Raw genomic sequence first — 112587 nt, 5'->3', positions numbered from 1 at the left:
CGTGGCAGCAATCATCTGGAGATAATTCCAGTTACCTGCTGGAGATGAATCCGGGATGGTTTGCTGTTGGGGTGCTGTCGAGGGAGGCGGAGGCGCCGAATGGGCGCGGTTTCAGTGGTGAATTCGCGGCGACGTTTCGGACCTTCGTCGCACTTTGCTGGGAGGCATTCCAGCACTTCAGCGAGGCTGCGGAGTAAAATTGAGCCGCTATCGGATAGAACCCAGTGCAGGTCGGCGGCGCATCAGGCCCGACCACGGTGAATTCTTTCAGGAAGGCACCATCATGCCAATCCAGCACACTGTTCGTTACCGCATGGTCACTGCGGCGACGATGGCAGCCCTCGCATTGACCGGCGGTTTTCTCCCCATGTGCAATTCTGTGGCAATCGCGTCGGCGCAGGTGTTGCACGCCTCGCCCGCCGCGACAGCGCAAACCGAGCTCTCCACCGAGATGCGGACGCTGTGGGGTCAGCACATGGACGGGACCTGGGCGGTCGTGGTCGCGTTCGCCGACGACCCGCTCGCACTGCCGCCTCGTCTCGACCGACTGCTGCGCAATCAGGTAGACATCGGTAACGCGTTCGCGCCGTACTACGGCCAGGAGGTCGCAAGGCAGCTCACCAGCCTGCTGACTATCCACATCTTGCAGGCTGTGCCAGTCCTGACCGCCGCCAGGCTCGGCTACCAGCCAGCACTCGACACGGTAGTCGCGCAGTGGCATGCCAACGCTCGAGATATCGCCGACTTCCTCGCAGCGATCAACCCCAACTGGTCGCAGCAGGACATGCGTGAGGCGATGAGCATTCACATCGACCAGACCGTCGCTTACGCGGCCGCCGTCATCGGCGGCAGGCACAGTGACGGGACCGCCAAGTTCGACGAGGCCAAGGCACACATGATGGATTTCGCCGACACCCTCAGCCAGGGCATCATCACCCAGTTCCCTGACAAGTTCTGAATTCCCGGACTGGCCCGCGCTGGTGCATTCGCCGATCGTGTTTGCCGAGTTCCGGCGTGATGTGGAGATCGAGATCTCTCCGTATCGGCGCTTGGTATTCGAGGGTAGGTTCGATCGTTCGGTCCTGGTTCGCCAGCGGTCGGCAAGCGCGCCGATCGGGGTTTCCGACGATACCGCCGCATTCGACGGCGCAACGCGGCTGCTGAGCTTATCCTCCAGCGGCGCTTTGGCTGTGGCCACTGCGGAGCGCTGTCTCAGTGCTGGATCAAGCCACCAACCGGAACGGGACCAACGTGGCCGGTCGCTGGAACCGTTCGAGCCAGGTTGAGGCCGATATCGACAAGTGAAGATCGGCGCAGGCGGGCTACATCGGGGATCGGAGTCCAGATCGACTCAGCCGTTTCACCGTTCGGCTCAGGCCGGAGCTGGCCGCCGGTGACGCGCACCTGGTAGAAAATGCCGACATTCTGGTGCTCGGCACCGGCACGCGCGGCGGCAGCGGGAATCATCCTCGAGTCCACGCCGAGCAGGCGTTCGACGATCCCGTCGCATCCGGTTTCTTCGGCGAGTTCCCGGGTCACCGCATCGTACGGATCCTCCGCGTGCTCGACCCCACCACCCGGAAGAGTCCAGCTGATTTCGCCACTCGGTGGAACGTGGCAGGCGAGCAGAACCTGTCCCTGCTCGATGCATACGGCGTATGCCGCCAGTCTGAAACTCATCCCGTAACCTCTACCGGCCCCTGTCCCGACCTCGTCCGCCCGGGGTGTGGGTGTGTACCGAGCGCATCTGTGTGCAGGCCCCGAATTCGTCGCCACAGCAGACAGTTCTAGGCTCGAGGTGGAATCCCGGCGCTGCTGGCATTCGGTGGCCGCGGACGTTCCGCCGATACCAAATGGTCCGAGATGACCTCGGGCCGTTGATCTTCGGGATGTGGCGTCTGGCCGCTTCGAGACGTGCGAGTCGCGGCATGCGTCGGCATCGAAGCGAACCGTTAACTCACTCTCGTAGCACCGCCTGGAACCGACGGAACGCGCTGACGCGTCGCGAGACCCACGACTGGCCTGGTGGCGCGTGAATGTGCTCGGCGTGGATCGTCGCTATGCCCTCGTACCACCTGCGAAGGCGCAGCAAGGCTGCCTGGAACGTGCCGTCGTCGAGTGCGTGCCCGATCGTTCCGTCGCTAAATCGCTCGGCCCGCGTTATCGCGGTCAGCATTCGGCAGGCGTCGGCGACCGAAGCATCGGCCAGACCCCGGCCGCCTCGATATCGCCGGATACCGTCCCAATTCGTCCAATCGAACCCCACGATCGCGTCAACTTCGTACAACGCGTGCTGGACGTGACCTACGGCGTCGCTGTAGACGGCGTAGGGCATGCACAGAGAACCGTCGGCATTCTGGGTGCGAATTTCCAGGGGCTGGGCTCCTCGGCAAGCAGCTCGTCCACCGCGGACCACAGCTGCTGCCAACGCTCGGGTCGTGAGATGAGCAGCTGTGCCTTGATATTGGAACCGAACATGTCATGGCCGACTTCCTGCACATGATCGAGGGCCTGTGATGCCCGCCTACCTCAACGTGTACGAAGTGCTCATCACGCTGCTGAGCCCGATCGCGCCGACGGTCAAGTGACGAAGCGGCAAGGACAACCATTGCCCTACAACCTCGTTCGCCGCATCGGTGGCGCCGAAGACGGCGTCACCGACCGACCTATCGTGCGCGTCGATAACTACGCTAGCACCGACGAACCGGCCGAACGCATGAAAGAAGCCTGTCGCCAACGCATCACCGAATCCGGATACCCCTCGCCGGTGGTGTTCTGATCGACACCGCTCGCGAGATCACCGGTGGCCAGGCCACTTCCATGGCCGATCCCAACAAACAGCTGTCTACCAGTTGTCATTTCGGTCGTTGTAGCCAGGCAGTTGGCGCGTTCTGGCGCACACACCGTGATCAACGCAGTGGCGGTTTGTGAACGCCGTCTGCGGTATTCGGCATCCCGTTGACGTCATCATGGTCGCGGCGGTGTCGAACGACTTTCAGCCCTGCTCAGCGCACGGTGGATGCGTGATCGCCGGGGCGCGCGAGCGTCGAGCAGCAGCCGCAAGACGGATATTGCTCGGCGGGCGCGAAGTTCACGCGTGAACAAGGCGACAACCGTCGCGAGAAGGATCGTGAATGCATCGGTCGACGTGCGTAGGACAACCGAGACGGCAAAGGCTACCGAGGTGATCGACAACAGAGCCATAGGTGCAGACATCAGCGTTGTTCTCCTGGCATGGGAAGAAACAACGCCAGCTGCGCGGAGCTCTACAACAGTGGCCGTGTAGCGGCCACCCCCACAGAGAAGAGACAGATGGCGAGGACAACGCCGATTATCGCATTCTGGCGTAGGTTCGGCTAGCCCAGATTCGCGCTACCCAGAGTGGCACAGGCCTGTTGCGCGGCATACTGCTGAGCCTGCTTCTTGCTACCGCCCTCTCCTTCACCTACGACTGCGCCGCCCACCAAGACCGTGGCGGTAAACCGCCGCTCATGCTGCGGCCCTCGATCCCGCACCGTGTACTCCGGCATGCCCAGTTGCTGGCTTGCCGTCAGCTCCTGCAGGTTCGTCTTCCAATCCGGACCACCGCCGGGGTCCTGTGTCGCCGCTGCTATCGCCTGCTCGAATAATCGTGCGACCAACCGCGATGTGGTATCCATGCCGTGCTGCAGGTAGACGGCACCGACGATCGCCTTCAACGCACCGGCGAGAATGCTGTCCTTGTCCCGCCCGCCGGTAGCGGCTTCACCACGACCCAGCCGTATGTATTGCCCCAAGCCACCAGGCACGCAACGGCGCGCGACATCGGCGACCGAATGCATGTTGATCACCGCCGTACGCAGCTTCTCCAGCTCCCCCTCGGAGAGGTGACCGCTTTTGCTATACAGCACATCGGAGACTCCCAGCGACACGGCGGCACTGCCGAGGAACTCCAGACGCTCACTGCGGACCTGCCCGGCGTGCTCGTACGCGAAGGAACGATGGGTTAGTGCGTGCAGCACCAGGGCTGCATCGATCGCCAACCCAGTCATATGGGCCACCGCGGCAACACCATCCGGCCGATCACCTCGTCGCACCGCGCCCCCTCCGGTCTGCGTGCCTATGCGATCATGTCACGTTCGATGATGGGCCAAAGGTATCCCGAGACCCAACGCCACAGCCTGCGGCGACCGAGTCACTCGCTTGTTCGCGCCAGAACCAAACAATGGCACCGCTCGTTCGCCGCTGCCCCTAGCAGCCGATACTGGCAGTAGTCATGGTGCTCGAGATGGACTATCGGATGGCTCCGCGTCTTGTCTAACAGCTCGTAGCAGGCGATGTCGTCGTTCGTTCGCCTCTTCATCGGTAATCGACTGAACGTGAATCCCTCTGGCGATATCGGGTGACACGTCCAAGATCGCCTCGAGCGAGCGTCGAGCGGCTGCGGCCTCTGTCGAGGTTCGGATTATCTCCAGCAGCGCCTCGTTCTGGTGGATGGACGCTTCCGCTTCCAAAGCTGCGATCCGGGCCGCTCGCTCCGCCTTGATTGTGGTTGCCCGCACGATGACATCGAGAATCGCCGGTACGTTGCGCAATGCAACCCACCCTGCGCGTGCCGCAGCAGCCATCAATCCACCCGTTGTGACGGCAGGAACGGTAACTTGAACGACCTCCTGCCACGGGTTGACCGTCACACTGCTGGAGATCGATAGCGACGCTTCGATCCGCGCGGGTAGTCGCCCCGCGAGTCCGGAGACGACCGTGGCCAGTACATCGGCGTCTTGAGTTTTCAGGATTCCCCGGACCAAGTCGCCGACTTCGGTGTGATCTTCGGCGGCCTCGTTGATGATCTGCATCAGCTTTTCCACGGTCTCCGAGTCCGGATCTGGGCGTCGCTCAGGGAGTTTCGATAGCTCATAGTCGACGAGAGCGAGCAGTAGCGCCCGCACGACCCTCTGTGTCTCTGATACTTCTCGCAGGTCGGGAAACCCGCCGAAGTCGACTTCTATCAGTTGGGCGCGCGATCGCGCCGGTCACACCTACGGATACGCCCATCTGCTGATTCCGCCGAACGATCTCGCGAAGCTCGGCCTGCTGGTGAGCAACAACGGACGCTGGGGCACACGGCAACTCGTCTCTGAGACCTATCTGCGCATGGCACGCCAGCCGTCACCAGCGAACAAGTGCTTCGGCTACCTGTTCTGGATCGGCCTCGGATGCTCCGAGAACTCCGGCTTCCAGCCCGCCGACATGTACTTCATGGTCGGACTCGGCATGCAGAATGTCTTCATCGTGCCGAGTCTGGATTTGACGGTGGTGTGGACCGGATTGTTCGGAAGTGTCAGCAACCAGGGCATTGCGGGGGCCCTGCAGGACACCACGGAGCTTCCGCACGAATTCTTCCGCCGATTGTTCGCGGCATTCCAGGACCATCCGGTGCCCGATCCCGGTCCGTATGTCGAACCGCCGCTGCGCGAGGATCCGGGCGAGTACGTGGATACGAATCTGCTGCTCGCGGTCTTCGGTGTCGGGCCTGCGGCATATCCGGGCTGCGATGTCTTCAGCTGCTTGAACTACCCGTTGGCGCCACCATTAGCGGATAACCCGCCGGGCTGCGTCGTCCAAGTCTGCCTCGGTCCGGATCCGCGCACGCCCGGCATCCGCTGAACCGGACGCCGAAGAAGGGGCGCCTATCAGCTCGGAAATCCGGCGTCAGCGCTTATGTCGCTACGAGATCCGGGTCGACGGTGTCTTGGCCGGCTTCACCGCGTTCGCGCGCTCTGAGCGTACGATCACTGGCGGCGGCGACCACGTGGCAGGCGAGCAGCACCTGGCCTTTCTCGATACACACGGCGTACGCCGCCAGTCTGAAACCCATCCCATAACCTCCACCGAACCCTATCCCGACCTCATTCGCAGACGTGTCCACCGATCGCATCCATGCGGAGGCCCCGATCTACGACGAATTCGTCAACCGGGTCGTATCGAATGTGGCTGCTGCTGGGTGCCGACGGCCCGGACATCGGTGCCGAACGCGGGGCGATGACCACCACAGCGCAATTCGACGTAGTGCAGATAACTCAAAATTAGCTACATGCCGGGTTATGCGGAGTATCCTACGCTCTATGAGCGCATGCGAGGTTTGCGGAAACGATTACGCTATGCCGATCGTCGTCGAGGCTCAGGGAATGCGGCATGTCTTCGACTGCTTCGAATGTGCGATCCACCGCATGGCACCTATCTGCGAGCACTGCGACTGCAAGATCATCGGCCACGGCGTGGAGTCAGATTGCCGATTCTTCTGCTGCGCGCACTGCGCCGTTTCCGAGGGTGCCAAAGGCCTGGTCGACCACGTGTGAGAGCGGTTTCGTCCCGGAACCGGTTGGTCGCATAGAGTTCGAGGTGTCGGGGCGATGAATTCGCCGCGGTACCGTCCCGCTGGGACGCTGTTGTGCTCGTCCGGGCGGCGGATCATGTCCGTCGGCTCCAAGCGCCTATGTCGGCTTGGTCATCTCTGGTATTCGGCTTGCAGTTGCCGTTTGTAGATCTTGCCCGAGTCGTCACGCGGCAGCATGCTGACGATGCGGATATCGGCCGGAATTTTGTAGTTGGCGATCTGTCCTGCCAGGCTCGCCCGGATGTGTTCTTCGGTGAGCTGGGTGCCGGGTCGTGGGACGATCTGGGCGGCAACGGATTCGCCGAGGTCTCCATGGTGGGGGATGGCGAAGACAGCGACATCCTCGACACCGTTGACCGCGGCGATGGCCGCTTCGATTTCGGCAGGGTAGATGTTGACGCCACCGGAGATGATGATCTCGCTCGAGCGGCCGGTGAGATACAGGTAGCCGTCGTGGTCGAGGTATCCGGTGTCGCCTACGGTGATGAATCCGGGGACCGAACCGCCGGGCGCGGCGTCCTGGTTGAGGTAGGTGAAACTCGGCCAGTAGTCGGCTCCTCGGACGAATACTTGCCCGATTTCTCCTGGGGGACAGGGGGTTCGGTCGTCATTGACCACCACGGCGGCTGAGCCGTCGGCGCTGCGGCCGACACTGCCGGGGTGTGCGAGCCATTCGGAAGCGGTGATCCAGGTGATGGTGCCCGCTTCGGTGCAGCCGTAGAACTCGATGAGGGCGTCGCCGAACCATTCGATCGCGGCGCGTTTGACCGTCGGCGGGCAGGGTGCGGCGGAGTGGATCAGATGGGTGAGGCTGGAAACGTCATAGCGGCTGCGGATTTCGGGAGGAAGCGACAGGAGCCTGGAGAGCATCGTTGGGACGACTTTGGCCTGAGTGATGCGGCGTTCGTCGACGAGTTGGAGGAATCGCTCGCCGTCCCAACGCGGCATGATCGTGATGTTGGTGCCCGTCCGCAGCGCGAGCACCGCGACCGCGTTCGGGCTGGTGTGGTACAGGGGACCGGCCACGAGCATCTGCCCGCCGGGTGTGAGTCCCATGCGGTTGGCGGTGCCGCCCGCGATGGATAGCAGTTGATGCGGTGTCATGCGTTCGCGGAGAACGCCTTTGGGTGTGCCGGTGGTGCCCGAGGTGTAGATCAGTCCCATCGAATCCGCGATGGCTCCCTCGAGGTAGCCCAGGGGTTCGAGGTGATCCCCGATCCGCTCCTCGAGGGTGCAGTGGCGGTGCGTCGGCTGCGCGAGCACGCGGTCGAGCCTGGCTTCATCGAGGAGTTCGACCGGCATGGCGACTTCGATGATGTGTGCGTCGACGGCGGATCGGGCGATGGCTCGTTCGATCGTGTCGATGAATTCGGTGTGGGCGACGATGACTCGCGCGCGGCTGTCGGTGAGGACGTGGGCGACCTCTGGTGCCTGCCATCGAGTGTTGATCGGGACGGGATTTGCTCCGCATGCGGCGATCGCGAGCGAGGTCTCCAGGAACTCGATGTCGTTGCGCAGCATGACCGCGACACGGTCGCCGCGGTTGATACCGTCGGCGACGAGGGCGGCGGCGAGGCGGCCGGCTCGATTGTGGGCGTCGTGCTGGTTGCGCGTCCGGGTTCCGCAGGCGATGGTGGGGTCGATGGGCGAGACGTCATCCATGAGACGCAGTGTTCCACTCCGGCGGCGGAGCGGTTTGCGCTGCTCGCTGGTGCGTGACCGGATTCTCGACAGTCGGTCCGACACACCTGATCCTCGTGCCGATTGCCTTCGCCGCGGGGTGCGGGGTTGCATTACTTGCGTGCAACGCCCGCGTAAGCGGATACCTGCGCGTCCATTTTCTTCGGGGGTTCGACACCGTCCGCGCGCCAGCGGTGCGGCACCTCTACACCGGGATCGACCAACTCCAGTCCCTGGAAGAACCGCATGAATTCGTCTCGGCTGCGGACTTGGCATGGCAAGCCGCTGCGGCGGTAGATGTCGACCACGGTTCCTATTGCCGTCGGATCGAAGTCTGGCGTGACGTGTGTCATCACCAGATACGAGCCAGGAACGAGCTCATTCATCAGAGTATCGACGATTCCGTAGGGATCCAGCTCGTCGGGGATGAAATGCATCAGCGCGTTGAGACTGAGCGCGACCGGTTGGCTCAGGTCCAGTGTCTCGCGAAATCCCGGTGCGTTGAGGATCTTTTCGGGTGTCGTGACGTCGGCGGAGACGTAGTTGGTACGCCCCTCCTGTGAGCTGACCATCAATGCCCTCGCATGCACGAGCACGATCGGATCGTTGTCGACATAGACGACTCGCGCGTCCGGCGCAACCTGTTGGGCCACCTGATGCAGATTCGGTTCAGTCGGGATACCGGTTCCGACATCGAGGAATTGACGAATACCCGCGCCTGCGAGGAACCGTGTCACGCGGTGTATGAAGGCCCTGTTCTGCTGCGCGGCCTCCCGCACTCCTGGCCAGATGGCCACGACCTGTTCAGCCGCTTTCTCATCCGCGCTGTAGTGGTCCTTGCCGCCGAGGTAGTAGTCATACATTCGGGCGGTGTGGGGCTGATTCTGCCGCAGGTCGACAGGAGAGCCGGGTTCCACGGTCGGAGTCCTTTCATAGTCGAGGCAACATCAAGGTAGCAAGCGGATGGTATGCGAGCGTGTCGTTTCAATCGTGTTGGGAGCGCTGCATCATGCCGCCAACTAGAAGCGTGTGAGCGCGCCGAGCCAGCGGCGACAGGGGTCGGGCGAACAGGGCTGATTCCATGCTTGCGCCGCTAATCTACTGGGCGCCTTGGCTCTGGCTACCGGTAGCTCTACTGCCCGTCCGAGATCGCCAGCGCTGGACCGATCTTCGAGCTCTAGTCACTTCGATGGCCGGCAAGAAGTGGCTCGCCCCACGACACCTGCATGTTGCTTGGCAGTGGCTGTGCGCGAATCCATATGCGCTGGACATGAAGAATGTCGCAGAGTGGATCTATCGACCGTACGAGTCGACAGTGCACAGCTACTCACCCGGCCCATAGTGAAGACACTTCTTTCCCAGTGTGACGGCGCCGATTTGGGGGGACCTGCCCACCTCCGAAGAGGGCTGTCCTGGGTAGGCAGGCGATCAGGGTCTCACGCTGTGGCGCTACGATCAGACCAACGTTCTGAGAGGAAATCATGACCAAGTCGACGGCCTTCGCCGCTGTGCTCTTTGCGGCCGCTGCCGCTCTACTCTTCGCACCCGCCGCACCCGCGCACGCGCAGTCCCCCCACTGCGCCAAGGCCATTGAGCTGATCAATATCGCGATCGACACGAGCGGCGGCACCCTGGATGAGGCGACGGCGACAGCACTGTCCGACAGGCTGAGCGGCCTGGCCGATCTGGCCCAGGGCGCGGAGAAGGATGTCATCACCGCCTACGCCTACGCGCTGGTAGATGAGAACGTCGCCAGCCTCGACCCCTACACCGACGAGCTCAATCGCGTCTGCGCCTGACCGCTACTTGGCCTGAGTTGGTGAGCTGATGGGTCTATAGCTATATGTAATTTCGAGGCTCGTCAAGATCGCTGGATGAGCGGCTCGACAGCGATGTATTTCGCTCGAATGCTCTGTCCTGACCAGCGTTTCGACTGGTCAGGCCAGCGATACCCCAAGACCCTAATCGTCCGCGTACAGGGATGCCATCCTTCGCCATGTCGCTATGCAGGAGGATGATTGATCAGCCGGGCTTGGACGGTCTCCTCGAGCTCGCCCATTGTCTTGGTGAAGACGGTTTCGAGATCTATCTCGTATCGGTGAGCCAGGATCAGCACTGACCAAAGGCAGTCGGCGAGTTCATGTTCCAGTGCAGCGCGGCCCCCGGGTATCGACTGGGTGCCTGCGGCCGCCATGACCAGCTTCGCGAGATCACCGACATCGCCGACGAACCCGAGCATGAAGTCCTGGCGAGTCCATGTGCGGCCTCGCTCGGCGAGATTCAGGACGTCGTAGAGTTCGTGAATCGCGCTCGCGCGGGTCTGAAGTTCCTGAATGTCCATATCCCTTGTCTGCCAACATCTTTCAAAACATCGGTGCACGCAGGCCGGATTTCGCGTTTGATCAGTCGTTGGTCTCGTCCGCGAGCATTCCGAGCACGTCGACCACTCGAAAGGCCCATGTCGCGTAGAGGGCCAGGCCGTACCAATCGGGCGCCACCCACTACCAGTTTCTCGCCGCTGCGTGGGGTGTCAACTGTCGCAAGGAGTCCCGATCTCCCGACGTCATGCGCGAGTTGATGGAGTAGCCGACGGCCCGGTGGGAGATGCGGCGGTCGAGGTGTCGGTACCGGTAGCGTCGGTGACGTGCGGGATCGGTTCGAGGTGGGGCTGTCGCGGCGTTGGAGGGTACTGCTGGTTGCCTGCACCATTGCCATGTTGTTGCCGGTGGTGCTGATCGTTCCGCAGGCGGTGCCCGCGACCGGCGGCCGCGTCGTCGTGGTCGGGCTGGTGGTGTGCCAGGCAGTCGTTGTCTGGTGGATGGACCGCAAGCCTGCTTTCGTCACGATTGTTTCCCTATTCGTGGGAGCAGCGTTGGAACTGCTGCATGTTCCGGTTGGCGCGGGTATCGCCTTGATCGTGCTGACGACCTTCGCCTGGCTGCGTCCCGCGCGGACGTCGTTGTGGGGTCTTGCTGCGGCGGTGCTGTTCTTCGCGAGCGCCCTGGGAACGACCGGGTGGGGCCTGCAAGCTCTGCTGTGGTCTGGTGCTGCGCTGTTGGCGTGGAGTTGGGGTGCGTTGGGACGCGCGAGATCCGCCCAGCGCGACTCCGAAGCCCGGCGTATGGTGCAGCAGGAACGTGCCCGTATCACGCGTGAGCTACACGATGTGCTCGCGCACACGGTGTCGCTGATGGTGCTGCAAGCCGCAGCGGCCAACGATGTTTTCGACACTCACCCGGACAAGGCCCGGGATGCCGTTGCCGCATTGGAGTCCGTTGGCCGACAAGCCCTCGGCGAAGTACGTCGACTGCTCGAGGTGATCGACCGCGACTCGAGCGTTTCGCCTGGACTGGGGGATCTGGACAGGCTGGTGGAGTCGATGTCACAGGCCGGAGTCGAGGTGGTCGTGAACCGGCACGGGACAGCTGGCATCGCTGTCGGGTCGAGGGTTGCCGAAGCTGCCTACCGGATCGTGCAGGAGTCGCTGACCAACGTCCTGCGGCACGCGGGAGCCGAACGCGCCGAGATCGACGTCCGGATCGCCGCGGGGCAACTCGTGGTGGCGATTACCGATAACGGCGGCGGTAGCCGACTCGGTCACGGTAGTGGTCGGGGCCTGGACGGGATGCGGCGACGCGCCACAGAGTTGGGCGGACGACTCGAGGCCGGCCCTTACGCTGCCGGTGGCTTCCGCGTCGCGGCATGGCTTCCGGTCCGGTCGCAACCACGATGAACAAGGTGGCGGATCACGCCGCTGACCGGCAGCCATCCGACGGCTCGTCTCCAACTTTCGACAGAGGCGAATACCAGCCTGCAAGGCGATGTTCCCGGCTCGGAAACACGAAACACTGGAGTCACACCGCAAGGAACCCGCGGCATGAATGCCCAGTGGAGGAAGGATTCGATCAGTGGTACAGCAGGAATGGCGGGGGACGGTTATCAAGAAGTCGCGTGGGTTGTTCGACGGGGCAAATCTGTACCGGCGCTTGGTTGTCCGGCTAGAGGACGGCAGTACCGTAAAGCTCCGGGTGAACCGGGCGCTGTGGCATACGGTGGAAGTCGGTGATGCGGTGACAAAGCAGGTGGGAGCGGATCCGGTGAAGGACTGAAATGTCCGGATCTGCACACTCGGATGCTCGCCAAGAACGGCCATCGCGACGCGCGCGCACTCGGGAGATCACACGGAGGCGGGGATGACTGTCAGTGTGCTGGTCGCCGATGATCAGGCCTTGGTCCGCACCGGGATTCGGATGATCCTGGAGGCACGTGCGGATATCCGGGTCGTCGGTGAGGCCGGGGACGGGGCGGAGGCGGTGCGGCTTGCCGCGCAGACGCTGCCGGATATCGTGCTGATGGATCTGCGGATGCCTCGCGTCGATGGTGTGCAGGCGACACAACAGCTTTCCGCATTCCAGCATGGGCCCTCGGTCATTATCCTGACCACCTTCGATGAGGACGAACTGCTGTACGCGGCCCTGCGCGCCGGTGCGGGCGGGTTTCTGCTGAAGGACACCCGTCCCGCCGAACTGGTCGAGGCGATACGGGTGGTGGCCAGCGGAGAGGCACTGCTCGCGCCGCGGGTGACGCGCCGGCTGTTGGATCGGTTCGTCGCGGAGATGCGCCCTGAAACGGCGGCGATGCCGGATCTCGCCGATCTCACGAATCGAGAGGTCGAGGTCCTGACGCTCATCGCGCAAGCGGCCTCCAACGCCGAGATAGCGGCGAAACTGGATGTCACCGAAGGCACTGTGAAAAGCCATGTTTCGGCGATTCTGCGCAAACTCGGGCTGCGGGATCGAGTGCAGGCGGTGGTGCTCGCCTATGACATCGGACTGGTCCGGCCTCGGCACTAACAGCCATGCCCGACCGCTCATCGGCCGTTGAACGCGGGTGGTCTGCGCTCCAGCATGGCTGTGACCGCCTCGCGGTGGTCTTCTGTATGGTGGGCGGCCGCCTGCATCGCGGCGGACAGTTCGAGGTGGCTCTCCAGGCTCTGGTGTCGGCCCTCGCGCAGTAGTCGTTTCGTCATCCGGAGTACGTGCGGTGGGTTGGTGGCTATCCGGGCGGCGAGGCGGTGGGCAGTGTTGAGGAGGGCGTCGGGTTCGACGACATCGCAGATCAGGCCCCAATCGAGCGCGGTGTGCGCGTCGATCGGTTCACCGGTGAAGGCCATCTCGCATGCGCGGGCCATACCGATTGCCCGCGGTAACAGCCATGAGCCACCGTCGCCGGGCACGAGTCCGACCCGGACGAAGCTCTCGGCGAATACCGCAGTGCGTGCGGCGATCCGCAGATCACACAGCAGCGCCAGATCACACCCCGCGCCGATGGCCGGACCATTGACGGCGGCGATCGTGGGGATCTCACAGTCGTACAACGCTTTTGGAATACGCTGAATGCCGTGCCGATACCCTTGGCGCAGCTCCGCCGGTGCGCCACCGAACATTCCGGCACGATCGCGCATCTGCTTCACGTCGCCGCCGGAGGAGAAGGCCGTCCCCGCACCGGTAAGAATCGCCGCCCGTACGCTGTGGTCTCGATTGGCCGCCGTCACCGCGTCCTCCAGGGCGGTAATCGTGTCGACCGCGGATATCGGGTTGCGCGCTGCCGGGCGGTTCAGTGTCCAGACGACCACATGGCCGACACGGTCGATGCGAATCGGCTCAGTCATTGTCGTCTCCGGAATTCTCGCGTAACACAATTCGAATATCGACCGGGACTATGTCGGAACCGGATGCGATCACCGGATTGAGGTCGAGTTCGGATATCTCCGGGTGCGCGGCTACGAAATCGCCGACGCGGACCAGAAATCGGGCAAGCTGGTGCCGGTCGACTGCGGGGAGATGGCGGTAGCCGTCGAGCATGCGGGCGGCGATCGTCTCGTCGACCATTTCGCTGGCCTCGAACTCGGTGAAGGGCGCGGCGCGAAATGTGATGTCGCGCAAAGCCTCGACCAGCACTCCACCGCTACCAAAGGCAACCACTGGCCCGAAAATCGGATCGCGAGTGGCGCCGACCAGCAGTTCGATTCCGGCATCGGCCATCGGAGCGACGATCATCCCGTCGATGCGGGCGTCGGGCACATGTCCACGGACAGAGTCGATGATCGCCTGTGCGTGCTGAGCTGCTCGGTCGGCCATCACGTCGACTCGGACTCCACCCACGTCGGATTTGTGGATGACTTGTGGCGAGACGACTTTCAGCGCACACGGTCGCTGGTAGTCGGCGACAGCCGCCGCCGTGTCCTCGGCGGTGCGTGCGAAAGTCCATGCGCCCAGGTCGATTCCGGCGGCGGCGACCACCCGCCGTGCGGTCGGTTCATCGAGAAGTCCCGATCCGGGGATAGCGGGGGCCGGCGGTGGAAGTGCGAGTGTAGAGCGTTGCGGCGTAGTCGCCAGCAGGCGACCACGCCGGTCCAGGGCCGCCACGACCCGCACGGCGTGATCGATGGAGCTGATCACTGGCACGCCACCGGCTCGCAGGCGGTCGTGGTTGGCGATGTCGAGACCGGCGTAGCAGCTCTGGATCACCAGGGGGACACCATGTTCGGCGATGAGTGTGAGCAACACTCCGGCGGCGGCATCCTCGATCGCGCGCAGCCTTGGGTCGAAGCGCAGGTGATACCCGCCATAGAGGCCGATGACCAGCACGAGACCGACTTCGGGATCGCACATGAGGATCTCGGCGGCCTCGGCGAACACCAATGGATCGGTGTCGGTGGCGCCGGCCACGTCGACCGGATCAGCTACAGCCGCATTGGCGCCGAGTAGGTGTCGCAGCCGCTTTTGGGTCCGCTCGCCGAGCCGCGCCAGTTCGATGCCGCGCGCGGCGAGGGCGTCGGCGGCCAGCGTGGCGTGACCGCCACCGTCGCTGAGGATCGCGACTTTTCGTCCCGGTGCGATCGGGGCGCAGTCGGCAAGGGCTCCGGCGACGACCGCGAGCTCATCGGAGCGGTCGACCAGCTCCACCCCGGCCTGCCGCAGCACGGCCGCCGCCACGGCATCCGATCCGGCGATTGAGCCGGTGTGCGACCGCGCGGCGCGGCGCCCCGTCTCCGAGCGCCCACCACGCAGCACGGCAACCGGTGTGTCCGGCACGGCACGAGCGGCCGCGATCAGAAACGACCGTCCGTCGGTAAACCCCTCGGAATGAATGGCCACGACGCCCGTACCCGGATCGCGGACGAATTCGGCGAGGCATTCGTCGTACCGGATATCGGCCTGGTTACCCAGCCCCACACAGATGTGGAAACCGGGACCTTTGAACGCCTGATTATCGTTGACCAGCGACAGCAGCATATTCCCGCTCTGCGTGATCACACTGATCGGGCCACACGGAACACCCTCGAGGCCAACGAGATTCGCGCCCGAGGCGACGTTGAGCAGGCCTGAGGTGTTGGGCCCGATGACCCGAATGCCGGTCTCGGCGATCACCGCTGCGAGCGCGGCGGCGAGTTCGGCGCCGGTTTCCCCGATCTCTCCGAAACCATTGGCGAGCACGACGGCTCCGGCGATACCGGCGGCGGCGCATCGACGCAGCATGTCGGGGACGGCAGCGGCGGGCAGGGCGATCAGCGCGACGTCGATGCCATGGGGGAGCCGATCGATCGAGGAGTACACGCCGAGGCCGAGGATCTGCTGTGCTGTTGGGTGGACCGGGTAGATGGGATAGGCGTAGCCGGACTGCTGCAGGGCGCGGATGGCCTGGAACCCGCGCTTGGCCGGGTTGGCGGACGCGCCGACGATGGCGACCGAATGCGGGTCGAACAACCGCTCGAGTGCGGTGCGGGTGGGAGCGCCGAGGCTGACCGTGCGGTCGTCGATGCTGGTCATCTCTACTCTCCTTGGAAGACGGGGGTGCGGCGTTCGGCGAATGCGGCGACGCCCTCGGCCCAATCCCGGGTGGCCATCAATGCCAGGAGCTCGCGCGGCTCAGTCGCGAACGCGACGTCGAGGGGATCATCGCGGTGCAGTGCCGCCTTCATCCGGGCCAGCGCGAGTGGCGCCTTCGCCGCGAGCGTTTCGGCGAGCGCTTTGGCCGACCCGAGCAGAAGATCGCTGGTTACCGCGGAATGGGCCAATCCCCAATCGAGTGCCTGTCGCCCGGTGAATCGTTCGCCGAGGATCAGCATGTCCGTGGCTCTGCGCAGGCCGACCAGACGTGGGAGCCGGTTGGTTACGCCACCCCCGACGAAAGTGCCAATGCTCACCTCGGGAAACCCCATCTGCGCGTCCTCGGCCATGACCAGGAAGTCCGCGCTGACGGCCAGCTCCGCACCGGCACCGAGGGCATATCCGTTGACCGCCGCCACCACTGGGGTGCCCATCGTCTGGATCTGTTCACAGGCGCGCTGGCCCAGCTCGACGTAGCGCGCCTGCTCCGCGGGAGTCCTGGTGCCGGACTTGTGCGCTTTCAGGTCGGCACCCACGCAGAACGCCCGTCCGGCACCGGTGAGGACAACACAGCGGATACCTGGATCGGAGTCGGCGGCAGTCAGCTCCTCGACCAGGGTCCGGTACAGCTCTGTACTGACGGCGTTGAGTCGTTCGGGCCTGTTGAGAACGAGCGTTGCGATGGAACCGGATCTGCTCACCAGCACAGTGGACATGGGCCTCACTTCTTCTTCGGCGGTTCGACCCCTGCACTATGCCATAGATCTTGCATCAAATACATCTTCTGCAATTGGTATTGCATGAATTCGGCTTGGCGTGTTTCATGTCACTACTACGGCCATCGGTTCATGGAAGAAGGCATCGTGCCCAGCTCGGGAAATCTGAAGCACAGCATCAACACTCGGCAGCTGACGATGATCGGCATCGGCGGAGTGATCGGCGCCGGGTTGTTCGTCGGCAGCGGCAAAGCGATCTCCGCAGCGGGCCCGGGCATCGTCATCGTCTACTTACTCACCGGCCTGGTGATCATCCTGGTAATGCGCATGCTTGCGGAGCTGGCCACGGCCAGCCCCGAAACGGGATCGTTCTCGAGCTACGCTTCCCGTGAACTCGGTACCTGGGCCGGACTCTCGGTGGGCTGGGTCTATGCCTATCACTGGTGTGTCACAGTCGCTTTCGAGGCCATTGCCGGCGCGGCGGTCGCCAATCAGCTCCTGCCGTCGGTGCCGACCTGGCTGTATTCGCTGATCTTCATGACCGCCTTGACGGGGGTAAACCTCGCGGCGGTAACGTCTTTCGCGCGTTTCGAGTTCTGGTTCGCCATGATCAAGGTCGTCGCGATCGTCGCCTTCATCGCAATCGGCGTCGCCGCTATCTGTGGCCTGCTTCCGCATTACCGGGCGCCCGGGACGGCCAATCTGCTCGGGCACGGCGGCCTGTTCCCGAATGGCTCGACGCCCCTGCTCGTGGCGTCGTTGACGGTGTTCTTCTCCTACTTCGGCACCGAGCTGGTAACGATCGCCGCGGGCGAGGCGCAAGATCCGGTCAGCGCGGTGCGCGCGAGCATGCGCAGCGTCGCGGGACGCATCCTGATCTTCTACGTCGGCTCGATACTTGTTGTCGTCACGCTATTGCCCTGGAACGCAACGCAAGTCACGCAGAGCCCGTACACAGCGGTGTTGAACCTGCTCGGCGTTCCCGGTGCGCAGACCACCATGAACCTCGTCGTACTCACGGCGGTGCTTTCGTGCCTGAACTCGGGTCTCTACTCGTCATCGCGGATGCTGTTCTCGCTCTCGCGGCGCGGCGAAGGCCCTCGCATGCTGGGTAGGACCGCCGGCTCCGGGGTGCCTGTCGCCGGTGTTCTCGCCGCCTCGAGCGCCGGATTCCTGGCGGTCGTCGCGAACTACTTCTTGCCCACCGGAGCGGTTTTCACCTTCCTGCTCAGCTCCTCGGGTGCGGTCGCCGTCGTGGTCTACCTGTGTATCTGCGCCACCCAGATCGTCGGACGTCGCCGCAAGACCGCAGCGCAGATCACCGCACTGCCGGTGAAGATGTGGGGCGCCCCGTACCTGTCCTACGCGGTCGGAATCGTCCTGCTGGCCATCGTCGGGGGAATGGCTCTGAACTCAGGTACCCGTACACCGCTCGCGCTGACCCTGCTGGTCACCGCGACCGCGGTCACTGCCGGCCTGGTTCATCAGCGCCGGGCTGCCGGTGCGGCACAACTGGCTACGGCGGAGTAGCCGACCGCGCGGGTCAATCGGGTGCGTAGACGCCGAATTCGCTCAGCAGCTTTTCCTCCTCGAGCAGCGTCGAGCGCACTTCATGCCCCAGGAGTTGTGCGACGGCACCCGTCATTGCCTGGGCGAGGGAGGTGAAGGCGGTCATCGAGCGCAGGATGCTGGCGCTGGACGCATCGACGTAAAACGTATCGTGCGCCGACACCGCCAGCGGCGATACAGCGGTATCGGTCAATGCGACGACGTGGGCGCCGCGCTGTCGAGCCCACTGCGCGGCACGCACGGTGTCGAGGCTATATCGGTGGATCGACATGGCCACGAAACAATCGCCCGCACGCACCCGACGCAGTTCATCGGTCAGCGTTCCCACACCGGCCTCGATCGCCGACACATCCTCGCGCAGCATCCGCAGCAGGTAGGTCAGCAGATACGCCGGGGCGTGGCATTTGCGCAGACCCATCACATGCACCCGTGGAGCGTGGGCCAGCCGATCGACGGCCGAATCCCACGTCGCATCGTCGATACGCGCGAACGTGCGGGCGATATTCGCTTGATCGAGCCCAACGGTCTGTTCGCGCACCCCGACACCCTCGGCCATCAGGTGCTCGAGATTGTCGAAGCGGCGCAACAGTTGCGCTTGTTCCTGCAACCGCTCGCGGCACAGTCGCGTCAGCCCCGGATACCCCTTCAGACCCAGACCATTGGCAAAGCGCACGACCGTGGCCTCATTGACATTGACTGCGCCGGCGAGCTCGGAGACAGTCATGAACGCCACCGCTTCGGGATCCGACAGCACTCGCTGAGCCAGCTTCTTATGCGCCGTGGACAGCGAATCCATCCTGCGACGTATCTCGACGGCCAGCTCGTCGAAACTCGCGGTACCCGTCGTCTCAGCGTTCGTATCCACCGAACCTCCTCCGCAACCTCGCACCGCGTGCCTTACCGTACGGTTCTCTGCCAAACTAGCCGATCCCGCTGATGGCCGATCACCAGTGCAATGGCGGTGGGGTAGCGACCACGGCGCGTTCATGTCTCGTGGCTGATCTACCCGCGAGACTGCTGGTCGTTCGGTAGCCACGTGCCCATCCTGCGGTTGGTGCTGGGATTACCGTCGCGTCACGGTTACCTGCACGCTGTCCTGTCCGGGGGTGGTGGTGAGTTGAAGTAGCCGGGCGTCGGGTGCCGACACGATGTCGGCGCCCTGTATTTGGACCTGGTAGCCGTTGGGGTAGTTGGTCTGCGGCAGATACACCTCGGTGCGGGCCTCGCGGGGGAACGGTTGACCGGAATCGACTCGGCGGGCGCTGTACTGGATGGTGAACGTCCCGGTCGCGCTGTCATAGTGCCACTGTTGGGGGGTTCCTGCGATTGCACGGGGATACGGGCGGACGAGCGTTGGGTCCATCAGGTTCGGGCCAGTCGGCGGCTCTTGGGCATGACCAGGTGTCTGGTCCTGCGCTAGTGACCAGAACAACCAGGGAGCCATGTGGTCGTCGAATCGATCAGCGAGACGAGTCAGCCTCGCCGAATCTTTGGTCGCGCCGAACTCGGTAATCAGCCCGACAACGCCATCGGCCTCGGCGCGATCCAGCCCGTTGCCCACACAGGTGTCGACCGGGCCGATGCAGTAGTCGTGAAAGCTCAGCCCCGCGTTCGGATCGCCGGTTGGATTCGGCATCCAGTCGGGCGTACCGAGGTCATTGGTTACCGACGGCTCGAAGAACAGCAGGTGTATCGGGTCGATTCGGCGAATGGCGTTCATTGCTTTTGCCTCGAACGGCGCGAGCACGCTGCTCTCGAATTGGGGGCAGCCCTGGGGAAAGCATGTCGGGTAGTCCCAACCGGGCCACGGCTCATTGATCAGGTCGTAGCCGAGCACGTACGGCTCGTCCGCGAAGCGTTGCGCGATATGCGCCCACATGGCCGCATAGTGTTCCTGCAGCCCGACGCCATCAGCGGCAGAGTGGTTGTGCCACAAGTTCGCCCACGTTTGGTTTTGTGCGGGGCTGAGAAAGTAGACCAGCGGAAAGCCCGGATCCGGCTGCAATGGGAACCCGTCGGTGAACGTCGCCCAGTCGGGGAACCCGCTCCAACTCGCGCCCACCGATTCGTTGAACCCGTCCTGATGGGAATCGATAAGGCTGTAGATGTTGTACCGGGCCAGCAGCTGCTGGGTCTGCTCGATTTGGGCGATGTAGTTGTCGTCGTAAACGCCGGGCTGTGGTTCGACCGCGTTCCATGCGAAACCCAGCCGCACCGCGTTGAAGCCGTTGTCCGCCAGGAACTGGGCGTCGTTCTCGCCGAAACCTCCCGCTGCCGGGAAGTACGGCGGATACTTGTAGACCAGATTTACCCCGTGCAAGGTGACCACCCGGCCCTGGTCGTCGGTGAGCCAGCGGCCAGCGTGCCCGAGCTCGGGAGCCGTCGGTACCGCAGCGGCCGGTGTGGTCAGTCCCAGCAGCAACACGACCAATCCGAGACACCGCGCTGTCGAGGCCATGATGGTCATCGCGCAAACCTTTCGATGAGTATGCGCCGACGGCATTGTTACGGCGCTGACGACTGCGGTGGATCGGTCCGCGCACGAGGTGGGCGAGACGAGGGCTCTGATGTGGAAATGCTATATATCGCTGACCGGATTCGATCACGACACTCCGTGGCACATGCGGGACGGCACGGGGGCTCCCCGCCCGGCGGGCTTCGGTTGTTGCAGGTGATCGCCCGCCTCATCGCCCGATTGGATGCGTTCCACTGGTGTATCGAGTCCTGGGCGGCCGGGAACCGGAACTGTTCGCCCGCCTTGTCGATGGTGAAGTGTCGCAATGTATCCGAGCGGCGTGTCGTTGCGCGTCGTAGAGCCGCCAGGTGTACCCCCACTCTTGGGGAACGCAGGTCGAGCCGGTTGATAGCATGAATCTGCTGGTCGGACAGACTGCTTCGGCGTACGCGACCAGGAGGTGGTAGCCGCCATTGACTTGGGTCTGGCCAGGCCTGAATTCTTCGGGAGCATGCGTTTAGATGTACGTATGCGAGAACCACCTCCTTCGCGCGCCATCGGGCAGGCACCCATAGGTTGATGTGATTCATGCATCGGCGGATCGGGAATCGTTGTGTTGCATGATCCCTGGTCATCGATTCTCCAGACGGCGAGCTGGGCGAATCCCTGCTGCCGAGGGTTGATCGACTCGTCGCGAGCGGTGAGCGACGCAGCGTGTCAGGTCGCCTGTTCGCCGAGGCTGTACTGACGGTGCAGGCGCTGGACCGCGTCGTCCATGTGCTCGACGAGTAACGTGCGCGCCCGGCGCACCGGTCCCGATCCGATCGCATCGCGCAGTTCGACATGCTCTCGGGCCTGCTCGCGCAAGTCGGGATACGTTGTTTGCAACGCCCCCAAACACATTCGGGTTTCGATCAACAAGGTGCGGGCCGCTCGGACCAAGCGGGGGCTGCTCGCGCTGTCGACCAGCGCCTCGTGGAAAGCTTGGTCGGCATCGGAAACGCCTGCGGCATCACCGTTTTCGGCGCACGCGCACATGGCGGTGACGCTGGGTTCCAAAGCCGCGTAGGCGATATCTCGGCGGCCGTCGAGGATGAGTGCGAGGGCGCCACCTTCGATGGCGGTTCTGGCGCGGTAGATGTCGACGACGTCGTCGATGGTCAGCTCGATGACGAAAATGCCACGGTTACGGATGCTGTACAGCAGGCCCTCGGTGAGCAGGCGTTGCAAAGCCTCGCGGACCGGGCCGCGCGATACGCCGAATCGGTTTGCGAGGTCGGCTTCGCCGAGTTGGGCGCCGGGGGCCATGTTGCCGTGCATGATCGCATCGCGCAGCCGGTCGGCGATCATTTCCGCGGTCGACTGCCGATTCACCGGCTCGAAGTCAACGACCGACATGGATATGCCTTTCCGAGAAGAGGGAACCGAGCACAGTGGATGCCACAGCGGTGCCGGTGAGCCGCAGGCCCTCCCAGATGGTGACCTGATTGGCCGTCAACACGATCTTGCCCAAGCGCGCCTCGAGTTCCGGCAACACCCCGAGGGTGTGCATGGCGGTATCCGGAATCAGCAGCGCCTGCGCGTCGGGATGGTCATTCGCCACAGCCAGTTCGCGCACCTGTGCGGCGGTCAAAGTGCCGACCTCCGCTGCGGTGTCTATACCGGCGCTGGAGAAGGCGACCACCTCGATTCCGGCATCGGCCAGGAATTCCACGAACAGCTGCGCGACATCGTCCGGGTAGCTTGCGGCGACCGCGACGCGGCGCACGTCGAGCGTCTGCGCGGCCGCGACGAAGGCCAGACTGGTGCTCGAGGCGGGTACCTCAGCGGCCGAAGCCAGCGCTTGCACCTGCTCGCGCGCACCCTGCGGTCCGTATACGAAACTCCCTGAGGTGCAGGCCCAGACGACGGCGTCGGGCTTGTCCGGTGCGAGTAAGGAGGCACCGTGGCGCAGCTTGTCCGGACTGCCCAGATCGAGCAGCTCAGGAATGGCGTGCAGATCGGTGCCATAGATGTGCGCCACCGGAAACCGCACGCCGAGCAGCGACGCGGCGAGTGGGTAGTCGTCCTCGGCCGCGTGGTCGGGGTAGATGAAACCTACGGTTGGTGCCTGCATGTTCTTCCCATCAGAAAACGTTGAGTAGCCACTTTCCCGGACCGGTCATCGGCAGCTTCATCCGGCCCAGGCAGGCCCACATGGTGAGCTGGTTCGCGGTGAGTACGGGTTTGCCGAGCGCCTGTTCGAGTGGCTCGATGACGTCGTAGGTGGGCAGGTTGGTACAGCTGACGAAAATGGCCTGCGCCTGCGGGTCGTCCGCGCCGATGATGCGTTCGGCGATGGTGCGGTAGTTGACCTTCCAGATGCCACCGCCCAAACCCAAGTGGTCCGAACGGATTACGGTGCAGCCCGCTTCGGCGAGGAAGTCGTGCAGTTTGTGGGTGAGGATTTCGTCGTAGGGGGTGAGCACCGAGACTCTGCTGATATCCAGATGCCGGATCGCCTCCACCAGTGCCCCGGAGGTGGTGACGGCGTCCAGCGCTCCGGCCTGACAAATGGTGTCTCGCAGTGACTTCTCGTAGGCGAGGCCCCTGATGAAACTGCCCGACGTGCACAGGTAGGCAACGACTTCCGGCTCGACGTGCATCACATCGCGCGTCGCCGCCGTCAGATGTACGGGATTGGAGACCAGCTCGGCCATCGCCATCGAAACCGGGACCGGTTCATACGGCGTGCGGGCCAGGTGCAGGCTGACATCCAGCGGCGCCCAGCGCCAGAGTTCGCGTTCGAGCGCGAGGTCGAACGGTGCGATGATCCCGATTCCCCGCTGTGCTACGGGTCCTTCGATATCAGGAAAGCCGAGTTCCAATGCGGCCCCTCTCGCGCTCAGCCGTTAGACCTCCGAGAACGATCGGATTGTTGACAATCATACGATGCGATTTTAGTGTGTCAATGTGGAACAGGGCCCGATTGTCACCGTCCTGCACAGTGACAGTGTGCCCGAGGCGGACCTCATGGCCCCGGTGGCCGATCGAGCAGAAGTGCGGTACACGCAAGCGCCCGGACTCGCCGACGCATTGCGCGGCGCCGACGCGTTATTCGTCTACGACTTCCTGACTCGTGCGCTCCCCGGCGCCTGGCATGCGGCCGATCGGTTGCGCTGGCTGCATATGGGTTCGACCGGGGTGGATCCGGCGATGTTTCGGGAACTGCGGGAAAGCGAGGTCGTGATCACCAATACACGTGGCGTATTCGATACGGCCATCGCGGAATACGTCTTGGGACAGATTCTCGGTTTCGCGAAGGATCTGTCCGGATCGCTGCGGTTGCAGCAGCGGCACGAATGGCGGCATCGCGAATCCGAACGCATTGCGGGCGCCTGCGTCCTGATAGTCGGAACGGGTTCGATCGGCCGCGCTATCGCGCGGTTATTGCGCGCTGCCGGGATGACCGTGCGCGCGGTGGGCCGTCGCGCGCGGGCCTCCGACCCGGATTTCGGCACCGTGAGCACCGACCTGCACGCTGAACTTCCCATTGCCGATTATGTCGTCGCGGTCGCACCGCTGACGCCGCAGACCCGGGAAATGTTCGATGCCAAGGCATTCGCCGCGATGAAACCTCATGCCAGGTTTGTCAATGTCGGTCGTGGGGAACTCGTTGTGACCGACGACCTTCTCGCCGCAGTCAGCACCGGATCGATAGCCGGGGCGGCACTCGATGTGGTGGATCCGGAACCGCTACCGGCGCGGCATCCGCTGTGGGATCTGCCGAATGTGCTTATTACTCCGCACAATTCGGGTGATTTCAGCGGCTGGCGAACCGAGGTCGTCACGGCGTTCACCCGCAATTTCGATAATTGGATCGCCGGCCGGACTTTGGACAACGTGGTCGATAAAGAGCTGGGGTACGTGCCCGGCTGAAGGAGCCTGCCATGAGCGAACGAAGTGAGCGAATCATGAGCCAGCGCGCCGTGCGTATGCCGGAGCCGAGCGTCAGCGAGGCGCAGGCATGAGCTACCCGGACATCAATACTCAACCGGCCGCGATGACCGCCGTCGAATTGGTCTCGGCCTACGCGGCGGGCACCCTCTCGCCGGTCGAGGCGACCGAGGCGATTCTGGAAGCCATTACGGCACGCGATGGGGCGGTGAACGCCTACTGTCTGGTCGATCCGGATCGTGCGCTGGTACAGGCCAAAGATTCGGAGGCGCGCTGGCATTCGGGTTATGCCCGCGGACTGCTCGACGGCGTGCCGATCTCGATCAAGGACATCTTCCTGACCGAGGGCTGGCCCACCCGGCGCGGCAGCACCTCGATCGACCCGAGTGGTCCCTGGCAGGTCGACAGCCCGGTCGCGGCCCGGCTGCGCGAGGACGGCATGGTGTTCCTCGGGAAGACGACAACACCCGAAATCGCTTGGAAGGCGGTCACCGATAGCCCACTGACCGGCATCACCCGCAATCCGGTCGATCCCACGACGACGTCGGGCGGCTCCTCAGGCGGCAGTGCGGCGGCGGTGGCGGCCGGGATGGGTCCGGTGTCGGTCGGCACGGACGGCGGCGGCAGCATTCGCATTCCGGCCGCGTTCTGCGGGATTGTCGGTTTCAAGCCGACGCACGGCCGCATTCCGCTGTATCCGGCGAGCCCGTTCGGTCCACTGGCGCACGCCGGGCCGATGACCAGGACCGTCGAGGACGCCGCGCTGCTCATGGACATCCTGTCCCTGCCCGATCCGCGCGATCCGACCGCGCTGCCGCCCACGGTGACGACCTTCCGCGGCCAGATGTCGCGCGAGGTGCGCGGACTCACCGTCGCCTACTCGCCGACGCTCGGTTATGCGCAAGTCGATCCGGAGGTCGCCGCGATCGTGGACGCGGCGGTGCGGCGGCTCGCCGATGCCGAACTGCGGGTCATCACGACCGATCCGGGCTTCGAAGATCCGCGCGACGCATTCGAAGTGCTGTGGGCCGCCGGTGCGGCCACCATGTTGGCGAAATTCCCCGATGGTGCGCGCGAAAATGTGGATCAAGGGCTGCGCGCGGTCTGGGAACGTGGCGAAACCGTCAGTGCCGTCGACTATCTCGACGCCCGCGCGGTGGCTGCCCAGCTCGGTATCATCATGGGTGCCTTCCACACCACCTATGACCTGTTGATCACCCCGACGATGCCGATTACCGCATTCGAGGCGGGTCACGATGTCCCGCCGGGCAGCGGGCTCGATAGCTGGCCGCAGTGGACGCCGTTCACCTATCCGTTCAACATGACCCAGCAACCCGCGATCAGCATCCCCGCAGGTACCACCGCGGCAGGACTGCCGGTCGGCCTGCAGATCATCGGACCGCGCCACTCCGATGATCTCGTCCTCGCGGTCGCCCGCTACGCCGAATACGTGCTGGGTTAGCCACTTCCCATTTCAAGCCTCTCCCAGCCCCGACAGAGCGGGTCTGACGAGCGACGTTCGTGGCCCGTCTCGCGTCCGCGCGAAGGCGCGGCCATCGACTCGGCCGAGCCGTCGAAGCGCATGCGACGAAGGCGCGAGTCGCGCCCTTGCGGCATGCGTGCGTCAGGTGCCGAACGCCCCGCTACCCCCAACCGCCACGGAGCGAGTCTTACGAGCGAGGAGTTCGCGGCCCGTCTCGCGTCCGAGCCGTCGAAGCGCATGCGACGAAGTCGCGAGTCTCGACGGCTCGGACGCGAGACACCAGGGGGCCGCGAACACGCAGCGCCGCAGGCGCTGCACATCAAACACTGCTGCGGGCAAACGCCAGGGTTTCGCCCTGGACACCGTGCAGCCAGAGTGCGTTGCAGGCCGTCGCGATATCGGTGAGGCCTTCTTCGATGGTGGCGAAGACGTTGCCGGGGACCCAACCCATGTCGCCGTTGATCAGTAAGTTGTTGCGGCCGTAAAACAAGGCCAGGTCGGTGGCGCCCTGTTCGTGGTGCGCCGCCGTACCGGGTTCGTAGCCGTAGGCCGGGTTGCCGATCTCCCACGCTTCGAAGTCGAACAGGCACACATCACCCGGAATGGGGGTGACGGTCGGATTCTCCCGATGCGGTGCCGCCGCGATCCGGGGCAGCAGCGTGTAGACCTCGTTGCGGGCGTACTTGGCGTGGAATGCGTCGCCTTCCTGGGGCAGCGCAGCCCACACCGCCGCGCAGGTTCGGGGTGCCTCCGCGTCGAGCAGTCGGGCTCGGCAGGTCACGCCCGCCTTGGTCAGTGTGATCGAGATGTAGCGGGCCATGGGTTCTGCCTCCTGGTCACGCGGGGAGTTCGGCGAGCACGGTCGACCAGATCGCGAGCGCGTCGTCGATCTGGGTATCGGTCACGATCAACGGCGGGATCATCCGCGCGACATTCATATACGCACCGCAGGTGAGTAGCAGCAGCCCCTTCTCGACCGCGAGCCGCTGGGCCGCGGCGGCTGTCGCGGTGTCGGGTTCGCCTGTGGCGGTGGTGAATTCGGTGCCACACAGCAGTCCGAGCCCGCGCACATCGCCGATGGCCTTGGTGGCGCTGTCGCGCAGTCCGCTCAGCAGTTGTGCGCCACGCGCGGCGGCGTTGTCCACCAACCCCTCCGATTCGATCACCTCGAGTGTGGCGATCGCGGCCGCGCAGGCCACCGCATTGCCACCGTAGGTGCCGCCCTGTGAGCCGGGCCAGGCCTTGGCCATCAGCTCGCGCGGGGCCGCGATTCCGGACAGCGGGAACCCACTGGCCAGGCCCTTCGCGATGGTGATGACATCGGGACGGACGTCGAAGTGCTGATGTCCGAAGAACTTTCCGGTCCGGCCGAAGCCGGTTTGGATCTCATCGAAGATGAGCAGAATGCCGTGCCGGTCCGCGCGTTCGCGCAGCCCGCGGAAGAACGTGGTGTTGCCGGGGATATAGCCGCCCTCGCCGAGCATCGGTTCGACCACGAATGCGGCGGTTTCGGCCGGGGAGGTGACGGTGGCGAAGATGTAGTCGAGTTCGCGCAGTGCGAAGTCGGTGGCCTCGGCCTCGGTCCAGCCGTAGCGGAAGGCGGTGGGGAACGGCGCCACGTGCACACCGGACATCAGCGGGCTGAACCCGGCCGAGAAGCGGGTGCCCGAGGTCGTCATGGTCGCCGCCGCGACCGTGCGACCGTGGAAACCACCCTGGAAGACAACGATATTCGGCCGTCCGGTGGCCTGGCGGGCCAGACGCAGCGCGGCCTCGACCGCCTCGCTGCCGGAGTTGGCGAAGAACAGTGTGTCCAGACCTTCGGGCAGCACGGTGCCGAGTCGCTCGACGAGTTCGAGCAGCGGCCGGTGCATGACGGTGGTGTATTGGCCGTGGATCAGGCTGGCGACCTGGGCTTGGGCCGCGGCGACGACGTGTGGGTGGCAGTGGCCGGTGCTGGTGACGCCGATGCCCGCGGTGAAGTCGAGATAGCGGCGGCCGTCGGTGCCGTAGAGGTAGCAGCCGGATCCGTGATCGACGGTTACCGGGGTGGCTTGTTTGAGAACGGGGGATAGCTCGGTCATGATCCGCCTCCCGGGCGCGTATCCGGTGATTGTCTATTGTCGGATTGTTGACAATATGCATAACATGGGCACGGGGTTCGCAGCAATGGCCGAAGGCCGCGTCGGGAAGAAAAGGAGCCCACATGCTCACCGAAACCGCCCTGACCACAGCCGAACGCGCCGCGATCGACACGGTTCCTACTGGACTGTTCATCGACGGCGGGTGGCGCGCGACAGCCGCGACGCTTCCGGTCACCGATCCGTCGACCGGCCAGTTGCTGTGCGAGGTGGCCGACGCCGATTCGACCGCCGGGCTGGACGCCCTTGCCGCGGCTGACCGGGCAAAGGCGCAGTGGGCGCGAACGCCGCCGAGACAGCGCAGTGACATCCTCATGGACGCGCACCGGGCGCTGCTCGCCGATACCGAACGACTCGCGCTGATCATGACGTTGGAAATGGGTAAGCCGCTGGCCGAGGCGCGCGGTGAAATCGCTTATGCCGCAGAGTTTTTCCGATGGTTCGCCGAAGAGGCTGTGCGCCTGGACGGCGGGTATATGCCGGCACCGGCGGGTGGTTCGCGCTTCCTGGTGACCAGACAGCCGGTCGGTCCCAGCCTGCTCATCACGCCGTGGAACTTCCCGATGGCCATGGGGACCCGCAAGATCGGTCCGGCACTTGCCGCAGGATGCACCTGCGTCGTGAAGCCCGCTGAGCAGACACCACTTTCGATGCTGGCGCTGGCGGACATTCTGGACCGAGTTGGCGTTCCGGCGGGTGTGGTCAACGTGATCACCACATCCGACCCGGGAGCGGTGATGACGCCGATGATTCTGGACACCCGCTCGCGCAAGCTGTCCTTCACCGGCTCGACCGCCGTCGGAAAGCATCTGCTCGAGCAGTGTGCGCGGACGGTAATGCGCACCTCGATGGAGCTCGGTGGCAACGCGCCGTTCATCGTCTTCGACGATGCGGATCTCGATGAGGCGGTCGAAGGTGCGCTGGCGGCGAAGATGCGCAATATCGGGCAGGCGTGTACTGCCGCGAACCGAATCTTTGTGCAGCGCAGTGTCGTTGACGAGTTCGCAACTCGGCTGGCGGACCGGCTTGCGGCGCTGCCGATGGGGCGCGGGACCGAGCCGGGAGTCGTCGTCGGTCCGCTGATCGACGCTGATGCGGTGGCGAAGGTGACCAGTCTGGTTGCCGATGCGGTCGGCCGCGGGGCCACCGTGCGCACCGGCGGCGCGGCGCTGGCGGGTCTCGGAAACTTCTATCCCGCAACGGTATTGACCGATGTCCCCGATGACGCCGAGATGTGCCACACCGAAATCTTCGGACCGGTCGCGGCGGTCGCGGCATTCGATACCGAAGCCGAGGTCGTCGCGCGCGCGAATAACACGCCGTACGGGTTGGTGAGTTATGTTTTCACCGAAAATCTGCGACGTGGACTGCGCGTATGCGAGGCACTGGAAACCGGCATGGTCGGTCTGAATCAGGGAGTAGTCTCCAATCCCGCCGCACCGTTCGGCGGCGTGAAAGAATCCGGGCTCGGCCGTGAGGGCGGACTCACCGGCATAGACGAATTCCTGGAGACCAAATACATCGGAGTGCGGATATGAGTTCAGCATCGCGAGGCGATTTCGTGAGGGTTACCGGTGGGCCCAACTACCGGATAGCGACCATTTCCGGCGATGGCATCGGTGTCGATGTCACCGCCGAGGCCGTCGCGGTACTCGATGCGGTGCTGCCCGGCATCGAATGGACCGAATTCGACTGGTCCTGTGAGAATTACCTGCGCACCGGAGCGATGATGCCGCCCGACGCATCCGGTCAGCTGGCCGGATTCGACGCGATCTTGCTGGGCGCGGTCGGCTTTCCCGGTGTGCCCGATCATATTTCGCTGTGGGGTTTGCTGATTCCGCTGCGTCGCGCCTTCGGCCAGTATGTGAATCTGCGCCCGGTTCGACTGCTGCCCGGCACCGAATCGGCCTTGCGCGACCGTACCGCCGAGGATCTGGACATCCTGATCGTGCGGGAGAATTCCGAGGGCGAATATTCCGCGATCGGCGGCATGCACCATCCAGGCCGCACCGACGAATTCGTCCGGCAGGAATCGATCTTCACCCGGGTGGGCTGCGAACGGATCATTCGCTACGCCTTCGAACGAGCCCTCGAACGTGACGGTCGCCTGTGCTCGGCCACCAAATCGAATGGACTGCTGCACTCGATGCCGTACTGGGACAGCATCTTCGAGCGCATTTCCACGGAATTTCCGCAGGTCCAGACCCGGCAGCTGCATGTCGATGCACTAGCCGCCGAAATCGTGTTGCATCCGGATCGGCTCGATGTGATCGTCGCATCGAATTTATTCGGCGACATCCTGTCCGACCTCGCCGCCGCGGTAACCGGTGGACTCGGCTTGGCACCATCGGGCAATATCAATCCCGAGCGCACGGCGCCATCGATGTTCGAGGCGGTACACGGTAGTGCGCCCGATATCGCCGGACAGGGCATCGCGAATCCGGTCGCGCAGATTCTCGCCGGAGCAATGCTGTTGGAGCATTTGGGCGAACGTGCCGCCGCCGCGGCGGTCGATCGCGCCGTCTGCGATGTCCTGCGCGAAGGTCGAATTCGCACACCTGACCTCGGTGGCACCGCGACGACCGGTGAGCTCGGCAGCGCCATTGCGAGCCGTGCGGCCGAATTGGTGGAGAACGGTTCGATATTCGCGCGACCATAGGTCCGCATCGTCATGTAATCGCAAAGAGTTCGGCTGGTCGATCGCAAAGTTCATCCGCAAGCATGAGGCGACTCGCGTGTCTGCGGAAGGACGGGGTCATGAAGTTCGAATTCGGAGGTGCGCGCAAACGATTGCGTCGCGCCGTGGCCGCCGCGATCGCCGCGGCCAGCCTCGTGGTGGTAGCCGGCTGTGGATTGGGCGGCGACGATGCGGCGGCGGTGACCTACGAGGATGCGAAATCATCGGGCAAGATCAAGGTCGGTTTCGCCAATGAGGCGCCGTGGGCATTCCTCGGTGCGGACGGCCAGCTGACCGGATATGCGCCGACCGTCGCCCGCGCGGTATTGAAACGGCTCGGTATCAATGAAATCGAAGGCGTGGTCACCGACTTCGACGGATTGATCGACGGTGTTCGGGCGAAGAACTACGCATTCGTCGCGGCGGGCATGTTCATCAATCCGAAGCGATGTGAGAGTTCCGCCTTCGCCACTCCCGACTACCAGGTCGGTTCGTCATTCCTTGTGCCGGAAGGCAATCCACGCAATATCAACCGTTTCGAGGACATCACCCGGGAGAACGTCCGGATCGCCACATTGGGTGGCGCGGTCGAGAACGGCTACGCGCAATCCTCGGGTGTGCCATCCCAACTCATCGAGCCGATGGCCAAGCAGGACGATATCTTGCGTGCGGTGCGCAACAAGGACGTCTACGGCGCCGCAATGCTCGATGTCACCGCCGCATGGCTGGTGAAGAACAATCCGGACGCGAAACTGACGGTGGGCCCGTCCTTCCGTTTCGGCAATAAGCCGGATGTCGGCACCTTCAACTTCCGCATCGGCGACGATAAGTTCCGCGAGGACTTCAATCGCGAGCTGCGCGCACTGCACGAAAGCGGGGAGTGGTTGAAGCTGGTGGAGCCGTTCGGCCTGACCAAGGCGAACGAGGCGGATCCGGCGGCCACCGCCGAGCAGTACTGCACGGCTTGACCTCGTGTCCTCACATTTCTCGACCTACCTGGAGCGGGTAGCGCAGGGTCTGCCCTTCACGCTGTGGGCGGCGGTCGGCGGCATCGCGCTGACCGCCGTGCTGTCCTTGGTCGCCGGGATTGCCATGCTGTCGCCGTATCTGCCGGTGCGGTTCGTCACTCGCATCTATGTGGAGGGGTTCCGCGGCAGCTCGGAGGTGGTACAGCTGTTCTTCTTCGCTGTGGCGATACCGATCTTCTTCGGCGTATCGCTGGGGGCGACGGCGAAGGGGCTGTTGGTCATCGGCATCATCGTGCTCGGTCTCAATCACGGCGCCTACGGTGCCGAAATCGTCCGCGGTGCGATCAGATCGGTGCCGCAGGCACAGGTCGAGGCCGCGATCGCACTGAATCTTTCACCGGCGCAACGCATGTGGCGGGTGGTCCTACCGCAGGCCGTGGTCGAGATGCTGCCGTCGTTCAACAATCTGTTCATCCAACTCGTGAAAGCCACTGCGGTGCTGAGCTTTATCGCAGTGCCGGAGGTATTCAAGAAGGCCGATGAACTGCGCGCGGTTCCCGCATTCTCTCGCGAACTCGGTCTCATCTACGGGATCCAGCTGGTCGTGTACTTGCTCATCGCGGTGGTCATCACGGTGATCATGCGGGTGCTCGAGCAGTTGGCGGCTCGGCGGGTGGGGCGGCGGCCGAAGCGATCGAGTATTCGACTCTCGGCACATGTGGGGGTGTGATGGAGAAATGGCGGTGGGACCGCTTCTTCGACGCCTTTCCCTTCATCTGGGACGGGCTGCTCGTCACGATCCAGTACACCCTGCTCGGATCGCTGGTCGCGTATGTGCTCGGTCTGATCTTCGCGGTGATTCGACGATTGCGGATTCCGGTGCTCGATCAGCTGCTCTGGGCATTCATCGAATTCATCCGCAGTACACCGCTTTTGGTACAGATTTTCTTTCTCTACTGGGTGGTGCGCCCGGATCTACTCGGCGGGTTTTCCATCGACACGCAACGTCTGATCGTCGGCGTTGCCGCACTAGGCGTCCACTACGCGTGCTACACCTCGGAGGTGTTCCGCGCGGGCATCGACGCGGTACCCGTGGCGCAGTGGGAGGCGGCCACGGCGTTGAATCTGCCGCGCACGCGCACCTGGGTCGATGTGATTCTGCCGCAGGCGGTACCGCGCGTGCTGCCAGCGCTGGGCAATTACACGATCGCGATGTTCAAAGAGGTGCCGCTGCTGTCCTCGATCGTCATTCTCGACATGGTCTATCAGGTCAAAACCGAATACGCGGCCGATACCGGTGGCGCGGGACCCGAGGCTTGGCTCGCGGCCGGTCTGACCTTCCTCGCGCTGAGCTATCCGTGCTCGATCCTGGTACGAAAGTTGGAACGACGTGTCTGAACCGATGATCCGGTTCGCCGGTGTGGAAAAGCGCTACGGTGCCACGGTCTGCCTGGACGAACTCGATTTCGCCATTGCACCAGGTGAATTCGTCACCTTGATCGGGCCATCCGGTTCCGGCAAGACCACCATTTTGCGGCTGCTCATGGGGCTGGAACGGATAGACGCGGGCACCATCGAGGTCGGCGGCGAGCTGCTCAGCCATCAGCGACGCGGCGACAAACTGGTGCCCGCCGGTCCGGCGCACCTTCGTCGGATGCGACGCAAGATCGGCATGGTCTTCCAGCAGTTCAATCTGTTCCCGAATATGACGGTCCTGCGCAATGTCACCGAGGGGCCGATCCGCGGTCTCGGCCAATCCAAGGACGCCGCCGAGGAGCGGGCGCGAAAGCTGCTCGAACTGGTCGGGCTCACCGACAAAATCAACGCTCGTCCGGCTCATCTTTCCGGCGGCCAGCAGCAGCGAGTCGCCATAGCCAGGGCACTGGCCATGGAACCGGAAGTGCTGCTGCTCGACGAGGTGACCTCGGCGCTCGACCCGGAGCTGGTGACCGGCGTACTGCATCTGCTGGCCGATATCGCGGCCGATACCGAGATCACGTTCCTGTGCGTCACTCACGAAATGCAGTTCGCCCGAAAGGTTTCCGATCGCGTAATGATGTTCGACGCCGGACGGGTGCTTGAGGACGGTGATCCGGAACAGATCTTCACCGATCCCCGTCATGATCGGACTCGTGAATTCTTAAAGGCGGTCTTGGATGAAAACTGACCGCCGATCTTCCACAATCTGAAGCATGACCAAGCCGTGTCTAGTCCTGCAGTTGCGGCCGGAGCGCCCCGCCGCGGATGACGAATACCGCGCCGTCCTGCGCATGGCCGACCTAGATGTGGGTGACACGGTCCGGGTGCAGATGGATCAGGAATTCCCGGATATCGACCTCGACGATTACTCGGCGGTCATCGTCGGCGGCGGGCCGAGCAATGTCAGCAGTCCGGACGCCGAGAAATACGGATACCAGCGGACATTCGAACCCAAGCTGAAGAAGCTGATGACCGAGATCATCGGCCGGGATTTTCCGTATCTGGGCGCCTGCTACGGATTGGGCATCCTCGCGGACGTACTCGGTGGGGAGGTAAGCGTCCAGCAATACAGCGAACCGGTCGGCGCGCAGACCATCGATTTGACCGAGCACGGCCGCGCGGACCCGCTGCTAGTGGGTGTTCCACGAACGTTTCGAGCGTTCGTCGGCCATAAGGAAGCCTGTCAGAATGTGCCGCCCGGTGCGGTGCTGCTGGCCGGATCGGCCGATTGTCCGGTGCAGATGATTCGCGTCGGTCAGCACGTGTACGCGACCCAATTCCATCCCGAACTGGACAGCGATGGACTGGCGTTGCGCATCGAGGTCTATCGGCATGCGGGCTATTTCGAGCCGGATGAGGCCGATGACCTGATCGAGCTCGGTCATCGCGAATCGATCACGGTGCCCAGTGTGATTCTGAACCGGTTCGTCGCGCGTTACTGCCGCGGGTAGTAACCGATTACCGATCGGAGTCGAGGCGATGGCGATGGCGATTTCGGTGTTCGGTCTGCGAACTACTACGCAGCCCCCAGCTCGGGGAATCGTGGCGTACGTCGGTGACTACCGGCCAGGCTCCGGTTGTCGTCGCCGATGGTCCGCGTGGTTCGTGCCGGACGGGCAGCGCTTCGCGGGTGCTGCGCTCGTCGATCTCGGCGAGCCCGACAACCACCATCAGCATCATCATGACCAGCGTGACGGTCACGATCAGCGGTGTCACGAGTTGGAGCGGATCGATGCCGCCGCCGATCTGGTGGTCGGCATGGCTGGCATGCATCGAGGTCATCCCGACGTAGTGCATTCCGCACACCGCGACACCCATGATCAGCGCGGCGCCGATGGTGGCGAACAGACCGCGAACATGCTGCATGAACCACAGTGCGGCCGTGGCCGCGACCACCGCGATTACCACCGACACCACGACCGTTGTGCGGTCGTATTCGACATGGGCATTGGTTTTCATCGCGTACATGCCCAGGTAGTGCATGGCGGCCACGCCGATGCCGGTGACCGCGCCGCCGATCGGCAGTGCCACGAATTCGTTCCGACCGCGGACCACGATGGATAGCCCGACCCAGACGACCAAGATCGCGATGACCGCGCTGAGCAGCGTCATCGGCACGTCGTAGCGAATCGTGGCGCCATGGATGGAGAAGCCGAGCATGGCGGTGAAGTGCATGACCCAGATGCCCGCGCCGCCGAGGGAGACGGCGGCGGTGGCGAGCCATCCGGCCGGCCAATCGGAAGATCGAGCGTGCACCACACAGCGCAGGGCGAGCGCGGATCCGATAAAGGACACCAGGTAGGCCATGACCGGGGTCAACCAGCCGTGGCTGAAATGATCGAGCTCTAGCATGTGTACTCCGCGTTCACCAGTTGTGCCATGGCCGAATGCTGGTCGGTAGGGGCGACCCGCTATCGATCGGCGGCGAACAGCTACCTGTCGAGCGCAACGGCAGTAAATCAATGAACATCGGGTGGAACCTCACGATCTGCGGAAATTTACACTGGCATTTCCGCCAGGCGCTGACAATAGCCAGGTCGGCCGCTCATGGCCAGCCGCAGTCTCGGATTCGCAGCTAACGCATAGTTTCCGGCTGAGCCGCAGCGGAGCAATCGGCCAGCGTTCGGTTCTGGGATCCGGGCGCAGCGCCTTGCGATTCGCGGGCAGCCGGGCCGCGATCTCATGCCCGACGAACCAACCGAGCCGGGCTACGGACTGCCGAGTTCCCGCAGCGCCTGTTCGGATGCCGAACCCGGCTCGGCGGCGAATAGGTCCAGGCCGCAGCACGACGGCGCGTCGGGGAGGGCGATGAGTTCGCCGTGCAGCGTCAGCTCGCCGACGAGCGGGTGGTGCAGCGCGTAAGTCCGATTCCGGATCTGCGCGACCGAGTGCTCGGCCCACATTCGTGCGAACTCCGGGCTCAGCTCGCGCATGGTGTCGATATGCGCCGCGAGTTCGGAGTGTCCGCGATAGCGTCCGAGCAGCACGCGCAGATGCGCCACCTGGGCGAGTGCCGCCTGATCCCAACCGGTGCCGAGCAGTTCAAGCAGGTGTGGCTCGGTGAACAGCAGGTGTGAGAGGGTGCGGCGGTCATGGGGCAGCGCGGGGAAGTCGCCGAACACCGCGACGGCGAGTCGGTTCCAACCGATGATCTGGGTGTGGCGACCGACCACCAGTGCCGGTGTCATCACGAACGAATCCAGCAGATAACGCAGGCCAATAGGCATATCCGTGGAAGGGATTTCCTGTGCGCACGATCGCGGACGCCGCGCGAGTCGGTGCAGATATGCCGATTCGTCGGTGTCCAGGCGCAGCGCCGCGCCGATGGCACGGAGGACATTATCCGAGACGCTGTCCGCCTTGCCCTGCTCCAGACGCGTGTAGTGAGCGATGCTCACCCCCGCGATCTGGGCCAACTCTTCGCGCCGCAGCCCTGCGACTCGGCGCACACCGCCGTGATCGCGCAGCCCGACGTCTTGCGGGCGCAGCCGCGCTCGGCGCGATGTGAGGAAACCACTGAGCTCGGTCCGGTCGTCCACTCGACGACCCTATGCCCGGCGGCTATCCCTCGCCGTGGGTGATCACGCTGTGAGTACGCAGCACACGGGTCTGGCCGCGCGGCCGCGACGGCTCCACGCTGTCAGGCGGCACACACGAACGAACGGAGATACGTCGTGCATCGAACACTCGGACTCATCGGCAGTGGAATGATCGGCACTGCCATTGCTCGGCTGGCCATATCGGCAGGTCTCGATGTCGTGCTCAGTAATTCCCGAGGGCCCGAAACCCTTGATGACCTGGTTGCCGAACTCGGTAGCCGAGCAAGAGCAGCCACACCCACGGAAACGGCATGCGCCGCGGACCTGGTGGTCGCAGCGATTCCATTGATGGCCTATCAAAAACTCCCTGCGGCAGCGCTGGCCGGAAAGACGGTCCTCGATACAGCGAACTACTACCCGGAACGAGACGGCCGAGTGACCGAACTGGACACAGCCGCACTGACTTCCAGCGCCCTTATCCAGCACCACCTCGCCGATTCCCACGTGGTCAAGGCATTCAACACCATCACCCCACACCAACTGCTCTCCCTCACCCGCCCCGCCGATGCCCCGGACCGCAGCGCCCTGCCCATCGCAGGCGACAACGTGGCAGCCAAAGCCGAGGCCACCCACCTTCTGAACCTTCTCGGCTATGACGGGGTGGACATCGGTCCGCTGACCGATAGTTGGCGCACCGAACCGAACACCCCGGCATATATCCGCCCCTACCTCGGCGAAATCCCAGCGATGGATGTCGACGCCTTTCTCCAGTGGACCCGACGAACCCCCGGCATCCCCGTTCCCGCAACCCGAGTCACCGAACTCGTCGAAACCGCGGTCCGCCTGCCCGCGGGGCAAGCGAAACTTCCCAGCGCCGACTGAGCGGCCCCGAGCAGCATGTTTCGGATGCGCGCCAGCTGCACATTCGGTACGGCCGGTGTGCAATTGCCCTAGCGAGTGCGGGACGACCGCTCGCCGCGCTTAGATGAGCGACGAGAGCCATAGCGGCTCAACATATTTGCCGGTAGCTGACGGTTTGTACACGGCGTGCGGGCGTTGCGGACGGATCTGGAGAGAGTTCTTCCGGATACTGATAACGTGAGCGGGTCGTCGAGTTCTGGGGCGGCTGGTAGGGCGTCCGGTGATTGTGCGTCGAAATCGCCTGTCCTACAGGGACTGTGGGGTGACCGCAGTCGGCTGTAGTTGCCTCGCCAGGGTTCGAGTTCTCGACGCGGACCTCATGGCCGGGGTCACATACGGTCGGCGTCGCGAGGAGGGCTGAACTGAATGCTGTGGCCGCAGGCTGTGTTATCGCCGCGGTGCTTTCATTGATCCTGGCCGCCTTGCTGATCCAACGTCTGGAGCCACGCCCTTGACCACGCCATCGTCAACCCGCGCCACCGCGACCGGAGTATGCCCCGCCGGGCACGGCTCACCACTCGATCCCGGCGAACCCCGAGTGTTGTTGCATACTCCGGAGTTCGCGGCCGATCCGCATCGCGCCTATCGGGAGGCACGCAGCCAGTACGGGTCGCTGGTGCCGATGGAGTTGGCACCGGGTGTGCCCGCCACCCTGGTGGTCGGGTATCAGACCGCGGTGCGAATCCTCAACGATCCGGAACACTTCCCGGCGGATCCGCGGCATTGGGAGCAGACGGTTCCCGACGACTCACCGATCAAGCCGATGATGATGTGGTACCCGAACGCACTGCGCAATACCGGTGCGGCGCATGCCCGCTACCGGCAGGCCTATTCCGTCAGCATCGACGGAATCGATCTGCACGAACTGCATTCGACGGTCGAGAAGATCGCCATCCCGGTGATCAACAGCTTCTGCGAGGCAGGCGAGGTCGACCTGGTCACCCAGTACGCGCTGCCGGTTGTCTTCGAGGTCATCAACCAGATGGTCGGCTGCCCAACCGAAGTGGGGCAGCGGGTCGCGACCGGTATGGCGATGCTCTTCGACACCGTCGAGGCGGCCGCCGGTATGGCGATGCTCAGCGAGGCGCTGCTGGAGTTGGTGCAGCTACGCAGGGCCGAGCCCGGTGACGACGTCACCTCGCGAATGGCCCACCACCCGTCCAAGCTCGACGACACCGAAATGCTGTGCCAGCTGATCAGTTTCTACGGCGCGGGCATCGAACCGATGCAGAATCTGATCACGAACACCCTGCTGCTGATGCTCACCGACGACCGGTTCGGCGGTGAGATGCTCGGCGGTAGCCTCTCGACTCGCGACGCGCTCGACGAGGTGTTGTTCAACGACCCGCCGATGGCGAACTTCAGCATCACCTACCCGCGCCAGCCGATCCTCATCGACAACACCTGGCTGCCCGCCCATCAGCCGGTAGTGATCAGCTTTTCGGGCTGCAATAACGATCCGGCGATCCGCGGCGGCGATCGCACCGGCAACCGCTCGCATCTGGCCTGGGGCGCCGGGCCGCACGCCTGCCCCGCGAGATCTGTTGCCTACCTCGTCGTTCAGGACGCCATCGATCAGCTGCTCGACGCGCTTCCCGAAATGGAACTGGCCGTGCCCGCGGACGAATTGACGTGGCGGCCCGGACCATTCCACCGGGCACTTGCGGCACTGCCGGTCGTCTTCCCCAAGTCCCCTCCGCTGCCCGTCTTCTAACCAGCGCGTCTGGGAACTCGCCGAAACTTCAGTCGTACCGGAGCCTTGCCATAAAGGAGATAACGATGGAGCATGAACCGCTGGTCCTGGATCTGACCGGCGCCGATATCCAAGGCGAGAACGAGCGGATCCGGGAGCGCGGGCCGGTCGCGCTGGTCGCCCTGCCCGGTGGGGTGCCCGCATGGTCGGTGACCGATGCCGCCGTGCTCAAGAGTCTGCTCGCCGATCCGCGGGTATCGAAAGACGCACGACAGCACTGGGCTTCGTTCATCAATGGCGAGATCACCGAGGAGTGGCCGCTGCTGCCGTGGGTCGCGGTCGACAATATGTTCACCGCGTACGGTAGCGACCACCGTCGCCTGCGCAAACTGGTCTCGCCCGCATTCACCCACCGCCGTACCACGGCGCTGCGTCCGCGCATCGAGGCGATCACCGAGGGGCTGTTGAACGCGCTCGCGGCCACGCCGCAGGGCGAGATCGCCGATCTGCGTGAGGCTTACGCCTATCCGGTGCCGATCGAGATCATCACCGAAATGATGGGTGTGCCCGAACACCTCGGTCCCGGCCTGCGTAAATGCGTCGACGGCTTCTTCGACACCTCGTTCGGCCCAGAAGAAGCACAGGCCAACTACCTCGAGATGTACCGGCTGGTCAGCGAACTCGTGGCCTACCGGCGCGAGACTCCGGGCGACGATGTCACCAGCGTCCTCATCGCCACCCGCGACGAGGACGACGGCTCGCAGCTGAGCGAGAAGGAACTCGTCGACACCCTGATGCTGGTCATCAATGCCGGTCACGAGACCACGGTCAATCTGCTCGACCAGGCGATCTTCATCCTGCTCACCCATCCGGAGCAGCGCGCCGATCTGATCGAGGGCCGGGTCCCGTGGTCGGATCTGGTGGAGGAGACGCTGCGCTACGAGGCGCCGGTCGCGCATCTGCCGCTGCGCTACGCGGTCGAGGATATCGAGCTCGGCGAGATCCGAATTCCCAAGGGCGAGGCGATTCTCGCGTCCTATGCCGCGGCGGGGCGCGATCCGAACCTGCACGGTGCCACCGCCGCGACGTTCGACTTGCAGCGGGTCAATAAGGAACACCTGTCCTTCGGGCACGGCGCGCACCACTGCATCGGCGCCCCGCTCGCTCGGCTGGAGGCGACGATCGCGCTTCCGGCCATATTCGAGCGCTTCCCGAATATGCGGTTGGCGGTGGATCCATCGGAATTGGCGCCGGTCGGCAGCTTCATTTCGAACGGACATCGCACGCTGCCGGTTCTGCTGGACTAGGCGTTGTCGGGGTGCCGCACAGCGGCACCCCCTCGAACTATTTGTCGCCGAGCCCGCGTATCGCATCGAGTTGGGCGGCTGTGCCCAACACGATCAGAATCGAGTTCGCCGCGAGTACGGTTTCGCCGATGGGGTTGGCGATGAACTGCCCGTTGGATGTGCGAATGGCCAGCACGAGTGCGCCGGTGGTCTGGCGCAATGCGATGTCCTTCAGTGTGCGGCCGACCAACGGCGAGTCCGGGACGATATCGAACTCCTCGACCCGGTAGTCGAGTGTTTCGTCGTGCATGACCACGTCGAGGAATTCGGCGACATTGGGTTGCAGTGCGAACGCCGCCATTCGGCGACCGCCGATCAACTGTGGGTTCACCGCCCGGTTCGCTCCGGCCCGAAGCAGTTTCGACTTCGAACTCTCGGTGCGCGCCCTGGCGATAATGACCAGGTCCTGGCGCAGCGCCCGGCTCGACAAGGTCACGTAGACATTGTCGGCATCGGCGTCCAGCGCTGCGATCAAGGCGTGGGCGCGTTGGATACCGGCGGTCTCGAGCACGCTGTCATCGGTGACATCGCCGAGCACATTGGGATATTCGAGATCCTGTAGCCGCGCCGGATCGCGATCTACGACGACGATCTGTTTACCCAGCCCGCTGAGGTATTGCACGCATGCTCGGCCGACGCGGCCCCAGCCGCACACGATGATATGACCGGACATCCGGTCGATGCGCCGGTCCATCCGTCGCCTTTCCATGTGTTCGCGCAGATGTCCTTCGATGAGCGCCTCGAGCAGAACACCGAACATGTACAGCGCGGTGCCCGCGCCGACGAGGATGAGCACCATCGTGAATAGCTGACCTGCGGCGTTGAGCGGGTGGACCTCGCGAAAGCCGACGGTCGTTATCGTGGTGACCGTCTGATAGAGCGCGTCCAGCAAACCGAACCCGAGAATCAGGTAGCCGACGGTGCCGGCCAGTAATACCAGCAGGAACGCCAGCACCGCGCGGCTGATTCGGCGTAACGGGCTCACGCGAGGATTGTCCACCCGCGGCAACGGTCATACCTGGCAATTGCCGCGCAACGTACGTTATGCGATTGTCGGTTGCTCCTGGAGCGGTATCGGGGTGACTGCACCTTCGATCGCGCCGACCGCAGCGCCGACGGCTGCGCCGGCCGCCGCGGCCGGTACGGCGATCACCCCGTAGCCGATGGCCGCCCCGATGACGGGGACGACCACCAGTCCCGCGGGGAGGAAGGGAATTCCGGCGATGAAACCCGAGGCCGCGCCGACGAGCGCACTGGTGGCCGCGAGCGGGGACGCCAGGGTGGCACCCACCGACGCGCCGATGAGGGCGTCGCCGATCATCGTATCGGCGACATGGTCGGAGCGGGCGCGGTCGGTTCCACCCGACTGAATTCCCTGGGACAGTGCGGTTTTAGCATCACCGGTCGCATCGTTGATCTGGGCGGCGTATTCGGGCGGCAGCCAGTCCGGGCGCTCCATCTGCAGATTGCCGATATGAATGCGATTGTCGGTGACAGGCGTCTGTGGGTCCTGGTCGGGTCGTGTCGCGTCCACGCTGTCGGTGGGGGCAGGCGCGGCGGAGTCGGGATCGGCCACCAGTGCGGTGGCGCTCCACAGCGGCAAGGATGCGAATGCGATGTTGTCGCCGACCGGAGCCGATGGCTCGATGACAAACCTATTGCCTACTGGTTGCGAGTCAGCGGTCGCGGGTCCGGCGCTGATCAGGATGGCGGATAGCGGTGCCGCACTTGCCAAGGTGAGTGCGGCGGTTCGTCGACCTATGGGGCGGATCCGCGCTGGCGCTCGATGTTTGCCCATAAATAACCTCATTCCGAACGAGGGATTGTTACTTACCTACATTCGGAACAGTCGATCTTCCGGATGAATATGTGATGTGGCAATTTATGGAGCCGGCGCCGGGGTATACGACGAGCATGACCGGACGAAAGATCGATCCGCGGACAACCGAGAACGCCGAGGGCGACTTCGCGGACGAGCACAGCAAACCAACGCATGCCGACGAACATCCGCAGGAGGAGCAGTTGGAAACCGACGAATCGACACCCGAGGGTTACGGCGGTTCGGACATCTGACGCCGACGGCGCGCGGTAGGAATCCATACCGCGCGCCCCGGGGACTCAGGCGACGGCGACCAAGCGCGCGGCATTGGCCGACTCATCGTCGGCCGCCTTGTTCGCGGCCAACTCCGCCTCTACCCGCTCGCGGTAGCGGGCGATCTCCCGATCCATGGTCGCGGCATCCCAGCCGAGTCGGGCGCCCATGAGGTAGGCCACCGCGGGTGCGGCGGTCAGGCCGCGGTCGGCGGTTTCGATCGAAATACGCGTCCGGCGGGTCAGGACATCGTCGAGATGCAGTGCGCCCTCATGGGTCACCGCATAGACGACCTCGGCGCCTAGGTATGCACCGGCACCGGGCAGCGACTCGGCCAACTCCGGTTCGGCCGCGATCAGATCGAACAACTCGCCGATGCCCGAGCCATAGCGACCGAGCAGATGCTCGACGGTCGTGACGGGCAGACCGGCCCGCTGCGCGACGCTGTTCACATCGGCCGCCAGCTCCTGGTATCCGACCGCGCCGAGCAGCGGCAGGTGTTCGGTCACCGACGGGGCGGCCGCGCGACCCAGCCCCTTGACGGCCGCGTCCACCACATCGGCGGCCATCACACGGTAGGTGGTGTACTTACCGCCCGCGATCACGAATAGACCAGGAACCGGTTCCGCGACCGCGTGTTCGCGCGAGAGCGTCGCGGTCTCGGCGGACGCGCCCGACAGCAGCGGCCGCAGACCCGCGTAGGTGCCGACAATATCGTTGCGGGTCAATGGCTCTCGCAGCACCGCATTCATGTGGTCGAGGATGTACTGCACATCGGCATCGCTGGCCACCGGATGATTCTTGTCCAGCGCCCAATCGGTATCGGTGGTGCCGATGATCCAGTGTCGGGCCCACGGAATCACGAACAACACGCTCTTCTCGGTGCGCATGATCAGACCGGTATCCAGGTCGAGCCGCTCGCGCGGGACCAGGATGTGCACGCCCTTCGACATGCGGACGTGGAAGGGGAAATCCACGCCGGTCATCTTGTTCATCTCGTCGGTCCAGACGCCGGTCGCGCTGATCACCCGGCGGGCGCGCACGGTGTATTCGCGACCGGTCTCCACATCGGTGACATGCGCGCCGATCACTCGCTCACCGTCGCGCAGCAGACCGGTGACCTTGGTGCGGGTCAGTACCGTCGCGCCGTGCTGGGCGGCGGTGCGGGCGATGGTCATGGTGTGGCGCGCGTCGTCGACCTGTGCGTCGAAGTAGCGGATCGCGCCGATCATCGCGTCATCGCGCAGTGCGGGTGCCAATTCCATTGCGCGACTGTGCGATAGGTGCCGGTGCATGGGCAGCGCCCTGGCGCCACCGATGGTGTCGTACAGCGCGACTCCCGCGCCGATGTAGGCGCGCTCCCAGACCCGGTGTTGCAGCGGCAGCAGAAACGACACCGGGCGCACCAGATGCGGGGCGAGTCGGTGCAGCAGCAGACCCCGCTCCTTCAAAGCCTCACGCACCAGCCAGAAGTCGAGTTGCTCCAGATAGCGCAGGCCGCCGTGGATGAGCTTGCTCGAGCGGCTCGAGGTGCCTGCCGCGAAATCCCTTGCCTCGACCAGGGTGACGGTCAGACCACGTGCGGCGGCATCGAGGGCGGCGCCGGCGCCGACCACACCGCCGCCGATAACGAGTACGTCGATTTCGTTGTCGCCCAATGTGTTCAATGCATTGGTGCGATAGTTCGAGTCCAAACGTGCGGACACGGTATGTCTCCTTGTTTCGGTACTACTGAGTCTGCGAGTGTTCAGTCGTCGACGTCGATCCAGTCGAGCGTGCGTGAGACCGCTTTTTTCCAACGGGCGTAACCGCGTTCGCGCTGCTCCTGGGTTCCGGTGGGGGTCCAGCGCTTGTCCTCGCGCCAGTTCTGTACGAGTTCGTCGGTGCCGCTCCAGAATCCGACGGCCAATCCGGCGGCATAGGCCGCGCCGAGTGCGGTGGTCTCGGCGACCACCGGCCGCGAGACCGGCACATCGAGGAAGTCGGCTTGCAATTGCATGCACAGTTCGTTGGCCGTGACGCCACCATCCACGCGCAGGGTGTCGAGGCGCACACCGGAATCGGCCTCCATGGCCTCGACGACATCGCGGGTCTGATAGCAGATCGACTCCAGCGTGGCCCGTGCGAGATGGGCATTGGTGCTGTAGCGCGACAACCCGACGATCACACCGCGTGCGTCCGAACGCCAATACGGTGCGAACAGGCCGGAGAAGGCGGGCACGAAGTAGACCCCGCCGTTGTCCTCTGCCTGCCTGGCCAGCGATTCGCTTTGTGCCGCACCGGAAATGATGCCGAGCTGATCGCGCAGCCACTGTACGGCCGAGCCGGTGACCGCGATCGAACCCTCCAGCGCGTACACCGGCTTCTCGGCGCCGAACTGGTAGGCGACGGTGGTGAGCAGTCCGTGTCGGGAGCGCACGAGTTCGGTTCCGGTATTGAGCAGCAGGAAGTTTCCGGTGCCGTAGGTGTTCTTGGCCTCGCCGGGACGCAAGCACACCTGACCGACGGTGGCCGCCTGCTGGTCACCGAGCACACCCGCCAGCGGCACCGCGCCGCCGAACGGTCCGTCGGCGCGGGTCCTGCCGAACAGTTCCGGATTCGATGATGGTGCGATGGTCGGCAGCATGGTGCGCGGAATTCCGAACAGGGACAACAGCTCGTCGTCCCAGTCGCAGGTTTCCAGATCCATCAGCATGGTGCGGCTGGCATTGGTCGGATCGGTGGCGTGCACGCCACCGTCGATGCCGCCGGTGAGATTCCACAGCAGCCAGGTGTCGGTGGTGCCGAAGACCGCCTCGCCCTTGTCCGCGTCGGCGGCGACGCCGGGCACATTGTCCAGGATCCAGCGCAACTTGCCGCCGGAGAAGTAGGTGGCGGGCGGCAAACCCGCTTTGCGGCGGATGATTTCGCCGTGACCCGCGCGTTCGATTTCGGCGGCGATCTTGTCGGTACGGGTGTCCTGCCAGACGATGGCATTGCAATACGGCCGCCCGGTCCGGCGATTCCACACCACGGTCGTTTCGCGCTGATTGGTCACGCCCACCGCGGCCAGATCGCTCGAGACGAGATTCGCTTTGTTCAGGGTGGACACGATGACCGAGCGGGTGCGCTCCCAGATCTCGGTCGGGTTGTGCTCCACCCACCCCGCTCGCGGCAGGATCTGCTCGTGCTCGAGCTGATGCCGGGCGATCTCATTGCCGCCGTGGTCGAACACCATGAAGCGCGTGCTCGTGGTGCCCTGATCGATGGCGCCGACATACTGGCTCATCGCCGTCCTTTCTGCCGCGGTTGCGGCCACCGCAGGCGACGTTACGGCCGGATTTCCGAAACGGACATAGCGTGCGTTCGACAATGCCGAACGGTTGTGATGGTCATGGCGTTCGACATCGTCGAATCGCGAGGATAGGTTTCCGCGTATGCCCGGTCCGATCCAATCGATCGAACGAGCGGCGGCCGTCCTGCAGCTGCTCGCTCGGGGTTCCGGCCGTCTCGGGGTCGGCGAAATCGCGGGCGCGCTCGGGCTTGCCAAGCCGACCGCGCACGGCATCCTGCGCACATTGCACGGTGTCGGATTCGTCGAACAGGATCAGGCCAGTGGCAAGTACCAGCTCGGCGCGGCCGTACTGCATCTCGGCACGAGTTATCTCGACAACAATGAACTGCGCTCGCGGGCGATCAACTGGGCCGATGCCCTGGCCGCGCGGACCGGGGAGTCGGTGCGAATCGGTGCCGCGGCGGACGAAAGCGTGGTGGTCGTGCATCACGTCTTCCGGCCGGACCACACCGAACAGGCGCTCGAGGTCGGTGAACTCTTACCGGCGCATGCGACCGCGCTCGGCAAGGTGCTGCTCGCCTATGATGCCGAGCTCGCCGCCGCTGTTCGCGGTGCTGAACTGGTGTCGCTCACCCGACGCACCATTGTCGATCGGGCGGCCCTCACCCGGGCGCTTGCCGCGGTTCGGCAGGCCGGATGGGCGGGGGAGACCGAAGAATTCCGGTCCGGGGTGGCCGGTATAGCGGCGCCGATCCGGACACACGGCGGACTCGTGGTCGGTGCTATCGGGATCAGCGGACCGGTCGATCGGCTCTGTGATCCGCAACTGCGGCACCGGCCGACGCTGGTCGGGCACGTCCGCGAGGCCGCGCATGCGGTATCGCGGGATCTCGGTGCGGGACACTGAATTTCGCCCGGCTCGACCAACCGAATCGCCCTCCGACAGGAAGTAACCGATGTCGCAACGCTATGTGCTGGCGATCGACCAGGGCACCACCTCCACCAGGTGCATCCTGTTCGATCAGCGCGCCCGCCTGGTCGGCGTCGCACAGCGCGAACACCAGCAGCACTATCCGCGGCCCGGCTGGGTCGAACAGGATGCGCTGGAGATCTGGCGCAATGTCGAGCGGATCGTGCCGCAGGCGCTGCGGGATTCCGGCATCGCCGCGGCACAGGTTGCCGCCATCGGCATCGCGAATCAGCGCGAGACCACGGTGGTGTGGGATCGCCGCACCGGTGTGCCGATTCGGCGGGCGATCGTCTGGCAGGACGTGCGCACCGACGAGCTGGTGCGCGAATTCGAGCGCAAGCCTGGTGCGGAACGGATCCGTGAACTGTGCGGCCTGCCGCTCGCCGGCTATTTCGCCGCGCCGCGCCTGCGCTGGCTGCTGGACACCATTGCGGGCCTGCGGGAACGGGCCGAGCGCGGGGAGGTGCTGTTCGGCACCATGGAGACCTGGCTGATCTGGAATCTGACCGGCGGACCGGACGGCGGTGTACATCGCACGGATGTCACCAATGCCAGCCGCACGCTCTTGATGAATATCGCCTCACTCGCCTGGGATCGAGAACTACTGGAGTTCTTCGGAATTCCGGCCGCGATGCTGCCCAGCATTCAGCCCTCGACCGCGTCCTATGGGAAGACCAGCCGTGTGGTGCCCGGCATCCGAATCGCCGCCGCGCTCGGCGATCAGCACGCCGCACTGTTCGGCCAAACCTGTTTCACCCGTGGGGAAACCAAGTGCACCTACGGCACCGGTGGCTTTCTGATGATGAATACCGGGCGTGAGCTGGTGCAATCCTCGCACGGTTTGCTCACCACCATCGGCTATCAGATCGAACCCGAACCGGTGTACGCGCTGGAGGGACCGATCGCGGTCACCGGCTCGCTGGTGCAGTGGGTGCGCGACAATATCGGTCTGGTGTCGAGCGCACCCGAGATCGAAACCCTCGCTCGCACAGTCGAAGACAACGGCGGTTGCTATATCGTGCCCGCTTTCTCCGGCCTGTATGCCCCGCATTGGCGCAGTGACGCAAGAGGCCTCGTCATCGGCCTGACCTCCTACATCAACAAGGGCCACCTCGCCCGGGCCGTCCTGGAGGCCACCGCCTGGCAGACTCGCGAAGTCGTCGACGCCATGAACGCCGACTCCGGACTCCAAGCCCGCAACCTGCGGGTCGACGGCGGCATGACCTCCGACAACCTGCTCATGCAGATCGTCGCCGACGTCCTCGATATCCCCGTCATGCGCCCCTTCGTCGCCGAAACCGTCTCGCTCGGAGCCGCTTACGCCGCCGGACTGGCCGTCGGCTATTGGCCCGATCTCGAAGGCCTGCGCGGCAATTGGCGCCTCGCCGGTCAATGGATCCCGCACATGGACCCTATTCACCGCGAAGACGAATACGACAACTGGAAACGCGCCGTAGCCCTGACCTTCGGCTGGTCACGCTCGAGGCGGTAGTACTACGGTGACCGCGAATCCGTGGGGGTGACGTGTCACGACTCAGCGGAAACCTGAATCACGCTTAGACTTCGGCGATGCGAGCTTCCTTGCGCACGGCCGTCTTCGGGCTGATTACCGCGATGACCGTCGTGCTGATGCCAAGGGCTACGGCGCAGCCGGTTGATCCGGCGTTCTGTGGCACTCCGCTGTCGGTGGGCGAACTGGACACCATCGCGCAACTCTCCGATACCAGCACGCTGACCGGAGATGCTTCGCAGCGCTTGGAGACCGCGGTTACGCGCCACCATGAGATCACCGAAATTCTGGTCGCGCACCGGGATCGGCGCGGACTGTTTCCGCTCGGACTCGACGGTGTGGAGCAGGTGGCGGTAATGCCATTGCAGCGTGACCCCGGTGCGTTCCAGGATCGGGAGTACGCGCATGCGATCAGCCTGGAATTGCTGCGGCGATTCCTGGTCAATGTGCATGCGGCATTCATCGGCGCGCCGGTCGAGCCGCAGTGGGCGCGGTACTTCGCACTCGCTGGCCGGTGCGAGGTATCCCCTGCCCGCGTCGCCATGGCGGGCTACAACGCCCATTTGAGTGTTGATCTCGCGTATTCGGTCGCGACGGTTGCGAGTAGGCCGGAGAACGCGCCCGACTACTTCAAGATTGTGGACGCCATCGCAGCCTCCGGCCAGGTGATCATTGATCGGACCAAGCAGATCTACAACGGTGATCTCGGTCCGCTGTGGCGGTTCTATTTCGTCGGCGAGGGTCTGGACCTGTTGCTCGGTGCGGGCGTGGCGACCGGGCCGCTGCTTCGGGCCGCCGATCTCGGATACAACGTGGTGATCTACGGCAATGGCCTGGCTCTGGAGGATCCTCGACTGCACGATCCGACCACGGCCGAGATCCGGCTGCTCAGCGACTCCGTCGACACGGCATTGGATGTATTGACACTGCTCCGGGGTCTGTGAGACGCCTAGTCAGTACGGGTTCGATCGGGTCCGGCAAGGAGTCGCGGTGGGCATCTCACTCGTCAAGGGACAAAACGGTCCGCTCGCGGTGTCGAATGTCGTTGTCTCGGTGCGATCCATCGCCCCAGCCGATGTCTCGGCATGATGTCGTTCGCGAAACTGCCGGACATCACCGTCGAGCACGGCGAGGCGTGGGCCCAGACCTTCTTGCACCTCACCGGCATTCACCAGGGCATCGACTACGCCAGGATCGGCGGCCGCAATGACGAACTGCCGATCATGCGCGAGATCGTCGCCTCGCTGCGACACGGGGATGGGCCGACGCTGGTGCTGTTCTTCACCGATGGCGGCTTCGCGAAGAAGCGCGAGATCGCCGCACTCATGCGCGATGCGTCCCGACTGCCCGCCTTCTGGCAGTTCGTCGGCCTCGGCAGGGCGAACTATGGCCTGCTGCGCACCCTCGACGAGATGTCGGACCGGGTCGTGGACAACGCGGTCTTCTTCGCCCTCGACGACATAGACCGGGTGGACGACGCGCAGCTGTATGCCCGGTTGCTGGGCGAATTCCCGGACTGGCTGCGCGCGGCCGGGCAGGCGGGCATTCTGGGCTGAATGCTGCCGGCCCGCAGCCGAAGTCGCGGACTCAGCCGATGACGGCGTTCATGATGGTGCCCGCGCTGGTGGCGATCACACCGCCGATCATGGCCCCGGCCACCATCTTCGGGGATTCCAGACCGCCGCCGCTCCACTTCTCCCAGGCGAAGCGACCACCCGCGTAGATGATGGCGCAAATGCCGGCGAGCAGCACGAACCAGGTGAAGTAGCGGACCAGTTGAAGAATCTTGTCGGACACCGGAGGGGCCTCGGGGGTGGGGTTGCCGATCTGCGCCCAAGTGTCGAAAACGGTGGCCAGGATCATCTCGTGTAGCTCATTCTGGATGCGGGACAGGGGGTTAACGCGCTCTGCGAGCGATGGTATCGGTTTCTCGGCGACCGCGCAGTCACGATGCCTGCGCGCTTGCGAGAACACTCGTTGTGCGGATCATGGAAAGGGCGTGATAGTCGAGGAGTAGACGATGAACATCGATCTGATGTCGATCGGCGATGCCTATGCGACGTTGGCGCAGATCCAGAATCCGACGCCGCAAGCTCCGCCGCTATCGGACAAGCTGCTGCAGATGGTGCGCTATCTGACCTGGTTCGCCCTGCTGTCCGGAATAATCAGCATCATCTATGCGGGCGGCCGGTTCGCCTGGGAGAAATGGAGCGGCAGTGCAATGCAATCGCCGAAGATGGTGGCGGGAGCGATGATCGGCGGTCTCGTGGCCACCAGTGCGGGCACGATTATGAATTCGATTCTCGGTACCGGCTGATCGGCGAAATCCCGGCCGCATCGCCGCTTGACCGATTTATGGCAAATATGTGGCTATACTCCGGCTGATCTCTCTCGAAGTTGTCCGACCTGATCGGGAAAGTAGGGAGAAGGCATGAGTATGTCGCGGCGATCTGTGCTGCTGGCCGGTGCCGTTACGGGCGCGGGCTTGGTCGCGTGCGGCAAATCGACGGACTCCGATAACGTGGCGAGTTCGAGTAGTGTGCCGCCGAGTGATCCGCGTTCGATCGCGACCGACGCCTATATCTATGGATATCCGTTGGTGTTGATGGATGTCACGCTGCAGTCGAATACCGCCGCCGTACCCGCCAATCGGATCTGGGCCGTCAGCCCGGTTAATCCCGGGATGAATACGGTGGTTATGCCGAATATCGACACCCTTTATGCCACGGCCTGGCTCGACGTGGGTACCGAACCGGTGGTGCTGCAGGTTCCGCCGATGGACGGCGACCGGTACTGGCTCATGCAGATCCTGGATGCATGGACCAATACCGCCCACAATCCCAGCAGCGTCGCACCTCGGGTGCGCGCCGGGCAGGATCCGCCGTACGGCTATGTGATCACCGGCCCCAATTGGGCTGGTGCGCTGCCGGATAACTTGACCAGATTGGCGATGCCCACCGCGACCGCATGGCTGATCGGGCGCGTCGAACTGCGCGGCGAGGCCGATTTCGCTGCCGCCGAGAGTGTGCAGCGGCAGGTGCTGCTCGCACCGTTGAGCGCTTGGTTGCGCGGTGACCGGCCGACTCCGGTGATCAACCCACTCATGACCGCGCCGATCGCACCTCCGCAGGAGGTCGCGCGCATGGACGGGCGCACCTTCTTCGACCGGCTCTGCGCACTGATGCTCACCAACCCGCCCACCCGCGACGATGCCCCCGCGTTGCAGCGGTTTTCGAAGGTCGGCATCCAGCCGGGCGGCACGGCTTATGCTCCGGTCGCCGATCTCAACGCGGCGGTGGCGGCTGGCCAGATGCGCATCCCGGACTACGCCAATCCCAAAGCCAGACGTGAGAACGGCTGGGGTTTCGCGACGAATCTCGGCTCCTACGGCACCGACTACTCACTGCGTGCCTCGACTGCGTGGACCGCACTCGGAGCGAATCTGCCGGAAGACATCGTCTATCCGGAGATCAGCGCGAATGCGGGGGAGTTGGGTGCGCCGCGCTCGTACCGGTTGCATTTTCCCCCGGGCCAGACGCCGCCCGCGCGGGCCTTCTGGTCGCTGACCGCCTACACAGCGGAGCGCCTTCTGGTGCCGAACCCTGCGGGCATCTACTCGGTCGGTCATCAGCGTCCCGTCGTACCGCTGCCGGACGGCTCGGTGGAACTCGCCATCCAGGCTGCCGAACCGGGAAGGGATGTGCCGTACGGCAATTGGTTGCCAATCCCGGAAACCGGCACCTTCCGGCTGGCGCTTCGCCTGTATGTGCCCGAGGAGCGCGCGCTCGATGGTCGCTGGCAGCCGCCCAGTCTGAACCGAGTCGGATGAAGGAGATTCGTGAAGGTCGCGCGCAGAACCGATCGGTCGAACTCACTGTGCAGCAGGAGGCTCCGGGTGTGAGCGTACCGGGCAACTGGCTGCCTATTCCGGCATCCGGCCAGTTCTCGCTGACTACAGGGCTGTATGCGCCGAAAGATATTGCCACCGACGGGCATTGGCTACCGCCTGCCCCAACTGTAGTGCCGTAGGAGGCGAGCAACCATGGGCCGCTTGACTTTCCCGATCTCGTTCGCCGTCGCGGCGGTGCTGGTATTCGCCGCACCCGTCGCCGCCGCCGAGGTGGGTGATGAGGACGGTGTGCCGTCGCGAACCGCGTTCTCCTTCCGTTCGGTGCTGCCCGGTGTGCAGTGGGGCACCAGCAACGAATACGAGATGCGCACCGGCTTGTCACTGGTCAAGCTTTATATGGTCGACTACGCGCTGCATCGAGGCGACGGTTCGGCGACGGACCTCGCGTTGGCGGAACGGATGATTCGCTATTCTGACGACTCCGCGGCCGACGCACTCGGCGCGAAGTATCCACAGGCGATCGATGCCATCGCCGCGGAATACCATCTGACCGCTACAAAATCGGGCCCGGCCTGGGGCATGTCGTACACCAGCACCGCGGATGTGGCCACCTTCCTGGCGACCAAAAAGCGCACCGAACCCGGTTCGCCGATCTTCGGCTGGATGGCCGCGGCGGGTGCGCAGGCGGCCGACGGCACCGCACAGGATTGGGGGACCGCGCGGCTGCCCGGTGTCCAGGGCAGCAAATGGGGCTGGTCGGACAGCGGACCGCTGGAGGTGGCCTCGGCATCGTTCGGCGAGACTTTCGCGGTCGCGGCCCATACCCGCGGCACACCAGAAGAGCAGACGGCCGATGTTTCCGCCACCGTGCCGTTTCTGCTACTGGCTCTGGTCAAGCGCCTGACGGGGTAGGTGGGGGCCGGTCGTCGCCGTCCCAGGTCCAGTGCGGCACCGCGCGGATCGGATGCAGTTCGGCATCTGATCTGGCATGCGAATTCTGTTGTGCCACTTTCGCGCCGAATTCGGCATGCTCGCGCACCGCGTCCCGGAAGGCCGGATCGTCGAACAGCCCCGCCTCCTCGAACGCCTCCAGATACAGCTTGGCGAAGCGCTCGCGCTGTTCGTCGGTGATTTCGAGGCCGCGGTGTACGGCGATGATGTAGTCGAAGCCGAGATTGCGGGTGAAACGGTCCGGGCCGCCGAAGGATTCGGCGGTGAACCAGGTGAGATGGTCGACGTGTGTGGGGCGGCGTTCGGTGAACTGGGTTTTCAGCACCGGATCGGCCAGCACCTTGTCGTAGAAGGCTTCTTCGACGCGATGCAATGCCTCGTCGCCACCGGCGTGCTCGTACAGGCTGGGCATGGGGGACCTCCGAACAGTGACATGTTGGTCCCATTACAGGCTGGTCCGCTCGGTCGCGTCCACGGTTTCGTGGATAAGCGATCAAGAGAGTTATTTATAGCTGATAGCTATCAATTACGGTGACCGCACCGCTGTCGCAACTGAAGTTAACGGGGTTTACTAAACGGTATTCACAAACTACTGGATATGTGGTTTTATCGGCTTCGGAACGTGTCCCCACAACGTCGTGAGGTCTGCAGCCCATGCCAGACCGGTAGGAGATAGCCGTGACCGTGACCACCCCGTCGATTCCCGCGGGATTCGACTTCACCGACCCGGACCTGCTGTCCACCCGCCTGCCCATCCAGGAATTCGCGGAGCTGCGCCGGACCGCCCCGGTCTGGTGGTGCGCGCAGTCCGGCCGGGCCAGCGGCTTCGATGACGGCGGCTACTGGGTCATCTCCAAGCTCGACCACATCAAGGAGATCTCGAAGAACCCGGAGGTGTTCTCCTCACACGAGAACACAGCGATCATCCGGTTCAACGAGGAAACCACCCGCGAGCAGATCGACATGCTCGGCAATATGCTGATGCTCAATCAGGATCCGCCGCAGCACACCAAGACCCGCCGCATCATTTCCAAGGGGTTCACCCCGCGTGCGGTGGAGAGCCTGCGCGCGGCGCTCACCGACCGCGCGGCCCGGATTGTGCACGAGGCCAAGCAGACCGGGCGCGGCGACTTCGTCGAACAAGTCGCCTGCGAACTGCCGCTACAGGCCATTGCCGAACTGATCGGGGTGCCGCAGGACGACCGCAAGAAGCTGTTCGACTGGACCAACCAGATGATCTCCTACGACGATCCGGAGTTCGACGGCAATCACCACACCGCCACCGCGGAGGTGATGGGCTACGCCTGGAATATGGCCGAAGAGCGGCGTAAATGCCCGGCCGACGATATCGTCACCCAGCTGATCAATGCCGATATCAACGGTGAGCAGCTCGGCTCGGACGAATTCGCGTTCTTCGTGATTCTGCTGTCGGTCGCGGGCAATGAAACCACTCGAAATTCGATCACCCACGGCATGAAGGCCTTCGTCGACAATCCGGACCAATGGGAGCTCTATAAGGAGCAGCGGCCCCGCACCGCGCCCGACGAGATCGTGCGCTGGGCCACCCCGGTGACCGCATTCCAGCGCACCGCCACCCAGGACACCGAGGTCGGCGGCCAGCAGATCAAGAAGGGACAGCGCATCGGGCTGTTCTACAGCTCGGCCAATTTCGACGAGGACGGATTCGAGGATCCGTTCACCTTCAACGTGCTGCGTAACCCGAATCCGCACGTCGGTTTCGGCGGCACCGGCACGCACTACTGTGTCGGTGCGAACCTGGCCCGGCTGCAGATCGATCTGATGTTCAATGCCATCGCCGATGTGATGCCGAACCTGCGTCAGGTCTCCGATCCGGTACGGCTGCGCTCGGGTTGGTTGAACGGAATCAAGCGCTGGGAGGTCGAATACGCTTGAATTCCCCTATGAACAGCGCCAAGCCGCGCGGGCGGGCACCGGTGGTTTCGGATGCGGATATCCGCCGGGTGGCCCGCGCACTGCTGGTCGAGCACGGTCCCGATGCGGTCACGCTGCGGGCGATCGCGCGCGAACTCGGCATAACCGCGCCCGCGCTGTACCGGTACTACAACTCGCGCGAGGACCTGTTGGAGAGTCTGCGCCTGGAGTTCTGCGAGGACCTCGCCGCCGAGCTGTCCGAGCAGATCGCCATGCTGCCCGATGACGGCGCGGTGCAGTTCTTCGCCATCTGCAAGGGATTCCGGCGCTGGGCGCTGGCACACACCAGGGAATTCACCTTGGTGTTCGCCTCGCCGGGTGCGGGCCGCGCGCGCATGCTGCGCCGGTTCGACGAACCGTTCGGGCGGATCTTCCTCGCTGCCGCCGGACGGCTGCTGGCCACCTACGATGTCGTGACACCGCCGACCGACGTGATTCCGGCGGAGCTGCGCGAGGACCTCGTACTGTTCCAAACCGAGCTGCTGGCAGCGCTTTCGGAGTCCGGACAGAAATTTCCAGCCGAAAAGCTCGACCTCGGTGTGACGTATCTGATGATTCAGATCTGGGCCCGGCTCTACGGGCACGTCACACTCGAGGTGTTCGGGAATTATCCGATCCCGCTGTCGAATCCGGAGATCCTGTTCGATGCGATGCTGGCCGACCTGGGACGCACAGCAGGGTTGATCAGCGAGTAGGTCGACGGGAGAGCCATTCGGCGTAGCCGATGCCGATCGCGTCGCCGTTGCCGTCCAGGCAGAGGGCGCCGGACCGAAGGGCGCGGCCAGCGCGTCCCGGGATCGGCACCGGGAGCGCAAGCAACTTGCGGCCGGTGTGTTCGCGGTAGATGTCGGCGAGTTCGGTGAGGGTATGCACGGTCGGACCGGCGATATCCGGGACGCGTCCGGCCGGGCCGTTGTCCACCGCATCGGCGAGCCTTGTCGCTACGGCGTCGACATCGATCGGCTGTATCTTCGCCGTCGAGCGCGGTGCGATCCGCCAGCGTGCCGACGCGGCGAGGATTCCGGTGACGAGTTCGTGGAATTGGCTGGCGCGCAATAGTGTCCAGGGAATCTCGCCGGTGGTGACCACCTGTTCCTGCTCCACCTTCGCGTTGTAATAGCCGAAGGGGACGAGATCGCAACCGACGATGGAGATTTCGACGTGGTGGCCGATACCTGCCTGCTGCTCGGCCGCAAGGAGGCGACGCACGCCATCCACCATCACCGATCGGGTTCGGCTGCGCGCGCTGACCGCGTCGACGACGGTGTCGCAGCCCTCCAGTGCGGGCTCCAGGCCGGAGCCGGTGGCGAGATCCGCGGCGTGGTGTTCCACGGTCTGATCTGCCGGGGCGCTCCGGCTCACCACGCGAACCCGATGTCCGCGCGCATTCAGCTCTCGTACCACCGAGGCCCCTAGTACCCCGGTCCCGCCGATAACCGCTACCTGCATTGATCCTCCCAAACGACGCTGTTCGGTATTGGACGCTACGGTGACACGCCGGAGCGCTCAACGTGCTTCATCACATATGCATTGTTCGCCACATCGGTGTTCCGGTGCGCGATGGCGTGCGGTATCCGGATCAGATCCGCGCCCCCTTTGCGCGGTTGCAGGCGCGACAGAGAATCTGCAGATTGGTCGCACTGGTCGCACCACCGCGACTCAGCGGAATGATGTGATCGAATTCCAAGTAGTGGCCATCGCCGCATTCGACGCACTTGCCGCCGTCGCGTTGCCACACCTCGGCCTTGACCTCCTGTGGGATGCTGCGTGTGTCGCGCTGGCCAGGGGTGAGGACCAGGCGTTTGGCGACCCGAAGCGCCCCTTCCAGGGCGGCCGCGACGTAATCCGGATCCTCGACATCGAAGGTGGCCCCACCACGGGACGAGGTCGCCGCGACGACCACCCAACGCTGCTCGACATGCACCGAAACCACCCGGTTCCAAGGCAATTCGGTGCCGGTATCGGTACCGACGAACCTCAGTTTCTTATTACTGGCGATCAGTCTGCCGTCGGTGAGTTTCGGTCCCTTCGCGAGCTGGCGGACGTGCACGGCGGGCAGATCGACATGCACCTTCTCCTCCGGATCCAGATGCAGGCCCGGCGTTCGCACCACCGGCAGATCACCGCCGCGCAACCGCGACAGCGTGCGCCCGCGATACATCCGCCTGCGCAGATCCTCGACCAGAGGTCCGCTGAGCGCCAATTCCTCGATCGCGTACTCGAACGCCTCGAACTCGCGCTGCTCGATCTCGCCATCCGCGAAGGCGAAGGCGACCAGCCGCTCGACGTAAGTCAGTGCCACATCCCGTAGCGCCGCCCGTCCCAGACCCTCGTCGATTCGCTGATACCGCAACGACGCCCACAGCGCATCCCACTCCGCACCGCGCGGCCCGGCCGCGGTCAGCGCCCGCCAGGCCTGGGTATGCCAGTGGGTGAGGAATTCCTCGATCTCGTGGTCGCAGCTCTGGCACGGCGCGAGCCCACCGAACAGCTTGCGGCGCCGGGGGTTTCCGCACCGTTGACAACTGCGCGGACCAGGCCGTAGCTGCTCGAATGTGGCACTGGTCCATTCGGCCCCATCCCACCAACGCATGCGCGCGGGGTTCTCGGGGTCCGCATGCCAGTCGGCGCGTTCGGGATTCGGCGGTGCTGGTATGGGCGGTTCCACCTCGTGCCGCTGGCGCTGAAGGTCCACTGGCCTGCTGGGCCGCGGCCGAGCAGGCCGTTCGTCCGTCGGGTCCGGGCGATGGGCGGCTCGGTCGCGGGGCCCTGTGGCGGCGCTGTGGCGCCGAGCCTGATCTGCGCGGTTCGCGCCGAGCGTGCGTGGTCGGGCCGGTCCTTCATCGGGCCGATCATGCTGTCCAGTGGGGGCTAGGTGGGTGCCCTCCTGGTCCCACGGCGCAGTGTCGAGCTGGTTAGGACCAGGTGAGCCGGTCAACGCCGTGCCAGTCGAAACACGTTGCTGCACTGGGTAAGCGGGTATCCGGTCCGCGCGCGAGTGATCGGGTGTCGGTTCAGCGGGGCCGTCGATGGTGACGCCGAATTCGGTGACCAGGCCGGGGAGTCCGCTGTCCCAACCCTGGCCGATCGCGCGGAAGCGCCACTGGCCGTCGCGGCGGTAGAACTCGCCGAACATCATCGCGGAGACCGCATCGGGATCGGTGATCTCGAATTGGGCGATCGGCCCGTGCGCGGCCTCGATGGTGAGGGTCAGATCCGCGATATCGCCGAAGGTGCCGTCGTCGATCGATCCGGCGACGACAATCCGCGCCACATCCGATTCGGTGCGCGGTAACGACACGCTCAGTCGAGCCGTTCCGGGTGCCGGTTCCTGATCGAGCGTTACCGCCTGCGACATATGTCGGGGTGCATTGAAGAACACCAGATCCCGATCGCTGCGCACGGTCCCGGCCTCCGCCAGCAACAGCGCGTGCGCATCCACCGCGTGCCCCGACCGCCATGAAATAATCACGGCAAGAAGGGAAGTCGGCACCGCCGCATTGGCCCCTTTACTCAGTTTCATCGTGCTCGAACTATGCCACGAACCACCGACACGCCGAATTCGGCGGTCCATACCTTCGGCGATGCGAGCGAGTGCCCGTCGACACGACACAAACCGATCGGTCGGGGATATCCGGCCCAGTGCGCCAAGGGTGCGGCAGAGTGGAGGGATGACTACCCCGAAGGGAGGCGGCCGCAAGGCCTCGACTCCGAAGGTGCCGGGTGGGCGAGTGCCGAGTCCCGGCGATGTTCTGGCGGCCGCGCAGTCGGCGGTGGAGGCGGCACAGTCGGCGGCGAGTCAAGTATTGGATGCCGCACAACTCACGGCTGGCCAGGCCTTCGATGCGGCGGTGCGCCTGCCACCCGCTTCGGCTCAGCTGGCGGCGCAGCTACCGGATCTGATCGAGAGGCTCTCGATCGCCATCGACCGGCTCAACTCCACCATCGACCGCCTGGACCGCACGCTGTCGTTGGCGGATCCGGCCTTCGCCGCCTACGACCGACTATTGCCCCGCCTGGAGGCAATGATCGGCCTCGGCGAAGACCTCTTCACGGCCCTCGCCAAACTCCCTGGCGTCTCCCTCCTCGGCCGGTTCACCGGCAAATCAGCCGAACCGCCGCCGCCACCCGAACCGCCGAAACGCCGCCGACGCAAATAGCGGCACCCCGTGCGGGCAGCCATGACGGGTGCTCAGTGGGGTGCGGCGCGGTGGGTGGCGGCGGCCTTGAGCAGGGTTTCGTGGTATTCGTCGGCGGGGTCGGAGTCCAGGACGATCGCGCCGCCCGCGCCGATGCGCCAGTGCCCGTCGTGGCGGACCGCGGTGCGGATGACGATATTGAGGTCGGCGGTGCCCGCCAGGCCGAGGAAGCCGATGGTGCCCGAATAGATACCGCGCGCTTCGGTTTCCAGTTCGTCGATGATCTCCATGGTGCGCAATTTGGGCGCCCCGGTCATCGAGCCGCCAGGGAAACACGCACGCAGACAATCGATCACGTCGACGTTCGGACGCAGTGTGCCGCGCACTGTGGAAACCAGTTGATGCATGGTCGAATACGTCTCGGTGGCCATCAATTTCGGCACGTGCACGCTGCCGACCTGGCAGACCCGACCCAGGTCATTGCGCAACAGGTCGACGATCATCAGATTCTCGGCCCTGGTCTTCGGACTGTCGGCCAATTCGCGCCGCAGCCGCTCGTCCTCGGCGGCCGTGTCCCCGCGCGGCGCGGTGCCCTTGATCGGCTTGCTCTCCACGGTGCGGGCGCGGTCCACCTTGAGGAAGCGTTCCGGTGAGGAGCAGGCGATTTCGAGATCGTCGAAGCGCAGATACGCCGCGTACGGCGCGGGATTGCAGCGCCGCAGCGTGCGATAGAAGTCGAGCCCGTCCGATTCGCCGGCCGCCATGGACGCGGTGTCGGTAATGCAGATTTCGTAGGACTCGCCCGCATGTAGCCGCTCCTGGCACACCGCGATATCGGCGAGATACCGCTCCCGCCCGCGGGCGAACAGCGGTGCGACGGCGGCGGTATCGGAGCGCACCTCGAGTGTCGGCGGATTGGCCCACGTTGGCAGGGATTCCAGGATCTCGCGGGTATCGCGCAACCAATCCGCGCCGGCCCGAAGGGCTTCCGGCGTTGGATCGGTGAGTGCGAGCAGATGGGTGCGACCACCGACATGGTCCACGACCACGATCCGGTCGGCGAAGATCCACTGCGCGTCCGGCGTCGAGGCCCGATGCGTGGCATTCGCGCCGCAATCGGCCTTCACCTCATAGCCCAGGTATCCGACGTATCCACACGCGAAATCGAAAGGCAGATCGGGTAGTTCGGTATGTCTCAGGTGTAGCTGTCCGGCGAGATAGTCGAGAATTCCGCCGGGTACGGTCCGCCGATTCCCGTCCGAGGATTCGACCGTCACCTTGTTCTCACCGACCCGGTAGCGGATCACCTCGGCCAGCGGCCCGCTGGCATCGCCGAGAAAGGAGAACCGATCCAGTCCCGGTTCGACATGTTCGCTGTCGAGCCAGAATGCGGTGGGGGAGTTGCCATATAGCCGCAGGAACGCTGCCTCGGTATCGATCGCCCGCTCGATCACGGCATGCCGCAGTTGCCAGGAGCGCCGGGATTCGCGGAACTCGTGTCTACCCGTGAGTGGCTCGGCATTCTCGAACGGCGCGATAATGCTTGATCTAATCCGCTGGCCCGCAGTAAGTTTCGCGAAATTGCCGAGCAATGCCGCACCGTACTCGCTGGCGATCGATTCGGGATGGAACTGCACCCCCCACTGCGGTCTGCTTCGGTGCCGCACGCCCATGATCACACCATCGGCCGCGACGGCGGTGATCTCGAGACTGTCCGGTAACGGCCGCTGCGCGCACAGCGAGTGGTATCGCACCGCGGTGAAACCCTCGGGCAGCCCGGCGAACAGTTCGTCGCCGTCGTGCTCGATGTGATCGAGATAGCCGTGCCGCGCGGTGGGCGCGGTCCGCACGATGCCGCCCGCCGCGGCGACGATGGCCTGATGTCCGAGACAGACACCGAGCAGCGGCAGTTCGGTCTTGCGAATCACCGCGGCCGAAATGCCGATATCCCGACCGACATCCGGGCGACCTGGTCCGGGGGAGATGACGACGTTGTCGAAGCGTTCCAGTCGCAGCCGGGCGATATCGTCGACCTCGTCATTGCGCACGACCGTCGGTTCTTCCCCGTTCACCTCGCTGATCAGCTGATACAGGTTGTAGGTGAACGAGTCGTAATTGTCGATCAAGAGCGTGCGCATCGTGCCACGAACCCTACGCCGCGCCGGTCGGCATAAACTGTTGTCACGCGCCTTCAGTTGGGTTCGGCGCGTGGTGCACAATGTGGAACATGTCAGAGGTGGACCGCGAGATCGTCGACTTCGCCGTCGTCGGTAAATGGATGGACGAGCAGGGCCTGCCTGCCGGTGAGTTCGAGGATGTGACCACGCTCGGCGGCGGCACGCAGAACATCATGCTGCGCTTCGCACGCGGGGGTCGCGACTACGTGCTGCGTCGCGGTCCGAAACATCTGCGCGCCAAGAGCAATGACGTCATCCGGCGCGAGGCCCGGTTGCTCGGCGCGCTCGACGGAACCGGTGTGCGCGCGCCGAAGGTGATCGCCGCCTGCCCGGACGAATCCGTTCTCGGCGCGGTGTTCTACCTGATGGAGCCCATTACCGGCTTCAATCCGCAGAATGAACTGCCGCTGCTGCACGCGGGCGATCCGGAGATCCGGCGGCAGATGGGCCTGTCGGCGGTGGAGGCCATCGCCCGTCTCGGCTCGCTCGACTATCAGGCGCTCGGCCTGCAGGACTACGGCAAACCGGACGGCTTCCTGGAGCGTCAGGTGCCGCGCTGGCTCGGCGAACTCGAGTCCTATTCGGCCAATGCGGGGTATCCGGGCCCGGAGATTCCTGGCGTGCGGCAGGTTGGGGAGTGGCTGGATCGGAATCGGCCCGCGCAGTGGACGCCCGGCATCCTGCACGGCGACTGCCACCTGGCCAACATGATGTTCTCCTACGACGGCCCGGACGTTGCTGCGATGGTGGACTGGGAGATGTCGACCATCGGCGACCCGCTGCTCGACCTCGGTTGGCAGATCGCGACTCGTCCGGAGCCGGGCACAACGGGGGCGGCGCTGATCGGCAAGCTCGGCGCCGTCGGGGGTCTGCCGACGCCGGAGGAGATGGTCGGGCATTACGGCACGTTCTCCGGTCGCGACCTGAGCAATGTCACCTGGTACACCGTGCTCGCCTGTTTCAAGCTGGGAATTGTGCTGGAGGGCACGCATGCTCGCGCATTCGCGGGGAAAGCGCCCAAGCAGGTCGGTGACTTCCTGCATGCCATCACGCTCGAGCTCTTCGAAAGGGCGCGTCGGTTGACGGAGTGAACGCCTGTCGGGATCTTGCCGATAGCTGGCTGAATATCTATCGCTGAGGATATTCAGCCAATCTAGGGTAGGCGCATGCCGATCGTTCCCGACGTCAAGAACTGGACCTGGGTCCTCGAACGCTCCTGTCCCGAATGCGGATTCGACCCGGAGCCGATCACCTACGCGGCGGTGCCCGATCTGGCCCGCGAATACGCGGGCCGTCTGGCGGCCACGCTAGAGCGTTCCGACGCGGCCGTGCGGCCGGACGAAGCCACTTGGTCGGCGCTCGAGTATGCCGCCCACGTGCGCGACGTCTGCCGAATCTTCAGCTACCGCGCGGCGATCGCGGCTCGCACCGATGCGGTGGATCCGAAGGTTCCCGGGTTCGACGCGAACGGCATCGAGTCCGCGGACGATGTCCCGGTGTTCTCCAACTGGGATCAGGACCTCACCGCTGTCGTCGACCAATACGACAAGCAGGATCCGCGCAAGGTCGCCGCGGAGCTGACCGAGGCGGCCGAGGTCGTCGCGCGCGCCTTCGAATCGGTCCCCGAAGCCGCACTCGGCAACCATGCCAGACGCAGCGACGGCTCGGTTTTCACGCTCGAATCCTTGGCCGTCTACTTCCTGCACGACGTAATCCATCATGTGCACGACGTGCGCGGCTGAAGTCGGGCAGTATCACTCGGTGTCGGGTTGTCAGGCAGGTTGAACTGGAACTCGTTCGGGGTTTCTGTCAATCCGTGTCGACGAATTTTCGATCCGGTACTAGAACGCGTTCCAGTTTTCTCGTAGTGTGGGTGCAGTCACATAGAAGCCCGTGCATGCGAGAGGTCGACACGAATGAAGACGAAAGGCGCGATCCTGTGGGGGACCGACCAGCCGTGGTCGGTCGAGGAGATCGAGGTCGGCGATCCGGTATCCGGTGAGGTGCAAATCCGGATGGAAACCGCCGGTATGTGCCACTCGGACCACCACATCGTGACCGGCGCGACGCCGATGCCCGCATTCCCGGTCATGGGCGGCCACGAGGGCGCCGGCGTGATCACCAAGCTCGGGCCGAACTGCCCCGCCGATCTGCAGGTCGGCGACCACGTGATCCTGTCGTTCATCCCGGCCTGCGGTCGCTGTCCGGCCTGCGTGAGCGGCAATATGGCGCTGTGCGATCTGGGTGCGGGCCTGCTGATGGGGCAGGCCATCAGCGACGGCACTTACCGCATCCAGGCGCGTGGTGAGAATGTCATCCCGATGTGCCTGCTCGGCACTTTTTCGCCGTATATGACGGTGCACCACACCTCGGTGGTCAAGATCGACCCGAGTATTCCGTTCGAGGTCGCCTGCCTCGTCGGCTGCGGCGTCCCCACCGGCTTCGGCTCCGCCACCCACGTCGCCGAGGTCGCTCCGGGTGAGACCGTGGTGATCGCGGGCATCGGCGGCGTCGGCATGAGCGCGCTGCAGGGTGCGGTGCTCTCCGGCGCGTCCAAAGTCGTTGCCATCGACCCGAATCCATGGAAGCGCGAGCAGGCGCAGAAGTTCGGCGCGACCCACACCTACGAGAGCATGGCCGCCGCCATCATGCCGCTGATGGAGGCCACCGAGGGCCGGATGGCGCAGAAGGTCATCCTGACCATGGGCGAGATGCACGGCGAATACATCGAAGAGGGCCTCATCCTCACCGCCAAGGCGGGCACCCTGGTCGTCACCTCCATGGGCCGCATGGACGAGAACGACGTCAAGCTGAACAGCTTCCTGCTGTCCATGCTGCAGAAGACCGTCAAAGGCTGCATCTTCGGCGGCGGCAACGCCCGCCAGGACGCCCCCCACCTACTGTCTCTGTACAAGTCCGGCCAACTGAACCTCGACGATATGGTGACCCGCCAATACTCCCTCGAACAAATCAACGAGGGCTACCAGGACATGCTCGACGGCAAAAACATCCGCGGCATCATCAAGTACACCGAGGCCGACTGGTAAACCGCCGGGTCACCGCTCGGCGAGTTCGGTAGCGATCCAGGCTCAGCCCACACGAACCGACTCGCCGAGCGACGATTTCAACGCCCCCGGCTGCGGCTGCGGACATTGAGCTGGGGTGCCGCGCACGAATTCGCGTGCCGCGCATGAATTTGCCCGGTGAATCGGTGCGTGGCGAACCAAGACGTGCGCGGCATCAGCGGGTGCAGCGAAGCAGGGCCGTGCGGAGGTTGCGGCTGCGGATGTCGTCGAGGACGGCGAGGCCAAGGCGGTTCATCGAGTAGCCGAAGCCTAGGCCGGTTGCGGGGTCGGCGAAGCCGAAGGAGCCGCCTAGGCCTGTGGTGCCGTAGGCGCGTTGATCCGAGCCGAAGCGGAACGAGCCGCGGGATTTGCGGAAGCCCAGGTGGTAGCGGGATTTGGTGTGCAGCACCAGATCGTCGGCGGGCACATCGTCGGCGGCGGTGGCGGCGAGCCGATCGAGCACCGTGTCGTCGATCGGCAGCGCGCCCGTTCGACCCGCCGCCGCGCCGTACGTTTTGGCCAGTGACCTGGCATTGCCGACGCCATTGGAGCCCGGCATCTCCAACTCGAGCAGCTCGCGCCTGCTCGCCCGCGCCGGTGCGCCGATGCGTGGATTGGTCAGTGCCGCATGGGAAAGTCCGCGTTTGGCGAAGATCTCCGCGCCGATGCGCATCGGAATATCGCGCTCGTAGCGCAGGATGTCCATGCCCTCGGTTGCCGCCAAGGTGGCGATCCGGTCCATGCTCTGTTCGGCGGGTAGGCCGATGAAGAAGTCCGAGTCCAGCGGTTTCGCGATCTCCTCGGCGAAGATCTGGCCGAGTGTGCGGTGTTGCGGATCGGCGCGGCGCACGAGTTCGCCTTGGTACAGGCCGAGGGTGATGGCGTGGTAGCCGTGCCGTGTGCCCGGCCGCCACGCGGGCCGCTGCGCCGCGAGAATCGTTGCGAGACCGTCGAGGTCGGCGATCTGCCGCAGACGCACCACGGTATCGAGGCCGGACAATCCGGCCTGATGGTCGATCAGCTGACGCACCGTCACCGCGCCCTTGCCCTGCGCGGCGAACTCCGGCCAGTACTTCGCGACCGGCACTTCGTAGTCCAGCAGTCCCTTCGACACCATCGTGGCGACGACGAACGCGGCCATGCCCTTGGTGGAGGAGAAGACCGGCACGATCGTGTCGCGTTCCCACGGCAGCGTCCGGCGGCGGTCACGATGACCGGCCCACAGGTCGACGACCGGACGATCGCCAGCGTAAACGGCCACGGCAGCGCCGATTTCGCCGTGCTGGACGAAATTGCGGCGGAAGGCGTCGGCAACGGGGCCGAAACCGGCCGCCACATCGCCGTGGATGGTGGGTGCGCTCATGATCGGTTGATGGTACCGGCGGTACCGACATTTCCGTGCGGACGGTGCGGACACGCCGGGATCGGGCGTCTCGTACGCTCAGTTCGTGCGTGCATTCGAGCAGATCAAGGACTGGCCGGTTCGACATGCGGCGGTGGGTGTCGTCACCCGGGACAGGGCGCGGACGTCGGGTGACACCGAGCGCGTATTTCCACTCGCCTCGGTGACCAAGCCGCTGGTCGCCTACGCGGTGCTCGTCGCGATGGAGGAGGGCGCGATCGAACTCGATCAGCCCGCCGGGCCGCCGGGAGCTACCGTCCGGCATCTGCTCGCGCACACTTCCGGCATCGCCTTCGATACCACCGAGGTGATCGCCGCGCCCGGTACGCGACGCATTTACTCCAGTGCCGGATTCGAAATCCTCGCGGCCTTCGTCGCGGAACAGACGGGGATCGCGTTCCCGGAGTACTTGCGCGAAGCCGTATTCGAGCCACTCGGCATGACGGCGTCGGTGCTGGCGGGTCCGGCCGGACATGCGGGCCGGTCCACCGTGACGGATCTGGTGCGCTTCGGTGCGGAACTGCTCGATCCCCAGCTGCTTTCGCCGCCGACCCACGCCGAGGCGGTCACGGTCGCGTTTCCCGGACTCAACGGTGTGCTGCCGGGTTACGGATCGCAGCGTCCCAACGACTGGGGACTCGGATTCGAGATTCGCGACGGGAAATCACCGCACTGGACCGGCGGATCGAATTCCGCAGGTACCTATGGCCATTTCGGGCAGTCCGGCACATTTCTCTGGGTCGATCCCGAATTAGGGGTGGCGAGTATCGCTTTGAGCGACGAGAATTTCGGCGACTGGGCACGGGAGGCTTGGCCCATCTTTTCCGATGCGGTGATCGCCGAGGTGATCCTGGCTCGGAACTCGGTCGCGAAGTAACAGGTCGGACACGCCTCCGAAGTAACATGTGTAACTCGGGGCACTCCAGTACACTCGGGCAACGCCAGTACGACGGATCGTTGGGGAAGACGTTTCTCGTCGAAGCTGGAGGTGTCAGTGGTGCGCGCATCGAGTCAGTTCGCCGACGCGACGGCGGGTGTGGTCTATATCCACTCATCGCCGGCTGCGCTGTGCCCACATATCGAATGGGCACTCACCTCGGCCCTCGGCTCACCCGCGAAATTGCGTTGGACCGCGCAACCCGCTGATGGTCAGCTGCGTGCGACCACCGACTGGATCGGTCCGGTCGGCACCGCATCGCGAATTGCCCAATCCTTGCGGTCTTGGCCGGTGCTGCGCTTCGAGGTCACAGAGGACCCCAGCGACGGCGTCGACGGTGAGCGCTACAGCTTCGTCCCGACCCTCGGCCTCTGGCACGGTTCCACCTCCGCCAACGGCGATGTCACCATCGGCGAAATGCGTCTGCGCGCAATGCTGCAGGCCAACCGGGAACTCGGCAACTACACCGGCTATGACCTGGCTACCGAACTCGACCGCGCACTCGGCACCGCGTGGGACGAAGATCTCGAGGTCTATCGCTATGGCACCGAATCGGGTGCGGAGGTGACCTGGCTGCGTCGCGACGTCGGGTGATCGCGCGTTTTGCGGAATAAGCAACGGCCATTCTGCGAACTACTTTCGGCGCATTCAGGTACCGCGGACAGGCCCGAACCCGCGGTGGCGAGCTCGGGGCCTTCGGTTCATCTTCAGGAAAATCCCACGAGAATGTGCTGGTGGAGGGGGCTCTCGGGTTTAGCGCCGCAAAAGCCTTCTCGGCGGGGATGATGGCGTGGGGGGGGGGTCTCAGCCGATCAAGTACTCGAGTGCGAGTTGTTGCAGTCGGACGAAACCGAAGTCTCGTTCGGCGGCCTTATCCGGGTCGAAACCGTCGTCCGCACGCAGGAATGCCTCGATCGACTCGCCGTCGTCAAGGGTGGATTGCGCCAGGTCGAGGACGCCGGAGTAGGCCATTGCGTCCTGTACGCGGGAATCGGCGCGGAAGGCTCGTGCCTTGTCCGCCAGCATCAAATAGGTCGCCATACAGGCCTTGGCCGATTCCCATACGCCGGTGAGGTACTCGGTGCGCGAGGGCTTGTAGTCGAAATGCCGTGGTCCGGTGTAGCGCGGGCCGTTCGGATAGCCCGGGAAGCCGTTTTCCAGCAGATCGACGGTGAAGAATGCGGAGATCAGATCGCCGTGTCCGAAGACCAGGTCTTGGTCGTATTTGAGACCGCGTTGGCCGTTGAGGTCGATATGGAACAGCTTGCCGCTCCACAAGGCCTGGCCGAGGGCGTGCGTGTAGTTGAGGTTGGCCATCTGTTCATGGCCGGTTTCCGGGTTGAGGCCGACGATATCGCCGTGCTCCAATTCGGCGATGAGGGCAAGTGCGTGGCCGACGGTGGGCAGGAAGATATCGCCACGCGGCTCATTGGGCTTGGGCTCCAATGCGATTCGCAGGTCGTAGCCCTGTGACTTGATATATCCGGCGACCGTATCGAGCCCCTCCTTGTAGCGTTCGAACGCGGCGAAGATGTCCTTGGATCCGTCGTATTCGCTGCCCTCGCGCCCACCCCACATCACGAAGGTGGTGGCGCCGACCTGTGCGGCCAGATCCACCGCGCGCAGGATTTTGCGCAGACCGAAGCGGCGGATCGAGCGGTCGTTGGCAGTCAGCCCGCCGTCCTTGAAAACCGGATGGGTAAAGGTGTTGGTCGTGACCATCTCGATGGTGAGACCGCAGCGATCGGTTGTGTCTTTGAGGCGTGCGAGGTTGCGCTCCTTGGTGGCGTCGTCGGCATCGAACGGGAATAGGTCGTTGTCGTGGAAGGTGATTCCCCAGACGCCGAGTTCGGCCAGGCGTTCGGCGTACTCCCCCGGTGCGAGGGTCGGTCGGGTCGGCAGACCGAACGGGTCGGTACCCGTCCAACCGACCGTCCACAGGCCGAAGGAGAATTTGTCGTCCATGGTGGGCTGACGGGTCACGCGATGCCTCCAGGTGTGTCTAGGAAGGGTCCCAGCTTCCGGTGTACGCCTCAGCGAAGTATGCCGCGCCGCGTTGGGATCCGGTGAGCATCGCGAGTTCCCCGTGTTGGCGCTCGAGATCGAACGGGGATGCCCCCTCGGCCGAGTGCAGCAGGGTGGTCGCCCAGTAGGAGAAGTGCTGTGCCTTCCACACTCGGTCGAGTGCGCGCTCGGTGTAGTGCCGCAAGGATTCCTCACCACCCCCGGCGAAGTAGGCGACGAGGACTTCGTGCAGCACGCGTACGTCCGCGAGTGCGAGATTCAAACCTTTCGCGCCAGTCGGCGGAACGGTGTGGGCGGCATCGCCTGCCAGCAGGAGTTTGCCGTGGCGCATCGGCGCGGTGACGAACGAGCGGAACGGCAGCACCGTCTTTGCGCTGATCGGGCCCTCTTGCAGGGTGAAACCATTGCCGTTGACGCGGCGGCGCATCTCGGCCCAGATCCGCTCGTCATCCCAGTCTTCGGGTCGCTCGCTGGGCGGGCATTGGAAATACATGCGCTGCATCGTCGATGTGCGCTGGCTGACCAGGGCGAAGCCGTGGTCCGAGCGCGCGTAGATCAGCTCAGGATGTGATTGCGGCGCCTCGGTGAGGAAGCCGAACCAGGCGAAGGGATATTCGCGAAACCATTCGGTGCGCAGGCCATCCGGATAGGCGTGACGGCAGATCGAACGTGAACCGTCTGCCCCCACGATCAGTTCGGCCTTCACTCGTGCCGGGCGGCCATCCGCCTCGGTGAACGTCACCACCGCAGGATCGATGCGGACCTCGGTATCCCGGACCCCATAGCGGACATCACCACCATCGGTCTTGCGGCGGTCGGCGAGGTCGATGAACACCTCGGTCTGCGGATACAGCCATACCGACTCGCCGACCAGTTCCCGGAAATCGATCCGATGGTTGTCTCCGTCGAAGCGCAACACCACGCCGTCGTGCCGGTCGCCTTCGGTGAGTACGCGATCGGAGACGCCCGAATCGACCAGCATGCGCACCGAACCCGCCTCGAGGATGCCCGCGCGAATGGTGGTCGCGATCTGTTCGTGTGTGCGGATATCGATGACGACCGAGTCGATTCCGCAGCAGTGCAACAGATGTGACAGCAGCAGACCCGCCGGACCCGCGCCGACAATGGCGACCTGTGTGCGTGTATTCCTCATAGTGCGAGCCTCTTCGAAGTGTGGAGAGTGGCGGGTTCTACCGACAAGGCGATCGAAGCGAGGACCCTGCGGCGCTCGTACCGGTCGGCCAGCGGCTCGCCCGCCGCGCCGATCGCGACGGCGACCAGCGCGATCGTCGCGACGAAAGTCGTACCGGCCGCGGTGAATCCGATGTGGTGATGCTCGATGAGAGTGGGAATGACGGCGCCGAGCACGACCAGGTCGTAGCCCTCGAGCAGGACGATGAGCCAGCACACTGCGGTCGGCCACGAGGACAGCTTGTTCATGATGATTCGCTTCTGCAGATTCGGCCGGTCATAGCGGACCCTGATTGTGATGGCTCTCACGCTAAAATGACCGGCGATCAGAAATCCAATTGATATTTTTCTTGATTCACATAGAGGAGATCTATGGTCGCCGAGTTCGATCTGAACCTGGTGCGGACATTTGTGCTGCTGTACGAGACCAGGAGTGTCACCGCCGCGGCGGACCTGCTCGGGGTCACCCAGCCGACGGTGAGTTACGGGCTCGGCAAGTTGCGGCGGCGGCTGCGCGATGAACTGTTCGTGCGCGGTCCGGGTGGTCTCGTGCCGAGCGCGGAGGCCGAGCGGCTGTATCCGCCACTACGCGCGGCCATCGCCGGTATCGATGAAACACTGGGTGCCGCAGCGGAATTCGACCCGAGCCGAGCGGCCCGCTTCAGGCTCGGACTCTCCGATCTCGGCGAGGTGACGGTGCTGCCGCTGGTGCTCGCGGAACTTGCGGTACGGGCGCCGCGAGTGGCATTGCAGGTCGAGGCTTTCGATGTGGATACCGCGACCGACCGGCTGGCCCGCGGCGAGGTCGACGCGATGGTGGCCAGCCCGATACTCGACTCGACCCGGCTGACTCGGACGCCACTGTTCACCGAGGGCTATGCGGGGTTGGTCGCGGCGCGGCACCCTCGGTTGCGGAGTGATGCACCCACCGAAGCCGAATTGGATGGTGAGCGGCATATCGTCGTCGAAGGCGTGACGGGGCATCCGGGTCCGCGCGAGGCGCTGCGCGAGCACCATCTGGGAGATCGCGTCGCCGTGCGCGTCACCCGATTCGCCACCCTGCCCTATGTGGTGCAGGACAGCGAACTGGTCGCCATCGTGCCGGAACGGGTGGCGCACGCGTTGGCGCGTACCCACCCCGTGCGCGTGTTCACGCTCCCGTGGCCGATCGAGCCGGTGGAGGTGGCGGCCTATACCCGGCGCGCACCCGGCCGTACGGCGGCACAGGGCTGGTTCCTGGAGGTGATCCGGGCGGCGCTGGCGAATCTTTCGTCGGTCAGCCCAGTCGAGTAACCGGTTTCGCGGCGGTGAGATCCGCTTCGATTCGGTGCGCGGCCGTTTGCAGGCGCGGAATCAGTTCGGCCCGAATGGATTCGATGCTGCGACGGGAGGCGTGCGTGGAAATATTGATCGCGGCGATCACCCTCGACCGGTCCCGGATGGGGGCCGCGACCGACCGAAGACCTTCCTCCAATTCCTGGTCGACGATGGAAAAGCCCTGTGCGCGAACGATTTCCAAGGCGGCACCCAACGCGTTCGGATCGGTGATGGTGTTGGCGGTCAGCCGGGTCAGTGGCGTGTGCGCCAGGTAGGCATCGAGTTCGGCCGCTGGGAGTCCGGCGAGCAGGACATGGCCCATGGAGGTGGCGTAGGCGGGAAAACGCGTGCCGATATTGATGCTGACGGTCATGATCCGGGATGCGGCGACACGGGCGATGTAGACGACATCCGGACCGTCGAGCACCGATACCGAGCTGGATTCGTGCACGTCGGCGCAGAGCTGCTCGAGGTGCGGTTGGGCCACCTCGGACAAGCTCATGCTGGACAGATACGAATAGCCCAGTTCGAGCACCTTGGCGGTGAGCGAGAAGCGTTTGCCGTCGGTGCGGACATAGCCGAGATCGGCGAGGGTCAACAGGAACCGGCGTGCGGCGGCGCGGGTGAGTCCGGTCAGGCGCGCGACATCGGAGAGCGTCAGCTGCGGGTTCTCGGCGTCGAATGCCTTGATGACCGCGAGGCCGCGTTCGAGGGACTGTACATAATGGGTGCCGCGCTGGCCGTCGTCGTCGTTACCGCCGGTCGTCATCGTCGTCCTCCTCGACAGGGTGCTATAGGGCGGTATCGTCCCCGAGTTCGGCCAGTACCTGCTGGCCGATCGCGAAGGCCGCATTGGCGGCCGGCACGCCCGCGTAGGCGCCGGTGTGCAGCAATACTTCGGCGATCTCGGCGGCGGTGAGACCGTTGGTGATCGCGGCGCGCACATGCATCGCGATCTCCTCGTGCCGCCCGAGGGCGGTGAGCACCGCAAGGGTAACGCAGCTGCGGGTGCGCCGATCCAGGCCATCGCGGGTCCAGATCGAGCCCCATACCGACTCGGTGATGTATTCCTGGAACGGCCTGGTGAATTCGGTGGTCCTGGCGACGGCACGATCGACATGATCATCCCCGAGTACCTCACGCCGGACCGCCATGCCGCTATCGGCTCGTTCGTTCATGCGTTCTCCTTCAGGTGAGCCAGAATCAGAGCGTTGATCGCCTCCGGTGCCTCCGCGCTGGCCAGATGAGCACCTGGGCTGACTATGTCGAGGCGGGCGTGCGGGATCGTGCGCGCGATGCGCTGTCCGTGCGCCGGTGGGGTTGCCGGGTCCTGGGCACCGGCGATCACCAGGGTGGGTACGGTGATGGATGACAGCTGGTCGGCGATATTCATCGTTTCGATTGCCGCGCAACAGGATGCGTAACCATCGGGGTTGGTGGCGGCGACCATGTCCTCGTAATAGTGGATGCGCTCGGGATGGTCCGCTCGCCATTGCGGGGTGAACCAACGTTGTACAACCGCATGTGAAACCGCCTGGGTCCCTTCGGTTCTGACCAAAGCGGCGCGCTCGGCCCAACCGCTGGGCGGGCCCAGTTCGGCGGAGGTGCAGCACAGGGTGAGGGTGCGCAGCCGGTGCGGTGCGTGTTCGCCGAGCCACATGCCGACCATGCCGCCGAGTGAGAGTCCGACGAAGTGTGCTCGTCCGATCCCGAATCGGTCGAGCAGCCCGATCGCGTCGGAGCCCAGGTCCGTCAGTGTGTACGGGCCCGGGGGTATCGGGGATGCTCCGTGGCCGCGGTGGTCGTAGCGCAGTACCCGGTATCCGGCAGTGGTCAGCGAGGTGATCTGTGGATCCCACATCCGCACGTCGCTGCCGAGTGATCCACTCAATACGACGGGTTCGCCGTCGGCGGGACCATCTATGACACAGTTCACCTCGACGGCGCTCATGAGCGCACCTGCCGAATCAGCTGGCTGCTGGCCAGCGAGCGGCTCAGCACGACCGGTTCACAGTCATCGGGACCATCCAGGAGCCAGTTCACCTCGACGGCGCTTGTGACCCTGCTTGCCGAATCAGTAGGTTGCTCCGGCGATCTACTCGACGGTTCCTCGTAGGGTCCGTCCGGGATGCATAGAGCCTCGGCCACGGTCATAATTCCGCCTTACTGTCGCAGGACTCCGATGTGGCCCGGCTGGCGCTCGATCTTTCGCTCATGACCGGTCCTGCCAATCATCGAGGGCTCGTTCGATGAACTCGCGCGTCGACCCGAGGTAGAGCGCCGGATCGAGCAGTCGCTCAATATGCGCTCGATCCAGATACTTTCCGACTACCGGATCGGCGGCGAGTAGATCAGGGAGAGGCCCAACGCCGGCAAGGGCCGCTTGGCAGCACTGCGCGACGACCTCGCCAGCCGTGTGCCTGCCGACCTCGCCCTGCGAGGTCGAAACCAATTCGGTCACAACATTTTCCGCGAGCGCCAGGCCGCCGGTGAGGTCGAGGTTGGCGCGCATGCGCGCTGGGTCGATTCGAAGTCGCCGCAGGCTGATCCGCAGCCAGTGCACCGCGGAACCGGTGGTGCGCAGCAATTCGATGTACGGCCGCCATTCCGCATGCCATGAGCCCGCCGCGCGCTGATGTTCGTGCGTGGCCGCGCCGAGCAGTGCCGCAACCAACCCCGGTGCCTGCCCGGCGGATCCGGTGGCCAGTATGGCGGCGACTGGGTTGCGTTTATGCGGCATAGTCGAGGAGCCGCCCGTACCCGGGGGCCCCTCCTCGTAGACTTCCGCGACTTCGGTCTGCGCCAGCAGCGTGATATCGCGGGCGATCTTCGCCACCGCCGCGCAGGTCTGGCCGAGCGCCCCAGCGATCTCGGCGATGCGTCCGCGCTCGGTATGCCACGGCAGGGCCGGTTCGGCCAATCCGAGGTGTCGCGCGAGTCCGTTCAGGATGGCAATCCCGTTGTCGCCCAATGATGCCAGCGTGCCGACCGCCCCGCCGAACTGAACCGCCAAGCTGTGTCGCCGGATGTCGTCGAGCCGGTCCCGCGCTGGGGCGATACCGCTGAGCCAGCCTGCCGCGGTGAGCCCGAAAGTGACCGGCGGTCCCTGTTGGAGCAGGCTGCGCCCGGCCAGCACGGTGTCGGCGTGAGTTTCGGCGAGGTTTGCCAGCCGGGCGGCGCACGCGCGCAGGTCGTCATCGAGCACGGTCAGCGCCCGGTGCGTCACCAGCATGGCGGCGGTATCGATCACGTCCTGGCTGGTCGCGCCGAAATGCACATATCCGGCCGCATCTCCCGTGACACGAGCCGTGAGTGCCCGCACCAGCGGCCCGGCCGGGTTGCCGATGCCGATGGCCTGTGCGCCGAGCTCGGCTATGTCGTAATCATCTGCATCGCAACAGCTTTGGATCGCGACAGCGGCCTCGGATGGAATGACTCCGGCCGCGGCCGATGCGCCCGCCAACGCGCCTTCGAAGTCGAGCATTGCCTGCACCCAGGCCCGGTCGCCGACCTGTGTTGCGGCCGGTCCGGCCGCGAGCACACTGTCGAACAACCCGTCAGACATCGAAGAACACCGTCTCGTGCTCGCCTTGGAGGTGCACGTCGAAAACATATCCATCGGGGCCGTGCATGGCGATCAAGGTGCCGCGCCGCTGCGGTGGCACGGCGGCCAGCACCGGATCGCTTGCGTGTTGATCGGCGTGCTCGGGGAAGTAGATGCGGGTGACCACTCGATGCAGCAGACCACGGGCGAATACCGAGACGTCGATATGCGGGGCCTGCCCATCGCCGAGCGCACCGGGAACGACGGTGTAGACCGCGAATTCGCCCGCTCGGGTGTCACTGCGTGCGAATCCGCGGAAGTTTTCCCGGACGCCGCGACCGTCGTCGGGGTGCGCGATATGCCCGTCCGGGTCGGCCTGCCAGATCTCGACCATGGCGTCATCGAGCGGCGCGCCGACGCCGTCGAGCACCCGGCCACGAATCCAGCCGGCCCCAGGCGTCCCCAGCGGCACGGCGTATGGGCCGTCGTCCCAGGTGAGTCCGATGTGCAGGTAAGGGCCGACGGTCTGCGAAGGCGTGGTAGGCAGCTCAGTCATCATCCTCGTCGTCCTCGAAAGGCGTGGCAGCGCGGCCACGCAATACGATGTCGAACTCGAAGGCCAGCGCCCGCTCGGGTTCGCTGCGGTCCAGATCGAAATGGCTGATCAGTCGTGGGCGAGCGGCCTCGGGCACCGAGTTGAAAATGGGGTCGTGGGCGAACAGCGGATCGTCCGGAAAATACATCTGGGTGACCAGCCGCTGGGTGAAGGCGCGCCCGAACAGCGAGAAGTGGATGTGCGCCGGCCGCCAGGCATTGTGGTGGTTGCGCCATGGATAGGCGCCGGGCTTGATGGTGGTGAACTCGTAGCGGCCCGCACTGTCGGTGAGGGTTCGCCCGACACCGTCGAAGTTGGGATCCAGCGGGCAGTCCCAACGGTCCCGGTCGTGGCGGTACCGGCCACCGGCATTGGCCTGCCAGATCTCGACCAGGGAGTTCGGGACCGACTTGCCGTCACCGTCGAGCAGTCGGCCGTGCACGATAATGCGCTGTCCGAGCGGTTGCGCCCGGTGCTGCGCGGTCAGGTCGTTATCCGTCTCGGCGAGCCGCTCCGCGCCGAGCACCGGACCGGTGAGTTCGGTCAGCCGCTGCGGCAGCAGTACCAGCGGCTCTTTCGGATGACGCAGGGCGGTGGACCGGTAGTCCGGAGCATCCAGCGACGGATGGGTGCCTGCGGGATCCTTTCGATAACCTTGCAGCGCAGGGGTTTTCATGAGGTCGCCTCCAGAACAACCGCCAGCCCCTGGCCGACGCCGATACATAATGCGGCCATTCCCCACCGGCTGCCGCTACGCCGCATTTCGCGGGCGAGTTGGTTGATGACGCGCCCCCCGGACGCGCCGAGCGGGTGGCCGATCGCGATCGCGCCACCGTTGACATTGACGATGTCGGGATCGAGTTCCGGCCAATCGGCAAGGCAGGCAAGGGATTGCGCGGCGAAGGCCTCGTTCAATTCCACCACGCCGAGATCGTCCCAGCCGATTCCCGCGCGCCGCAGTGCGATTCGCGCCGCTTCGACCGGACCGATGCCGAACACATCCGGGTCGACTCCGGCCGCACCGCGTCCCGCGATCCGCGCCAAGGGTGCGCGGCCGAGTCGATCGGCCATGGTTTCGTCACCGAGCAGCAGGGCGCATGCGCCGTCGTTCAGCGGTGAGGCATTTCCGGCGGTGACGGTGCCATCCGGCCGGAACGACGGTTTCAAACTCGCCAACCGCTCCACGGTCGTTTCCGCCCGCAGCGACTCGTCACGGACCAGCTCGGTGCCAGGGACGGCGACGACATGATCGTCGTAGAAGCCGTTGTCCCATGCCTTGGCGGTGAGCTGATGACTGCGCGCGGCGAATTCGTCCTGCGCGGCGCGCTCGATTCGGTAACGGCCCGCGAGGATCTCGGTGCTCTCACCCAGGGACACCGTCCACTGCGCGGGCATCGCCGGATTCACCAGCCGCCAACCCAACGTCGTGGAGTGCAGTGTTTCGTTGCCGGCGGGAAATGCCCTGGTGGGCTTAGGCATAACCATCGGCGCCCGGCTCATCGATTCGACGCCGCCGACGACAACCGTTGCCGCATCACCGGTTTCGATCATCCGGGCGGCTTGCATCGCGGCGTCCATACTCGACCCGCACAGCCGGTTCACGGTCGTGCCGGGTACCGAGGTGGGCCAATCCGCCAGCAGCGCCGCCATGCGTGCCACATTCCGATTATCCTCGCCCGCCTGGTTGGCCGCCCCGAAGACGATCTCGTCCACTGTCGCGGGGTCCAGATCGTTGCGGCCGGCGAGCGACCGCAGCACGGCGGCGGCGAGGTCATCGGGCCGGATACCGCTCAGCGCCCCGCCGTACTTGCCGAACGGGGTGCGCATACCGTCGTACAGAAATGCGCTGGTCATGAGGCAGCTTTCAATGCTCGCAGGGTGCTGAGTTCGTTTGCTGTCGGCGGCTCGCCGGTTTCGAGATCCGGCGCGACCCGCAGCTGCCAGCCGGTGGCCTCGCGGACCTGCTCGACGCGCACTCCCGGATGAACCGCGACGAGGATCAACTCGCCGGTGTCGTCGGGGCGCATCACCCCGAGGTCGGTGATCACCAGGGTCGGGCCCGCGCCGCGAAGGCCGAGTCGCGCGCGCTCGCCGTTACCCCGGCCGTGCCCGAAGGAGGTGATGAAGTCGACCCTGTCGACGAAAGAGCGTCGCGACTGGCGCATGACGACGAACACCTCACCACAGGAGGCGGCGATTTCAGGTGCGCCACCCGCTCCCGGCAGGCGGACCTCGGGATTGGTGTAGTCACCGCCGATAACGGTGGTATTGATATTGCCGTACTTGTCCAGCTGCGCGGCACCGAGGAACCCGATATCGATGCGACCCGGCTGCAGCCAGTAATTGAATATCTCCGGCACGCTGATCACAGCATCGGCGGTCTCGGCCAGCACGCCGTCACCGATGGACGCGGGCAGCCGATCCGGCTTGGAACCCAATGTGCCGGATTCGTAGATGAGCACCAGATCGGGCGCATGGGTATTGCGCGCGAGATTGGCCGCCGTCGACGGCAGCCCGATCCCGACGAAGCACCGTTTGCCCGCACCGAGTGCCCTGGCCGCGGCGATCGTCATCATCTCATCGGCGGTATATGTCATTTCCATTGTGGCGGTGCGGGTTTCGGCGATGGTCATACTGTCTCCGTGGTGGCGGTGTACACGTTCTCGTCGAGCCAGTGGGTGAAGGCGGCGCGGTCTCGGCTGATCGCGTCCCAGGCCGCGTAGTAGTCGTTATCGCGTTCGGAATAGCCCTGCGCATAGGACGGATGCGCGCCACCGGGCACCTGCGCGACCGCGGTCACCGCCCACGCGGGCAGCACGATCGCACCGGGCACCGGGGTCAGTTCGTCGACGATCTCCTCGACCGTGACCAGGCTGCGCCGCGCGGCGAGCACCGCCTCCTTCTGTACCCCCAGTAGCCCCCACAGCTGCACATTTCCGGCCCGATCGGCACGCTGGGCATGGATGACCGTGACGTCGGGATTGATCGCCGGAACCGCGGTCAGCTGTTCACCGGTGAACGGGCAAGTGATCGGTTTGATGGTGTCGGTAACCGTCGGCAGATCGGTGCCGACGTATCCGCGCAGCACGGCGAACGGCAATCCGGATGCTCCCGCGACATATCGATTGGCCATACCGGCGTGGCTGTGCTCCTCGATCTCCAACGCCGCGGGCCAGGCCTGCTGAACCGCGTCGCGGAACCGGTGCAGCGAGCCGACGCCGGGATTGCCGCCCCAGGAGAAGATGAGTTTGCGAGCGCAGCCGGCCCCGATGAGCTGGTCGTAGACGATATCCGGCGTCATCCGGACCAGCGACAGATCCCGTTTGCGCTGGCGGATGATTTCCTGCCCGGCGGCCACCGGGATCAGATGCGTGAACCCTTCGAGCGCGACCGTATCGCCGTCGCGGACGAGTTCGCCGACCGCATCCGCCAAGGAGGTAATCCTGGCCATATCACTCCTCATTCGAAATTGTGGACGGCTCGATCGCGACCCGCTGGCCGATCCGTCCCGCGTCGATATCGGCGCCGACGGCAACGATCTCGCCGACCCCTTCGTGGCCGATGATCCGCGGTAGCAGCTCGGGAACCTGGCGACGACCGTGGTAGACGGACAGATCCGAACCGTGCAGTCCGCCGCCGGGCATGCGCACCGGGACACCGCCAGTCCTGCGTCCCGGTTCCAGCAGCTGCATTTCCAGGACCCTCTCGGGCGCACTCGAGGTAGGTAGCCGCCTTCACCACGTCTCCTTTGTGCGCATTGCGTACAATTGGTTGTTATGCGAACATCGTAAGACGCATTCGATGGTGACTCAAGTCCCATGTATCGATCGATGCCGTGGGGAACAGGTGCGGCGCTGGCAGTCCCCAGCAAAGGCGACTTGTTGGCGCCTGACCATGGATGTGACTGCAGTGGAGCCGCCACCAGCGGCTGTTCCCGGCGAGGGGCCTTCGAGCTGCCCGCGTTCGTCGGCTATGTCCTCGATGCCGGATACGCCGGACCGACGTCGCTCGAAGTGTTCAATGATGTGCTCCGCGAAGCCCATCCGGTCCGTACCGCCCGTGACGCGATGTGGTCACTGCTGGGGTTCGGGACCAATACGGTGGACCCGCGGCCGATATCGCCGCGCAACGGCTACACTGCCACGCCCTCATCGAATTCAGCGTCGATGGCGCGGCTGGAGTCAGATCGGGGAAACGTTGTCCACCAGAGGTTTACCGACACCGGAGAGCCGGTACAGCTGTGGCAGTAAAGGCGGCGTGCGCGTCCTGTTGAACAGCACCGCAACCGCCCAACATCAGGCGAATTCGGCCGAGATCAGCACATTCGCCGTGGACAGCGCTCGAAGACCTCGGCGCACCGGATGCGACTCCGCTATCGCGCGAGGACTTTTCGCGCCTGCGCGCCGAGGCTATCGCGGCGTAGTGTAATGCGCGGTGCGGGGGATCAGGCGGCGAAGAGGCCGACGAGGGTGCCGCTCGCGATGACGTGGTCCCTGATGGCCTGGCGGACCACGTCGGCCGTGGTGTCCTTGGTGAATCCGGCGGGTTGGTCCAAGGCGTAGAGGCGGAAGAAGTACCGGTGGGCTTGGTCGCCGACCGGTGGTCGCGGACCGCTCCAGCCGACTTCACCGAAGTCATTGGGACCCGCGACGGCCCTGGGCGGTGGCGCCTCCGCCCGGATACTGGTCGCGTTCGGCGCGATGCCGGTCAGCAGCCAATGGGTGAACGGTCCGCCCGGAGCGTCCTCGTCCTCGCACAGCAAGACGAGCTCCGCCGCGTCATCGGGGATACCGCTCCACTCGAGCGGCGGAGCGACATTGCCGCCGTCGTAGGAGTAGCGGTCCGGAATTGTCGAGTGGTCGGTGAATGCGGCACTGTGCAGTTCCGCGCGCACCGGCGTCCTGCGCACGTGCTGGTGGCTGGTGGGATTCGGCATCATGGTCCTCCGCTCGACGGGCTTGCTGAGTCGAAGCTGGCCGGAGAGCTGAGGTACGCGCTGATCCTCGTACTCGCCGAGCAGCATCACTGTGCGGGTTGCCATTGGCCCGTCCGCTAAACCGTGGCTACCCGGACTCGTGATCCGATCTCCGGCCGGTTGGCGCAGGTCGCGGATCGCGGTGCCGTCGGGGCTTGCAGTTCATCGAAGGCGTGGCTGAGGTAGCGGGCGAGCCGATTCGGTTCCGGTTGAATGTAATCCTCGACACCATGCCGGGCGCTTCTTAGTGTCCGTTGCTGTGACCACCAGCGACGAGACCCAGGCCGACCCGAGCGCCGACTGGAGCTTCGAAACCAAGCAGATCCACGTCGGACAGGTGCCGGACGGTACGACCAACGCCCGCGCGCTGCCGATCTACCAGACCACTTCCTACACCTTCCGGGATACCGCACACGCTGCGGCGCTGTTCGGTCTCGCCGAACCCGGCAATATCTACACCCGCATCATGAACCCGACCCAGGATGCGGTGGAACAGCGCATCGCGGCGTTGGAGGGCGGTGTCGCGGCGCTGCTGCTCGCCTCCGGGCAGGCGGCGGAGACCTTCGCGATCCTCAATATCGCCGGTGCGGGCGATCACATCGTGTCCAGTCCGCGGCTGTACGGCGGCACCTACAACCTGTTCCGCTACTCGCTGCCGAAACTGGGCATCGAGGTCAGCTTCGTCGATGATCCGGATGATTTGGAGCAGTGGCGCGCGGCGATCCGGCCGAATACCAAGGCGCTGTACGGCGAAACGATCTCCAACCCGCAGAACCATATCTTCGACATCTCCGGCATCGCCGAAATCGCCCATGCCGCAGGTGTTCCGCTGATCCTCGACAACACCGTCGCGACGCCGTACCTGATCCAGCCGCTGGCCCACGGCGCCGATATCGTCGTGCACTCGGCGACAAAGTACCTGGGCGGCCACGGCGCGGCCATCGCGGGCGTGATCGTCGACGGCGGCACCTTCGATTGGACCGGCGGCCGGTTCCCGGGCTTCACCACACCGGACCCCAGCTACCACGGCGTGGTGTACGCGGACCTCGGCGCTCCCGCCTACGCCCTCAAGGCCAGGGTGCAATTGCTGCGCGATCTCGGTTCGGCAGTCTCACCGTTCAATGCCTTCCTGATCAGCCAGGGTCTGGAGACGCTGAGTCTGCGGATCGAACGGCATGTACAGAACGCGAAAGCGGTCGCGGACTTCCTCGCGGCACGTCCGGAGGTGACCTCGGTGTCCTACGCAGGGCTGCCGTCCTCGCCGTGGTACGAGCGCGGTCGCACTCTCGCACCCAAGGGCGCCGGCGCGGTGATCGGCTTCGAATTGGCCGGTGGGGTCGATGCCGGTAAGCGTTTCGTCGAGGCGCTGCGGCTGCACAGCCACGTTGCCAATATCGGCGATGTGCGTTCGCTGGTGATCCATCCGGCCTCGACTACCCATTCCCAGCTGACTCCGGAAGAGCAGTTGGCGGCGGGTGTTACCCCGGGCCTGGTCCGGCTCGCGGTCGGCATCGAGGGTATCGACGATATCCTGGCCGATCTGCGCGCCGGATTCGCGGCCGCTCAGTAGTCGAGGTGTCATCCACTGCCAGTCGTGCCGCCGGGGTCGCATTGCGCGGCCTCGGCCGCAGTTTCGGCACCCATACCGTGCTACGCGATATCGAATTGGAGATCGCACCGGGTGAGGTGATCGCGTTGGTCGGTCCGTCCGGCAGTGGGAAATCGACACTACTGCGGATCATCGCCGGACTGGACGAGCCGACCGAGGGCGAGGTCGTGCTCGATGGTCGCCGCATGCGCGGCGTCGACCCGCGCTGCGCGGTGGTGTTCCAGGAACCGCGGCTACTGCCGTGGCGCGATCTCGCGGGCAATGTCGCATTGGGTCTGCCACCGACCATATCGCGGGCCGAGGGCGAGGCCGAAGTGCGGCGCGGGCTCGAGATCGTCGGTCTGGCCGGATTCCAGGGACATCGGCCGCGACAGGTGTCCGGGGGCATGGCACAGCGAACGGCATTGGCCCGCGCGCTGGTTCGGCATCCGGGTGTGCTGCTGCTCGATGAGCCGTTCGCGGCGCTGGACGCGCTGACCAGGCTGCGTATGCAGGATCTGCTCGACGAGGTGCAGCGCGCCGCGGGTATCACGGTCGTACTCGTCACCCACGATGTGGACGAGGCGCTGCGCCTGGCCGACCGCGTCGTGGTACTCGAAACCACCGGCGGTGAAAAAGGTTTCACGATCGGCTCGGCGCTCGAGGTGTCTTCCGATCGGCCGCGCGACGATACCGATCCACGGTTGGCCGAGTTGCGGCTCGACCTACTCGAACGACTCGGCGTTGCGCGCCGCGCGACCGTCAAGGAGACACTTCGATGAGACGAGCGACCATTGTCCTGGCAGCCGTCACGGCGACGCTGGCGACTCTGCTTTCGGGTTGCGCGGAGGGCGAGAAGTCCGGTCCGAGTGGCGATGAGCTGCGGCTGGACTACGCCTACTACAACCCGCTGAGCCTGGTCATCCGGGACCAGCACCTGTTGGAGAAGTCCGGCGCCAAGGTGACCTGGGTGTTCTCCGCGGGCAGCAACAAGGCCAATGAAAGCCTGCGCGCCGATGCGATCGATGTGAATTCGACCGCGGGTTCGGCGGCACTGCTGGCGAAGGCCAATGGCACACCGTTGCAAAGCATTTCGGTCTACAGCAAGCCGGAATGGACCGCGCTGGTCGTCGCGAAGAATTCCCCCATCACCTCGGTGGCCGAGTTGAAGGGTAAGAAGATCGCGGCGACGAAGGGCACCGACGCCTATTTCACACTGCTGCAAGCACTTCAGACGGCCGGTCTCACCGCCAGGGACGTGGAAGTGACCAACCTGCAGCACGCCGACGGTAAAACCGCACTCGAGCGCGGCGATGTCGACGCATGGGCGGGCCTGGATCCCTATATGGCGCAGACCCGTCAGGAACAGGGTTCGCGATTGCTTTACCGCAACGCCGACTTCCAGACCTACGGCGTACTCAATGCCCGTGCGGATTTCATCGCACAGCATCCGGACCGGGTTCAAGCGGTGGTCAATGCCTATGAGCAGGCGCGGGTTTGGGCGCTGGAGCATCCGAACGAACTCGCGCAGCTGCTGGCAACGGAATCGAAGACCTCCCTCGACGTCGCGAAGGAAACGCTCGAGCGCACCGTGCTGAAGGTCGATCCGGTGCCGGGCGAGGCCCAACGGGTGGTACTCACCCCGATCGTGCCCATCATCGTGGCCGATGGTGATGTGCGATCGAAGGAAGCGGCCGAGACCGCCCTCGGTGCACTCTTCGAGCCGAAATTCGCACAGCAGGCCCTTCGGTGACGGTCACTCGGACCGCGCCGCCGCGTGCCACGCGGCGAATCCGTTGGGATCGGGTGGCCCTGGGACTGGTCGTACCCGTGCTGCTGCTCTTGCTATGGCAAGCGGTGACCTCGGCCGGACTGTATTCGTCGAGCCAGCTCGCGCCGCCCGCGGAAGTGCTTGCCGCACTGCGGGAGTTGCTGCGGCGCGACGAATTGTGGAGCCATCTGGCGATCAGCATCCAGCGGGTGCTGCTCGGATTCGCCAGTGGCGCGCTCATCGCACTAGTGCTCGGCGCGGTGGTCGGGCTGTTCGATATCGCCCGCGTACTGCTGGCACCGACCGTCGGATTGTTCCGTACGGTGCCGTCGCTGGCGTGGGTGCCGTTGCTGCTGTTGTGGCTCGGCATCGGCGAGGAACCCAAGATCGTGCTGGTGGCCATCGGCGCGTTCTTCCCGATCTATACGACGACGGCATCGGCTCTGGCGCAGGTCGATCCGCACCTGACCGAACTCGGCCGGGCCTATGGACTACACCGTGGCGCGCTGTTGTTCTCGATCCAATTGCCCGCGGTGGCACCGGCGGTCGTCAATGGTCTGCGACTCGGCTTGGCCAATGGTTGGCTGTTCCTGGTCGCGGCCGAGCTGATCGCCTCGTCGAAAGGACTGGGATTCCTGCTGATCGACAGCCAGAACAGCGGCCGCACCGACATCATGCTGCTGGCCATTGTGCTGCTGGCCTTGCTCGGCAAGATCAGCGACACCGTATTCGCCATCGCGGAAACGAAACTGATCGACAGCCGGTTCTGAACCGGGCGGACTTGCATTCCGATTGATCGCAAACCTGTTCTGCGGCGACCGAATACGGTTGTCTCTAGCAAATGAGCTCTGCACGACGTCGGGCGTTGAAAACAGTTACCGGAGTCAGCGGGGCGGTGAGCGTCTATGCGGCGGCGATCGATCCGCACGAATCGACGGTGGCGTCCTCGATCGAGATCGCGAAGATCGCCGAGGCCAATAAGTTCGACGCCCTGTTCGCCGCCGACCTGTTGAGCTTCGGTGCACAGGGTGCGATCGGCGCACAGGAGCCGCTGATATTCCTGTCCGCATTGAGCGCGGTGACTTCGCACGTCGGCTTGATCGCCACCGTGACCAGCACCTTCCATCACCCTTATAATCTCGCCCGGCTCTTCGGAACGCTGGACCATGTGAGCAATGGCCGATCCGCCTGGAATATCGTCACCTCCTCGGTGGGTGAGGAGAATTACGGTGATCAGGATCTGCCGAGCCCGGAGCAGCGGTACGCGCGCGCGACCGAATCCCTCGAGGTCATCAATGCGCTGTTCGACAGCTGGGAGCCGGGGGCGCTGACCCCCAGCGGCAACGGCGGTGCGGTCCTCGATGCGACCAAGGTGCGTCCGATCGAGTATGCGGGGCAATATTTCACGGTGCGGGGACCGCTCAATATCCCGCCGTTGCCGCAGCGCCGTCCGGTCCAATTCCAGGCCGGTCAATCCGCGGGCGGTATCGAACTCGGCGCGCGGTTCGCCGAGGTGGTGTTCACCTCGCTGCCGACACTCGAAGATGCGGTGACCTATACCAAGACGATTCGGGCCCGCGCGACGGAACTGGGTCGCGCCCAAGGATTACCGCTGATCATGAGTTCGTTCCATGCGACCTATGGAGCGACGGATGAGGAGGCGCGCCGGTTGGTCCGTGAGGCGGCCGAGGCGACCGATTTCGAGGCGGGCCGCATCCAACTGGCGGATATGTTCGGTGGCGGTATCGATCTCTCGGAGCTGCCGCTGGATCGGCCTATCCCGGAAAGACTACTGCCTGAGCTGAATTCGGTGAACCGCCGCCGCGGGCGGGTGGAGATCTTCACCAAGCTGGCGGCATCGGGTCGCACGCTGCGTGAGCTGATCATCGCGGCAAAGGATACCGGGCACTGGGCGGCAGCCGGGACGCCGGAACAACTGGCCGATGCTGTCGAAGAGCGTTATCGCGCAGGCGTTCTCGATGTCATCTCGTTGGGCGGGCTGGCCGATGCCCGAACTCGGGACTTCGTCACCAATGGACTTCTACCCGAATTGCGCCGACGGCGAATCGTCGGAAACGACTATGTCGGTGGCACTTTCCGCGAGAACCTGGAACTTCCTCCGCTACCTGCGCCCTGAGTGATACTTCGGCGGCTAGTGCTTCGCCCGCCGCCGTTGCGTCGGTAATCGCCGGTGAACCGGTAGACCAACAACCACGCTCACTCGGGATGTTCCCGCGCGCCGCGCATTGTTTCGCTCCGCGATTTCGTGTGCGGCGTGACAAAAGGCGCGCCGGAGCGCATGTCGTCACCGAGACAACCTATTCGGACGAGGCACTAGTTCGGCGTCGACGCGGGGCCTGTTGACGATGGTGCCTGTACCAGCGTCAACAGCGAACGCTTGCGCAGGGTGAATCCCAACGTCTCGTACAGACTGATCGCCGTCGCATTGTGGGCGACGGCGTGCAGGAACGGTATCTCGCCGCGCGCCCGGATCCGCGCACCCACAGCACGGGTAAGCCGGGAGGCGAAGCCGCGGCCGCGGAACTCGGCATCGGTGCACACCGCGCTGATCTCGGTCCACCCCGGCGGATGCAGGCGCTCGCCCGCCATCGCGACCAGCTTGCCATCCACCCGAATCCCCAGGTAGGTGCCCATTTCAATGGTTCGAGGCGCATACGGGCCCGGTTCGGTGCGGTCGATCAGTTCCAGGATCTCGGGCACATCGGCGGCGGTGAGTATCTCGAGCTCCGGATCGTGGGCCACGCGGAGCCCGGTGCCATCCATTTGCACCGAACCGAATTCGTTCAGCACGGTCCAACCATCCGGCGGCACATGGCCGTAGCCGCGCAGCGCGGTGCTGCCGCCCGGGCCGAGCAGGGTCGCCAGGTCGGCCCAGTCCTGTTCGTAGAGTACCGGCGGATGGCCGACGAACCTGGCGACCTGCGGGTCGTAGCGGCCGATGCGACCCACCCAGCTGGCGAACCGGCGGTGCTCGCCGCGCAGCGAGGCCCGCACCGGATCGTCGAGCGGATGCAGTGGGGTATTGATGTCGATGGTCGACTCGGTGGTCATCGCGCACTCCTCCGGCAACAGGGTCCGACCGGAGAACGTTAGCGAGGCGCACGAGTGTCGGCACCGGTTGTGCTCAGCGGAATTTCTATCCGGTGGCTGTCGTCGATGCCGCTGGCTCGCAGGTTATTTCCCAGCGCTCGAGCTGATCTCAATCGTTGACACCATCGGAGCGGTCCCGCCGCGAATATCGCCTGGCCACGCGATATGAGGTCTGAGCGAAGTCATTCCTGGCAGACGGCATCGGCTGGGATCACCACACCTCAGCGAGCTGGCCGCGGTCGCGTGCGTTGCAGGACACAACATTCGCGCATGCACAGGAACGGGAGACGATGGCACCGAAACAACTGCATCTCGGCGTCGCGCTCGATGGAGCGGGTTGGCATCCGGCCGCGTGGCGGGAACCCAACTCCCGACCCGCCGAGCTGTTCACCCCCGGCTACTGGACTGATCTGGTCGCCACCGCGGAGCGCGGACTGCTCGATTTCGTGAGCATCGAGGACACCCTGCGGATTCCTCGCACGCCGCACGAGCCCTCCGATGACGCCGTCGACCGGGTCCGGGCCAGGATCGATGCCCATCTGATCGCCGCGCGGGTCGCGCCGGTCACCAGGCACATCGGCCTCATCCCGACCGTGACGGTCACCCACACCGAACCGTTCCATGTCTCCACATCGATCGCCACCCTGGACTACACCTCGCGGGGCCGGGCGGGGTGGCAGGTGCGGGTATCCAGTAGCGCCGAGGAAGCCGCGCACTTCGGCCGCCGCGAAGTACGCGATCTGTCCGCCGCCGAGATCGCCGAAGCCGTTGCGTCGGGGGTATTTCCGCGCGAGGTGCGCGAGCTGTTCGATGAAGCGGCCGATGCGGTCGAGGTGGCGCGGCGGCTGTGGGACAGCTGGGAGGACGATGCGGAAATCCGCGATGTGGCCACCCGCCGTTTCATCGATCGCGACAAACTGCATTACATCGACTTCGAGGGCCGCTTCTTCAGTGTCCGTGGGCCGTCCATCACACCGCGGCCGCCGCAGGGGCAGCCGTTGGTCGCGGCGCTGGCGCACGGTCCACAGATCTACGAATTCGCCGCTGGCTCAGTTGATCTGGTTTTCGTCACACCAAGTCGTGAGGCCGGGCCCGGTGTGATTCTGGAGCAGGTCGCGGCCGCCGCGGCCCGGGTCGATCGCGCGGGCGAACCGCTGCGGGTCTATGCCGATATCGTCGTATTCCTCGACACCGACGCGGCGACCGGTCCGCAACGACTGGCGCGGTTGAACGAGCTATCGGGTACCGAATTCGCTTCCGATGCGGGCATTTTCGCGGGCAGCGCCGACGATTTCGCCGAACTACTCATCCAATGGAGCGCGCAGGGGATCGACGGCTTCCGTTTGCGACCGGGTGTCGCGGTCGATGACCTGACCGCCATTACCGACCGGCTCGTTCCCGCCCTGCAACGCCGAGGTGTATTCCGCACCGGCTATCCGGATGGTCCGCTGCGCGCACTGCTCGGCCTGCCCACCGGCATTCCCAACCGTTACGCGACTGCCTGAGCGAGGTCAGCATGAGTACTCCACGTAAGCAGGTCATCCTGGGCGCCTACCTGGGCGGGGTCAACCACCACACCGCCTGGTGGCATCCCGAGGCGGGCAGCCAGATCGATTTCAGCAGTTTCGAACACACCGCGCGCACCGCCGAACGCGGCAAATTCGACTTCTTCTTCCTCGCCGAAGGTCTCATCCTGCGTGAACGCGCGGGCAAGATCTTCGATCAGGACATTATCGGCCGTCCGGATACCTTCACCGTGCTGGCCTCGATCGCCGCGGTCACCGAACATCTCGGGTTGGCGGGCACGATCAACGCCACCTTCAACGAGCCGTATGAGTTGGCTCGCAAGCTCGCGAGTCTTGATCACCTCTCCGGCGGTCGCGCCGCCTGGAATGTGGTGACCTCCTTCGACGCCTTCACCGGCCAGAATTTCCGTCGCGGCGGCTTCCTAGATCCGGCCGACCGCTATGTGCGGGCCGAGGAGACGCTGAATGCTGTTCGTGCCCTGTGGGCTTCGTGGGATGCCACCGATATCGTCGCGGATAAGGATTCCGGCCGGTACCTGGCCCGCCCGGATGCCGGGGCATTCGCCTTCCACGGCAATCAATTCGATATCTCCGGGCGGTTCACCGTGCCGCGCAGCCCGCAGGGACGGCCGGTGATCCTGCAGGCCGGTGTCTCACCGCAGGGTCGCGCCTTCGCCGCCGCCAATGCCGACGCCATTTTCTCCCCGTACGGCAAGCTGCCGGAGGCCGCGGAGTTCTACCGCGATATCAAGGCGCGTGCGGTCGCGGCCGGACGTGCGGCCGATGACATCAAGATCCTGCCGTCTGCGAGTTTCGTACTCGGCGATACCGAGGCCGAGGCGATCGAGAAGTTCCATGCCGTGCGCAATGAGCAGGTCACCGGACAGACCGCGCTGATCCTGCTGGAGCAGATCTGGAACCGCGACCTGTCCGGCTACGACCCGGAGGGCCCGGTACCCGATATCGACCCGGATCCCGATGCCGCGCCGATCATCCAGGGGCGCGCCTTCGTGCATCAGGACCGCTTCGCCACGGTCGAGCGCCTGCGCCAGGTGGCCGAGGCGAAGAAGCTCACTCTCCGCGAGGTCGTGATCGATCAGTTCGAACGCGGGCCCCTGGTCGGCACGCCCGCCCAGGTCGCCGAACAGATCGATACCTTCGTGCAGAACAACGGCTCCGACGGCTTCATCCTCGGCTCGCATCTGGTGCCATGGGGTATCGATGAATTCGTCGACCAGGTGGTGCCGCTGCTGCAGGACCGCGGTGTGCTGCGTACCGAGTACAGCGGGACCACGCTGCGCGATAACTTCGGTCTGCCGAATATCCGGTCCAAGATATCGGCTTGAATTCGGCTCCCGCCCTGGTCTCGGGTTCGGACAGTGCGAATGTCCGCGCGGGCGTGGAATTCGCGTGCGAATGATGCCGCCGTGGACAACATCGAGGCCACCGCGCACAGCAGCACCGCCCACCGCGGCGATTCCAGCGACGGCCTCCGACCGAATGCGACAGCACATCGGTGGCTTCTGCCCGCCGCCCCTCTCGGTTCGGTGGGGGCGTTCTCAGAATCCGCTCGAGCGCAAGGGTGTCGTTCGGGGGCCGACCGGGGCGACTATGTGCCGGTCGGTTTACCGAGGATGAGATGACGGTGGTTGCTGGGGGCAATAGCGCGGGGGCGGTGTTGCGTGCGGTGCTCGAACAGGGGACCGCGGCGCGCAGTGAGATCGCCCGCCTGGCGGGGTTATCGCCTGCGACCGTCACCGCGCAGGTGCGTGCCCTGCGGACGGCGGGTTTGCTGACCGAACTGCCGGAGACAGCCGGACCCGCCGGAATGGGCCGCCCGCATTCACCGCTGATGTTGAATATCGCGGGCAATGTGGTGATCGGCGTGCATATCGCCGCCGAGCACACTACGGCCGCGGTGCTGGATATCGCCGGGGCGGTGCGGCTTTCGCATCGGGTGCCGCATATCAGCATGGATCCGGAGGCGATTCTGTCCGCCGCTGCCGCCGAGGTTCGCCGCCTGCGGGCCGAATTGACCGAACGCGTACTCGGTCTCGGGGTCGCGATCGGTGGCTGGGTCGACACCTCCGCCGGGGCGGTCGTCGACCACGGCACCCTGCACTGGCGCAATGTCGCTGTGCGGCAGTTACTTTCGGATGAGACGGGCCTTCCGGTGACGTTGGACAGCCACACGCGCGCCCTGGTACACGCCGAGCAGTTGTTCGGGCACGCGCGGGATGCGGCAGCGACGGTGGTCCTGTTCGCGGGCAATGTGATCGATGTGGCGTTCGCGGTGCACGGGCGGGTGCACTACGGCCCGCGTTCGGCCGCTGGCGCGATTACCCGGTTGGTCGGCGGTGACGCGGCGGAGTCGGCGCTGGCGGATTGCGCCGATCGTGCGCTGGTGGCCCGTGCGCAGCGCGCGTCGCTGCCGGTGGGTGGTCTGCGGGATCTCATCGAGGTCGCGAGCTGGGACGAGACAGCGCAGGCGCTGTTCGTTGAGCGGGCGACGGTACTGGGGCGGGTGGTTGCGGTCGTGATCGACCTGCTGGATCCGGACGCGGTGGTGATCGTCGATCCGGCCCTGGTCCGAGTGCCCGGCGTGCGCGCCACCTATCTCGATGCGGTGCGACGGTTCTCGGCCTGTGAGCGTCCCGAGGAGGTCATCACCGGCTCGTCGTTCCTCGGACATGCGTTGGAGACCGCCGCGGGCACGGTCGTGCTGCAACAGCTGTTCACCGATCCGCTCGCGGTGGTATCCGCCGCCGTGCCGGGGGAGGCGTTGCCACCGTCGGAGGCCCGACTTTGATTCGCATTTATTTTAAGTCGAACGAATGTTGCCCTATCGCAATATCTTCCGTCAAAGTCGATCGACGCACCTTTTCGGCGCGCTGGACGCTGACCGCGCTCGGCGTCGTCGCGGCCGGAATCCGAAGGGAACATCATGTCTAAACAATTGCACCTCAACGCATTTCTCATGTCGACCGGACATCACGAGGCTTCGTGGCGGCTGCCGGAATCCGATCCGCATTCGAACACCAAGATCGAGCACTATGTGAACCTCGCGCGCATCGCCGAGCGCGGAAAACTGGACTCCATTTTCTTCGCCGACAGCCCGGTGCTCTTCGGCGATACCGGCCGGCGCCCCAGCGGCAAGCTGGAGCCGACCGTTCTGCTCACCGCGATCGCCGTGCAGACCTCGCGGATCGGGCTCATCGCCACCGCGTCCACCAGCTACAACTCGCCGTTCAACCTGGCGCGCCGATTAGCGTCGGTGGATTGGGTTTCCAACGGGCGGGTCGGCTGGAATATCGTCACGACCGCCGGTGCGGACGCGGCGCGCAATTTCGGGCTCGACGATGTTCCGGACCACAAGCTGCGCTATGACAAGGCCGCCGAATTCGTCGATGTGGCAACGAAATTATGGGACAGCTGGCACGACGATGCGGTGCTCGCCGATAAGGAATCCGGAATCCACACCGACCCGGACAAGGTCCGCAAGATCGATCACGAGGGTCGGTTTTTCAAAGTCGCGGGCCCACTGAATGTGCCGCGCTCGCCGCAGGCTTATCCGGTGTTGGTGCAGGCCGGATCCTCCGAAGATGGTAAGGAATTCGCCGCTCGCTACGCCGAAGCGGTGTTCACCGCACAGCAGACGATCGAAGACGGCCTCGAGTTCTACACCGATCTGAAGCGCCGTGCCATCGCAGTCGGCCGCGATCCGGAGACCATCAAGATCCTGCCTGGCATCGTGCCCGTCATCGGTGACACCGAGGAGCACGCCCGCGAACTGGACGCCGAGTTGGAGCGGCTGATCTCACCCGAATACGCCAAGCGCCAGCTGGCCCGCACCTGGGGCATTCCGGTGGAGGACCTCGATCTGGACAGCGAACTGCCCGACGATCTGCCCACCGAGGACGAGATCCAGGGCGCCAAGAGCCGCTTTACTCTCATTGTGAACCTGGCTCGGCGCGAACGGCTTACGCTGCGCCAGCTGATCGGACGACTCGGCGGCGGCCGCGGTCATCACACCTTCGCGGGCACCGCCGTACAGGTGGCAGACACCATCGAGGAGTGGTTCACCCGTGGCGCCGCGGACGGATTCAACATCATGCCCGCCGTGCTGCCATCGGGGCTGGAACGATTCGTCGACGAGGTGGTGCCCATTCTGCAGCGGCGCGGACTTTTCCGCACCGAGTACACCGAAACCACACTGCGCGGACACTACGGCCTGGACCGGCCCGCCAACCAGTTCGCCGAAGCGGACGCACTCGTGGTCGCCGGATGAGTTCGGGCTCGGGCTGTCGCGGCGACGCGGCTGTCGACGGATGGATTCGTTATCTGCTGCGGCGCTGTGCGGAGCATCGGTGGACGGTAGTCCTCGCGTGTGTGGGTTCGGTGGTGGCCGCGGTACTCACGGCCATTCTGCCGCTGCTGGTGCGGCATGTGGTCGACACCGTGACCAGCACGGCCACCTCGGTGCTGCCGTGGGTGCTCGTGCTGTTGGCGATCGGATCCGTCCGGTTCGTCGCGGGATACCTGCGGCGGACCGGATCCTCGCGGCTGTCACTGGATGTGCAGCACGATCTGCGCCGTGACCTGTTCGCGGCGCTGCTGCGCCTGAACGGACGGCAGCGGGCGGGGCTGTACACCGGGCAGGTGGTCAGTCGCGCCATTACCGATGTGACGCTGATCCAGATGTTCCTGCAACTGGTTCCGCTGGTCGCGGGCAACGTTGTGCTGATCGCCGTGTCACTGTTGCTGATGGCGTCGATGTCGCCGGTGCTGAGCGTGATCGCGCTGCTGGTGGTGCCCGCGCTGTGGTTGATCACCTCGCGTAGTCAGCGTGTGCTGTTCCCGGCCAACTGGGATGCGCAGGCCCGGGCCGCCGAGGTCGCCATGCGGGTGGAGGCCGCGGTGGCCGGGGTCCGGGTGGTGAAGGGGTTCGGGCAGGAGTCGCATGAGCTCGAGCAGTTGGCCGCGTCCGCTCGTGACCTGTATCGGTCGCGGTTGCGGGTCACGCGCATTACCAGTCGGTTCACGCCGGTTATGCAGGCGGTGCCGGCCGCGGGGCAGGCGTTGGTTCTCGTGGTCGGTGGACTGCTGGCGTTGCGGCAGTCCATTACGCTCGGCACGTTTCTCGCCTTCATGACCTACCTGGGGTCGTTCGTCACGCCGGTCCGCATGTTCTCCATGCTGCTGACCGTGAGCCAGCAGGGGAAGGCATCATTGGAGCGGGTGCGCGAGGTGATCGAGACGCCACCGCCGAGCGAGTCGACGGCCGGGCAAGTCGCCGACTCCTCGGTCAGTGCGCCGCGGATCGAATTCCGCGGGGTGCGTTTCGCTTTCGAGGGCCAACCGGCGGTACTGCACGATCTCGATCTCACCGTCGAGCCTGGGGAGACGGTCGCCATCGCGGGGACCGCCGGTTCCGGCAAATCGATTCTGGTGCAATTGCTGCCGCGATTATTCGATCTCGATGCCGGCCGGATCCTATTGGACGGGACCGATATCCGCGAGCTCGCGGACCTGCGGGACCAGGTAGCGATGGTCTTCGAGGACACCTCGCTGATGGCGGACACGGTGCGAGCCAACGTCTCCTATGGCCGTCCGGATGCCACCGACGAACAGGTCTGGCACGCATTGCATCTGGCGGCGGCCGAGGAATTCGTCGCCGCGCTGCCCGAGGGGCTGGATACGCTCGTCGGGGAACGCGGACAACGGCTTTCGGGCGGGCAGCGGCAACGACTGGCCTTGGCGCGCGCTCTGATCACCGACGCCCCGGTGCTGGTACTCGACGATGCCACCTCGGCCATCGACGCACAGGTGGAGGAGGAGATCTTCGCCCGCATCGCCGCCGAAGTGCATCGACGCACCACAATCGTCGTGGCACACCGCATTTCGACGCTGGCACTGGCCGACCGGGTTGCCGTGCTCGACGGCGGGCGGGTGGCCGAACTCGGCACTTTGCATGATCTCCAGACTTCCGGCGAGCTGTTCCACACCCTGTTCACCCCGCCCGATCCGGCGAGTATCGCCACCGATCTGACCGCGGTCACCGAACCCGTGCCCACCGCGGGTCTGTGGGTGCACACCGATACCGACGGTGACGAGTCGCGCACGCTGGAGCAGATGGCGAAGGCATTCTCCCAGCGGGCCGCTGGTGGGCCCGCAGGCATGGGCGGTCATCTCGGCGGCGGCATGATGTCGAGTGCGCCACCCAGCGGCGATGTGCGCGCACTGATCGACCGGTTGCCCGCGGTGACCGGTGAACCCGATGTGCCCGAGGAGTTTTCGCACACGCCCGAGTCGGACTTCGATCTGCCTCGGCTGCTGCGACCGTTCGCAACGCCGCTGCTGGCCGGGCTGGGACTGGTGGCCCTGGACGCGCTGGCGCAGACGCTCATTCCATTCCTGGTGCGCTACGGGATCGACCGGGGTGTGCTGGTGGGTGCCCGTGACGTCCTGCTGCTCGCCGCGGCCTCGGCGCTGGTGCTGGTCGTCGTGGACTGGGCGATCACCGTCGCGCAGGTGCGAGTGACCGGGCGGGCCGGGGAAAGGTTGCTGTACGGGCTGCGCGTGAAGGTCTTCGCCCAACTGCAACGACTGGGGCTGCAGTTCTACGAGCGAGAACTGGCCGGCCGCATCATGACCCGGATGATCACCGACGTGGACGGGCTGTCCACCTTCCTGCAGACCGGCCTGACAGTGGCACTGACCAGCACGCTCACGATCGCCGGCGTGGTGGTCGCGCTGGTCGTGATCGACGCCGAGCTGGCGCTGGTGGTGCTCGCACTGCTGCCGGTGCTGGTGGCCGCTACGGTCGCGTTCCGCCGAGCGTCGGTTCCCGCATACAACCTTGCGCGCGAACAGGTCAGCGCCGCCAACGCCTATCTGCAGGAGAATGTCGACACCATCGCGGTGACTCAGGCCTACCGCCGGGAGGCGATCAATCAGCGCGAATTCGAGCGCCGTTCCTGGGGTTACCGCAATGCGCGGCTGCACAGCCAGACGCTGATGGCGCTGTTCTTCCCGTTCATCGAGATCATGTCGGTGATCGCCACCGCCGCCGTACTGGCTGTCGGTGTGCACCAGGTGCGCGATAATGCGCTCACCGCAGGCACTTTGATCGCGTTCCTGCTCTACATCGATCTGCTGTTCGCGCCGATCCAGCAGCTGTCACAGGTTTTCGACAGCTATCAGCAGGCGGTTGTCGGTGTCGAGCGCATCGGCGTGCTGATGCGCGAACCCGTCACCACACCGGACGCATCCGATGCCCGCACTGTCGACCGGCTCGCGGGCGAAATCGAGTTCCGCGGTGTAGGTTTCGCCTACGACGGTACCGCTGCGCGGGTGCTGTCGGATATCGATGTGACGATCGCGCCCGGCCAAAAGGTGGCCGTGGTCGGCGAAACCGGTGCGGGCAAGTCCACACTGGTGAAACTGCTTGCGCGGCTGTACGACACCACCGATGGTGCGGTACTCGTCGACGGTGTCGATATCCGCCGCTACCGCTTGCGCGACTACCGCAAACGCCTGGGCGTGGTGCCGCAGGAACCCTTTCTGTTCGGTGAAACCGTGCATGCCGCCATCGCCTATGGCAAACCCGACGCCACCCCGGCCGAAATCGAATGGGCGGCACGGGCCGTCGGCGCGCACGAGATGATCGCCGCCCTCGAACACGGCTACCGTCAGCCGATCGGTGCGCACGGTGCGGGTCTGTCCGCCGGACAGCGCCAACTACTGGCCCTGGCGCGCGCCCAATTGGTGGAACCTGACATCCTCATCCTCGACGAGGCCACGGCATCCCTCGACTTGGCCACCGATGCCCGCGTTCGCGCGGCCGTCGACGTGCTCACCGCGGACCGCACCACCATCGTCGTGGCCCACCGCCTGGCCACCGCCGCCGCTGCCGACCTCATCCTCGTTGTCGGCGAGGGCCGCCTGCGCCAAACCGGCCGCCACAGCGAACTTCTCGAAGTCGACGGCCCGTACCGCAGGCTGTGGTCGGCCTACGTCGGCGACGAATCGGCGGTGGGCAGCAGGTGACATATTCGCCGTGCGGCCGTTCCCTCGAATACGTCGAGGTCAGCGTGGTCGAGCTGCCCAGGCCGTAATACTCGCCGAAACCGGTCGCGTTCAGGGGGTTTCGGAGGACCGGTGCTGATATGTGGAGTAGAAGATATGAAATACATATAATCTCGTACTATGATTGTGGGCATGAGTGCAGATAGTTACCGTCGGACAACCAACACCATCAACAAGGTCATCGTCGGGCTGCAGCGGATAGGCATCGCCTTCGGCCCGATGCAACTGCTCACGGTCGCGGGTCGGCGCAGCGGGCAGTTGCGCACGTTTCCGATCGCGGTGAACAAGCTCGATGGCGGCCGATTCATCTTCCAGGCGTTCCCGAAGGCCGCGTGGGTCGCGAATGCGCGTGCCGCCGAGACGGTTACGTTGACCCGCGGCCGAAAGTCATCGACGGCGCGGCTGGTCGAGGTGTCGGTAGACGAGCGTCCGCCGCTGCTGCACGAATTGGTGTCGACGAGTCCGAAGAGCGTCGGCAAGCGTTTCGTCACCACCGGGCTCGCCGAAGCCGCCACTCCCGATGGCGTGGCCGCATCGGCGCATCGAATCGCGGTCTTCCGCGTCGTTCCCGTCTGACCGAGCCCGGTCGCGCACGTCGGCGAGTTTACGGGCGATGAATTCGGCAACCGGTCGTACTTCGACGCGCAGCCGTCGGAGATCGGCGGCCGAAGGATACGCGGCATCGGTCACCGGAAGTTGAACTCGACGTCAGAATCGAATACGGTGGCGATCTATATTGCCGTGGTAGACGAGGTGACCCATGCAATCACGTAATCTGCTGGACGAGTGGCTGGGGCTGGGTAGTCGGCAGGTCGCGACCAATGGGATCGAGTTGCGGGTTGTCGAGCACGGTGCGGGTCCCGTGGTGGTGTTCTGTCATGGCTTTCCCGAGCTCGGATTCTCTTGGCGGCATCAGGTTTTCGCGCTTGCCGAAGCGGGTTTTCGGACGTTGACGCCGGATATGCGTGGATACGGCGGCAGTTCTCGGCCGGGCCGGATCGAGGATTACGACATGGTCGCGCTGTGTGGTGACCTTGTCGGGTTGCTCGATGAGGTCGGTGTCGAGGATGCGATCTTCGTCGGTCACGACTGGGGTGCGTCGGTGGTGTGGCAGTTGGCGCTTCGGCATCCGGATCGGGTCCGGGCCGTCGCGGGGTTGAGTGTTCCGGCTACGCCGCGGTCGGTTGCGCCGCCGTTGCCGATTCTGCGGTCCCGGCTGGGTGACGACTTCTATATGTGCTGGTTCCAGGAGCCGGGCCGTGCGGACGCGGAACTAGCGTCGGATGTGCGTCGCACCCTGTTGCAGGATGATGTCGTCAGTGCGCGGGATCTGACGAGCGGCAACGGTTCCGAGATAGCGACTCCGGCCTGGTTGAACGAGGCCGAACTCGATTACTACATAGCGACTTTCACGACCACCGGATTCACCGGCGGACTCAATTACTACCGCAATCTCGACCGCAACTGGGAACAGAGCGCGCACCTGGCTGATGCGAAGATCCACCAGCCCGCGCTGTTCATCGCCGGATCCGACGATGCTGTCATCCGCTTCACTCCGACCACCAAGATGGCCGCCATACTGTCCGACCTGCGGGCGTCCATTGTCCTGGATGGGGCGGGACACTGGATTCAACAGGAACGCGCCGCCGAAGTCAGCGCCGCACTGATCGATTTCGCCCGCAGTGTCAGCTGACAGGCCTATCGACCACCTGCCGGTAGCGTGCGGACAGCGTCGGCGGGAATCCCAGGTCGCCTTCGATAACCCGGATCGCCAACGGCGCAGCCAGCGCACGTAGGCGCGCACATCCGGCTTCGCCGAGCGCTTCGTACGGGTGGACCGAGAGTTCATCCGTCCGGCTCTCGATCTCGCCACGCCGCTGCGAGCCGTATTCGCTCAGCGCGACACCATCACCTGACAACCACCCACGCTCACGAAGCCGTCGCATACCGTCGGCCCAGTCCTGCTCGCTCCAGGATCGGCTGGCGCGCAACACTTCCGGCGATATTTCACCGGTCGCACTGTGCGTGATCAATGCCTCGATTCCGTCCAACCCCTCCGTCAGCAGCAGGGCGACGTGTCCGTCGCCGCGAAACTCGCGCAACAGTGTCTGCGCATGCCACAGCACCAGATGCGGTTCATCGGGCCACGGCAGCGCCGCATGCGCCGCGAACAACGCACGCCCCTGCGGCCGTTCGCAAGCACGTTCAGCGGCGCACCGGGCAAGCTCGGCGGCTTCACTCACCTCAGGGCTGGTGATGTCATCGCCCCATGCCTGCCGAAGCGAGCGATCGACGGCACGCATACGAGCTCGGAAAATTTCCGCGGGCGAAGCGATTTCCCAGGCGGCAGGGATGACCGCTCGCACCGCGGCCGGATTGAAATTGAAGAACGTAGCGATGGTGACCTCGGCGGTCACCGGCCCGAACGCGGCGGATCGGGAAGCGAAGTACATCATGCGCGGATCCGTGATGCCCAACTCGCGGTAGGAATCCGGACCGTGCGGGGTGAAGTAGATCATTCCGTGGATCGGCTCGAGGGCCCGGAATGTCAGATGGGCGCTGTGCGGGGAGACGGGAGTCAACGGCATCTATTCGGATCATTTCTCGAAGTACCGGCGCGGATTGCGCACCAGAATCGGGTCGATATCGTCCTCGTCCCAGTCGGCATAGTTCTGCCGGATTTTCTCGCTGAGTACGAAGACGTGCTCGTGCACCAGGACGCGGCCGAGTTCGGCGGAGTCGGCGGTTCCGGTCACGGTGGGGATCGCGGTCATCGGGAAGCCTTGTCTGTGAAGAGGTCCGGGTCGAGGGCGCGCTTGAGGATCTTGCCGGTGGCCCCCTTGGGGAGTTGGTCGGTGAAGGCGAAGCGATGCGGCACCTTGTATGCGGAGAGCCGCTCTTTGGCCCAGGACCGCAGATCGGTCGGATCGAGTTCGACCCCCGGCGTGGCGGCGACGACCGCGCCGACCTCCTCGCCGTAGTGCTCGTCCGGAATGCCGACAACCGCTACCTCGACTATGTCGGGATGCTGGTAGAGCACTTCCTCGACCTCACGCGGGTAGACGTTGTATCCGCCGCGGATGATGAGGTCCTTTGCGCGGTCGACGATATAGACATAGCCGTCGGCGTCGACGCGGCCCAGATCGCCGCTCTTCAACCACCCGTCGGACAAATCGCTGGCGGTGGCGTCGGGCCGGTTCCAGTAGCCCTTCATGATGCTGGGGCCGCGCAGGAAAATCTCGCCGACGGTATCGGCAGGCAACACCTTGCCGTCGGGATCGCGAACTTCGATCGATGTCCCGGGCAGGACAGCGCCGACCGATCCAACCCGCTGTTCGCGGTCGAGCGGATTGTAGGTCGCCGCGCCAGTGGATTCGGTCAGCCCGTAGCCCTCGAGGATGGTGCAGCCGAAGCGTTCCGAGAAGGCCCGGATCACCTCGCCGGGCAGTGACGCACCGCCGGATGCCGCAAGCCGCAGGCTCGCGAAATCCGCCGCACTATAGTCACCAGCCGCGTGCAGCATCGCATTCCACATGGTCGGTACACCGGCGACGTGAGTGAGCTGCCGATCGCGGATCATCGCGATCATGGCCCGCGGTTCGAAGGGCGTCACCATGGCGAACGATGCCCCCGCATGCAGTGCGGTGAGCAGGCACACCGCCTGCCCGTAGACATGGAACAGCGGTAGTCCGGTGCCGAAGCGATCGTCCGGGCCGAGCCGCAGCTGGTCGGTGAAGGTCCGCGCGGTCTCGGTCAGATTGGCGACGGTGAGCTCGACGCCCTTCGGTTTGCCGGTGGTTCCGGAGGTGTAGAGCAGCACCGCCGTGTCGTGTGTGCGGCGGCGCACCGGTTCGGCCACGGGCCGCGACGGCTCGGCGTGCGCGCCCGGCGCGAGTACGAGCAACGGCAGATTCCGTTCGGCGGCCGCCTCCTGTGCGCCTTGCTGCGCACTGTGCCAAACGATGACGATCCGGGCGCCGGAATCATCCAGTACATAACCGATTTCGGGCGCGGTGGCCATGGTGTTCATGGTGATGGCGATGGCGCCGATGAGCTGCGCGCCGAGATATGCGACGACGAATTCACCGACGGTGGGCGCGACCAGCAGTACTCGGTCGCCCGCGGTGATACCGGATTCGCGCAGCAGGCCGCCGTAAGCCGCACTGCGCCTGGCCAATTCGCCGTAGGATAACTGTGCTTCCGCGGCGAGCAACGCGATGGCGTCGGGGCGTTCGATGGCGTGCTGCCAGCATCGGTCGGCGACATTGCTCGACTGATCCGATGCGGTCGGGGAAGCCTGATTCGCAGGCATGGCTTGCTCCAGATCCATGAGTAGGCGAGAACTGATGTGACCCAGGCCACGTCAGTGGGTCGGACGCTACTTGAATTTGGCGTCATGTTCAATAGATGTTGTGCCGATCCTGGTTGTCCTGCGGCGTCGTGGGGTCGCGGGAGCGGCGCGCGCTGTTACGATCCACCACGTCAGCGAGCCGTACGACAGCGAGTGAGGCAGTGAACGAGCAAGCCACCGAGGGCCAGCCAGGTCGGGTGCCCCCACGGAGTAAGCGTGGCATGCGCACCAGGTCCGCGCTGGTGACCGCGGCGCGCGAAGTGTTCGAACGCGATGGCTTCCTCGATGCCAGAATCAGTGATATCTCCAAGGCGGCCGGGGTTGCCTCCGGATCGTTCTACACCTATTTCGACAGCAAGGAAGAGGTCTTCGCCGCGGTTGTCGAGCAGGTGCGCGAGGAAATGCTGCACCCGCACGTCCGAGAGCGGGTCGGCATCGACGATCCCCGCGAGCTGATCGCCGCCGCCAATCGCGAGTATCTGCTCTCGTATCGGCGTAATGCTCGGTTGATGGCCGTGCTCGAGCAGGTGTCGAAGATCGATGAGAAGTTCCGGGTGCTGCGCTTCGAACGCGCGCTGGCATTCGTTGATCGCAATGCCGTGATGATCCGGAACCTGCAGGACCGTGGCCTGGTGGATGTCGAGTTGGATGCCGAAGTCACCTCGCTGGCCCTGTCGAGCATGGTGAGCCGCATGGCGTATTTCGTATTCGTCGAGGGGCGCAAGGTCTCCTTCGAGAAGTTGGTGAAAACGTTGAATCAGTTGTGGTTCAACGCTCTTCAGTTGAAAGAAGCTCGCTGAGCGACATTCGTGTGACCTGTCTCACGTGACGCGGAGCCACTCTTGAACTTGACGTCGGAATCAAGTTCGGTGAGTCTGGTCACGCAGATCGGGCATCAGGAGAGGCTTACGTAATGGGTCGTTTCGACGGAAAGACGGCGATTGTCACCGGAGCCAGCCGCGGTATCGGGCTGGCCATCGCGCAGCGGCTGGTGGCCGATGGTGCGCGGGTCTGCGTGACCGCCCGCAAAAAGGACGCGCTGGACGCGGTGGTCGCCGAACTCGGCGGACCCGAACGCGCCATCGGTGTCGCGGGACGAGCCGATGACGTCGAACATCAGACCGAGGCCATCGAGCGCACCCTGGAGACCTTCGGTTCGGTCGACTTCCTGGTCAACAATGCCGGTATCAACCCGGTGTATGGCCCAATGGTCGAACTCGACCTGGCCGCGGCCCGTAAAGTCTTCGAGGTGAACTGCCTGGCGGCGATCTCCTGGGTGCAGCAGGCGCACAAGGCATGGCTGGGCGAGCACGGTGGCTCGGTGGTCAATGTCGCGTCGGTGGCCGGAATAAAGCCCGCGCCCGGCATCGGGTTCTACGGGGCGACCAAGGCGATGCTGGTGCACATCACCCAGGAGTTGGCGGTCGAACTCGGCCCGTCGATCCGGGTGAACGCGATCGCACCCGCCGTGGTCAAAACCCAATTCGCTACCGCGCTCTATGACGGCCGCGAGGAGCAGGTCGCCTCGGCCTATCCGCTCAAGCGCCTCGGCGTACCCGAGGACATCGGCAGTGTCGCCGCCTTCCTGCTCTCCGAGGACGCGGCGTGGTTGACCGGCCAACTGATCGTCGTCGACGGCGGTGTGACTCTTACCGGAGGTGTGGCGTGAAGGCTTGGCGGGTAACGGAATTAGGCGAACCGGCGCAGGTACTGCGGCTGGTCGAACTGGAGGAGCCCAAACCCGGTCCAGGCCAGGTGGTGGTGCGGACCCGCGCCTCGGCCGCGAACTTCCCGGATGTGCTGATGTGCCGGGGCGAGTACCAGATCAAGCCCGAACTCCCGTTTACCCCCGGCGTGGAACTGTGCGGTGAGGTGGTCGCGGTCGGCGCCGACGTCGACGGCATCGCGATCGGTGACCGAGTCCTGGGCAGTACCGCGCTGCCGTGGGGCGGATTCGCGGAACTGGCGGTCATGGATGCCGCGGATGTCTTTCCCGCCCCTGCGCCGCTCGACGATGCCGAAGCCGCCGCCCTCTTCATCGGTTACCAGACGGGCTGGTTCGGTCTGCATCGGCGCGCCGGTCTGCGGGCGGGGGAGACGCTGCTGGTACATGCGGCGGCCGGTGGCGTCGGGAGTGCAGCAGTGCAATTGGGTAAGGCGGCCGGGGCCACGGTGATCGGCGTGGTCGGCAGCGCGGCCAAGGCCGAAGTCGCACGGGCGCTCGGCGCGGACATCGTGGTCGATCGCAGCGCACAGGATTTCGTCTCGGTCGTGCGGGACGCGACCGACGGTCGCGGTGCGGATGTGGTGTACGACCCGGTCGGCGGTGAGGTGTATCGGCGGTCCACCAAGTGCATCGCCTTCGAGGGACGCATCCTGGTCGTCGGTTTCGCGGGCGGGCAGATCCAATCCACCGCACTGAATCACGCACTGGTGAAGAATTATTCGATCCTCGGCCTGCACTGGGGCCTCTACCGTGCCAAGGATCCGCAGGCGGTCCGCGATTGCCATCTGGAGTTGACCGGGCTGGCCGAGCGGGGTTCGGTAAAACCCCTGATCGGCGAGCGGCTGCCACTGGATAGCGTGGCTACCGGACTGCAGCGCCTCGCCGACGGCAAGACCGTCGGCCGCGTGGTATTCGAACCGTAAGCGGTACCAACCCAATTCGACAAGGGAGAACCGAATGAGCAGTGAGACAACCCGGACCGCCATCGTGACCGGCGCCGCACGCGGCATCGGCGCGGGCGTCGCCAAGCGGCTGGCGGCGGACGGATTCGCGATCGCCGTCCTCGACCTCGATGAGCAGGCCTGTAAAACCGTTGTCGCCGAGATCGAATCGGCCGGTGGCAGGGCGCTCGCGGTGGGCGCGAACGTCGCCGATGAACAGGCCGTCGCCGCGGCGGTCGAGACGGTCGCCGCCGAATTGGGCGCGCCGACCGTCTTGGTGAACAATGCGGGCATCATCCGCGACAACATGCTCTACAAGATGAGCGTCGACGACTGGGACGCGGTCATGGGCGTCCACCTGCGCGGATCCTTCCTGATGAGCCGCGCGGCACAGAAGTATATGACCGATGCGGGCTGGGGCCGCATCGTCAATCTCTCCAGCACTTCGGCACTCGGCAATCGCGGTCAGGCCAACTACGCCGCCGCCAAGGCCGGATTGCAGGGATTCACCAAGACTCTCGCGATCGAGCTCGGCAAATTCGGGGTGACCGTGAACGCCGTCGCGCCCGGCTTCATCGAAACCGAGATGACCGTCGCTACCGCTGAGCGCATGGGTGTTTCGTTCGAGGAGTTCAGCAAGACCCTGGTGGCGCGGATTCCGGTGGGACGTGTCGGCAAGCCCGAGGATATCGCGCACACGGTGTCGTTCTTCGTGAGTGAGGGCGCGTCGTATGTGACCGGACAGGTACTCTACGTCGCCGGTGCGCCGACGGTCTGAGGAGCGAATAATGAAGGTATTCAATGGGATCGGCGAACTCGAGCAGGCCGTCGGCACCCATCTCGGCTACAGCGAATGGCACACCGTGACCCAGGAGCAGATCGATCTGTTCGCCGAGGCGACCGGTGACCATCAGTGGATTCACGTCGATCCGGAGCGGGCCGCGCAGGGACCGTTCGGCACCACCATCGCCCACGGCTATCTGACCCTGTCGCTATTGCCGCAGCTGGTCTGGCAGGTGTATCGCGTCGACGGGGTGAAGATGGGAATCAACTACGGCAGCAATAAGGTTCGCTTCCCGTCGCCGGTGCCGTCGGGCAGTCGCGTGCGGGCGGGAGTGGAGCTGGTGAAGCTCGAGCCGACCAAGGCGGGGGTCCAGGTGACGGCTCGGGTGACCATCGAACGCGAGGGCGGGGACAAGCCCGCCTGCATTGCCGAAGCGCTGTCGGTACTCGTGCCCTGAGACAACTGTGACCGCCGGACATCCTGTGCCCGGCGGTCACTACTTTCCAGCGAATATGCGAAATGGCCTGTCTCCCTGGTTATATCGGGAAACAGGCCGTTGTCGTCTCAGAACCCGGCTTCGGTGGCGATCCGATCGGCGGTTTCGGCGAGTCCGTCCACCATATCGGTAGTCGGAATACCCGCGGCCGCACGATTGCGGGGGTCGTCGAGCGTGCGACGGTACACACCCTCGGCAATGACCGCGAGCTTCCACAGACCGAGCGCATGCCAGAACCCGAGCGCCCGCCGATCGCGCCCGGTGATCGCGAGATACTCTTCGACCAGTTCGGCGCGGGACGGAAAACCAGGAAGCATGACCATTTCGGTACCCGGAATCGCCGCTTCGCCAGGCATCGGCCAATAGGCGAGCAGACTGCCGACATCGGCCAGCGGATCGCCGAGGGTGCACAATTCCCAGTCGAGTACGGCGGCGATCGCGCCCGTCTCCGGTGTGGTGATCACATTGCGCAGGTTGTAATCGCCGTGTACGAGCGCGAGTTCGCGCTGTTCGGGAACCGCGGCCCGGAGCCGTTCGGTGAGACGGTCCACCAGTGGCAGGTCCCGCGTTTTCGACTTCTCCCACTGTGCCGACCACCGTTTGAGCTGTCGCTGCGCATACGGTTTGTGACTGGCAAGGTCGATCAGCGCGGTAGCTTCCAGATCGACGGCGTGGATGCGGGCCAGCGTCCGTACCAGTGACAGCCCGGCACTGCGACGCAGGTCGAGGCTGAGTGCTTCGGCGGTCTCGACCCCGTCGATGACCAGCCCGTCGACGAATTCCATCAGCACGAGCGCGATATCGCCCTCCTGCCGGACATCGTGGACGCGCGGCACCGGGACATCGGTGGGCGCAAGTGCCGACATGACGCGAGCTTCCCGCGCCACATCATGCGCGGACGCCAGCAGGTGGCCGAGCGGCGGACGGCGCAATACCCACCGCCGCCCGTTCGCGTCGGTGATCAGGAAGGTCAGATTGGACTGGCCGATCCCCACCCGTTCGGCCCGCACCGGCGTGGTACAGGCCGAGCCGAGCGAGGACACCCAGTCCGCGAACACGGCCGCATCGATATCGAAGCCGGTCGCGTCCGCGTTGGGCTGAATAAGCCCGTTACTTGTCTGCATCAATTCCTGTCCGTCCTACGCCCCGGCCCTGAACTTACCGAGTTCGGCGCGCGCGATGGCGCGTTTGTGCACTTCGTCCGGTCCATCGGCCAGACGCAATGTGCGCAGGTGCGCGTACATGCTGGCGAGCGGGAAGTCATCGGTGACACCAGCGCCACCGTGCACCTGGATGGCCCGGTCCACGATCCGCAGCGCCATCTCCGGTGCGGCGATCTTGATCGCGGCGATCTCGACCTGCGCCGCCTTGTTGCCGACGGTATCCATCATCCAGGCGGCCTTGAGTGTCAGCAGCCGCGCCTGCTCGATATCGATGCGGGCCTCGGCAATCCAGTCCTGGATATTGGCGCGCTCGCTCAGCTTCTGCCCGAACGTGATTCGCGATTCAGCGCGTGCGCACATCAGCTCCAGCGCGCGTTCGGCCATGCCGATGGCGCGCATGCAGTGGTGGATGCGACCCGGACCGAGCCTGGCCTGACTTATCGCGAAACCCTCACCCTCGCCCTTCAACACATCGGTGACCGGGACCCGTACATCGGTGAAATCGATCTCGGCATGGCCCTCGCGGTCGGCGTAGCCGAAGACCGGCAGATTACGCATGACCGTGACACCGGGCGCGTCGATGGGCACGACCATCATCGACTGCTGGCGGTGCTTGGGCGCGTCCGGATCGGTCTTGCCCATGACGATGAGCACCTTGCAGTTCTTGTGTAATGCGTTGGAGGCGAACCACTTCCGGCCATTGAGTACGTAGTGGTCGCCGTCGCGCGTCATGCGCAGCTGGATATTGGTTGCGTCGGAGCTGGCGACGGCGGGCTCGGTCATCGCGAAGGCGGAGCGGATGGTGCCGTTCAGCAGCGGCTCCAGGTAGCGCTCCTTGTGCTCCTGAGTGCCGAAGAGGGTGAGCACCTCCATATTGCCGGTGTCGGGTGCAGAGCAGTTGCACGCCTCCGGCGCGAGATGCGCACTGCGGCCCATGATTTCGGCCAGCGGAGCGTATTCCAAATTGGTCAGGCCCGGACCCCACTCGGGGTGCGGGTGGAAGAGATTCCACAGGCCGCGGGCGCGGGCCTCGGTCTTGAGGTCCTCGACGATCTGCGGATGGTGGTGCGGATCGCCGGATGCCGCCATTTGCTTTTCGTATTCCGACTCGGCCGGGTATACGCATTCGTCCATGAAGGCGCGCAGATCTCGTTGGTACTGCTGGGTGCGCTCGGACGTGCTGAACAGGTCCATGAGGCTCCGATCGTCGGTGCGTGCGGTCGAAAGCGACCGCGCCGCAAAGTGGGTCAGCTGGGGGTTCGTAGTGCGGGCCATAACTGGGCGGCCGTCGATGCGGCGTCGCGGTGCACGATGCCGCCGAGGCCGAGCAGTTCGGCCGCGGTGATGTTCTGCTCGAGGTCGTCGACCATGATGGTCTGCTCGGGCGTGACGCCGAGCCGTTCGCAGCCGATGAGATAGGCCCGGCGGGACGGTTTGCGGGTGCCGATCTCCGCGGAGATGGTCACCGCGTCGAACATGGCTGGTAGGTCGAAGCCCGCATAGCAGTCGTCGCCGAGCGAATTCGACAGCAGGCCGACGCGATAACCCGCCGCGCGGATACCGGCGACCAACTCGATCATTGCCGGGTCGGGAAGCAGCCGGGACTGGATGCGATCGATAAGGCCCTCATCGGCGATATCGACCCCATGCGCGCGCAGTCGCCGCGCGAACCCGATCTCGAATTCACGCTGGCCGATGCGCCCCTCCTCGTGATCCACCAGCAGCGCACTGCTTTCCGGATCGCGCGCGAGCAAACGCAGCGGCAGCCGCGGGTCGCCGATCTCCGCGCCGAACTCGGCGAAGGCGGCGAGCACGGCGGTGGTGAGGACTCCGCCGAAGTCGAACAGCACGGCGGTGCGCGCGCTCATGACAGCGACCTGCGGTAGCGCTGCATGCCCGCGATCCACCGGTCGTGATCGGACACCTTGCGTTGCAGGAATTCTCGGACTTCCTCGTGTGGCAGCACGAGGAACCGTTCGGCCTCGATTGCCTCGATCACCCGATCGGCCACATCGAGTGGCGCCAGCACGGCCCCGGCCCCGGTGACGGCCCGGGTGGCCAGATCGCCGACGGATCCGCCGTCCGTGCCGAGTCCGGTGAGCAGGGCGGTATCGACACCCATCGGGCACAGGCAGCTGACCCGCACACCCAGATCCCCATAGGTCACCGCCAGCCATTCGGCGAAGCCGACGGCCGCGTGCTTGGACACGGTGTAGGTGGCCGAACCGAGTTGAGTGAGCAGTCCCGCCGCCGATGCGGTGCTCACGAAGTAGCCGCTGCCGCGCTCGAGCCACCCGGGGATCAGCAAGCGCGCTGCCCGCACGTGGGCCAGGGCGTTGACCTCCAGAGCTTGCTCCCACTGCGCGTCGGTCGCGTCGAGGCCGGGGCCGCCGCCGACACCGGCGTTCGCGAAGAACATATCGACCGGGCCGAACGCCGTTGTGGCCGTCTCGATCAGCTTGCGGAGGTCGGCCTCGGATGCGGCGTCACCGGCGTGTCCGGACACTTTGCCGGGAAATGCATCGGTCAATTGTCGGGTCGTCGCCGCGAGCCGGTCCGCGTCGCGGTCGGTGATCAGCACCCGGGCGCCGTGCTCGAGTAGGCGTTGCGCGATGGCCGCACCGATGCCGCCCGCGGCGCCGGTCACGATCGCGACCGCGTTCTGCACGCGCATCAGTTCGCCTCGGCATTCAGCCGTACCAGCAACTGCCCGCTGCCTCGAGCCGGAACATCCGTGGTCACCATCCGGAAATAGGATGGTGTGGACTCGCCGGTGGGCCGGGCCACCAGATGCACCTCTCGGCTCTTCACGACAAGAAACCTCCATGTCCATGCGCGCTGACCGGGGCGTCCGTGTTCGAGCGCCGGTTGCCGGATGGCTCAGAGGTTAGTTGAAGTTGACGTCGGATTCAATGTTGGGTCGCTGATAGCTCAGTCGGGGAAGAGCCTGCTTCTGGCCGCCGCCTGCCGCGAGTTCCGGGCTGAGGCGACGGCCACGACGCAGCCTATCGGCCGGTAACCCCGAGGGCTGCCATCTCGCTTCCCGCGGCTTCGAACGCTGCCAATGCGTCATATACCTCGTCGAAGGTAACAGGAACCAGTGGCAGGCCACCCGATCGTGCGGGGCGGCCGAGCTGTTCGAGGAGCACGAAAGCCGCGGCGTCGTCCGCCAGTGGCAGGTATCCCCGTTTGTTGTCGTCACGAATCGTGTCGATGATGCCATCCGGCGTGACGCCGTCCGGGATCGTCGTCCGCACGCCGAGGGATGTCACGAGTTCGTCGTGGATGCTGACGTCGGTGTCCGTCAGCCACCCGCGCGCGAACGATATTCGCGCGGCAATCAACATACCGAGTGCGATGGACTCCCCGTGAGAGAGCCCATCGGCATCGCGTTGCCGATGGTCCAGCAATTCGATGGCATGCCCGACCGTATGGCCGTATTCGAGAACGAGGCCGTCCTTCCGTTCGTATGTGTCGTTCTTTGTTACCTGCCCCTTCGCGCTGATGCTGGCATCCAACAGCCACAGGAGCGACTCCGGTGCGGCGAGGTTCGCTGTGGCCAAGATTTCCTGCAGCTCGGAAATGATTGCGGGTTTGATGGCCAGACAATTCTTGGTCATCTCGCAGAGTCCGGAGCGGAGTTCCCGGGCAGATAGCGTGGTGAAAAGTTCGACGTCGGTCAGGACTGCGGTCGGCGTGTAGTAACTTCCCACATGATTCTTGCCGACCTGACTATTTATGGCCTGCTTGAGTGACAGCACCGAATCCATCGCACTGACAGTTGTGGTCGGTATATGAACGAGACGAACCCCACGGAACAGCAGACTGGCCATGAGCCCGGCCAGATTTCCCGGTACGCCACCACCGAAGGAGACGACAACCGATCTCCGCGTGGCGCCATCTCGCAAGGCTTGCTCGATGTGCTCACCCAGGCAGGAAAGGGTCTTCATGGATTCACCTGGCTCATGGCCTAGGACCGTCACGGGTGTCTCGGTTCCGAGGGCGCGCAGCAATGTCTGCCCGTGCAGCCCGAAGACATGGTTGTCGGTAACGACTATGAATCTGTCCGCGTCGAGCTTATCCAGGGTCTCGCCGATGGCGTCGAGACAATTGCTGCCGAACAGATATGGAAACGAGGACTCGCCGATCTGTATGTGGCGCTGTTGCATGTGCGGATGCGATACGAGTTCTGGTGCGATCGAGACCATCGGTTCTACTCCTGCTAACTCTACGACGGACGGCGGCACGATAAGCGAGCGATGGCCGGCCCATAGTCCATGAATTTCGCGCGCAAATCGGCTCGATCATCATCGACCGAAAGCCACGCCGGGAAATTCCTGTGATTTCAGATCAGCGCGATGATATAAGAGCCTCCGCCGCTGGGCTAGATATTCCCAGGGTCAGGAATGGCGAATTCGGGTGCGACATCTCGATAATGCACGATACCCGCGCGGTTATGTGAAAAGGGCCACAGATTGGTTTGGCCAGTGCGGCGGCGGGGTCGCCGCCAGCGTTGATCGCCGCCGTGTGTCGCCGGGATCAGTCCAGCTGCGGTGCGATCTCCGCGGCGACCAGGTCCAGGTGGTCCAGGTCCGAGAGATCCAAGTACTGCAGGTACAGACGGGTGATACCGGTCGCCTCGCGATATCGGCCGATCTTGTCGACGACCTCGGCGGGGGTACCGACCAGCTCGTTGCGCCGCGTCAGATCGGTGAGCTCGCGGCCGATGGTATCGGCACGGCGGGCGACCTCGGCGTCGTCACGGCCCACACACATTGTGAGGGCGACCGAGCGGATGATCTCCTTCGGGTCGCGCCCCAACTTCCTGGCCGCCGCGTCCACTCGCTCGAATTGCGCCGCGGCCGTGGCGGAGTCGACGAAGGGTAGGTTGAATTCGTCGGCGAAGCGGGCCGCCAGCGCCGGGGTGCGTCTCTTGCCGACACCGCCGATGATGACCGGCGGGCGCGGACGCTGCGTCGGCTTGGGCAGGGCTGGAGCCTCTTCGAGTCGATAGTGCTTGCCGTGAAAGCTGAACGTCGCACCCGCCGAGGTCTCCCATAGGCCGGTCACAATCTCCAATTGCTCAGCGTAGCGGTCGAAGCGCGTACCGAAATCGGGCAGTTCGATACCGTAGGCGATGTGCTCGGCGTCGTACCAGCCCGAGCCGAGGCCGACTTCGATACGGCCACCGGACATTTGATCCACTTGCGCCACCGAGATGGCCAGCACGGATGGATGCCGAAAGGTGGCGGAGGTGACCAGGGTGCCGAGCCGGATCCGGGTCGTTTCCCGTGCCAAGCCGGCGAGCGTGATCCAAGCATCGGTAGATCCCGGGAGCCCGGACGCCATCCCCATCCTCAGATAGTGGTCGGACCGGAAGAATGCGTCGAAACCGGCGTCCTCGGCCGCTGTCGCAGCGCGGAGCAGCCGACTGTAGTCGGCCCCCTGTTGGGGCTCGGTGAAGATGCGTAGGTCCACCCGGTCGGACGAAGCGCCGGTGCTCGTGTTCATGTTTCACATCCAGGTGTCGAGTATCTCGATGGCGCGGGCCCGGCAGTTGCCCTCGTAGTGGGTCAGGTGTCAGTGCCGAGGTGACGACTTACCGAGTCCGCCAGCGACAGCCAGCTTTCCGCGTAGCACCTCGCGAGTTCGGCAACCGCGGACGCACAGTGTGGCGGCACACTGTCGGCCATCGATTGCCATTCCTCCGGCGCGGGATCGGCAATCGCCAACAACCGCAACAACCTTCGGCCGACCTCGGTGAAACGCAAGGACGGATCGGCGCGCAGACGGCGCACCATCAGTGTGCGATCGGGCGAATGAGGAGGTTTCGCTGACCCGCTGGCTAGGCCAGCGGGCGACGCTTCCGGTGCCACCTCACCATGGCGCCGATACTGCGATGCGGCACCGAGCTGCACCCGCAGACGCCGCCGGACATCCTTCGCGGTAGTCGGCGAGATACCTGCCGCCGCCGCGATCTCGCGAGTCGACGCCGCCGGATCGGCTTCCAAGAATTCCCGGGCCCGTCGCCGGCGCGCGCTCGCATCCATCGGGTATGCCGTGCCGTCACGCCCGATCCGCCGGGGGGGGGGGGGGGGTTGGGCCCCCCCCCCCCCCCCCCCCCCGGGGGGGGGGGGGGGGGGCCCACCCCCCCCCCCCCCCCCCCCCCGCGGGGGCCCAGAACCCCCAACACCCCCCCCACCC

General features: G+C 64.9%; 112 protein-coding genes. 56 read left to right on the top strand and 56 right to left on the bottom strand.

Annotated elements, in window-relative coordinates:
- The first annotated feature begins 283 nt into the window (after positions 1-283).
- The gene (locus ACIBG0_RS15460; RefSeq protein WP_397032906.1) at positions 284-958 is read left to right on the top strand and encodes a hypothetical protein; all 675 of its coding nucleotides are present in this window, start codon (positions 284-286) and stop codon (positions 956-958) included.
- Positions 959-1212: 254 nt separating this feature from the next.
- Here ACIBG0_RS15460 and ACIBG0_RS15455 read toward each other — a convergent pair whose 3' ends face one another.
- Together ACIBG0_RS15455 and ACIBG0_RS15450 are read right to left on the bottom strand one after the other, a co-directional pair.
- The gene (locus ACIBG0_RS15455) at positions 1213-1680 is read right to left on the bottom strand and encodes an NUDIX hydrolase (protein ID WP_397032905.1); all 468 of its coding nucleotides are present in this window, start codon (positions 1678-1680) and stop codon (positions 1213-1215) included.
- A 277-nt stretch (positions 1681-1957) separates the two neighbouring features.
- Positions 1958-2416 carry a DUF6508 domain-containing protein gene (locus ACIBG0_RS15450; protein WP_397033406.1) on the bottom strand — a complete coding sequence of 153 codons (459 nt, stop codon included), beginning with the start codon at positions 2414-2416 and terminating at the stop codon, positions 1958-1960.
- A gap of 168 nt (positions 2417-2584) precedes the next feature.
- On the opposite strand from ACIBG0_RS15450, the gene ACIBG0_RS15445 reads away from it, so the two are divergent.
- Positions 2585-2779 (top strand): hypothetical protein, encoded by a 195-nt coding sequence (locus ACIBG0_RS15445; RefSeq protein WP_397032903.1) that lies wholly within the window; start codon positions 2585-2587, stop codon positions 2777-2779.
- Positions 2780-3356: 577 nt separating this feature from the next.
- Here ACIBG0_RS15445 and rnc read toward each other — a convergent pair.
- Together rnc and ACIBG0_RS15435 are read right to left on the bottom strand one after the other, a co-directional pair.
- Entirely contained in the window at positions 3357-4031 is a 675-nt protein-coding gene (rnc, locus tag ACIBG0_RS15440) for a ribonuclease III (RefSeq protein WP_397032901.1), read from the bottom strand.
- A gap of 222 nt (positions 4032-4253) precedes the next feature.
- Entirely contained in the window at positions 4254-4928 is a 675-nt protein-coding gene (locus ACIBG0_RS15435; protein ID WP_397032899.1) for a hypothetical protein, read from the bottom strand.
- A gap of 148 nt (positions 4929-5076) precedes the next feature.
- Here ACIBG0_RS15435 and ACIBG0_RS15430 point away from each other — a divergent pair, with 148 nt between their 5' ends.
- Entirely contained in the window at positions 5077-5646 is a 570-nt protein-coding gene (locus ACIBG0_RS15430) for a hypothetical protein (protein WP_397032897.1), read from the top strand.
- 52 nt (positions 5647-5698) lie between these two features.
- Here the strand turns inward: ACIBG0_RS15430 and ACIBG0_RS15425 are convergent, their stop codons facing one another.
- Positions 5699-5857, bottom strand: a complete 159-nt coding sequence (locus tag ACIBG0_RS15425) for a hypothetical protein (RefSeq protein WP_397032895.1) — start codon at positions 5855-5857, stop codon at positions 5699-5701.
- Between the two features lie 283 nt (positions 5858-6140).
- Here ACIBG0_RS15425 and ACIBG0_RS15420 point away from each other — a divergent pair, with 283 nt between their 5' ends.
- A complete protein-coding gene (locus ACIBG0_RS15420; protein WP_397032894.1) occupies positions 6141-6338 on the top strand; it encodes a hypothetical protein in 198 nt (65 codons plus the stop codon).
- 149 nt (positions 6339-6487) lie between these two features.
- On the opposite strand, the gene ACIBG0_RS15415 is transcribed toward ACIBG0_RS15420, so the two are convergent.
- Both ACIBG0_RS15415 and ACIBG0_RS15410 read right to left on the bottom strand, forming a co-directional pair.
- Complete coding sequence (locus tag ACIBG0_RS15415; RefSeq protein ID WP_397032892.1) at positions 6488-8038, bottom strand: AMP-binding protein; 1551 nt, start codon at positions 8036-8038, stop codon at positions 6488-6490.
- Between the two features lie 131 nt (positions 8039-8169).
- On the bottom strand, positions 8170-8973 hold the full coding sequence (locus ACIBG0_RS15410; protein ID WP_397032890.1) for an SAM-dependent methyltransferase: 804 nt from the start codon (positions 8971-8973) through the stop codon (positions 8170-8172).
- Between the two features lie 564 nt (positions 8974-9537).
- On the opposite strand from ACIBG0_RS15410, the gene ACIBG0_RS15405 reads away from it, so the two are divergent.
- Positions 9538-9855, top strand: a complete 318-nt coding sequence (locus ACIBG0_RS15405; protein WP_397032888.1) for a hypothetical protein — start codon at positions 9538-9540, stop codon at positions 9853-9855.
- A gap of 203 nt (positions 9856-10058) precedes the next feature.
- On the opposite strand, the gene ACIBG0_RS15400 is transcribed toward ACIBG0_RS15405, so the two are convergent.
- Entirely contained in the window at positions 10059-10397 is a 339-nt protein-coding gene (locus tag ACIBG0_RS15400; protein WP_397032886.1) for a MazG nucleotide pyrophosphohydrolase domain-containing protein, read from the bottom strand.
- 303 nt (positions 10398-10700) lie between these two features.
- On the opposite strand from ACIBG0_RS15400, the gene ACIBG0_RS15395 reads away from it, so the two are divergent.
- From ACIBG0_RS15395 to ACIBG0_RS15385, 3 genes are all read left to right on the top strand, one after another.
- A complete protein-coding gene (locus ACIBG0_RS15395) occupies positions 10701-11789 on the top strand; it encodes a sensor histidine kinase (protein WP_397032884.1) in 1089 nt (362 codons plus the stop codon).
- Positions 11790-11964: 175 nt separating this feature from the next.
- Positions 11965-12165, top strand: a complete 201-nt coding sequence (locus tag ACIBG0_RS15390; RefSeq protein ID WP_397032882.1) for a hypothetical protein — start codon at positions 11965-11967, stop codon at positions 12163-12165.
- Positions 12166-12249: 84 nt separating this feature from the next.
- A complete protein-coding gene (locus ACIBG0_RS15385; RefSeq protein WP_397032880.1) occupies positions 12250-12909 on the top strand; it encodes a response regulator in 660 nt (219 codons plus the stop codon).
- A gap of 17 nt (positions 12910-12926) precedes the next feature.
- Here ACIBG0_RS15385 and ACIBG0_RS15380 read toward each other — a convergent pair whose 3' ends face one another.
- From ACIBG0_RS15380 to ACIBG0_RS15370, 3 genes are read right to left on the bottom strand one after another with little or no spacing between them, the layout of a single operon-like run.
- A complete protein-coding gene (locus ACIBG0_RS15380; RefSeq protein ID WP_397032878.1) occupies positions 12927-13727 on the bottom strand; it encodes a crotonase/enoyl-CoA hydratase family protein in 801 nt (266 codons plus the stop codon).
- The gene (locus ACIBG0_RS15375) at positions 13720-15888 is read right to left on the bottom strand and encodes an acetate--CoA ligase family protein (RefSeq protein ID WP_397032876.1); all 2169 of its coding nucleotides are present in this window, start codon (positions 15886-15888) and stop codon (positions 13720-13722) included. The genes ACIBG0_RS15380 and ACIBG0_RS15375 overlap by 8 nt, the downstream gene beginning before the upstream one ends.
- A 2-nt stretch (positions 15889-15890) precedes the next feature.
- Entirely contained in the window at positions 15891-16664 is a 774-nt protein-coding gene (locus ACIBG0_RS15370; RefSeq protein WP_397032874.1) for an enoyl-CoA hydratase/isomerase family protein, read from the bottom strand.
- 132 nt (positions 16665-16796) lie between these two features.
- Between ACIBG0_RS15370 and ACIBG0_RS15365 the strand changes: the two genes are divergently transcribed.
- Positions 16797-18194: an amino acid permease gene (locus ACIBG0_RS15365; RefSeq protein WP_397032872.1), complete on the top strand. Its 1398-nt coding sequence runs from the start codon at positions 16797-16799 to the stop codon at positions 18192-18194.
- Between the two features lie 13 nt (positions 18195-18207).
- On the opposite strand, the gene ACIBG0_RS15360 is transcribed toward ACIBG0_RS15365, so the two are convergent.
- The 5 genes from ACIBG0_RS15360 to ACIBG0_RS15340 form a co-directional block, all read right to left on the bottom strand.
- Positions 18208-19098, bottom strand: a complete 891-nt coding sequence (locus ACIBG0_RS15360; protein WP_397032870.1) for a MurR/RpiR family transcriptional regulator — start codon at positions 19096-19098, stop codon at positions 18208-18210.
- A 198-nt stretch (positions 19099-19296) separates the two neighbouring features.
- Positions 19297-20700, bottom strand: a complete 1404-nt coding sequence (locus ACIBG0_RS15355) for a cellulase family glycosylhydrolase (protein WP_397032868.1) — start codon at positions 20698-20700, stop codon at positions 19297-19299.
- A 705-nt stretch (positions 20701-21405) separates the two neighbouring features.
- A complete protein-coding gene (locus tag ACIBG0_RS15350) occupies positions 21406-22086 on the bottom strand; it encodes a GntR family transcriptional regulator (protein WP_397032866.1) in 681 nt (226 codons plus the stop codon).
- Positions 22073-22804, bottom strand: a complete 732-nt coding sequence (locus tag ACIBG0_RS15345; protein WP_397032864.1) for a maleate cis-trans isomerase — start codon at positions 22802-22804, stop codon at positions 22073-22075. Before ACIBG0_RS15345 ends, ACIBG0_RS15350 begins: the two co-directional genes overlap by 14 nt.
- 10 nt (positions 22805-22814) lie before the next feature.
- Positions 22815-23555 carry an Asp/Glu/hydantoin racemase gene (locus ACIBG0_RS15340; protein ID WP_397032862.1) on the bottom strand — a complete coding sequence of 247 codons (741 nt, stop codon included), beginning with the start codon at positions 23553-23555 and terminating at the stop codon, positions 22815-22817.
- A gap of 85 nt (positions 23556-23640) precedes the next feature.
- Between ACIBG0_RS15340 and ACIBG0_RS15335 the strand changes: the two genes are divergently transcribed.
- A complete protein-coding gene (locus ACIBG0_RS15335; protein WP_397032860.1) occupies positions 23641-24606 on the top strand; it encodes a D-2-hydroxyacid dehydrogenase in 966 nt (321 codons plus the stop codon).
- Positions 24607-24694: 88 nt separating this feature from the next.
- A complete protein-coding gene (locus ACIBG0_RS15330; protein ID WP_397032858.1) occupies positions 24695-26086 on the top strand; it encodes an amidase in 1392 nt (463 codons plus the stop codon).
- A 340-nt stretch (positions 26087-26426) separates the two neighbouring features.
- Here ACIBG0_RS15330 and ACIBG0_RS15325 read toward each other — a convergent pair whose 3' ends face one another.
- Together ACIBG0_RS15325 and ACIBG0_RS15320 are read right to left on the bottom strand one after the other, a co-directional pair.
- A complete protein-coding gene (locus tag ACIBG0_RS15325; protein ID WP_397032856.1) occupies positions 26427-26927 on the bottom strand; it encodes a DUF3830 family protein in 501 nt (166 codons plus the stop codon).
- Positions 26928-26943: 16 nt separating this feature from the next.
- Positions 26944-28191 carry an aspartate aminotransferase family protein gene (locus tag ACIBG0_RS15320; RefSeq protein ID WP_397032854.1) on the bottom strand — a complete coding sequence of 416 codons (1248 nt, stop codon included), beginning with the start codon at positions 28189-28191 and terminating at the stop codon, positions 26944-26946.
- Between the two features lie 122 nt (positions 28192-28313).
- Here ACIBG0_RS15320 and ACIBG0_RS15315 point away from each other — a divergent pair, with 122 nt between their 5' ends.
- The 7 genes from ACIBG0_RS15315 (at position 28314) to ACIBG0_RS15285 (ending at position 34823) form a co-directional block, all read left to right on the top strand.
- The gene (locus ACIBG0_RS15315) at positions 28314-29786 is read left to right on the top strand and encodes an NAD-dependent succinate-semialdehyde dehydrogenase (RefSeq protein ID WP_397032852.1); all 1473 of its coding nucleotides are present in this window, start codon (positions 28314-28316) and stop codon (positions 29784-29786) included.
- 23 nt (positions 29787-29809) lie between these two features.
- Entirely contained in the window at positions 29810-30907 is a 1098-nt protein-coding gene (locus ACIBG0_RS15310) for a tartrate dehydrogenase (protein WP_397032850.1), read from the top strand.
- Positions 30908-31005: 98 nt separating this feature from the next.
- Positions 31006-31893: an ectoine/hydroxyectoine ABC transporter substrate-binding protein EhuB gene (gene ehuB, locus ACIBG0_RS15305; protein ID WP_397032848.1), complete on the top strand. Its 888-nt coding sequence runs from the start codon at positions 31006-31008 to the stop codon at positions 31891-31893.
- Positions 31894-31897: 4 nt separating this feature from the next.
- A complete protein-coding gene (locus ACIBG0_RS15300; protein ID WP_397032846.1) occupies positions 31898-32623 on the top strand; it encodes an amino acid ABC transporter permease in 726 nt (241 codons plus the stop codon).
- Positions 32623-33291 carry an ectoine/hydroxyectoine ABC transporter permease subunit EhuD gene (gene ehuD / locus ACIBG0_RS15295; protein WP_397032844.1) on the top strand — a complete coding sequence of 223 codons (669 nt, stop codon included), beginning with the start codon at positions 32623-32625 and terminating at the stop codon, positions 33289-33291. The genes ACIBG0_RS15300 and ehuD overlap by 1 nt, the downstream gene beginning before the upstream one ends.
- Before the next feature lie 4 nt (positions 33292-33295).
- On the top strand, positions 33296-34060 hold the full coding sequence (ehuA, locus tag ACIBG0_RS15290) for an ectoine/hydroxyectoine ABC transporter ATP-binding protein EhuA (RefSeq protein ID WP_397033404.1): 765 nt from the start codon (positions 33296-33298) through the stop codon (positions 34058-34060).
- Between the two features lie 25 nt (positions 34061-34085).
- A complete protein-coding gene (locus ACIBG0_RS15285) occupies positions 34086-34823 on the top strand; it encodes a glutamine amidotransferase (RefSeq protein ID WP_397032842.1) in 738 nt (245 codons plus the stop codon).
- A 7-nt stretch (positions 34824-34830) separates the two neighbouring features.
- Here the strand turns inward: ACIBG0_RS15285 and ACIBG0_RS15280 are convergent, their stop codons facing one another.
- Positions 34831-35724: an MHYT domain-containing protein gene (locus tag ACIBG0_RS15280; RefSeq protein ID WP_397032840.1), complete on the bottom strand. Its 894-nt coding sequence runs from the start codon at positions 35722-35724 to the stop codon at positions 34831-34833.
- Positions 35725-36080: 356 nt separating this feature from the next.
- A complete protein-coding gene (locus ACIBG0_RS15275; protein ID WP_397032839.1) occupies positions 36081-36911 on the bottom strand; it encodes a helix-turn-helix domain-containing protein in 831 nt (276 codons plus the stop codon).
- A 135-nt stretch (positions 36912-37046) separates the two neighbouring features.
- On the opposite strand from ACIBG0_RS15275, the gene ACIBG0_RS15270 reads away from it, so the two are divergent.
- The 3 genes from ACIBG0_RS15270 (at position 37047) to ACIBG0_RS15260 (ending at position 40832) form a co-directional block, all read left to right on the top strand.
- On the top strand, positions 37047-37793 hold the full coding sequence (locus ACIBG0_RS15270; RefSeq protein WP_397032837.1) for an NADPH-dependent F420 reductase: 747 nt from the start codon (positions 37047-37049) through the stop codon (positions 37791-37793).
- Positions 37794-38283: 490 nt separating this feature from the next.
- Positions 38284-39546, top strand: coding sequence for a cytochrome P450 (locus ACIBG0_RS15265; RefSeq protein ID WP_397032835.1), 1263 nt, complete (start codon positions 38284-38286; stop codon positions 39544-39546).
- 65 nt (positions 39547-39611) lie between these two features.
- Complete coding sequence (locus tag ACIBG0_RS15260; RefSeq protein WP_397032833.1) at positions 39612-40832, top strand: cytochrome P450; 1221 nt, start codon at positions 39612-39614, stop codon at positions 40830-40832.
- A gap of 37 nt (positions 40833-40869) precedes the next feature.
- Here ACIBG0_RS15260 and ACIBG0_RS15255 read toward each other — a convergent pair whose 3' ends face one another.
- Entirely contained in the window at positions 40870-41856 is a 987-nt protein-coding gene (locus ACIBG0_RS15255; RefSeq protein WP_397032831.1) for a potassium channel family protein, read from the bottom strand.
- Between the two features lie 57 nt (positions 41857-41913).
- Entirely contained in the window at positions 41914-42669 is a 756-nt protein-coding gene (locus tag ACIBG0_RS15250) for a hypothetical protein (protein ID WP_397032829.1), read from the bottom strand.
- A 116-nt stretch (positions 42670-42785) separates the two neighbouring features.
- Between ACIBG0_RS15250 and ACIBG0_RS15245 the strand changes: the two genes are divergently transcribed.
- A complete protein-coding gene (locus ACIBG0_RS15245) occupies positions 42786-42944 on the top strand; it encodes a hypothetical protein (RefSeq protein ID WP_327096614.1) in 159 nt (52 codons plus the stop codon).
- A gap of 45 nt (positions 42945-42989) precedes the next feature.
- Here the strand turns inward: ACIBG0_RS15245 and glpD are convergent, their stop codons facing one another.
- Together glpD and glpK (ACIBG0_RS15235) are read right to left on the bottom strand one after the other, a co-directional pair.
- Positions 42990-44669 (bottom strand): glycerol-3-phosphate dehydrogenase, encoded by a 1680-nt coding sequence (glpD, locus tag ACIBG0_RS15240; RefSeq protein WP_397032827.1) that lies wholly within the window; start codon positions 44667-44669, stop codon positions 42990-42992.
- Between the two features lie 41 nt (positions 44670-44710).
- Complete coding sequence (gene glpK, locus ACIBG0_RS15235) at positions 44711-46231, bottom strand: glycerol kinase GlpK (protein ID WP_397032825.1); 1521 nt, start codon at positions 46229-46231, stop codon at positions 44711-44713.
- A gap of 148 nt (positions 46232-46379) precedes the next feature.
- Here glpK (ACIBG0_RS15235) and ACIBG0_RS15230 point away from each other — a divergent pair, with 148 nt between their 5' ends.
- The 4 genes from ACIBG0_RS15230 to ACIBG0_RS15215 all read left to right on the top strand — a co-directional run bounded on the left by ACIBG0_RS15230 (position 46380) and on the right by ACIBG0_RS15215 (position 50273).
- Positions 46380-47144, top strand: a complete 765-nt coding sequence (locus ACIBG0_RS15230; RefSeq protein WP_397032823.1) for an IclR family transcriptional regulator — start codon at positions 46380-46382, stop codon at positions 47142-47144.
- A gap of 49 nt (positions 47145-47193) precedes the next feature.
- Positions 47194-48699 (top strand): glycerol kinase GlpK, encoded by a 1506-nt coding sequence (gene glpK, locus ACIBG0_RS15225; protein ID WP_397032821.1) that lies wholly within the window; start codon positions 47194-47196, stop codon positions 48697-48699.
- A 77-nt stretch (positions 48700-48776) separates the two neighbouring features.
- The gene (locus tag ACIBG0_RS15220) at positions 48777-49661 is read left to right on the top strand and encodes a DUF5995 family protein (RefSeq protein WP_397032819.1); all 885 of its coding nucleotides are present in this window, start codon (positions 48777-48779) and stop codon (positions 49659-49661) included.
- 141 nt (positions 49662-49802) lie between these two features.
- Entirely contained in the window at positions 49803-50273 is a 471-nt protein-coding gene (locus ACIBG0_RS15215; RefSeq protein WP_397032817.1) for a VWA domain-containing protein, read from the top strand.
- 31 nt (positions 50274-50304) lie between these two features.
- On the opposite strand, the gene ACIBG0_RS15210 is transcribed toward ACIBG0_RS15215, so the two are convergent.
- Complete coding sequence (locus ACIBG0_RS15210; protein ID WP_397032815.1) at positions 50305-50580, bottom strand: hypothetical protein; 276 nt, start codon at positions 50578-50580, stop codon at positions 50305-50307.
- A 157-nt stretch (positions 50581-50737) separates the two neighbouring features.
- On the opposite strand from ACIBG0_RS15210, the gene ACIBG0_RS15205 reads away from it, so the two are divergent.
- The 4 genes from ACIBG0_RS15205 to ACIBG0_RS15190 all read left to right on the top strand — a co-directional run bounded on the left by ACIBG0_RS15205 (position 50738) and on the right by ACIBG0_RS15190 (position 53479).
- Positions 50738-51034 (top strand): hypothetical protein, encoded by a 297-nt coding sequence (locus ACIBG0_RS15205; protein ID WP_397032813.1) that lies wholly within the window; start codon positions 50738-50740, stop codon positions 51032-51034.
- A gap of 114 nt (positions 51035-51148) precedes the next feature.
- Complete coding sequence (locus ACIBG0_RS15200; RefSeq protein ID WP_397032811.1) at positions 51149-52546, top strand: DUF1254 domain-containing protein; 1398 nt, start codon at positions 51149-51151, stop codon at positions 52544-52546.
- A complete protein-coding gene (locus tag ACIBG0_RS15195) occupies positions 52543-52746 on the top strand; it encodes a DUF1214 domain-containing protein (protein ID WP_397032809.1) in 204 nt (67 codons plus the stop codon). The genes ACIBG0_RS15200 and ACIBG0_RS15195 overlap by 4 nt, the downstream gene beginning before the upstream one ends.
- Before the next feature lie 13 nt (positions 52747-52759).
- Positions 52760-53479 (top strand): hypothetical protein, encoded by a 720-nt coding sequence (locus tag ACIBG0_RS15190; protein ID WP_397032808.1) that lies wholly within the window; start codon positions 52760-52762, stop codon positions 53477-53479.
- On the opposite strand, the gene ACIBG0_RS15185 is transcribed toward ACIBG0_RS15190, so the two are convergent.
- Positions 53460-53930, bottom strand: coding sequence for a group II truncated hemoglobin (locus ACIBG0_RS15185; RefSeq protein ID WP_397032806.1), 471 nt, complete (start codon positions 53928-53930; stop codon positions 53460-53462). The two genes, ACIBG0_RS15190 and ACIBG0_RS15185, sit on opposite strands and share 20 nt — an antisense overlap.
- Positions 53931-54202: 272 nt before the next feature.
- On the opposite strand from ACIBG0_RS15185, the gene ACIBG0_RS15180 reads away from it, so the two are divergent.
- Both ACIBG0_RS15180 and ACIBG0_RS15175 read left to right on the top strand, forming a co-directional pair.
- On the top strand, positions 54203-55432 hold the full coding sequence (locus ACIBG0_RS15180) for a cytochrome P450 (protein ID WP_397033402.1): 1230 nt from the start codon (positions 54203-54205) through the stop codon (positions 55430-55432).
- A gap of 8 nt (positions 55433-55440) precedes the next feature.
- Positions 55441-56166 (top strand): TetR/AcrR family transcriptional regulator, encoded by a 726-nt coding sequence (locus ACIBG0_RS15175; protein ID WP_397032805.1) that lies wholly within the window; start codon positions 55441-55443, stop codon positions 56164-56166.
- Here the strand turns inward: ACIBG0_RS15175 and ACIBG0_RS15170 are convergent.
- Positions 56156-56920 (bottom strand): SDR family oxidoreductase, encoded by a 765-nt coding sequence (locus ACIBG0_RS15170; protein ID WP_397032803.1) that lies wholly within the window; start codon positions 56918-56920, stop codon positions 56156-56158. The genes ACIBG0_RS15175 and ACIBG0_RS15170 overlap by 11 nt on opposite strands.
- Before the next feature lie 130 nt (positions 56921-57050).
- Positions 57051-58994, bottom strand: coding sequence for a TerD family protein (locus tag ACIBG0_RS15165; protein ID WP_397032801.1), 1944 nt, complete (start codon positions 58992-58994; stop codon positions 57051-57053).
- A 148-nt stretch (positions 58995-59142) separates the two neighbouring features.
- Here ACIBG0_RS15165 and ACIBG0_RS15160 point away from each other — a divergent pair, with 148 nt between their 5' ends.
- Positions 59143-59631, top strand: coding sequence for a hypothetical protein (locus tag ACIBG0_RS15160; protein WP_397032799.1), 489 nt, complete (start codon positions 59143-59145; stop codon positions 59629-59631).
- A 32-nt stretch (positions 59632-59663) separates the two neighbouring features.
- Here ACIBG0_RS15160 and pabB read toward each other — a convergent pair whose 3' ends face one another.
- The gene (pabB, locus tag ACIBG0_RS15155; protein ID WP_397032798.1) at positions 59664-61748 is read right to left on the bottom strand and encodes an aminodeoxychorismate synthase component I; all 2085 of its coding nucleotides are present in this window, start codon (positions 61746-61748) and stop codon (positions 59664-59666) included.
- Between the two features lie 80 nt (positions 61749-61828).
- On the opposite strand from pabB, the gene ACIBG0_RS15150 reads away from it, so the two are divergent.
- The 3 genes from ACIBG0_RS15150 (at position 61829) to ACIBG0_RS15140 (ending at position 64834) form a co-directional block, all read left to right on the top strand.
- Positions 61829-62878, top strand: a complete 1050-nt coding sequence (locus ACIBG0_RS15150) for a phosphotransferase family protein (protein WP_397032796.1) — start codon at positions 61829-61831, stop codon at positions 62876-62878.
- Between the two features lie 75 nt (positions 62879-62953).
- Positions 62954-63529 carry a DinB family protein gene (locus ACIBG0_RS15145; protein WP_397032794.1) on the top strand — a complete coding sequence of 192 codons (576 nt, stop codon included), beginning with the start codon at positions 62954-62956 and terminating at the stop codon, positions 63527-63529.
- A gap of 174 nt (positions 63530-63703) precedes the next feature.
- Complete coding sequence (locus ACIBG0_RS15140) at positions 63704-64834, top strand: NDMA-dependent alcohol dehydrogenase (RefSeq protein WP_397032793.1); 1131 nt, start codon at positions 63704-63706, stop codon at positions 64832-64834.
- 193 nt (positions 64835-65027) lie between these two features.
- Here the strand turns inward: ACIBG0_RS15140 and ACIBG0_RS15135 are convergent, their stop codons facing one another.
- Positions 65028-66215, bottom strand: a complete 1188-nt coding sequence (locus tag ACIBG0_RS15135) for a serine hydrolase domain-containing protein (RefSeq protein WP_397032792.1) — start codon at positions 66213-66215, stop codon at positions 65028-65030.
- 85 nt (positions 66216-66300) lie between these two features.
- On the opposite strand from ACIBG0_RS15135, the gene ACIBG0_RS15130 reads away from it, so the two are divergent.
- Entirely contained in the window at positions 66301-67131 is an 831-nt protein-coding gene (locus ACIBG0_RS15130) for a serine hydrolase domain-containing protein (RefSeq protein ID WP_397032790.1), read from the top strand.
- Positions 67132-67251: 120 nt separating this feature from the next.
- A complete protein-coding gene (locus ACIBG0_RS15125) occupies positions 67252-67785 on the top strand; it encodes a DUF3145 domain-containing protein (protein WP_397032788.1) in 534 nt (177 codons plus the stop codon).
- Between the two features lie 210 nt (positions 67786-67995).
- Here the strand turns inward: ACIBG0_RS15125 and xylA are convergent, their stop codons facing one another.
- Genes xylA through ACIBG0_RS15110 form a run of 3 tightly spaced genes read right to left on the bottom strand, consistent with a single transcriptional unit; the run spans position 67996 to position 70716 of the window.
- Positions 67996-69174, bottom strand: a complete 1179-nt coding sequence (gene xylA / locus ACIBG0_RS15120) for a xylose isomerase (RefSeq protein WP_397032786.1) — start codon at positions 69172-69174, stop codon at positions 67996-67998.
- Between the two features lie 19 nt (positions 69175-69193).
- Positions 69194-70369, bottom strand: a complete 1176-nt coding sequence (locus ACIBG0_RS15115; RefSeq protein ID WP_397032784.1) for a 4-hydroxybenzoate 3-monooxygenase — start codon at positions 70367-70369, stop codon at positions 69194-69196.
- The gene (locus ACIBG0_RS15110; RefSeq protein WP_397032782.1) at positions 70366-70716 is read right to left on the bottom strand and encodes a hypothetical protein; all 351 of its coding nucleotides are present in this window, start codon (positions 70714-70716) and stop codon (positions 70366-70368) included. Before ACIBG0_RS15110 ends, ACIBG0_RS15115 begins: the two co-directional genes overlap by 4 nt.
- Before the next feature lie 63 nt (positions 70717-70779).
- Between ACIBG0_RS15110 and ACIBG0_RS15105 the strand changes: the two genes are divergently transcribed.
- Positions 70780-71700, top strand: coding sequence for a LysR family transcriptional regulator (locus ACIBG0_RS15105; protein WP_397032781.1), 921 nt, complete (start codon positions 70780-70782; stop codon positions 71698-71700).
- Here ACIBG0_RS15105 and ACIBG0_RS15100 read toward each other — a convergent pair.
- The 11 genes from ACIBG0_RS15100 to ACIBG0_RS15050 form a co-directional block, all read right to left on the bottom strand.
- Entirely contained in the window at positions 71684-72493 is an 810-nt protein-coding gene (locus ACIBG0_RS15100; RefSeq protein ID WP_397032779.1) for an IclR family transcriptional regulator C-terminal domain-containing protein, read from the bottom strand. The genes ACIBG0_RS15105 and ACIBG0_RS15100 overlap by 17 nt on opposite strands.
- A gap of 22 nt (positions 72494-72515) precedes the next feature.
- Positions 72516-72902 carry a 4-carboxymuconolactone decarboxylase gene (gene pcaC / locus ACIBG0_RS15095; RefSeq protein WP_397032778.1) on the bottom strand — a complete coding sequence of 129 codons (387 nt, stop codon included), beginning with the start codon at positions 72900-72902 and terminating at the stop codon, positions 72516-72518.
- On the bottom strand, positions 72899-73675 hold the full coding sequence (gene pcaD, locus ACIBG0_RS15090; RefSeq protein ID WP_397032777.1) for a 3-oxoadipate enol-lactonase: 777 nt from the start codon (positions 73673-73675) through the stop codon (positions 72899-72901). The genes pcaC and pcaD overlap by 4 nt, the downstream gene beginning before the upstream one ends.
- 261 nt (positions 73676-73936) lie before the next feature.
- Positions 73937-75289, bottom strand: a complete 1353-nt coding sequence (gene pcaB / locus ACIBG0_RS15085; RefSeq protein ID WP_397032776.1) for a 3-carboxy-cis,cis-muconate cycloisomerase — start codon at positions 75287-75289, stop codon at positions 73937-73939.
- Positions 75282-75824, bottom strand: coding sequence for a protocatechuate 3,4-dioxygenase subunit alpha (gene pcaG / locus ACIBG0_RS15080; RefSeq protein ID WP_397032775.1), 543 nt, complete (start codon positions 75822-75824; stop codon positions 75282-75284). Before pcaG ends, pcaB begins: the two co-directional genes overlap by 8 nt.
- Complete coding sequence (gene pcaH / locus ACIBG0_RS15075) at positions 75817-76539, bottom strand: protocatechuate 3,4-dioxygenase subunit beta (RefSeq protein WP_397032774.1); 723 nt, start codon at positions 76537-76539, stop codon at positions 75817-75819. Before pcaH ends, pcaG begins: the two co-directional genes overlap by 8 nt.
- Complete coding sequence (locus ACIBG0_RS15070) at positions 76536-77717, bottom strand: thiolase family protein (protein WP_397032773.1); 1182 nt, start codon at positions 77715-77717, stop codon at positions 76536-76538. Before ACIBG0_RS15070 ends, pcaH begins: the two co-directional genes overlap by 4 nt.
- Positions 77714-78460 carry a CoA-transferase subunit beta gene (locus tag ACIBG0_RS15065; protein ID WP_397033400.1) on the bottom strand — a complete coding sequence of 249 codons (747 nt, stop codon included), beginning with the start codon at positions 78458-78460 and terminating at the stop codon, positions 77714-77716. The genes ACIBG0_RS15070 and ACIBG0_RS15065 overlap by 4 nt, the downstream gene beginning before the upstream one ends.
- Before the next feature lie 32 nt (positions 78461-78492).
- Entirely contained in the window at positions 78493-79314 is an 822-nt protein-coding gene (locus tag ACIBG0_RS15060; protein WP_397032772.1) for a CoA transferase subunit A, read from the bottom strand.
- 1 nt (position 79315) lies between these two features.
- Positions 79316-79555 (bottom strand): alcohol dehydrogenase catalytic domain-containing protein, encoded by a 240-nt coding sequence (locus tag ACIBG0_RS15055; protein ID WP_397032771.1) that lies wholly within the window; start codon positions 79553-79555, stop codon positions 79316-79318.
- A gap of 752 nt (positions 79556-80307) precedes the next feature.
- The gene (locus ACIBG0_RS15050) at positions 80308-80904 is read right to left on the bottom strand and encodes a YbhB/YbcL family Raf kinase inhibitor-like protein (protein WP_397032769.1); all 597 of its coding nucleotides are present in this window, start codon (positions 80902-80904) and stop codon (positions 80308-80310) included.
- A gap of 193 nt (positions 80905-81097) precedes the next feature.
- Between ACIBG0_RS15050 and ACIBG0_RS15045 the strand changes: the two genes are divergently transcribed.
- The 5 genes from ACIBG0_RS15045 to ACIBG0_RS15025 all read left to right on the top strand — a co-directional run bounded on the left by ACIBG0_RS15045 (position 81098) and on the right by ACIBG0_RS15025 (position 86334).
- Complete coding sequence (locus ACIBG0_RS15045; protein WP_397032768.1) at positions 81098-82408, top strand: bifunctional o-acetylhomoserine/o-acetylserine sulfhydrylase; 1311 nt, start codon at positions 81098-81100, stop codon at positions 82406-82408.
- Positions 82409-82413: 5 nt separating this feature from the next.
- Positions 82414-83208: an ABC transporter ATP-binding protein gene (locus tag ACIBG0_RS15040; protein WP_397032766.1), complete on the top strand. Its 795-nt coding sequence runs from the start codon at positions 82414-82416 to the stop codon at positions 83206-83208.
- Positions 83205-84179 (top strand): aliphatic sulfonate ABC transporter substrate-binding protein, encoded by a 975-nt coding sequence (locus tag ACIBG0_RS15035; protein WP_397032764.1) that lies wholly within the window; start codon positions 83205-83207, stop codon positions 84177-84179. The genes ACIBG0_RS15040 and ACIBG0_RS15035 overlap by 4 nt, the downstream gene beginning before the upstream one ends.
- Positions 84180-84268: 89 nt before the next feature.
- Positions 84269-84967 (top strand): ABC transporter permease, encoded by a 699-nt coding sequence (locus ACIBG0_RS15030; protein ID WP_397033398.1) that lies wholly within the window; start codon positions 84269-84271, stop codon positions 84965-84967.
- A 71-nt stretch (positions 84968-85038) separates the two neighbouring features.
- The gene (locus ACIBG0_RS15025; RefSeq protein ID WP_397032763.1) at positions 85039-86334 is read left to right on the top strand and encodes an NtaA/DmoA family FMN-dependent monooxygenase; all 1296 of its coding nucleotides are present in this window, start codon (positions 85039-85041) and stop codon (positions 86332-86334) included.
- Positions 86335-86531: 197 nt separating this feature from the next.
- Here ACIBG0_RS15025 and ACIBG0_RS15020 read toward each other — a convergent pair whose 3' ends face one another.
- Complete coding sequence (locus ACIBG0_RS15020) at positions 86532-87269, bottom strand: GNAT family N-acetyltransferase (RefSeq protein ID WP_397032761.1); 738 nt, start codon at positions 87267-87269, stop codon at positions 86532-86534.
- Between the two features lie 329 nt (positions 87270-87598).
- Here ACIBG0_RS15020 and ACIBG0_RS15015 point away from each other — a divergent pair, with 329 nt between their 5' ends.
- The 7 genes from ACIBG0_RS15015 (at position 87599) to ACIBG0_RS14985 (ending at position 98615) form a co-directional block, all read left to right on the top strand.
- On the top strand, positions 87599-88813 hold the full coding sequence (locus ACIBG0_RS15015; RefSeq protein WP_397032759.1) for an LLM class flavin-dependent oxidoreductase: 1215 nt from the start codon (positions 87599-87601) through the stop codon (positions 88811-88813).
- A gap of 11 nt (positions 88814-88824) precedes the next feature.
- A complete protein-coding gene (locus tag ACIBG0_RS15010) occupies positions 88825-90180 on the top strand; it encodes an NtaA/DmoA family FMN-dependent monooxygenase (RefSeq protein ID WP_397032757.1) in 1356 nt (451 codons plus the stop codon).
- A gap of 293 nt (positions 90181-90473) precedes the next feature.
- Entirely contained in the window at positions 90474-91643 is a 1170-nt protein-coding gene (locus ACIBG0_RS15005; RefSeq protein WP_397032755.1) for an ROK family protein, read from the top strand.
- 135 nt (positions 91644-91778) lie between these two features.
- Entirely contained in the window at positions 91779-93122 is a 1344-nt protein-coding gene (locus tag ACIBG0_RS15000; protein ID WP_397032753.1) for an LLM class flavin-dependent oxidoreductase, read from the top strand.
- Complete coding sequence (locus tag ACIBG0_RS14995; protein ID WP_397032751.1) at positions 93119-96883, top strand: ABC transporter ATP-binding protein; 3765 nt, start codon at positions 93119-93121, stop codon at positions 96881-96883. Before ACIBG0_RS15000 ends, ACIBG0_RS14995 begins: the two co-directional genes overlap by 4 nt.
- A gap of 171 nt (positions 96884-97054) precedes the next feature.
- Positions 97055-97498, top strand: coding sequence for a nitroreductase/quinone reductase family protein (locus ACIBG0_RS14990; protein ID WP_397032749.1), 444 nt, complete (start codon positions 97055-97057; stop codon positions 97496-97498).
- A gap of 184 nt (positions 97499-97682) precedes the next feature.
- Complete coding sequence (locus ACIBG0_RS14985) at positions 97683-98615, top strand: alpha/beta fold hydrolase (RefSeq protein WP_397032747.1); 933 nt, start codon at positions 97683-97685, stop codon at positions 98613-98615.
- Here the strand turns inward: ACIBG0_RS14985 and ACIBG0_RS14980 are convergent.
- The 3 genes from ACIBG0_RS14980 to ACIBG0_RS14970 are packed head-to-tail and all read right to left on the bottom strand — an operon-like array spanning position 98608 to position 101234.
- Complete coding sequence (locus ACIBG0_RS14980) at positions 98608-99510, bottom strand: hypothetical protein (protein WP_397032745.1); 903 nt, start codon at positions 99508-99510, stop codon at positions 98608-98610. The two genes, ACIBG0_RS14985 and ACIBG0_RS14980, sit on opposite strands and share 8 nt — an antisense overlap.
- A gap of 9 nt (positions 99511-99519) precedes the next feature.
- Entirely contained in the window at positions 99520-99696 is a 177-nt protein-coding gene (locus tag ACIBG0_RS14975) for a hypothetical protein (protein WP_397032743.1), read from the bottom strand.
- Complete coding sequence (locus ACIBG0_RS14970) at positions 99693-101234, bottom strand: long-chain fatty acid--CoA ligase (protein ID WP_397032741.1); 1542 nt, start codon at positions 101232-101234, stop codon at positions 99693-99695. Before ACIBG0_RS14970 ends, ACIBG0_RS14975 begins: the two co-directional genes overlap by 4 nt.
- A 260-nt stretch (positions 101235-101494) precedes the next feature.
- Here ACIBG0_RS14970 and ACIBG0_RS14965 point away from each other — a divergent pair, with 260 nt between their 5' ends.
- The 5 genes from ACIBG0_RS14965 to ACIBG0_RS14945 all read left to right on the top strand — a co-directional run bounded on the left by ACIBG0_RS14965 (position 101495) and on the right by ACIBG0_RS14945 (position 105181).
- On the top strand, positions 101495-102073 hold the full coding sequence (locus ACIBG0_RS14965; RefSeq protein WP_397032739.1) for a TetR/AcrR family transcriptional regulator: 579 nt from the start codon (positions 101495-101497) through the stop codon (positions 102071-102073).
- A 113-nt stretch (positions 102074-102186) separates the two neighbouring features.
- Positions 102187-102942: an SDR family oxidoreductase gene (locus tag ACIBG0_RS14960; RefSeq protein WP_397032737.1), complete on the top strand. Its 756-nt coding sequence runs from the start codon at positions 102187-102189 to the stop codon at positions 102940-102942.
- Positions 102939-103922 (top strand): NADPH:quinone oxidoreductase family protein, encoded by a 984-nt coding sequence (locus ACIBG0_RS14955; RefSeq protein WP_397032735.1) that lies wholly within the window; start codon positions 102939-102941, stop codon positions 103920-103922. Before ACIBG0_RS14960 ends, ACIBG0_RS14955 begins: the two co-directional genes overlap by 4 nt.
- Positions 103923-103956: 34 nt before the next feature.
- Entirely contained in the window at positions 103957-104718 is a 762-nt protein-coding gene (gene fabG, locus ACIBG0_RS14950; protein ID WP_397032733.1) for a 3-oxoacyl-ACP reductase FabG, read from the top strand.
- Between the two features lie 10 nt (positions 104719-104728).
- Positions 104729-105181 (top strand): MaoC family dehydratase, encoded by a 453-nt coding sequence (locus tag ACIBG0_RS14945; protein ID WP_397032731.1) that lies wholly within the window; start codon positions 104729-104731, stop codon positions 105179-105181.
- A gap of 107 nt (positions 105182-105288) precedes the next feature.
- Here ACIBG0_RS14945 and ACIBG0_RS14940 read toward each other — a convergent pair whose 3' ends face one another.
- The 8 genes from ACIBG0_RS14940 to ACIBG0_RS14905 all read right to left on the bottom strand — a co-directional run bounded on the left by ACIBG0_RS14940 (position 105289) and on the right by ACIBG0_RS14905 (position 112433).
- Entirely contained in the window at positions 105289-106344 is a 1056-nt protein-coding gene (locus tag ACIBG0_RS14940) for a phosphotransferase family protein (protein WP_397032729.1), read from the bottom strand.
- Positions 106345-106359: 15 nt separating this feature from the next.
- Positions 106360-107577, bottom strand: coding sequence for an acyl-CoA dehydrogenase family protein (locus tag ACIBG0_RS14935; protein WP_397032727.1), 1218 nt, complete (start codon positions 107575-107577; stop codon positions 106360-106362).
- Positions 107578-107630: 53 nt separating this feature from the next.
- Positions 107631-108251 (bottom strand): HAD family hydrolase, encoded by a 621-nt coding sequence (locus tag ACIBG0_RS14930; protein ID WP_397032725.1) that lies wholly within the window; start codon positions 108249-108251, stop codon positions 107631-107633.
- Positions 108248-109057, bottom strand: coding sequence for an SDR family oxidoreductase (locus tag ACIBG0_RS14925; protein WP_397032723.1), 810 nt, complete (start codon positions 109055-109057; stop codon positions 108248-108250). The genes ACIBG0_RS14930 and ACIBG0_RS14925 overlap by 4 nt, the downstream gene beginning before the upstream one ends.
- On the bottom strand, positions 109057-109194 hold the full coding sequence (locus tag ACIBG0_RS14920; protein ID WP_397032721.1) for a hypothetical protein: 138 nt from the start codon (positions 109192-109194) through the stop codon (positions 109057-109059). Before ACIBG0_RS14920 ends, ACIBG0_RS14925 begins: the two co-directional genes overlap by 1 nt.
- 194 nt (positions 109195-109388) lie before the next feature.
- The gene (locus ACIBG0_RS14915; RefSeq protein WP_397032720.1) at positions 109389-110591 is read right to left on the bottom strand and encodes a 2-deoxy-scyllo-inosose synthase; all 1203 of its coding nucleotides are present in this window, start codon (positions 110589-110591) and stop codon (positions 109389-109391) included.
- A gap of 331 nt (positions 110592-110922) precedes the next feature.
- Positions 110923-111861: an LLM class F420-dependent oxidoreductase gene (locus tag ACIBG0_RS14910; RefSeq protein WP_397033396.1), complete on the bottom strand. Its 939-nt coding sequence runs from the start codon at positions 111859-111861 to the stop codon at positions 110923-110925.
- A 95-nt stretch (positions 111862-111956) separates the two neighbouring features.
- The gene (locus tag ACIBG0_RS14905; RefSeq protein WP_397032718.1) at positions 111957-112433 is read right to left on the bottom strand and encodes an AsnC family protein; all 477 of its coding nucleotides are present in this window, start codon (positions 112431-112433) and stop codon (positions 111957-111959) included.
- Between the last annotated feature and the right edge of the window lie 154 nt (positions 112434-112587).

It is taken from the genome of Nocardia sp. NPDC050630 (assembly GCF_044457245.1).
Lineage (GTDB): Bacteria > Actinomycetota > Actinomycetes > Mycobacteriales > Mycobacteriaceae > Nocardia.
This window is presented reverse-complemented; position numbering and strand designations above follow the sequence as displayed.

Excerpts from the sequence above, each read along its gene's own strand:
- ACIBG0_RS15460 (WP_397032906.1), top strand. The coding sequence starts at position 284 with ATGCCAATCCAGCACACTGTTCGTTACCGCATGGTCACTGCGGCGACG.
- ACIBG0_RS15455 (WP_397032905.1), bottom strand. The coding sequence starts at position 1,680 with ATGAGTTTCAGACTGGCGGCATACGCCGTATGCATCGAGCAGGGACAG.
- rnc (WP_397032901.1), bottom strand. The coding sequence starts at position 4,031 with ATGACTGGGTTGGCGATCGATGCAGCCCTGGTGCTGCACGCACTAACC.
- ACIBG0_RS15425 (WP_397032895.1), bottom strand. The coding sequence starts at position 5,857 with ATGGGTTTCAGACTGGCGGCGTACGCCGTGTGTATCGAGAAAGGCCAG.
- ACIBG0_RS15420 (WP_397032894.1), top strand. The coding sequence starts at position 6,141 with ATGCCGATCGTCGTCGAGGCTCAGGGAATGCGGCATGTCTTCGACTGC.
- ACIBG0_RS15415 (WP_397032892.1), bottom strand. The coding sequence starts at position 8,038 with ATGGATGACGTCTCGCCCATCGACCCCACCATCGCCTGCGGAACCCGG.
- ACIBG0_RS15405 (WP_397032888.1), top strand. The coding sequence starts at position 9,538 with ATGACCAAGTCGACGGCCTTCGCCGCTGTGCTCTTTGCGGCCGCTGCC.
- ACIBG0_RS15400 (WP_397032886.1), bottom strand. The coding sequence starts at position 10,397 with ATGGACATTCAGGAACTTCAGACCCGCGCGAGCGCGATTCACGAACTC.
- ACIBG0_RS15385 (WP_397032880.1), top strand. The coding sequence starts at position 12,250 with ATGACTGTCAGTGTGCTGGTCGCCGATGATCAGGCCTTGGTCCGCACC.
- ACIBG0_RS15380 (WP_397032878.1), bottom strand. The coding sequence starts at position 13,727 with ATGACTGAGCCGATTCGCATCGACCGTGTCGGCCATGTGGTCGTCTGG.
- ACIBG0_RS15375 (WP_397032876.1), bottom strand. The coding sequence starts at position 15,888 with ATGACCAGCATCGACGACCGCACGGTCAGCCTCGGCGCTCCCACCCGC.
- ACIBG0_RS15370 (WP_397032874.1), bottom strand. The coding sequence starts at position 16,664 with ATGTCCACTGTGCTGGTGAGCAGATCCGGTTCCATCGCAACGCTCGTT.
- ACIBG0_RS15365 (WP_397032872.1), top strand. The coding sequence starts at position 16,797 with ATGGAAGAAGGCATCGTGCCCAGCTCGGGAAATCTGAAGCACAGCATC.
- ACIBG0_RS15355 (WP_397032868.1), bottom strand. The coding sequence starts at position 20,700 with ATGACCATCATGGCCTCGACAGCGCGGTGTCTCGGATTGGTCGTGTTG.
- ACIBG0_RS15350 (WP_397032866.1), bottom strand. The coding sequence starts at position 22,086 with ATGTCGGTCGTTGACTTCGAGCCGGTGAATCGGCAGTCGACCGCGGAA.
- ACIBG0_RS15345 (WP_397032864.1), bottom strand. The coding sequence starts at position 22,804 with ATGCAGGCACCAACCGTAGGTTTCATCTACCCCGACCACGCGGCCGAG.
- ACIBG0_RS15330 (WP_397032858.1), top strand. The coding sequence starts at position 24,695 with ATGAGCTACCCGGACATCAATACTCAACCGGCCGCGATGACCGCCGTC.
- ACIBG0_RS15325 (WP_397032856.1), bottom strand. The coding sequence starts at position 26,927 with ATGGCCCGCTACATCTCGATCACACTGACCAAGGCGGGCGTGACCTGC.
- ACIBG0_RS15320 (WP_397032854.1), bottom strand. The coding sequence starts at position 28,191 with ATGACCGAGCTATCCCCCGTTCTCAAACAAGCCACCCCGGTAACCGTC.
- ACIBG0_RS15315 (WP_397032852.1), top strand. The coding sequence starts at position 28,314 with ATGCTCACCGAAACCGCCCTGACCACAGCCGAACGCGCCGCGATCGAC.
- ehuB (WP_397032848.1), top strand. The coding sequence starts at position 31,006 with ATGAAGTTCGAATTCGGAGGTGCGCGCAAACGATTGCGTCGCGCCGTG.
- ehuD (WP_397032844.1), top strand. The coding sequence starts at position 32,623 with ATGGAGAAATGGCGGTGGGACCGCTTCTTCGACGCCTTTCCCTTCATC.
- ehuA (WP_397033404.1), top strand. The coding sequence starts at position 33,296 with ATGATCCGGTTCGCCGGTGTGGAAAAGCGCTACGGTGCCACGGTCTGC.
- ACIBG0_RS15285 (WP_397032842.1), top strand. The coding sequence starts at position 34,086 with ATGACCAAGCCGTGTCTAGTCCTGCAGTTGCGGCCGGAGCGCCCCGCC.
- ACIBG0_RS15280 (WP_397032840.1), bottom strand. The coding sequence starts at position 35,724 with ATGCTAGAGCTCGATCATTTCAGCCACGGCTGGTTGACCCCGGTCATG.
- ACIBG0_RS15260 (WP_397032833.1), top strand. The coding sequence starts at position 39,612 with ATGGAGCATGAACCGCTGGTCCTGGATCTGACCGGCGCCGATATCCAA.
- ACIBG0_RS15250 (WP_397032829.1), bottom strand. The coding sequence starts at position 42,669 with ATGGGCAAACATCGAGCGCCAGCGCGGATCCGCCCCATAGGTCGACGA.
- ACIBG0_RS15245 (WP_327096614.1), top strand. The coding sequence starts at position 42,786 with ATGACCGGACGAAAGATCGATCCGCGGACAACCGAGAACGCCGAGGGC.
- glpK (WP_397032825.1), bottom strand. The coding sequence starts at position 46,231 with ATGAGCCAGTATGTCGGCGCCATCGATCAGGGCACCACGAGCACGCGC.
- ACIBG0_RS15230 (WP_397032823.1), top strand. The coding sequence starts at position 46,380 with ATGCCCGGTCCGATCCAATCGATCGAACGAGCGGCGGCCGTCCTGCAG.
- glpK (WP_397032821.1), top strand. The coding sequence starts at position 47,194 with ATGTCGCAACGCTATGTGCTGGCGATCGACCAGGGCACCACCTCCACC.
- ACIBG0_RS15220 (WP_397032819.1), top strand. The coding sequence starts at position 48,777 with ATGCGAGCTTCCTTGCGCACGGCCGTCTTCGGGCTGATTACCGCGATG.
- ACIBG0_RS15215 (WP_397032817.1), top strand. The coding sequence starts at position 49,803 with ATGATGTCGTTCGCGAAACTGCCGGACATCACCGTCGAGCACGGCGAG.
- ACIBG0_RS15210 (WP_397032815.1), bottom strand. The coding sequence starts at position 50,580 with ATGATCCTGGCCACCGTTTTCGACACTTGGGCGCAGATCGGCAACCCC.
- ACIBG0_RS15205 (WP_397032813.1), top strand. The coding sequence starts at position 50,738 with ATGAACATCGATCTGATGTCGATCGGCGATGCCTATGCGACGTTGGCG.
- ACIBG0_RS15200 (WP_397032811.1), top strand. The coding sequence starts at position 51,149 with ATGAGTATGTCGCGGCGATCTGTGCTGCTGGCCGGTGCCGTTACGGGC.
- ACIBG0_RS15195 (WP_397032809.1), top strand. The coding sequence starts at position 52,543 with ATGAAGGAGATTCGTGAAGGTCGCGCGCAGAACCGATCGGTCGAACTC.
- ACIBG0_RS15190 (WP_397032808.1), top strand. The coding sequence starts at position 52,760 with ATGGGCCGCTTGACTTTCCCGATCTCGTTCGCCGTCGCGGCGGTGCTG.
- ACIBG0_RS15185 (WP_397032806.1), bottom strand. The coding sequence starts at position 53,930 with ATGCCCAGCCTGTACGAGCACGCCGGTGGCGACGAGGCATTGCATCGC.
- ACIBG0_RS15175 (WP_397032805.1), top strand. The coding sequence starts at position 55,441 with ATGAACAGCGCCAAGCCGCGCGGGCGGGCACCGGTGGTTTCGGATGCG.
- ACIBG0_RS15170 (WP_397032803.1), bottom strand. The coding sequence starts at position 56,920 with ATGCAGGTAGCGGTTATCGGCGGGACCGGGGTACTAGGGGCCTCGGTG.
- ACIBG0_RS15165 (WP_397032801.1), bottom strand. The coding sequence starts at position 58,994 with ATGAAACTGAGTAAAGGGGCCAATGCGGCGGTGCCGACTTCCCTTCTT.
- ACIBG0_RS15160 (WP_397032799.1), top strand. The coding sequence starts at position 59,143 with ATGACTACCCCGAAGGGAGGCGGCCGCAAGGCCTCGACTCCGAAGGTG.
- pabB (WP_397032798.1), bottom strand. The coding sequence starts at position 61,748 with ATGCGCACGCTCTTGATCGACAATTACGACTCGTTCACCTACAACCTG.
- ACIBG0_RS15150 (WP_397032796.1), top strand. The coding sequence starts at position 61,829 with ATGTGGAACATGTCAGAGGTGGACCGCGAGATCGTCGACTTCGCCGTC.
- ACIBG0_RS15145 (WP_397032794.1), top strand. The coding sequence starts at position 62,954 with ATGCCGATCGTTCCCGACGTCAAGAACTGGACCTGGGTCCTCGAACGC.
- ACIBG0_RS15140 (WP_397032793.1), top strand. The coding sequence starts at position 63,704 with ATGAAGACGAAAGGCGCGATCCTGTGGGGGACCGACCAGCCGTGGTCG.
- ACIBG0_RS15135 (WP_397032792.1), bottom strand. The coding sequence starts at position 66,215 with ATGAGCGCACCCACCATCCACGGCGATGTGGCGGCCGGTTTCGGCCCC.
- ACIBG0_RS15115 (WP_397032784.1), bottom strand. The coding sequence starts at position 70,369 with ATGAGGAATACACGCACACAGGTCGCCATTGTCGGCGCGGGTCCGGCG.
- ACIBG0_RS15105 (WP_397032781.1), top strand. The coding sequence starts at position 70,780 with ATGGTCGCCGAGTTCGATCTGAACCTGGTGCGGACATTTGTGCTGCTG.
- ACIBG0_RS15100 (WP_397032779.1), bottom strand. The coding sequence starts at position 72,493 with ATGACGACCGGCGGTAACGACGACGACGGCCAGCGCGGCACCCATTAT.
- pcaC (WP_397032778.1), bottom strand. The coding sequence starts at position 72,902 with ATGAACGAACGAGCCGATAGCGGCATGGCGGTCCGGCGTGAGGTACTC.
- pcaD (WP_397032777.1), bottom strand. The coding sequence starts at position 73,675 with ATGAGCGCCGTCGAGGTGAACTGTGTCATAGATGGTCCCGCCGACGGC.
- pcaB (WP_397032776.1), bottom strand. The coding sequence starts at position 75,289 with ATGTCTGACGGGTTGTTCGACAGTGTGCTCGCGGCCGGACCGGCCGCA.
- pcaG (WP_397032775.1), bottom strand. The coding sequence starts at position 75,824 with ATGACTGAGCTGCCTACCACGCCTTCGCAGACCGTCGGCCCTTACCTG.
- pcaH (WP_397032774.1), bottom strand. The coding sequence starts at position 76,539 with ATGAAAACCCCTGCGCTGCAAGGTTATCGAAAGGATCCCGCAGGCACC.
- ACIBG0_RS15070 (WP_397032773.1), bottom strand. The coding sequence starts at position 77,717 with ATGACCAGCGCATTTCTGTACGACGGTATGCGCACCCCGTTCGGCAAG.
- ACIBG0_RS15065 (WP_397033400.1), bottom strand. The coding sequence starts at position 78,460 with ATGACATATACCGCCGATGAGATGATGACGATCGCCGCGGCCAGGGCA.
- ACIBG0_RS15060 (WP_397032772.1), bottom strand. The coding sequence starts at position 79,314 with ATGGCCAGGATTACCTCCTTGGCGGATGCGGTCGGCGAACTCGTCCGC.
- ACIBG0_RS15055 (WP_397032771.1), bottom strand. The coding sequence starts at position 79,555 with ATGCAGCTGCTGGAACCGGGACGCAGGACTGGCGGTGTCCCGGTGCGC.
- ACIBG0_RS15050 (WP_397032769.1), bottom strand. The coding sequence starts at position 80,904 with ATGGCAACCCGCACAGTGATGCTGCTCGGCGAGTACGAGGATCAGCGC.
- ACIBG0_RS15035 (WP_397032764.1), top strand. The coding sequence starts at position 83,205 with ATGAGACGAGCGACCATTGTCCTGGCAGCCGTCACGGCGACGCTGGCG.
- ACIBG0_RS15025 (WP_397032763.1), top strand. The coding sequence starts at position 85,039 with ATGAGCTCTGCACGACGTCGGGCGTTGAAAACAGTTACCGGAGTCAGC.
- ACIBG0_RS15020 (WP_397032761.1), bottom strand. The coding sequence starts at position 87,269 with ATGACCACCGAGTCGACCATCGACATCAATACCCCACTGCATCCGCTC.
- ACIBG0_RS15015 (WP_397032759.1), top strand. The coding sequence starts at position 87,599 with ATGGCACCGAAACAACTGCATCTCGGCGTCGCGCTCGATGGAGCGGGT.
- ACIBG0_RS15010 (WP_397032757.1), top strand. The coding sequence starts at position 88,825 with ATGAGTACTCCACGTAAGCAGGTCATCCTGGGCGCCTACCTGGGCGGG.
- ACIBG0_RS15005 (WP_397032755.1), top strand. The coding sequence starts at position 90,474 with ATGACGGTGGTTGCTGGGGGCAATAGCGCGGGGGCGGTGTTGCGTGCG.
- ACIBG0_RS15000 (WP_397032753.1), top strand. The coding sequence starts at position 91,779 with ATGTCTAAACAATTGCACCTCAACGCATTTCTCATGTCGACCGGACAT.
- ACIBG0_RS14995 (WP_397032751.1), top strand. The coding sequence starts at position 93,119 with ATGAGTTCGGGCTCGGGCTGTCGCGGCGACGCGGCTGTCGACGGATGG.
- ACIBG0_RS14990 (WP_397032749.1), top strand. The coding sequence starts at position 97,055 with ATGAGTGCAGATAGTTACCGTCGGACAACCAACACCATCAACAAGGTC.
- ACIBG0_RS14985 (WP_397032747.1), top strand. The coding sequence starts at position 97,683 with ATGCAATCACGTAATCTGCTGGACGAGTGGCTGGGGCTGGGTAGTCGG.
- ACIBG0_RS14980 (WP_397032745.1), bottom strand. The coding sequence starts at position 99,510 with ATGCCGTTGACTCCCGTCTCCCCGCACAGCGCCCATCTGACATTCCGG.
- ACIBG0_RS14975 (WP_397032743.1), bottom strand. The coding sequence starts at position 99,696 with ATGACCGCGATCCCCACCGTGACCGGAACCGCCGACTCCGCCGAACTC.
- ACIBG0_RS14970 (WP_397032741.1), bottom strand. The coding sequence starts at position 101,234 with ATGCCTGCGAATCAGGCTTCCCCGACCGCATCGGATCAGTCGAGCAAT.
- ACIBG0_RS14965 (WP_397032739.1), top strand. The coding sequence starts at position 101,495 with ATGCGCACCAGGTCCGCGCTGGTGACCGCGGCGCGCGAAGTGTTCGAA.
- ACIBG0_RS14960 (WP_397032737.1), top strand. The coding sequence starts at position 102,187 with ATGGGTCGTTTCGACGGAAAGACGGCGATTGTCACCGGAGCCAGCCGC.
- fabG (WP_397032733.1), top strand. The coding sequence starts at position 103,957 with ATGAGCAGTGAGACAACCCGGACCGCCATCGTGACCGGCGCCGCACGC.
- ACIBG0_RS14945 (WP_397032731.1), top strand. The coding sequence starts at position 104,729 with ATGAAGGTATTCAATGGGATCGGCGAACTCGAGCAGGCCGTCGGCACC.
- ACIBG0_RS14940 (WP_397032729.1), bottom strand. The coding sequence starts at position 106,344 with ATGCAGACAAGTAACGGGCTTATTCAGCCCAACGCGGACGCGACCGGC.
- ACIBG0_RS14935 (WP_397032727.1), bottom strand. The coding sequence starts at position 107,577 with ATGGACCTGTTCAGCACGTCCGAGCGCACCCAGCAGTACCAACGAGAT.
- ACIBG0_RS14930 (WP_397032725.1), bottom strand. The coding sequence starts at position 108,251 with ATGAGCGCGCGCACCGCCGTGCTGTTCGACTTCGGCGGAGTCCTCACC.
- ACIBG0_RS14925 (WP_397032723.1), bottom strand. The coding sequence starts at position 109,057 with ATGCGCGTGCAGAACGCGGTCGCGATCGTGACCGGCGCCGCGGGCGGC.
- ACIBG0_RS14915 (WP_397032720.1), bottom strand. The coding sequence starts at position 110,591 with ATGGTCTCGATCGCACCAGAACTCGTATCGCATCCGCACATGCAACAG.
- ACIBG0_RS14905 (WP_397032718.1), bottom strand. The coding sequence starts at position 112,433 with ATGGATGCGAGCGCGCGCCGGCGACGGGCCCGGGAATTCTTGGAAGCC.